The organism is Streptomyces sp. NPDC002730 (genome assembly GCF_042888805.1).
GTDB lineage: Bacteria > Actinomycetota > Actinomycetes > Streptomycetales > Streptomycetaceae > Streptomyces.
Genome location: NZ_JBIAQG010000002.1, coordinates 230687 through 342904, shown reverse-complemented (window position 1 = coordinate 342904; position 112218 = coordinate 230687). Strand labels below are relative to the sequence as shown.

At 69.8% G+C, this 112218-nt stretch carries 103 protein-coding genes and 1 tRNA gene (1 of these 104 running past the window's edge); 55 read left to right on the top strand and 49 right to left on the bottom strand.

Features of this window, described 5'->3' with window-relative positions:
* Window positions 1-406: 406 nt before the first annotated feature.
* On the bottom strand, window positions 407-2527 hold the full coding sequence (locus ACFYXH_RS06445) for a SpoIIE family protein phosphatase (protein ID WP_389561006.1): 2121 nt from the start codon (window positions 2525-2527) through the stop codon (window positions 407-409).
* Window positions 2528-3064: 537 nt separating this feature from the next.
* On the opposite strand from ACFYXH_RS06445, the gene ACFYXH_RS06440 reads away from it, so the two are divergent.
* The 3 genes from ACFYXH_RS06440 to ACFYXH_RS06430 all read left to right on the top strand — a co-directional run bounded on the left by ACFYXH_RS06440 (window position 3065) and on the right by ACFYXH_RS06430 (window position 6227).
* Window positions 3065-3826 carry a hypothetical protein gene (locus ACFYXH_RS06440; protein ID WP_389561005.1) on the top strand — a complete coding sequence of 254 codons (762 nt, stop codon included), beginning with the start codon at window positions 3065-3067 and terminating at the stop codon, window positions 3824-3826.
* A 50-nt stretch (window positions 3827-3876) separates the two neighbouring features.
* Window positions 3877-4167, top strand: a complete 291-nt coding sequence (locus tag ACFYXH_RS06435; protein ID WP_389561004.1) for a GMC oxidoreductase — start codon at window positions 3877-3879, stop codon at window positions 4165-4167.
* A 290-nt stretch (window positions 4168-4457) separates the two neighbouring features.
* Window positions 4458-6227 (top strand): cation:proton antiporter, encoded by a 1770-nt coding sequence (locus ACFYXH_RS06430; protein WP_389561003.1) that lies wholly within the window; start codon window positions 4458-4460, stop codon window positions 6225-6227.
* Between the two features lie 5 nt (window positions 6228-6232).
* Here ACFYXH_RS06430 and ACFYXH_RS06425 read toward each other — a convergent pair whose 3' ends face one another.
* Window positions 6233-8080 carry a glycoside hydrolase family 15 protein gene (locus ACFYXH_RS06425; protein ID WP_389561002.1) on the bottom strand — a complete coding sequence of 616 codons (1848 nt, stop codon included), beginning with the start codon at window positions 8078-8080 and terminating at the stop codon, window positions 6233-6235.
* Window positions 8081-8305: 225 nt separating this feature from the next.
* On the opposite strand from ACFYXH_RS06425, the gene ACFYXH_RS06420 reads away from it, so the two are divergent.
* Window positions 8306-9601 (top strand): DUF2254 domain-containing protein, encoded by a 1296-nt coding sequence (locus ACFYXH_RS06420; protein WP_389561001.1) that lies wholly within the window; start codon window positions 8306-8308, stop codon window positions 9599-9601.
* Window positions 9602-10019: 418 nt separating this feature from the next.
* Entirely contained in the window at window positions 10020-10853 is an 834-nt protein-coding gene (locus ACFYXH_RS06415) for a hypothetical protein (protein ID WP_389561000.1), read from the top strand.
* 427 nt (window positions 10854-11280) lie between these two features.
* On the opposite strand, the gene ACFYXH_RS06410 is transcribed toward ACFYXH_RS06415, so the two are convergent.
* Entirely contained in the window at window positions 11281-11961 is a 681-nt protein-coding gene (locus ACFYXH_RS06410; RefSeq protein ID WP_389560999.1) for a TetR/AcrR family transcriptional regulator, read from the bottom strand.
* Window positions 11962-12072: 111 nt separating this feature from the next.
* Here ACFYXH_RS06410 and ACFYXH_RS06405 point away from each other — a divergent pair, with 111 nt between their 5' ends.
* A complete protein-coding gene (locus tag ACFYXH_RS06405; protein WP_389560998.1) occupies window positions 12073-12561 on the top strand; it encodes an ATP-binding protein in 489 nt (162 codons plus the stop codon).
* Between the two features lie 405 nt (window positions 12562-12966).
* Here the strand turns inward: ACFYXH_RS06405 and ACFYXH_RS06400 are convergent, their stop codons facing one another.
* Window positions 12967-13407 carry a phage tail protein gene (locus tag ACFYXH_RS06400; protein ID WP_389560997.1) on the bottom strand — a complete coding sequence of 147 codons (441 nt, stop codon included), beginning with the start codon at window positions 13405-13407 and terminating at the stop codon, window positions 12967-12969.
* 329 nt (window positions 13408-13736) lie between these two features.
* Here ACFYXH_RS06400 and ACFYXH_RS06395 point away from each other — a divergent pair, with 329 nt between their 5' ends.
* Window positions 13737-14729, top strand: coding sequence for a WD40 repeat domain-containing protein (locus tag ACFYXH_RS06395; protein WP_389560996.1), 993 nt, complete (start codon window positions 13737-13739; stop codon window positions 14727-14729).
* A 131-nt stretch (window positions 14730-14860) separates the two neighbouring features.
* On the opposite strand, the gene ACFYXH_RS06390 is transcribed toward ACFYXH_RS06395, so the two are convergent.
* Entirely contained in the window at window positions 14861-15301 is a 441-nt protein-coding gene (locus ACFYXH_RS06390) for a hypothetical protein (RefSeq protein WP_389560995.1), read from the bottom strand.
* A 233-nt stretch (window positions 15302-15534) separates the two neighbouring features.
* Between ACFYXH_RS06390 and ACFYXH_RS06385 the strand changes: the two genes are divergently transcribed.
* The 7 genes from ACFYXH_RS06385 (at window position 15535) to ACFYXH_RS06355 (ending at window position 23823) form a co-directional block, all read left to right on the top strand.
* Entirely contained in the window at window positions 15535-16794 is a 1260-nt protein-coding gene (locus ACFYXH_RS06385) for a sensor histidine kinase (RefSeq protein ID WP_389560994.1), read from the top strand.
* Window positions 16779-17423, top strand: a complete 645-nt coding sequence (locus ACFYXH_RS06380) for a LuxR C-terminal-related transcriptional regulator (protein ID WP_389560993.1) — start codon at window positions 16779-16781, stop codon at window positions 17421-17423. Before ACFYXH_RS06385 ends, ACFYXH_RS06380 begins: the two co-directional genes overlap by 16 nt.
* Before the next feature lie 366 nt (window positions 17424-17789).
* Entirely contained in the window at window positions 17790-18596 is an 807-nt protein-coding gene (locus ACFYXH_RS06375) for an SDR family oxidoreductase (RefSeq protein WP_389561288.1), read from the top strand.
* A 6-nt stretch (window positions 18597-18602) separates the two neighbouring features.
* The gene (locus tag ACFYXH_RS06370; protein WP_389560992.1) at window positions 18603-19955 is read left to right on the top strand and encodes an NAD(P)/FAD-dependent oxidoreductase; all 1353 of its coding nucleotides are present in this window, start codon (window positions 18603-18605) and stop codon (window positions 19953-19955) included.
* Between the two features lie 95 nt (window positions 19956-20050).
* Complete coding sequence (locus ACFYXH_RS06365; protein ID WP_389560991.1) at window positions 20051-21535, top strand: cytochrome ubiquinol oxidase subunit I; 1485 nt, start codon at window positions 20051-20053, stop codon at window positions 21533-21535.
* Complete coding sequence (locus ACFYXH_RS06360) at window positions 21532-22575, top strand: cytochrome d ubiquinol oxidase subunit II (RefSeq protein WP_389560990.1); 1044 nt, start codon at window positions 21532-21534, stop codon at window positions 22573-22575. The genes ACFYXH_RS06365 and ACFYXH_RS06360 overlap by 4 nt, the downstream gene beginning before the upstream one ends.
* Before the next feature lie 285 nt (window positions 22576-22860).
* A complete protein-coding gene (locus ACFYXH_RS06355) occupies window positions 22861-23823 on the top strand; it encodes a 2-hydroxyacid dehydrogenase (protein ID WP_389560989.1) in 963 nt (320 codons plus the stop codon).
* 248 nt (window positions 23824-24071) lie between these two features.
* On the opposite strand, the gene ACFYXH_RS06350 is transcribed toward ACFYXH_RS06355, so the two are convergent.
* Window positions 24072-25892, bottom strand: coding sequence for a glycoside hydrolase family 15 protein (locus ACFYXH_RS06350; protein WP_389560988.1), 1821 nt, complete (start codon window positions 25890-25892; stop codon window positions 24072-24074).
* Window positions 25893-26248: 356 nt separating this feature from the next.
* On the opposite strand from ACFYXH_RS06350, the gene ACFYXH_RS06345 reads away from it, so the two are divergent.
* The gene (locus ACFYXH_RS06345) at window positions 26249-27202 is read left to right on the top strand and encodes a DUF389 domain-containing protein (protein WP_389560987.1); all 954 of its coding nucleotides are present in this window, start codon (window positions 26249-26251) and stop codon (window positions 27200-27202) included.
* 174 nt (window positions 27203-27376) lie between these two features.
* Complete coding sequence (locus ACFYXH_RS06340) at window positions 27377-29155, top strand: cation:proton antiporter (RefSeq protein WP_389560986.1); 1779 nt, start codon at window positions 27377-27379, stop codon at window positions 29153-29155.
* Here the strand turns inward: ACFYXH_RS06340 and ACFYXH_RS06335 are convergent.
* Window positions 29064-29483, bottom strand: coding sequence for a transposase (locus ACFYXH_RS06335; protein WP_389560985.1), 420 nt, complete (start codon window positions 29481-29483; stop codon window positions 29064-29066). The two genes, ACFYXH_RS06340 and ACFYXH_RS06335, sit on opposite strands and share 92 nt — an antisense overlap.
* A gap of 209 nt (window positions 29484-29692) precedes the next feature.
* Here ACFYXH_RS06335 and ACFYXH_RS06330 point away from each other — a divergent pair, with 209 nt between their 5' ends.
* Entirely contained in the window at window positions 29693-30802 is a 1110-nt protein-coding gene (locus ACFYXH_RS06330; protein ID WP_389560984.1) for a peptidoglycan-binding protein, read from the top strand.
* Window positions 30803-31066: 264 nt separating this feature from the next.
* Here ACFYXH_RS06330 and ACFYXH_RS06325 read toward each other — a convergent pair whose 3' ends face one another.
* A complete protein-coding gene (locus ACFYXH_RS06325) occupies window positions 31067-31696 on the bottom strand; it encodes a TetR/AcrR family transcriptional regulator (RefSeq protein WP_389560983.1) in 630 nt (209 codons plus the stop codon).
* A gap of 67 nt (window positions 31697-31763) precedes the next feature.
* Between ACFYXH_RS06325 and ACFYXH_RS06320 the strand changes: the two genes are divergently transcribed.
* Window positions 31764-32420 (top strand): O-methyltransferase, encoded by a 657-nt coding sequence (locus tag ACFYXH_RS06320; protein WP_389560982.1) that lies wholly within the window; start codon window positions 31764-31766, stop codon window positions 32418-32420.
* A gap of 1688 nt (window positions 32421-34108) precedes the next feature.
* On the opposite strand, the gene ACFYXH_RS06315 is transcribed toward ACFYXH_RS06320, so the two are convergent.
* Complete coding sequence (locus tag ACFYXH_RS06315; protein WP_389560981.1) at window positions 34109-34528, bottom strand: molybdopterin-binding protein; 420 nt, start codon at window positions 34526-34528, stop codon at window positions 34109-34111.
* A 135-nt stretch (window positions 34529-34663) separates the two neighbouring features.
* Between ACFYXH_RS06315 and ACFYXH_RS06310 the strand changes: the two genes are divergently transcribed.
* The 4 genes from ACFYXH_RS06310 to ACFYXH_RS06295 all read left to right on the top strand — a co-directional run bounded on the left by ACFYXH_RS06310 (window position 34664) and on the right by ACFYXH_RS06295 (window position 40580).
* On the top strand, window positions 34664-35059 hold the full coding sequence (locus ACFYXH_RS06310; RefSeq protein ID WP_326655177.1) for a helix-turn-helix transcriptional regulator: 396 nt from the start codon (window positions 34664-34666) through the stop codon (window positions 35057-35059).
* A gap of 84 nt (window positions 35060-35143) precedes the next feature.
* Entirely contained in the window at window positions 35144-35950 is an 807-nt protein-coding gene (gene modA / locus ACFYXH_RS06305; protein WP_389560980.1) for a molybdate ABC transporter substrate-binding protein, read from the top strand.
* A gap of 127 nt (window positions 35951-36077) precedes the next feature.
* Window positions 36078-38006: an ABC transporter permease gene (locus ACFYXH_RS06300; RefSeq protein ID WP_389560979.1), complete on the top strand. Its 1929-nt coding sequence runs from the start codon at window positions 36078-36080 to the stop codon at window positions 38004-38006.
* A gap of 564 nt (window positions 38007-38570) precedes the next feature.
* Window positions 38571-40580: an RICIN domain-containing protein gene (locus tag ACFYXH_RS06295; RefSeq protein ID WP_389560978.1), complete on the top strand. Its 2010-nt coding sequence runs from the start codon at window positions 38571-38573 to the stop codon at window positions 40578-40580.
* A gap of 38 nt (window positions 40581-40618) precedes the next feature.
* Here ACFYXH_RS06295 and ACFYXH_RS06290 read toward each other — a convergent pair whose 3' ends face one another.
* Window positions 40619-41407, bottom strand: a complete 789-nt coding sequence (locus tag ACFYXH_RS06290; protein ID WP_389560977.1) for a VOC family protein — start codon at window positions 41405-41407, stop codon at window positions 40619-40621.
* Between the two features lie 121 nt (window positions 41408-41528).
* The gene (locus ACFYXH_RS06285; RefSeq protein ID WP_389560976.1) at window positions 41529-41738 is read right to left on the bottom strand and encodes a hypothetical protein; all 210 of its coding nucleotides are present in this window, start codon (window positions 41736-41738) and stop codon (window positions 41529-41531) included.
* A 351-nt stretch (window positions 41739-42089) separates the two neighbouring features.
* Between ACFYXH_RS06285 and ACFYXH_RS06280 the strand changes: the two genes are divergently transcribed.
* Window positions 42090-43343 (top strand): MFS transporter, encoded by a 1254-nt coding sequence (locus ACFYXH_RS06280; protein WP_389560975.1) that lies wholly within the window; start codon window positions 42090-42092, stop codon window positions 43341-43343.
* Between the two features lie 7 nt (window positions 43344-43350).
* Here ACFYXH_RS06280 and ACFYXH_RS06275 read toward each other — a convergent pair whose 3' ends face one another.
* Window positions 43351-44106 carry an acetoacetate decarboxylase family protein gene (locus tag ACFYXH_RS06275; RefSeq protein ID WP_389560974.1) on the bottom strand — a complete coding sequence of 252 codons (756 nt, stop codon included), beginning with the start codon at window positions 44104-44106 and terminating at the stop codon, window positions 43351-43353.
* Between the two features lie 45 nt (window positions 44107-44151).
* The gene (locus ACFYXH_RS06270; RefSeq protein WP_389560973.1) at window positions 44152-45195 is read right to left on the bottom strand and encodes a zinc-binding dehydrogenase; all 1044 of its coding nucleotides are present in this window, start codon (window positions 45193-45195) and stop codon (window positions 44152-44154) included.
* 83 nt (window positions 45196-45278) lie between these two features.
* Between ACFYXH_RS06270 and ACFYXH_RS06265 the strand changes: the two genes are divergently transcribed.
* Complete coding sequence (locus ACFYXH_RS06265; RefSeq protein WP_389560972.1) at window positions 45279-45596, top strand: alpha/beta fold hydrolase; 318 nt, start codon at window positions 45279-45281, stop codon at window positions 45594-45596.
* Window positions 45597-45625: 29 nt separating this feature from the next.
* The gene (locus ACFYXH_RS06260) at window positions 45626-46234 is read left to right on the top strand and encodes a TetR/AcrR family transcriptional regulator (RefSeq protein ID WP_389560971.1); all 609 of its coding nucleotides are present in this window, start codon (window positions 45626-45628) and stop codon (window positions 46232-46234) included.
* On the opposite strand, the gene ACFYXH_RS06255 is transcribed toward ACFYXH_RS06260, so the two are convergent.
* The 3 genes from ACFYXH_RS06255 to ACFYXH_RS06245 form a co-directional block, all read right to left on the bottom strand.
* On the bottom strand, window positions 46185-47801 hold the full coding sequence (locus ACFYXH_RS06255) for a carboxyl transferase domain-containing protein (RefSeq protein WP_389560970.1): 1617 nt from the start codon (window positions 47799-47801) through the stop codon (window positions 46185-46187). The genes ACFYXH_RS06260 and ACFYXH_RS06255 overlap by 50 nt on opposite strands.
* Window positions 47794-49203: an acyl-CoA synthetase gene (locus ACFYXH_RS06250; RefSeq protein WP_389560969.1), complete on the bottom strand. Its 1410-nt coding sequence runs from the start codon at window positions 49201-49203 to the stop codon at window positions 47794-47796. The genes ACFYXH_RS06255 and ACFYXH_RS06250 overlap by 8 nt, the downstream gene beginning before the upstream one ends.
* Before the next feature lie 166 nt (window positions 49204-49369).
* On the bottom strand, window positions 49370-49993 hold the full coding sequence (locus ACFYXH_RS06245) for a LysE family transporter (protein WP_389560968.1): 624 nt from the start codon (window positions 49991-49993) through the stop codon (window positions 49370-49372).
* A gap of 70 nt (window positions 49994-50063) precedes the next feature.
* Here ACFYXH_RS06245 and ACFYXH_RS06240 point away from each other — a divergent pair, with 70 nt between their 5' ends.
* On the top strand, window positions 50064-50489 hold the full coding sequence (locus ACFYXH_RS06240) for an Lrp/AsnC family transcriptional regulator (RefSeq protein ID WP_389560967.1): 426 nt from the start codon (window positions 50064-50066) through the stop codon (window positions 50487-50489).
* 165 nt (window positions 50490-50654) lie between these two features.
* Here the strand turns inward: ACFYXH_RS06240 and ACFYXH_RS06235 are convergent, their stop codons facing one another.
* Together ACFYXH_RS06235 and ACFYXH_RS06230 are read right to left on the bottom strand one after the other, a co-directional pair.
* A complete protein-coding gene (locus ACFYXH_RS06235; RefSeq protein WP_362676219.1) occupies window positions 50655-51698 on the bottom strand; it encodes a rod shape-determining protein in 1044 nt (347 codons plus the stop codon).
* A 124-nt stretch (window positions 51699-51822) separates the two neighbouring features.
* On the bottom strand, window positions 51823-52395 hold the full coding sequence (locus ACFYXH_RS06230; protein ID WP_389560966.1) for a hypothetical protein: 573 nt from the start codon (window positions 52393-52395) through the stop codon (window positions 51823-51825).
* A 134-nt stretch (window positions 52396-52529) separates the two neighbouring features.
* Here ACFYXH_RS06230 and ACFYXH_RS06225 point away from each other — a divergent pair, with 134 nt between their 5' ends.
* Window positions 52530-53249 (top strand): hypothetical protein, encoded by a 720-nt coding sequence (locus ACFYXH_RS06225; protein ID WP_389560965.1) that lies wholly within the window; start codon window positions 52530-52532, stop codon window positions 53247-53249.
* Between the two features lie 27 nt (window positions 53250-53276).
* On the opposite strand, the gene ACFYXH_RS06220 is transcribed toward ACFYXH_RS06225, so the two are convergent.
* Window positions 53277-53702 (bottom strand): MarR family winged helix-turn-helix transcriptional regulator, encoded by a 426-nt coding sequence (locus ACFYXH_RS06220; protein ID WP_389560964.1) that lies wholly within the window; start codon window positions 53700-53702, stop codon window positions 53277-53279.
* A 91-nt stretch (window positions 53703-53793) separates the two neighbouring features.
* Here ACFYXH_RS06220 and ACFYXH_RS06215 point away from each other — a divergent pair, with 91 nt between their 5' ends.
* Window positions 53794-54813 carry an NADP-dependent oxidoreductase gene (locus ACFYXH_RS06215; protein ID WP_389560963.1) on the top strand — a complete coding sequence of 340 codons (1020 nt, stop codon included), beginning with the start codon at window positions 53794-53796 and terminating at the stop codon, window positions 54811-54813.
* A 67-nt stretch (window positions 54814-54880) separates the two neighbouring features.
* Complete coding sequence (locus tag ACFYXH_RS06210) at window positions 54881-55309, top strand: organic hydroperoxide resistance protein (protein ID WP_327323374.1); 429 nt, start codon at window positions 54881-54883, stop codon at window positions 55307-55309.
* A gap of 83 nt (window positions 55310-55392) precedes the next feature.
* On the opposite strand, the gene ACFYXH_RS06205 is transcribed toward ACFYXH_RS06210, so the two are convergent.
* The gene (locus ACFYXH_RS06205) at window positions 55393-57933 is read right to left on the bottom strand and encodes a M14 family zinc carboxypeptidase (RefSeq protein ID WP_389560962.1); all 2541 of its coding nucleotides are present in this window, start codon (window positions 57931-57933) and stop codon (window positions 55393-55395) included.
* A gap of 234 nt (window positions 57934-58167) precedes the next feature.
* On the opposite strand from ACFYXH_RS06205, the gene ACFYXH_RS06200 reads away from it, so the two are divergent.
* Window positions 58168-58986 (top strand): EI24 domain-containing protein, encoded by an 819-nt coding sequence (locus ACFYXH_RS06200; RefSeq protein WP_389560961.1) that lies wholly within the window; start codon window positions 58168-58170, stop codon window positions 58984-58986.
* Here ACFYXH_RS06200 and ACFYXH_RS06195 read toward each other — a convergent pair.
* On the bottom strand, window positions 58983-59729 hold the full coding sequence (locus ACFYXH_RS06195; RefSeq protein ID WP_389560960.1) for a carbon-nitrogen hydrolase family protein: 747 nt from the start codon (window positions 59727-59729) through the stop codon (window positions 58983-58985). The genes ACFYXH_RS06200 and ACFYXH_RS06195 overlap by 4 nt on opposite strands.
* A gap of 83 nt (window positions 59730-59812) precedes the next feature.
* On the opposite strand from ACFYXH_RS06195, the gene ACFYXH_RS06190 reads away from it, so the two are divergent.
* On the top strand, window positions 59813-60421 hold the full coding sequence (locus tag ACFYXH_RS06190; RefSeq protein ID WP_389560959.1) for a LysE family translocator: 609 nt from the start codon (window positions 59813-59815) through the stop codon (window positions 60419-60421).
* A 145-nt stretch (window positions 60422-60566) separates the two neighbouring features.
* Here ACFYXH_RS06190 and ACFYXH_RS06185 read toward each other — a convergent pair whose 3' ends face one another.
* Window positions 60567-62015 (bottom strand): hydrolase, encoded by a 1449-nt coding sequence (locus ACFYXH_RS06185; protein WP_389560958.1) that lies wholly within the window; start codon window positions 62013-62015, stop codon window positions 60567-60569.
* 787 nt (window positions 62016-62802) lie between these two features.
* Complete coding sequence (locus tag ACFYXH_RS06180) at window positions 62803-64083, bottom strand: pyroglutamyl peptidase (RefSeq protein WP_389560957.1); 1281 nt, start codon at window positions 64081-64083, stop codon at window positions 62803-62805.
* A 231-nt stretch (window positions 64084-64314) separates the two neighbouring features.
* Between ACFYXH_RS06180 and ACFYXH_RS06175 the strand changes: the two genes are divergently transcribed.
* Entirely contained in the window at window positions 64315-65328 is a 1014-nt protein-coding gene (locus tag ACFYXH_RS06175) for a hypothetical protein (protein ID WP_389560956.1), read from the top strand.
* A gap of 22 nt (window positions 65329-65350) precedes the next feature.
* Here ACFYXH_RS06175 and ACFYXH_RS06170 read toward each other — a convergent pair whose 3' ends face one another.
* A complete protein-coding gene (locus tag ACFYXH_RS06170; protein WP_389560955.1) occupies window positions 65351-66271 on the bottom strand; it encodes an SGNH/GDSL hydrolase family protein in 921 nt (306 codons plus the stop codon).
* Between the two features lie 261 nt (window positions 66272-66532).
* On the opposite strand from ACFYXH_RS06170, the gene ACFYXH_RS06165 reads away from it, so the two are divergent.
* Entirely contained in the window at window positions 66533-67027 is a 495-nt protein-coding gene (locus ACFYXH_RS06165) for a DUF3145 domain-containing protein (protein WP_327323367.1), read from the top strand.
* An 84-nt stretch (window positions 67028-67111) separates the two neighbouring features.
* On the opposite strand, the gene fabF is transcribed toward ACFYXH_RS06165, so the two are convergent.
* From fabF to ACFYXH_RS06140, 5 genes are all read right to left on the bottom strand, one after another.
* The gene (gene fabF / locus ACFYXH_RS06160) at window positions 67112-68374 is read right to left on the bottom strand and encodes a beta-ketoacyl-ACP synthase II (RefSeq protein ID WP_389560954.1); all 1263 of its coding nucleotides are present in this window, start codon (window positions 68372-68374) and stop codon (window positions 67112-67114) included.
* A 78-nt stretch (window positions 68375-68452) separates the two neighbouring features.
* A complete protein-coding gene (locus ACFYXH_RS06155; protein WP_078077492.1) occupies window positions 68453-68701 on the bottom strand; it encodes an acyl carrier protein in 249 nt (82 codons plus the stop codon).
* Between the two features lie 55 nt (window positions 68702-68756).
* Window positions 68757-69758 carry a ketoacyl-ACP synthase III gene (locus ACFYXH_RS06150; RefSeq protein WP_362676192.1) on the bottom strand — a complete coding sequence of 334 codons (1002 nt, stop codon included), beginning with the start codon at window positions 69756-69758 and terminating at the stop codon, window positions 68757-68759.
* A 16-nt stretch (window positions 69759-69774) separates the two neighbouring features.
* Window positions 69775-70686 (bottom strand): ACP S-malonyltransferase, encoded by a 912-nt coding sequence (locus tag ACFYXH_RS06145; protein WP_389560953.1) that lies wholly within the window; start codon window positions 70684-70686, stop codon window positions 69775-69777.
* 89 nt (window positions 70687-70775) lie between these two features.
* Window positions 70776-71960, bottom strand: coding sequence for a PucR family transcriptional regulator (locus tag ACFYXH_RS06140; protein WP_389560952.1), 1185 nt, complete (start codon window positions 71958-71960; stop codon window positions 70776-70778).
* A 93-nt stretch (window positions 71961-72053) separates the two neighbouring features.
* Here ACFYXH_RS06140 and ACFYXH_RS06135 point away from each other — a divergent pair, with 93 nt between their 5' ends.
* Window positions 72054-72734, top strand: coding sequence for a pirin family protein (locus tag ACFYXH_RS06135; protein WP_389560951.1), 681 nt, complete (start codon window positions 72054-72056; stop codon window positions 72732-72734).
* A 29-nt stretch (window positions 72735-72763) separates the two neighbouring features.
* On the opposite strand, the gene ACFYXH_RS06130 is transcribed toward ACFYXH_RS06135, so the two are convergent.
* Window positions 72764-73582, bottom strand: a complete 819-nt coding sequence (locus tag ACFYXH_RS06130; protein ID WP_389560950.1) for a serine hydrolase domain-containing protein — start codon at window positions 73580-73582, stop codon at window positions 72764-72766.
* A gap of 10 nt (window positions 73583-73592) precedes the next feature.
* The gene (locus ACFYXH_RS06125; protein ID WP_389560949.1) at window positions 73593-74054 is read right to left on the bottom strand and encodes a GNAT family N-acetyltransferase; all 462 of its coding nucleotides are present in this window, start codon (window positions 74052-74054) and stop codon (window positions 73593-73595) included.
* Window positions 74055-74140: 86 nt separating this feature from the next.
* Between ACFYXH_RS06125 and ACFYXH_RS06120 the strand changes: the two genes are divergently transcribed.
* Window positions 74141-74596 (top strand): MerR family transcriptional regulator, encoded by a 456-nt coding sequence (locus tag ACFYXH_RS06120; RefSeq protein ID WP_389560948.1) that lies wholly within the window; start codon window positions 74141-74143, stop codon window positions 74594-74596.
* A gap of 6 nt (window positions 74597-74602) precedes the next feature.
* Window positions 74603-75619, top strand: coding sequence for an aldo/keto reductase (locus ACFYXH_RS06115; RefSeq protein WP_389560947.1), 1017 nt, complete (start codon window positions 74603-74605; stop codon window positions 75617-75619).
* Between the two features lie 179 nt (window positions 75620-75798).
* Here ACFYXH_RS06115 and ACFYXH_RS06110 read toward each other — a convergent pair whose 3' ends face one another.
* The 3 genes from ACFYXH_RS06110 to ACFYXH_RS06100 form a co-directional block, all read right to left on the bottom strand.
* On the bottom strand, window positions 75799-76668 hold the full coding sequence (locus tag ACFYXH_RS06110; RefSeq protein WP_389560946.1) for a DUF4429 domain-containing protein: 870 nt from the start codon (window positions 76666-76668) through the stop codon (window positions 75799-75801).
* Window positions 76669-76743: 75 nt separating this feature from the next.
* Window positions 76744-77955 carry an alpha/beta hydrolase gene (locus ACFYXH_RS06105; protein WP_389560945.1) on the bottom strand — a complete coding sequence of 404 codons (1212 nt, stop codon included), beginning with the start codon at window positions 77953-77955 and terminating at the stop codon, window positions 76744-76746.
* A 155-nt stretch (window positions 77956-78110) separates the two neighbouring features.
* Window positions 78111-78746 carry a TetR/AcrR family transcriptional regulator gene (locus ACFYXH_RS06100; RefSeq protein ID WP_389560944.1) on the bottom strand — a complete coding sequence of 212 codons (636 nt, stop codon included), beginning with the start codon at window positions 78744-78746 and terminating at the stop codon, window positions 78111-78113.
* A gap of 115 nt (window positions 78747-78861) precedes the next feature.
* Here ACFYXH_RS06100 and ACFYXH_RS06095 point away from each other — a divergent pair, with 115 nt between their 5' ends.
* From ACFYXH_RS06095 to ACFYXH_RS06085, 3 genes are all read left to right on the top strand, one after another.
* Window positions 78862-80469, top strand: a complete 1608-nt coding sequence (locus tag ACFYXH_RS06095) for an MFS transporter (RefSeq protein WP_389560943.1) — start codon at window positions 78862-78864, stop codon at window positions 80467-80469.
* Between the two features lie 161 nt (window positions 80470-80630).
* Window positions 80631-81002, top strand: a complete 372-nt coding sequence (locus ACFYXH_RS06090) for a peptidase inhibitor family I36 protein (RefSeq protein WP_327328298.1) — start codon at window positions 80631-80633, stop codon at window positions 81000-81002.
* Window positions 81003-81050: 48 nt separating this feature from the next.
* Entirely contained in the window at window positions 81051-81359 is a 309-nt protein-coding gene (locus tag ACFYXH_RS06085) for a small hydrophobic protein (RefSeq protein WP_327323355.1), read from the top strand.
* An 86-nt stretch (window positions 81360-81445) separates the two neighbouring features.
* On the opposite strand, the gene ACFYXH_RS06080 is transcribed toward ACFYXH_RS06085, so the two are convergent.
* Complete coding sequence (locus ACFYXH_RS06080) at window positions 81446-82348, bottom strand: potassium channel family protein (protein ID WP_389560942.1); 903 nt, start codon at window positions 82346-82348, stop codon at window positions 81446-81448.
* A gap of 97 nt (window positions 82349-82445) precedes the next feature.
* The gene (gene aceE, locus ACFYXH_RS06075) at window positions 82446-85178 is read right to left on the bottom strand and encodes a pyruvate dehydrogenase (acetyl-transferring), homodimeric type (protein WP_389560941.1); all 2733 of its coding nucleotides are present in this window, start codon (window positions 85176-85178) and stop codon (window positions 82446-82448) included.
* A 457-nt stretch (window positions 85179-85635) separates the two neighbouring features.
* Between aceE and ACFYXH_RS06070 the strand changes: the two genes are divergently transcribed.
* From ACFYXH_RS06070 to ACFYXH_RS06045, 6 genes are all read left to right on the top strand, one after another.
* Window positions 85636-86064, top strand: coding sequence for a DUF3052 domain-containing protein (locus ACFYXH_RS06070; protein WP_326649708.1), 429 nt, complete (start codon window positions 85636-85638; stop codon window positions 86062-86064).
* Between the two features lie 112 nt (window positions 86065-86176).
* Window positions 86177-86635, top strand: a complete 459-nt coding sequence (locus ACFYXH_RS06065) for a peroxiredoxin (protein ID WP_389560940.1) — start codon at window positions 86177-86179, stop codon at window positions 86633-86635.
* Window positions 86636-86758: 123 nt separating this feature from the next.
* A complete protein-coding gene (locus tag ACFYXH_RS06060) occupies window positions 86759-87334 on the top strand; it encodes a TerD family protein (RefSeq protein WP_142216883.1) in 576 nt (191 codons plus the stop codon).
* 209 nt (window positions 87335-87543) lie between these two features.
* On the top strand, window positions 87544-88119 hold the full coding sequence (locus ACFYXH_RS06055) for a TerD family protein (protein WP_327323352.1): 576 nt from the start codon (window positions 87544-87546) through the stop codon (window positions 88117-88119).
* 69 nt (window positions 88120-88188) lie between these two features.
* Window positions 88189-89316, top strand: coding sequence for a DUF475 domain-containing protein (locus tag ACFYXH_RS06050; RefSeq protein WP_389560939.1), 1128 nt, complete (start codon window positions 88189-88191; stop codon window positions 89314-89316).
* 96 nt (window positions 89317-89412) lie between these two features.
* Window positions 89413-90150, top strand: a complete 738-nt coding sequence (locus ACFYXH_RS06045; RefSeq protein WP_389560938.1) for a Tellurium resistance — start codon at window positions 89413-89415, stop codon at window positions 90148-90150.
* A 16-nt stretch (window positions 90151-90166) separates the two neighbouring features.
* Here ACFYXH_RS06045 and ACFYXH_RS06040 read toward each other — a convergent pair whose 3' ends face one another.
* Window positions 90167-90967, bottom strand: a complete 801-nt coding sequence (locus tag ACFYXH_RS06040; RefSeq protein ID WP_389560937.1) for a TerD family protein — start codon at window positions 90965-90967, stop codon at window positions 90167-90169.
* A gap of 186 nt (window positions 90968-91153) precedes the next feature.
* Between ACFYXH_RS06040 and ACFYXH_RS06035 the strand changes: the two genes are divergently transcribed.
* Genes ACFYXH_RS06035 through ACFYXH_RS06025 form a run of 3 tightly spaced genes read left to right on the top strand, consistent with a single transcriptional unit; the run spans window position 91154 to window position 96124 of the window.
* Window positions 91154-92317: an HpcH/HpaI aldolase/citrate lyase family protein gene (locus ACFYXH_RS06035; protein WP_389560936.1), complete on the top strand. Its 1164-nt coding sequence runs from the start codon at window positions 91154-91156 to the stop codon at window positions 92315-92317.
* 1 nt (window position 92318) lies between these two features.
* On the top strand, window positions 92319-95300 hold the full coding sequence (locus ACFYXH_RS06030) for a phosphoribosyltransferase domain-containing protein (RefSeq protein WP_389560935.1): 2982 nt from the start codon (window positions 92319-92321) through the stop codon (window positions 95298-95300).
* On the top strand, window positions 95297-96124 hold the full coding sequence (locus ACFYXH_RS06025) for an HAD family hydrolase (RefSeq protein WP_389560934.1): 828 nt from the start codon (window positions 95297-95299) through the stop codon (window positions 96122-96124). Before ACFYXH_RS06030 ends, ACFYXH_RS06025 begins: the two co-directional genes overlap by 4 nt.
* A 144-nt stretch (window positions 96125-96268) precedes the next feature.
* Here ACFYXH_RS06025 and ACFYXH_RS06020 read toward each other — a convergent pair whose 3' ends face one another.
* The 5 genes from ACFYXH_RS06020 to ACFYXH_RS06000 all read right to left on the bottom strand — a co-directional run bounded on the left by ACFYXH_RS06020 (window position 96269) and on the right by ACFYXH_RS06000 (window position 100359).
* Window positions 96269-96490, bottom strand: coding sequence for a zinc ribbon domain-containing protein (locus ACFYXH_RS06020; RefSeq protein ID WP_362676154.1), 222 nt, complete (start codon window positions 96488-96490; stop codon window positions 96269-96271).
* Between the two features lie 47 nt (window positions 96491-96537).
* Window positions 96538-97236, bottom strand: coding sequence for a FadR/GntR family transcriptional regulator (locus ACFYXH_RS06015; RefSeq protein ID WP_389560933.1), 699 nt, complete (start codon window positions 97234-97236; stop codon window positions 96538-96540).
* Window positions 97233-97814 (bottom strand): DUF4383 domain-containing protein, encoded by a 582-nt coding sequence (locus ACFYXH_RS06010; protein ID WP_389560932.1) that lies wholly within the window; start codon window positions 97812-97814, stop codon window positions 97233-97235. Before ACFYXH_RS06010 ends, ACFYXH_RS06015 begins: the two co-directional genes overlap by 4 nt.
* Window positions 97815-98128: 314 nt before the next feature.
* The gene (locus tag ACFYXH_RS06005) at window positions 98129-99502 is read right to left on the bottom strand and encodes a hypothetical protein (RefSeq protein WP_389560931.1); all 1374 of its coding nucleotides are present in this window, start codon (window positions 99500-99502) and stop codon (window positions 98129-98131) included.
* Window positions 99503-99573: 71 nt separating this feature from the next.
* Window positions 99574-100359, bottom strand: a complete 786-nt coding sequence (locus tag ACFYXH_RS06000) for a DUF4097 family beta strand repeat-containing protein (RefSeq protein ID WP_389561287.1) — start codon at window positions 100357-100359, stop codon at window positions 99574-99576.
* Window positions 100360-100542: 183 nt separating this feature from the next.
* Between ACFYXH_RS06000 and ACFYXH_RS05995 the strand changes: the two genes are divergently transcribed.
* A tRNA-Val gene (locus ACFYXH_RS05995) sits at window positions 100543-100617 on the top strand.
* A gap of 1224 nt (window positions 100618-101841) precedes the next feature.
* Window positions 101842-102294, top strand: a complete 453-nt coding sequence (locus tag ACFYXH_RS05990; RefSeq protein WP_389560930.1) for a hypothetical protein — start codon at window positions 101842-101844, stop codon at window positions 102292-102294.
* A 326-nt stretch (window positions 102295-102620) separates the two neighbouring features.
* On the opposite strand, the gene ACFYXH_RS05985 is transcribed toward ACFYXH_RS05990, so the two are convergent.
* Both ACFYXH_RS05985 and ACFYXH_RS05980 read right to left on the bottom strand, forming a co-directional pair.
* Window positions 102621-102986 (bottom strand): tyrosine-type recombinase/integrase, encoded by a 366-nt coding sequence (locus tag ACFYXH_RS05985; RefSeq protein ID WP_389560929.1) that lies wholly within the window; start codon window positions 102984-102986, stop codon window positions 102621-102623.
* A gap of 402 nt (window positions 102987-103388) precedes the next feature.
* Window positions 103389-104231, bottom strand: coding sequence for an alpha/beta fold hydrolase (locus ACFYXH_RS05980; RefSeq protein ID WP_389560928.1), 843 nt, complete (start codon window positions 104229-104231; stop codon window positions 103389-103391).
* 166 nt (window positions 104232-104397) lie between these two features.
* Here ACFYXH_RS05980 and ACFYXH_RS05975 point away from each other — a divergent pair, with 166 nt between their 5' ends.
* Entirely contained in the window at window positions 104398-104853 is a 456-nt protein-coding gene (locus ACFYXH_RS05975) for a winged helix-turn-helix transcriptional regulator (RefSeq protein WP_389560927.1), read from the top strand.
* A gap of 50 nt (window positions 104854-104903) precedes the next feature.
* Here the strand turns inward: ACFYXH_RS05975 and ACFYXH_RS05970 are convergent, their stop codons facing one another.
* Complete coding sequence (locus ACFYXH_RS05970) at window positions 104904-105350, bottom strand: cupin domain-containing protein (RefSeq protein WP_389560926.1); 447 nt, start codon at window positions 105348-105350, stop codon at window positions 104904-104906.
* 30 nt (window positions 105351-105380) lie between these two features.
* On the bottom strand, window positions 105381-106112 hold the full coding sequence (locus tag ACFYXH_RS05965; protein WP_389560925.1) for an SDR family oxidoreductase: 732 nt from the start codon (window positions 106110-106112) through the stop codon (window positions 105381-105383).
* Window positions 106113-106649: 537 nt separating this feature from the next.
* On the opposite strand from ACFYXH_RS05965, the gene ACFYXH_RS05960 reads away from it, so the two are divergent.
* Window positions 106650-106889 carry a hypothetical protein gene (locus tag ACFYXH_RS05960; RefSeq protein ID WP_389560924.1) on the top strand — a complete coding sequence of 80 codons (240 nt, stop codon included), beginning with the start codon at window positions 106650-106652 and terminating at the stop codon, window positions 106887-106889.
* A gap of 65 nt (window positions 106890-106954) precedes the next feature.
* On the opposite strand, the gene ACFYXH_RS05955 is transcribed toward ACFYXH_RS05960, so the two are convergent.
* Window positions 106955-107380 (bottom strand): OsmC family peroxiredoxin, encoded by a 426-nt coding sequence (locus ACFYXH_RS05955; protein WP_389560923.1) that lies wholly within the window; start codon window positions 107378-107380, stop codon window positions 106955-106957.
* A 384-nt stretch (window positions 107381-107764) separates the two neighbouring features.
* On the opposite strand from ACFYXH_RS05955, the gene ACFYXH_RS05950 reads away from it, so the two are divergent.
* Both ACFYXH_RS05950 and ACFYXH_RS05945 read left to right on the top strand, forming a co-directional pair.
* A complete protein-coding gene (locus ACFYXH_RS05950; RefSeq protein ID WP_389560922.1) occupies window positions 107765-108259 on the top strand; it encodes an SseB family protein in 495 nt (164 codons plus the stop codon).
* Between the two features lie 81 nt (window positions 108260-108340).
* Window positions 108341-108730: a TraR/DksA family transcriptional regulator gene (locus ACFYXH_RS05945; RefSeq protein ID WP_389560921.1), complete on the top strand. Its 390-nt coding sequence runs from the start codon at window positions 108341-108343 to the stop codon at window positions 108728-108730.
* A 45-nt stretch (window positions 108731-108775) separates the two neighbouring features.
* On the opposite strand, the gene ACFYXH_RS05940 is transcribed toward ACFYXH_RS05945, so the two are convergent.
* Window positions 108776-109681, bottom strand: a complete 906-nt coding sequence (locus tag ACFYXH_RS05940) for a LysR family transcriptional regulator (RefSeq protein ID WP_389560920.1) — start codon at window positions 109679-109681, stop codon at window positions 108776-108778.
* A gap of 91 nt (window positions 109682-109772) precedes the next feature.
* Here ACFYXH_RS05940 and ACFYXH_RS05935 point away from each other — a divergent pair, with 91 nt between their 5' ends.
* Window positions 109773-111230 carry an MFS transporter gene (locus ACFYXH_RS05935; RefSeq protein WP_389560919.1) on the top strand — a complete coding sequence of 486 codons (1458 nt, stop codon included), beginning with the start codon at window positions 109773-109775 and terminating at the stop codon, window positions 111228-111230.
* A 64-nt stretch (window positions 111231-111294) separates the two neighbouring features.
* On the opposite strand, the gene ACFYXH_RS05930 is transcribed toward ACFYXH_RS05935, so the two are convergent.
* A protein-coding gene (locus ACFYXH_RS05930; protein WP_389560918.1) for an oxidoreductase crosses the window boundary here: on the bottom strand, window positions 111295-112218 show its 3' portion. The gene runs 660 nt beyond the window's last position; the window shows 924 of its 1584 coding nt (coding positions 661-1584); its start codon lies off the right edge, out of view; it ends in the stop codon at window positions 111295-111297.

Genomic DNA, 112218 nt, shown 5'->3' with positions numbered 1-112218 from the left:
CCTTGACCGGAGTGGATGATGGTGCCGCCCAGCTGCGGATGGCGGCTGCCTTTCGACTGAGCCCATTTCTGGGGCCAGGCGGCTCGGCACCGGGCTGTCGGACTGTCCCTCGCACCCGTGATCTCGATGCTGGTCGGGTATCAATGCGGTGCTTCGCTGCCGCTGAGGTGAGGGGGACGGCAGGGTGTCGTGCGTGGACGCGATGCTGGCAGACCGGGCAAGTCAGAAGCGGCCGGGGTCGCGCCTGGTGCACCGTCGCCCAGTCCCGCCCACACCCCAGATCCGTCAACGTCACGTCCAGCAGCCCGAGCTCGGGATCCACCGCAGTGAGCGCCATTCCTATCTCTCAACTCCCTTATGGTGCCGGGCGTAGGTCGGCCGCGCCCCGACTGCGCCCGAGGGCCGTTTACCCTCCCCACGTGGTCGCCGCACCGGCATTCCCGTGTTGCCCGGCGTCGGGGCTGCCGATGCGTGCGATGAGCAGGGCGATGTCGTCGTCGGCGGAGGCGGGGGCGAGGTGGCTGAGCAGGGTGTCGCACAAGTCGGCCAGCGGTGTGGTGCCGGTGAGCAGGTGGGTGAGTTCGGCAAGGCGTTCGTCGATGTCGCGGCCTCGGGCTTCAATGAGGCCGTCGGTGTACAGGACGAGAAGGCTGCCCGGAGCCAGGTCCACCTCGGTGGTGGTGAAGTCGATGCCGCCGACGCCCAGAGGTACTCCCGCAGGCAGTTGCAGCAGGTGCGCGGTGCCGTCGGGGGCGACGACGGCAGGCGGCGGGTGACCGGCCCGGGTGATCTGGCAGTGGCCGGTGCGCGGGTCGCAGACGGCGTAGAGGAAGGTGGCCAGCAGCGGGTCGGAGAGGTCGGCAAGTGCGGCCTCCAAGTGGTGCAGGAGCTCGACGGCGGGAAGGTCGAGACGGGCGAGCGCCCGCACGGAGCTGGACAACCGCCCCATGACAGCCGCAGCGGTGGTGCCGTGGCCCATCACGTCCCCGATCAGCAGCGCGGTCTTCCCGTCACGGAGCGCGATCACGTCGTACCAGTCCCCGCCGACCTCGTTGACGTCGCTGGCCGGCAGGTAACGGTGGGCGATCTCGATCCCCGGCGGCGGCGTCACATGCTGCGGCAGCATGCTGCGCTGAAGGATCACAGCGGTGTCATGCTCCCGGCTGTACATGCGCGCGTTGTCGACGCACACCGCCGCACGGGCGGCCAGGTCTCCGGCGAGTGTGACGTCGGTGGAATCGAAGGGTCTCGCTGTGCCGACCCGGCAGAAGGACGCCATGCCCAGCACCACGCCACGGGCGACCATGGGCGCCATCATGAACGAGTGCACGCCCATTTGCAGCAGCCGCTCGGGCTTGGCGGTGTGGCGAGCCGCACCCACTACCGCCCGAGTGTCCAAGTGGGCGATCAGGAAGGGCTGCCGCTGGACGAGGGCTTGGGTGTAGGGGGCGGCAGCCGGGAATGACAGAGTCTGGCCCAGCGGGGCCAGGACATCGGCGACCGGGGAGCCGCTGAGTGGTGCCTTGCCCACGCGGCGCAGCGTTGCGCCGCCGACCAGCCCGGGGCCAGGTGTGGCGCCGGCGGCGACTGTTTCCAGAACATCGACGATGACCACGTCGGCAAGGTGGGGCACCGCCACCTCGGCGAGCTCCTGCGCGGTCCGTTCCAGCTCCAGTGTTGTCCCGATCCGGACGCCGGCTTCGTTCAGCAGAGCGAGCCCGCGGCGGCTTGCTGCCGCCTCCGCCTGAGCCTGCTGCTGAGCGGTGATGTCGATGATCGATGCGGTGACCCCGATCGGCAGGCCGTGGGCATCCTCCAGTCGGACGAACGAGCACGACCACACCCGGTCGCGGTCGAGGTCGGCCGGGGTCCTTCCGATGCGGCGAAAGTCCAGCACCGGCTCACCGTCGGCCAGAACCCGGCGCATCACCTCCTCCATCTCCCCCGCATTCACTTCCGGCAGCACCTGCGCCAGGCGCCGCCCCACATGCGCAGCCTCCGGGAGGCCGTTCATCGCCTGCAAGGCAGGGTTGGCCTGCAAGAACCGCAGCTGCGTGTCGAACACCGCGATCCCGACCGGAGAGCGGGCGAACAGTCCGTCCCACACGGCCGAAGACCCCCGCACCCGGCGGGCGGCGGAGGCGTCGGCGGCAAAGACCAGCACCCCTGGGCGGCGATCACCGCCCGGGACCGGACATGCCCAGATCTCCAGCTCCAGCGGATGCCCGTCCCTGTGCCAGGCCGTGACCACGCCCATCACACCGTGGCCCGCGGCAGCCGCCTGCCACAGCGACCGGCCCAGGCTCCGGTCCGCGCCCGGATGCAGCAGCTCCGCCACATGCCGCCCCACAACCTCCGGCGCCCGGTAGCCCAGCAGCTCCTGCGCCACCGGATCCCACCGCACGATGCGGCCGTCGGCGCCGGTGGCCACCAGCGCCACCGGCAGCACACCCAGCCAGCCGCCGGCATCTGTGGCCGCACCAGCGTCGCCGGTCAACTCCTCGATCGGAGGAATGTCATCGCTCATCGTCGGGACCTCACGCCCGCAGGGGACCCTCCCAGTATCAAACGCCGCACCGGGCACGGCACAGCCGCAGCCGGACCGGGTCGCCAGCCCACTGCATCTCCCTCGTCGCCCGACAGGGAAACCACCCGCCGAACCTGGTCCATCGGATACGGAGACCCCGGCTTCACGTAGCACCGGTACGCGCCGCGTCGCGCGTTCGGAGCAGCCCCAGCCTCAGGTCGCCGCCGGGGGCCTCCCAAACCAGGGACGCACCGCTTACGCCGCCTGCATCGGTCGGATACGGACACGCGCATCCGGCAGGAGGTGTCCTCGCGTGGCTTCGAGGTACGTTCGGCGACAAAGCGGGCGGCGGCGCCGCCCGGCCCCCTGAGGAGACTGGGGTGATGGAATGCCGCCCGAGGCCTTGACCCGCTGGTTTGACGGCGCTATCAGGTGGGCGGTCGCGGCATTCGTCGATCCCGCCACGGGACCCGGCACGGGGCGTGTCGCCCCGGCGGACCGGCACGCCGCCTCCGTAGCGACGGCACTCTGTGGGTTGTGGCCGCAGCCGCAGGCAAGCACTCGCGCCTCGACCCCGCGCAGCAGCCGAACATGACCGGACAGCACCCCACCGATGCCGGCGGTCCGAGCAATCCGCACGAGCCGGAGCCGCAGCAGGCGGCGTTCGGTGAGGCCCGCTGGCCGATGGCCGGAGCCGTCATCGTCGGCATGGTGCTGCTCCTGCTGATGCCCGACGACCTGCGCCTGGGGCCCCGTTGGCTGTTCCCGTTTGTCGAAGGACTGCTTCTGGTGACGCTGATCGCGGGCGACCCAGGCCGGATCAGCCGCCGCTCGGCCGCCCTGCGCGCAGTATCCATCGCCCTGGTCGGCGTGCTGGCACTCAGCGCCATCTGGTCGACCGTCCGGCTGATCGACGACCTCATCCACGGCGGGACCGAGACGAATTCCGCCGCCGGCCTGCTGCAGGCCGGCGGCAGTGTCTGGGCCTCCACTGTCCTCGCCTTCTCCCTGCTGTACTTCGAACTCGACAGTGGCGGAGCGGCCGCCCGTGCCCACCACATGCCCACCACCCCCGAACTCGCCTTCCCGCAGCAGCTCACCCCTGAACTGAACGCCATGCATTGGCGCCCCCGCTACGTCGACTACCTCTACCTCGGACTCACCAATTCCACCGCCTTCAGCCCCACCGACGTCATGCCACTGGCCCCGTGGGCCAAGATCGCCATGGCCGTCCAGTCCCTCATCTCCCTGCTCATCCTGGGACTCGTGATCGCCCGAGCCGTCAACGTCCTCGCCTGAGAACCAGCCCCCGCAAACCACCGGGGCCCTCTCGTATCCGTGGGACCTGCATGATCGCGGTCCGGCGGAGATCGTGGGCCGAGGCACTGTCCCGTGACCGGCGTGACGCGCTCGCTCCGGCCGATCACGCCCATACCGTCTACCACCCTGTCGGAACGGCACGGATGGGCAGGGACGATGCCTCCGTCGTGGACCCACAACTCCGTGTACGAGGGGTGCAGGGTCTGCGTGTCGCCGACGCGTCCATCATGCCGACGATCATTCGCGGCCACAGGAACGCCCCCGCCGTCGTCATCGGAGAAATCGGAGAAAGGGGCGCGGATCTGCTCGGAACGAGCTAAAGCCCGCCGGACGGCTTCGGGTCGGGCGATCAGTGAACTCGGGCGGCCATGGAACGGCGGATGGCTTCACAGCCTGATCAGCGAGACGCACCAGTAGTCCCGCAGGGCGCTTCCCTGAGTTGGGCGCATTCGCGCGCCCCACGATCGGGCACGGACCGCGGCCGGGGCATCGGCGGAGCCGTGGGCCGACCGGGTGGCCGATCCCGGTGTCCTACGCAGGAAGCGCGCGGTGCTCCGGCAAAGCCGGTTGACTCCCACCTGGCGCCCGGCGATCGAGGAGGGAAGCGGTTGTGACGGACGACGAGATCCTCCTCGGCATCGCTTTGACGCTGGTGCTCGCCACCGGATCGCAGATCCTGGCCAACAAGCTGAGAGTCCCCGCCCTGATTCTCCTGCTGCCGGTCGGCTTCACCGCGGGCGCGCTGACCGACGTCATCCACCCAGCGAGGCTGGTGGGGCCGGACTTCTCCGCGCTGGTGTCGCTGTCCGTGGCGGTGATTCTGTACGACGCCGGTCTCGGACTCGACCTGCGCAACCTCACCGGCCGGACCCGTGCCATCGTGGGCAGGCTGCTGGTGTTCGGCGTGGTCCTGACCTTCCTGGTCGTCTCGACGGTCGGCCCGGCGCTGCTCAGCATGCCGCTCAGGGTGGCGTCGATGCTGGGCACGATCCTCGTGGTGTCCGGTCCGACCGTCGTGGGTCCGCTGCTGGACTATGTGCGGCCCACGGAAAGGGTGCGGCGCATCCTGATCTGGGAAGGGACACTGACCGACCCGATCGGTGGCATTCTCGGAGCACTCGTCTTCCACGCCATCGCCACGACGCACCGCATCGACATCGGCAGGGGATACCAACTCGGCCAGTTCCTCATCAGCATGAGCGTCGGTCTCGTGGGCGGGGCGGTGGGCACCGCATTGCTCTGGCTGACGCTGCGCACCCTCCGGCTCGGCGAAACGCTCGGCACACTGGCACAACTGACCACGGTGATCGCAGTGTCGGCCGGATGCGACATCGTCCGGGACGACACGGGGCTCATCGCCGCGATCGTCACCGGACTGGCCGTCACCAACATCCGCGGCTTCGACATGCCCGCCCGCCGCCCCTTCTTCGGAACGCTGGTCCAGCTCATCATCGGGCTGTTGTTCGTCTCCATCTCGTCCACCGTCACCCCGGCGTCGGTCGTGCCGGTGCTCGTGCCCGCGCTCGTCCTCATCGCGATCCTCGTCCTGGTGGTGAGGCCATTGGTGGCCTTCGCCGCCACCCGGAAGACGGGCCTGACCTTCGGGGAGCGAGCCTTCACCGGGTGGATGGCTCCCCGCGGCATCGTCGCCGCGTCGACTGCGTCGGCCTTCTCCGCTGCCCTTGTCGAGAAGGGAATTCCCGGCGCCACCAGGATCCTTCCGGTCACGTTCCTGGTGATCGTGGGAACGGTCCTGCTGTACGCGCTGACCGCCGCGCCGATGGCCCGACGCCTGGGAGTGGTCAAACCGTCGGGCACCCGGCCGCTGCTGGTGGGCGGTCATCCGTGGGTGATCGGCCTGGGAAGCGCGTTGCGGTCTGCCGGGCTCGACGTGCTCATGTGGGCCGGACTCGACGAGCAACGGGACCGGATCCGGGATGCCGGGATCGAACTGGCAACGGGCGACATGCTGGCCACGGCCACCAACCCCCGGGCACGGCTGGAGGGCGTCACGGCCGTGTTCCTGCTCACTGACGACGACGATTTCAACGCGCTCGCCTCGGTCGTGGCGCAGGACAATGTGGAGGGCCCGGTCTACCGGGTCGGCCCCCCGAGCGAAAGCCATGGCGTCGTCGCCCCCTACACGGGCGGCGAGATCCTCTTCGGCGCTTCACTGGTCCGGCACGTCCTGGCAGCGCGCTACGAGCGGGGGGCTCGCTACCTGGTGCAACCCGCATCCCAGCCGATCCCGCCGGACTACGAAACGCTGTTCGTCATCCGCGTTGACGGCCGGCTGGATCCGGTCACCGAGACACAGTCCCCCACCCTGCGGCCGGGCGACACCGTCGTACTTCTCGGCCCGGCGTCGTCCCCCGCCTGAACGGATTATGTGCCGCCCATCCTCGTGCGGTTCAGTGTGGCGTCCAGCGTGATCGCCGCATCGATGTGCGCCAAGTGGGTGAATGCCTGGGGGAAGTTGCCCAACTGGCGCCCTGTCAGATCGATCTCCTCCGAGTACAGGCCCAGATGGTTCGCGTACGTCAGCATCTTTTCCAGTACGAGCCTGGCCTGATCGGTCCGTCCCGCCCGGGCAAGGGCGTCGACGTACATGAACGTGCAGAGGGAGAAGGTCCCTTCGGAGCCGCGCAGACCGTCGGGCGAGGCTTCGGGGTTGTAGCGGTAGACCAGGCTGTCGGTGACCAGCTCCCGGTCCATCACGTCCAGAGTGGATGTCCACATCGGGTCGTCGGGGGTGATGAAGCCGACCGTCGGCATCCGCAGTAGCGAGGAGTCGAGCACATCGCTGCCGTAGTGCTGGACGAAGGCGTTGCGCTCCGGGTCCCATCCGCGCGTCAGGACCTGCTCGTAGATCTTGTCCCGCTCACTGCTCCAGCGGCCGTGGGCGGCGGGCCGGCCGTGTGCGGCCGCGAGCCGCAGCGCGCGGTCGAAGGCGACCCAGGACATCACCCGGCCGTAAGTGAAGTCCTTGCGGCCGCCCCGGGTCTCCCACAGACCTTCCCCGGGCTGGTCCCAGTGATCGACGAGCCAGTCGAGCAGTGTGTGCAGGGCGGTCCAGCCGTTGATGTCCAGCTGGATTCCGTGCTGGTGGGCGAAGTAGATGCTGTCCAGCGCCTCGCCGTAGATGTCCAGTTGCAATTGCGTCGCCGCGCCGTTGCCGATGCGCACGGGGGCGGAGCGCTGGTATCCCTCCCAGTGCTCCAGGGTCTCCTCGAAGAGGTCGGAGGAGCCGTCGACCCGGTACATGATGTTCAGCGGGCCCGTGTCACCGTCACTGCCCACCCGCTCCTTCACCCGGTCGCGCAGCCAGCCGATGAACGCGGTCGCCTCTTCCTTGAACCCCAGTCCCAGCAGGGCGTACACGGAGAACGAGGCGTCGCGGATCCAGGTGAACCGGTAGTCCCAGTTGCGCTCGCCGCCCAGTTGCTCGGGCAGCCCCGCCGTCGGGGCCGCGACCAGGGCGCCGCTGGGTGCGTACGTCATCAGCTTCAGCGTCACGGCGGAGCGCTCCACCGCCGCGCGCCACCGCCCCGAGTAGCGGGACTGGCCGAGCCATGACCGCCAGAACTGAACGGTGCTGTGGAAAAGGTCCTGGAAGTCGGAGAGCCGGATCTCACGTGGCGGGCCGTCGGCGGACGATTCCAGTACCAGGCCCCGCTGCTGACCGGCATGCAGGGTCAGCGAGCAGTGCAGGTCCCGGTCGCCCGTCAATGCGTTGAGGAGCCGCTCGTCCTCCGGTTCACGCACGGCGTGAACCGTCAGCTCGAGGTCTTCCGAGGCGAACACCGCGCCGTGCTCGGAGATGTGCAGCGTGTGCGGCTTGCGGCCGTAGTCGAACCGGGGAGCGATGTCGACCTCGAAGGACATACTGCCGCGCACGCACCGGAGCATACGGACCAGACGGTGCCGATCGGTGGCCGTGCTCCCGGTGACCGGCATGAAGTCGACGACCTCACCGGCACCCGCCTCGGTCATGAAGCGGGTCACCAGACACGCGGTGTCGGGGAAGTAGAGCTGCTTGGTCGCGTACGTCGTGTGCGCGGGTCGGACCGAGAAGTGTCCGCCCTTTTCCAGGTCCAGCAATGCGCCGAACACACTGGGTGAGTCGAAGCGCGGACAGCAGTACCAGTCGATGGTTCCCTCCGAGGTCACCAGCGCCGCTGTCTGCAGATCACCGATCAGGCCGTGGTTCTCGATCAGGGGGTATTCGTCCATGGTGCACCCCTTTCGATGCCACCCGATCAGCTTAGGCACGGAATCTCCGAAGGGCCTCCCGTGTGGACTCGCAGGCCCGTCGGCCTGCGATCCTGCTGAGCCGCCGGTCGGCGGGCTTACCGTGGGCCCGCGGGACCGATGAGACGAACGGCCGAAACCGGAGGTGCCTGTGGTGTCGAGCCGTGAGCCGATGCCCGCAGAGAGCTCGATCCTCGGGTGCGCACGATGATCTCGTGGGCCGCCGCCTTCCGGCTGCGGCAGTACGTCAAGGCGAGCCTATGGATCGTCCCGCTGTTCGGACTCCTACTCGGGGCGGTACTTGCCGAGTGTGCCGCTGCTCTGGACCGAGTGGACTGGCTGCCGTACCACTGGCAGTACTCCGCGACGACGGCCAGCACGGTGCTCAGCTCTGTCGTCGGCGCGATGATCGCGCTGCTGGGATTCGTCGTGACCATCGGTGTCCTCGTCGTCCAGCAGGCCACGGGCACGCTGTCCCCGCGCTACATGCGCCTGTGGTACCGCGACCGCCTGCAGAAAGCCGTGCTCGCCACCTTCACCGGAACCTTCGCGTTCGCCTACACCCTGCTGCGGAGCATCGAGTCGGACTCCGTACCCCACCTGGGGGTGACCCTGGCCGGCGTGGCCGTCGCCGTCAGCCTGCTGCTCCTGCTGATCTACCTCAACCGTTTCACCCACAACCTCCGGCCAGTGGCCATCGCAGACCTGGTGGGAGGCATGGGCGCGAAGGTCCTGGTCCACGGAGCCGCGAAGGTCCAGGGCTCCGCTGTACGCGGCGGGGAATCCTTGCTGCCGGCCGGCCCGGTGGCGCACATGCGATCCGAGCGTGGCGGAGTGCTCCAGGCAATCGACGCGGCGGGGCTGATGGACGCCGCCACCCGCCACGACTGCGTCTTCGTGATGGTCCACCCGGTCGGCGACTTCGTGGCGCCCGGCGCGACCCTCGTCGAGGTCCATGGCGGCACGTCCGCGCTCGATCCGCACCGGGTCACCGGACACTTCGCCCTGGGTGCGGAGCGGACCATCGAACAGGACCCTGCCTTCGCCCTGCGCATCCTCGTCGACATCGCCATCCGTGCGCTCTCGCCCGCAGTGAACGACCCCACGACTGCCGTGCAGGTGCTCAACCACATCGAGTCCTTCCTGTACACGGTCGGTGATATCGGACTCCGCAGTCGCTACGTGCTCGCCGACGACCACGGCCGGCCACGCCTCGTGGTGCCGGGTCGCACGTGGGAGGAGTACCTCCAGGTCGGTGTCACCGAGATCCGTGAGTACGGGGCGACGTCCCTCCAGATCTGCAGACGGCTGCGCGCGCTGCTGGACGGCCTGCTCGAGACCCTGTCGGCCCAGCATCTGCCGGCGGTCCGCATGGAGCTTGAGTTCCTCGACGAGGCTGTGGAACGCGAGTTCACCGACCCCCGCCGCCACGCCATGGCACGCACGGCCGACCCGCAGGGCATCGGCGGCTGGCGACACCCGGAAGCCACACCTCCGGGATGAACGTGCGCGGCGGCGGGCCGACAGTTGCACACGCGCTGTTGTTGCCTTCCGTTCAGCCTTGGTCACCGAGCGTTCGCGCGCGTGATCCGCGCCGGGGCTGCTGGCTTCGGATCCACAGGAAGAGGGAGCAGGCCGCGGTGCCCGGGTCCGCCGAGGCAGCCTGAAGGCCCGCTTCCACCGGACAACGACGGATCGCGCCCACATGCACGCCACGTTCTCTCGGCATGCCGGCTCGCCGGGTGGCGCAGCAGGATGATCACGGAGTCGTAGGGACCCCACCCCGCCACCCCCGGCCGCTCCGTCGGGAGCTCCGGTCTGAAGGTTCGCCTATGTGGATGCCTGCTCGACTACGCCCCTGCCGACTTGCGAGGGGTAACCGCAAAAGGGATTTTCCGCACCAGAGGGCTAAGGTCGGCAGGTGAGCCAAACTGAACGCGCGGAGGGCGCGGGGCCGTTCACAACTCGGCTGACCTGGCGCCTCATGGATGGGGGCACTGCGGTCTGGGAGTCGCGCCTGGCACGCAAACGTGGCCTGCTCACCGTGCAGGCCGCGGGCGAGCTGGAGCCCCGTTCCCGAAGAGCGGACAGCGTGTCGGTTGGCCGTCTGCGTAGGCTGAATGCCATTGCCGCGGGTGCGTTCACAGTCGGTGGTGCCGTTTTTGCTCTCGGGGCAGGGGTCGCTCAGTTCGGCTCGGGCGACGGGACGGGCGCCTGGATCTACTTTGCCGGCGGCCTGTTCTTCAACACCGGCGGCTACGCCTCACTGCTCCAGGCGATCAACGCTCCTCGCCGGGACAGCGGGGCTGGTGCGCTGACCGCACGGAGCTGGAGATGGTGGAGTTACGAGCCCGATCGGATCGACTGGCTCAGTACCTTCCTGCTGTTCGTGGGAACGCTCGTGTTCGGTATCAACCTGCTGAATTCTTTGCTGCAGGGGCTCTCGGTCCAGCAGGTGAACAGGCTGATCTGGGCCCCCGACATGGTCGGGTGCATCCTGTTCCTGGTCTCGGGGCACCTCGCACTGGTCGAGGTCTGCCATGGCCGGCCAGACGTCCGGCTCCGAGACCTGGGCTGGTGGATCGTCGCGATCAATCAGCTCGGATCCGTTCTCTTCCTGGGTTCGGCACTGGCTGCCTTCACGCGTCCCGCGACCGGAAGCGTTGTGAACGTCGACATCGCCAACTGGGGAACGCTCACGGGAGCACTGTGCTTCTCCGTCGGAGGCGTGTTCCAGTTCTTCGAGCGCCCCTGACCCGTCAAAGTAAATGCACAACTGGTCTTCTCCTTGCGGCAGTGAACGTCCTCGCCTGAGAACCAGCCCCCGCAAACCACCCGGGGCCCTCTCGTATCCAGGAAACCTGTATGTTCACCGAACGCGAGCTTTCACGGCGCCAGGCACCGGTTGGCTGTGCTGCGCCACGTGGACAAGGTGAGCGGCCGCGGGCCGAGAACACACCGAGTCGGTGCGGTCCCAAATCACTGAGATATCAGCGTCGTTGCCGACGGCTCCGTACTCAACGTCTCGGTCATCGTCTGGAGTCGGCTCAACCTCGCCACGGCTGGGTGGCGGGCGCGGACCTGAGCTGACCGGCACCGGGCCGTACATTCCAACTGGTTTGGTCGACGCAACGACACGGCGTGGCGGCGCCGCCCCGGGCCGTCTCCCCGACGCGCTTTGCTCAGTCGCGTGCGTCGAGCGCGTCGGCGAGGTGGGGGTCGATGTGTCTGAGCGCCGCCACGGCGAACTGGGTCGTGAACTCGGCGGCCGATGCCGGATCCAGCGAGTCGGCGACCAGCGTGTACCGCGCGCCCTCGACGACCGTGCCGACGACGAAGGAGGCACAGAGCTCCGCACTCGTCCCCCAGGTGCCACGGCCGTGGCGCTTGGTGAAGTACCGGATCCGGCGCGTGATCTCCTGGGTGGCGGCCGACATCAGCCGTTGTCTGGCCTCGACCGCCGACCCCGTCGCGTGCGCGCCGAAGAGCAGCCGGAATCTCGCCGGATGGACGTCCGCGTAATCGAAGAACGAGGCCACGCCCGCTCGAACCTGTTGTTCGAGCGGGAGATCGGCCGCTGCTGCGTAGGCCTCGAAGAGCGCGCTTGCCAAGGTGTCGGCTGCGAGGTCGGCGCATTTGCCGAACAGATCCTCCTTGCTGCCGAAGTGTGCGTACAGCGTGGGTTTGGTGGATCGCGCACGCGCGGCGACGACGTCCATTGTCGCCGCATGGAATCCGGCCTCGCTGAAGACCGCGGAGGCCGCGTCCAACATGTCGTCGTCGGTCGGGCGTGCCGCAGGGAGGCGGCGACGGCTCGCTGGACGCTGTGGCGCGGCGCCGGCCTTGGGCGGGTGATCAGCCATGTCCACCACTTTACTTCCGGGTAAACCCGGATTACGGTTTTACTCCAGAGTAAATGCGGTTGTGATCGACTCCCTGACTGGAGAACCGGCCAGGGTCTTGTGGAGGCTTTCATGCACCACACTCACCTCGTACGGCCCGCCGCGACCGCCGCAACGCGCCCCGTCCCTGCCCCGTCCCTGGGCTTCGCCCCCGACCGGGAGCTGACCGTCGCCGGCCCCTGGCGGCTTCCGCGGGCTCCGGACGCCTGTGGTCAGGCCCGCGGAGCGGTGTGCAGCACCCTGGCCGACTGGGGCCTGGATCATCTTGTGGACACGGCCGAACTCCTGGTCAGCGAACTGGTCGGCAATGCGCTGCTGCACGCGTACGGTCCCGTCCGCCTCACCGTGGTACGCCGCGAGGTCATCTGTTGCCAGGTCCGCGACGGCAGCCGGGAACTGCCGCAGCTCCGTTCGGCGCAGACGACCGACGAATTCGGCCGCGGCCTGCATTTGGTTGACCTGATGGCGAGCAAATGGGGCGCCGACCCCACACCCTGGGGCAAGGAAGTCTGGTTCGAACTTCCGGAAGCGCCGGATTCCCTCGGTGGAAGGTGGCACTGAGTGAGGCGCCCTCGCGCGTATCGAGCCGCTTCGTCACGCCACCGATTTCCCGCAGGGGAACGTCACCGCTCGATTCCGCCAGTGCCGGAGGAGGTCCTCAAGAGCACCACCGTCCTCTCGGTCACCTCGGCGAGTACCGCGATAAGCAAGGCCGTTGCTCGTGCCGTGCTGCCGCGCCGTTCCTGACCCGCAAACCGTCCAGGCGCCGCCGCACGACCGTCACCCAGCTGTCGGCCGTCAAAGGCGGGCGTCCGCCCGTATGTCCCGCTCATCCTGGCTGAGAAGGCTTTTCGCAGACCTTCGGGCCCCGGGGCGGCACCGCACGCCTGAAGCGCCCGCGCCGCGTCGCCTGCAGCTTCTTCGCTGGTCGGACGGATCTTGCTGGTGATCGTGACGGCCTAATGGTTACTCGACGGAGATGTCCTCGTACGTGATCGTCACCGTCTCCGTGGCGGTCCCGGAGTCGGCGGCGCCGAGCTGCGGCCCCTCCCAGCGGGACGCCCAGGCGTTGGTGAGATGAATGCGCCGGACGGTCTCCTTCTGCGCGTTCTTCAAGGAGATGGTGATGTTCTGGCGGGCACTGTCGAGGTCGGCGTTGACCAGGGTGGCCTTGATCCAGTCGGTGAATGCGGTGCTCTTGTCCATGCCGCGGGTGATGGTGATCTCGCCGGTGCGGCGGGAACCGGGCTGTTTGCGCACGATCAGCTCGCCGGTCGAGGAGACCTGCCGGACCTCGACGACGTCCTGTTCGAGGGTCAGCCCCGATACGTCCTGGACGGTCTCGACCTGGAATTTTCCGAGTTCGATGGCGAAGGTACTGCTGCTGAACGAGTCACCGGTCAACATGATGGATACCTCCTGCTGCTCGCGACTGGACGGCCAGCGATGGATTCCCTCCGGCCCACCACTTGTGCCTGTTGAGCCTGCCTCGGTGCGATGGCACCCGCAACCGGGACTCCTGGCCAGAGCATTCAGAGATCGATATCAACGCCGGGACGATCCGGAAGGGGTGGTGATTGCCCGCACCGGTCTCTCTTCTCCCCGTGCGGACGGCCGAGGACACCGTCCCCGAGCTGAAGTGGCCCGGGACATCCTCCGATGGACGGCCCAGTACTTCCCACCAGCACAACGGGCAACCCGGCGAACATTCCCGGTCACAGCACTAGTATCTTGGCATGTCCACATCCTTACTCCTGCTGGTCAGCAGGATCCCCTCCGGTTCGCCGATCCTGGATTTCGACATTGTCGTCGCCCGCGGACGCCCGCTCCTTGTCTGCACCGACTTCGGCGGTGACGTCTTCAGTTGGGATCCGCTGCGGGACGAGTGGGCCGGGCATCGGTTGGACATGCCGTGGCGGCCGGAGGACGAGTACGAGTTCAGCGACATCCTCACGATCGGTGCCGCGGTCGTCGACGGGCGGGTCGTGGTGGGCGGGGGCGGGGAGCACCAGCCCTTCGCGCAGTGGGATCTGGAGAGCGGTGCGATACGGACGTACGCCCGCTACGAGCACGGCGGGGTGGCCTCGACGGCCACGATGGAGCTTGACGGCCGGACGCTGTTCGTCAGCGGCTGCACTGGCCCGGCCGTACATCTGTGGGACGCCTCGAAGCGCGATCCCGACCCTGCTGCCGACGAGGTGGAGCTGGCCGGGCACGGTGACGGCGTTGGCGGTGTCACCGCGGGCAGGCTGTGGGACCGGCCGGTTGTGGTGTCCGGCGCCTATGACGGCAGCGTTCTTGTGTGGGACATCAGCGCTGAAGAGCCACTTACTCAATTCGACGATCTCGACTTCGTGGTTCGCGGGGTCGGTCTTGTGACTGTGGACGGGCACGCGCGCGTGGTCGCCGCCGGGGGCCGGGCGCTTGTCATGGGCGATCCCGACACCGGTGCATGGGAAGCGCCGCTTGCCGTGCCGGGGGACGACATCGAGTGCATGGACGTCGGTGTCGTCGATGGGCTGCCGGTGGCGGTGACCGGCGGTGAGGACGGCACGGTGTGCGCGTGGGATCTGGTGGGCCGGAGGCTGCTCGGGGTGCCGCTCACCGAGCATGAGAAGGAGGTCTTCGCCGTCCGTGTCACCGACTTCGACGGCCGTCCCGTTGCCGTCACCGCGGGCCGGGACCGCCGTATGCGGCTGTGGGACCTCGGGGCGTTGCTCGGTCGGTGAGCCGGCGGGGCGTGATGAAGCAGGCCGGGGCGTGGCAACCAGGTACGACAAGCTCGCCTGCCGCTATGAGGCGACGATCCAGCTCACCTTGATTCGGCAGTCGCTGTGCCCTGATTGAACAGATTCACGCCCTAGGAATTCTTGGGGAAAGCGGCGCGCAGTCTGGATCCGTTGATGATGAAAGCGGTCGCGCCGATGGTGAGGGCGCATATGGCCTGCGTTACGACGAACCACGGCGGGAGGGCACCGGGAATCATGTCGATGGCGATGATCGCGATCGGCATGGTGATCGAGATGATGCGCACGCGTAGATGGGCCCATCGTGCTCCCCGTGAGGCGAGGACGGTCAGCCAGTAGGTCAGCGCGGCGCTCGCGAGTACTCCGGCTGATCGGCCCCACATGAACGAGGTCACCGTTTGTTCGGTGATCGCGAGGATGGCGACCGTGATGAGGACGGCGGCGCTCAGCGCGCCGTAGGCCGCGACGAGTATCTTCACCTGGCCGAAGGCCCGTTGGGTGTGCGGATGGTTGAGGTCGGCGGCCTCGGCCGTGGTGTGGCTGGCGGTTTTCATGTCTCTTTCTTCCCTCGTGTTGTCTGCGTGGTGTCGACGCTAGGGAGCGCATGGGCGGTGCGGTATGGGCCTGGACGTAGAGGTGGGTGGGTCTGGACCCACTTCAGAGCCGATCCGAGGGGTATCGGGCTCCGTGCGGTGCACCGTGGAAACACCAAGCCGTACCGGCCGGACCGGCGTATTGCGGGATCCGCGGGTGCCACGGTCGGGGTTATGAAGGAGAAGGAGGGGTCATGCGACAGGTGGTGTCGTGGGTGGCCAGTGCCTGCGTGGGGTTCGTGCGAGCGTGCGTGGTGGTGGCGGTCAGCATGCTGGTCCCGGCCGTGTGGGCCGCTGCCGTGGCGCTGGCGATCTGGTGGGGGGCGGGGAACCCGTGGTCGTGGGTGCCGGCGTTCGTCCTTGCGTGTGTGGGCACGCTCGGCCTGTCCCGCCCGGTCTGTCGGATGTTCCGCTTCCTCGTCGCGACGTGGACAGCCACCGTCATTCCCGCCGGATATCGGCAGGCTGGTCCGGTGGTGCGCATGTCCACCGGGTATTGGTGGAACGGCTTCTCCTATGAGCGCAGCAGTCGGGACGCCCGCCTGGATCAGCGGTGGCGGATCCGGTGGAGCGACCCCGCCACATGGCGTGATCTGCGATTCACGGCGATCGCGCCGATCACCGCGGGCTTGGTCGCGGCCATCCCGCCGGTCGGAGTCGCGGGAGCGGTCCTCGGGCTTTCCCAATCAGTGCTCACCGCACGCACGTTCGGGGTGCTCGGCTTGGTCGTGGCAATCGCCGGCGCCCCGTATGCCTGGCGGTCCGTCGAGCCGGTAGCCGCCCGCTTCCTGCGCGCGTCGTCTGCGATGGTGCTGGCGGACCGGGTGGATGAGCTGACGGCCCAGCGCGCGGATACGACGGTCGCGCAGGCCGCCGAGATCCGCCGGATCGAACGGGACCTGCACGACGGAGCGCAGGCCCGCCTGGTCGCGCTCGGGCTCTCTTTGGCGACTGCGGAGAAGCTGATGGAAACCGACCCCGACCAGGCCAAGGCGCTGATGCGGGAAGCGCGAGCCGGCGCCGCCACGTCACTGACCGAGCTCCGCGAACTGGTCAAGGGAATCAACCCGCCGGTGCTGAACGACCGAGGGCTCATTGATGCCGTTCGGGCTCTTGCCTTGGACAGCCCCCTCGAAGTGGCTGTCAGCGCCGACGTTCAGCTACGCCTGGACCCGCCGGTCGAATCCGCCGTGTACTTCGGAACCGCCGAACTGGTGACCAACGCGGTCAAGCACGCCCATGCGGCCCGGGCGCGGATCTCCATCGCCCGGGACGACACCGGCATCGTCGTTGATGTCGAAGACAACGGCCGAGGCGGAGCCGGCGTGCGAGCCGGCGGTGGACTTGAGGGGCTTCGCCGCCGCCTCGCGGTCTTCGACGGCACCCTGGAGATCACCAGCCCGGCAGGCGGTCCGACCCGCGTGAGAATGACGGTGCCATGCGAATCGTTGTAGCCGAAGACCTCTACCTCCTGCGCGACGGGATGGTCCGCCTCATCGAGGCGTGCGGGCACCAGGTGGTGGCGACGGCAACCACCGGGCCCGAGACGCTCGACGCGCTGCTGACGTGGCGGCCGGATGTTGCCATCGTCGACGTCCGCATGCCGCCGACCCAGTCGGATGAGGGCCTGCGGGCGGCTCTCGCGGCCCGCCGCGAACTACCCGGACTGCCGGTCCTGATCCTTTCTCAGTATGTCGAACAGCTGTATGCCCGCGAGCTCTTGGCCGACGGCGCCGGTGGTATCGGCTATTTCCTCAAAGAGAGCGTGTTCGACGCCGATCAGTTCATCGATGCCCTGGAACGCGTCGCCGCCGGCGGAACCGCCATGGACCCGGCCGTCATCGCGAAACTGCTGTCCAGCGGGTCCTCGAACCGACGACTTGAACGGCTCACCGAACGCGAACACTCCGTGCTCGGCCTCATGGCCGAAGGATTGTCCAATCAGGCCATCGGCCGGCGGCTCTTCCTCAGTGACAGCGCCATCAGCAAGTACACCACCTCCATGTTCGGCAAACTCGGCATCACCGATGACGACAACAACAACCGTCGCGTCCTCGCCGTCCTCACCTACCTGAACCACTGACGGCATCGGGACTCCCCAGCCGCCCTTCCCCATGACGGCGGTCACCCTCCCGTCACGTCGCCGTCCGCGAGCGGGTAGTCAGCGTCCTGCCGGGGCAGGGTTCGGGGGCAGCTCGCAGCACGCTTGTAGCCCGACTGTGTGACATGCCCGGCCCAATACGTCTACGTGGCGCGCCGGTCTGTCCCACCTGCGGCGCAGGGTGCTTTGGTCGGGGCGCCGGGCATACGACGGCTCCTGTGTCTGTCCTGGTGGCCGGCCGGCTCCCGGCCCTCCTCATGCGCGTCGCCCTTTCTCGGCGTGCGTGCTGTCCAGAACGCCGAAGGAGAGATCGTGGTGGCGGGAAGCGCCGACGAGAACCGCGGGACGATCACCGCGCAGCTCCTCAGGGGCCAGAAGGCTCTGGTCACCGGTGCCAACTCGGGTATCGGCATGGCGACCGCCATTGCCTTGGGCCGGGCCGGCGCGGACGTCGTGGTGAACTACGTCGTCGGTGGGGACGAGGCCGAGAAGGTCGTGGGGCAGATCAAGGACTTCGGGGTCCGCGCCTACGCCCACGAGGCCGACGTGTCCGACGAGGGCCAGGTCGTCGCCATGGTGGCGCGGATGGTCGAGGAGTTCGGCACCATCGACATCATGGTGGCCAACGCGGGCCTTCAGCGGGACGCGGCCGTGCTGGACATGACGCTCGCCCAGTGGCAGAAGGTCATCGACGTCAACCTGACCGGCCAGTTCCTCTGCGCGCGCGAGGCCGCCAAGGAGTTCGTGCGGCGCGGTGTGGTGGCGGAGGTGTCCCGGTCGGCGGGGAAGATCATCTGCATGAGCTCGGTCCACCAGATCATCCCGTGGTCGGGGCACGTGAACTACGCCTCCTCCAAGGGCGGTGTGGGCATGCTGATGCAGACCCTCGCCCAGGAGTTGGCCCCCCAGCGGATCAGGGTCAACGCGATCGCACCCGGCGCCATCCGCACACCGATCAACCGCGACGCCTGGTCCACCCCCGAGGCCGAGGCCGACCTGCTGCGTCTCATCCCGTACCGCCGCGTGGGCGACCCGGACGACATCGCCAACGCCGTCGTGGCCATGGCGTCCGACCTGCTCGATTACGTCGTCGGCAGCACGCTCTACGTCGACGGTGGAATGACGCTCTTTCCCGGCTTCGCCACCGGAGGCTGATCTCCGATGCAGGATTACGTCACGCCCCGCCGGGTGGTGATCCTCGGCGGGGGGTTCGCCGGGCTGTTCGCCGCCCGCGCCCTGCGTCGGTCACCGGTCGCCGTGACCGTGGTCGACCGCCGTGCCCACCACCTCTTCCAACCACTGCTCTACCAGTGCGCCTCCGGAATCCTGTCCGAGGGCCAGATCGCGCAACCGCTCCGCGCAGTCCTGCGACGACACCACAACGTGAGCTGCCTGCTCGCTGAAGCCATCGACGTGGATGTCGAAGCCCGGCTGGTCCACGCCCGGCGACCGGGCGGCGGAGCTGTCGAGCTGCCCTACGACGATCTGATCGTCGGAGTCGGCATGCGCCAGTCCTACTTCGGGCACGACGAGTTCGCCGCTCACGCCCCCGGCATGAAGACCCTGAGCGACGCGCTGGACATCCGCCGACGGATCTACCAGGCGTTCGAGATGGCCGAAACGGCCGCAGACGCCCGGGAACGGCAGCAGTGGCTCACCTTCGCGCTCGTCGGCGGCGGGCCGACCGGCGTCGAACTCGCCGGACAGATCCGGGAGATCGCCGGCCACACGCTCGACCGGGAGTTCCAGACGATCGACTCCGCCCAGGCCCGGGTGCTGCTTTTCGAGGGGTCCGACGAGGTGCTGGGAGCGTTCGGCCGCCCACTGGCCGATCGCGCGGCCCGAACCCTGCAGAGCCTCGGTGTGGAGCTCCACCTGAGCACGAAGGTCACCGACGTCGACGCGCGCGGCCTGACGGTACAAACCCAGGACGGTGCGACCACCCGGTTCGAGGCACGCACCGTGCTGTGGACGGCCGGGGTCGAGGCGCCGCCCTTCGCCCGCGCGCTGGCCCGGGCAACCGGTGCCACCCAGGACCGGGCCGGACGCATCGTCGTCGAACCCGACCTCACCGTCCCCGGCCATCCGGAGATCCGCGTCACGGGCGACGTGATGAGCCTGAACAAGCTGCCGGGCCTGGCCGAGGTCGCCATGCAGTCGGGCGCATACGCCGGCCGGGTCGTGCGCCACTCGGTGGAGGGCAGGACGAAGGAGCAGAAGCCCTTCAAGTACCTGGACCTCGGCAGCGCCGCCTACATCTCCCGCGGCCGGGCCGTCGTCAAGGCCGGCCCGCTGCACCTGTCGGGCGCGATCGGCTGGCTCGCCTGGCTCTTCATCCACCTGGCCTTCCTCACCGGATTCCGCAGCAGGCTGGGAGCGGTGCTCAGCTGGTCCGTCGCCTTCGCCACCAGCTCGCGGCGCGAGCGTGCCTTCACCTCGTCCGACGCCGACGCCGACGCCGATGCGCCGGCCGGCCGGGCGCCCGGGCAGAAGGCGCCCCCGCCGCCTCCCTGACCACGGCGCCCGGCCGACACGTCCCGGCCGCCACCCCTTCGCACCCTGTCGTTCCTCACCCCCCGCGCCCCGCGGGGCAGACCATCGAGGCGCACATGTTCAGCACAGCGTCCCTTCTGGCGGACACCCCGCCCCAACTCCTGCCGGCTCGGGAGCTGATGGCCTTCACCCTGGCCTCGCACATCCTGCTGGTCCCGTTCGGCGTGGCGCTGCCGTTCATCACGGTGCTGATGCACCACCGGGCGCTGCGCCGCAACGACGCCGTCGCCCTTCAGCTCGCGCGGCGCTGGTCGGCGGTGATGGCTGTCCAGTTCGCCATCGGCGTCGTCACCGGCACTGTGCTGTCCTTCGAGCTCGGACTGCTGTGGCCCGGCATGATGGGCCGCTGGGGCGACGTCTTCGGCCTCGGGTTCGGCGTTGAGGCATGGGCGTTCTTCCTGGAGGCCGTCCTGATCGCGATCTACCTCTACGGCTGGCGTCGGCTCAAGCCCTGGACGCACTTCTGGCTGGCCGTACCGCTGCCGCTGGCCGCCCTGATGGGGGCGTTCGGCATCATCGCGGCCAACTCCTGGATGAACACCCCGCAGGGGTTCCGCCTCGACGCCCAGGGCAATCCCGTCGACGTCAACGTGCGGCAGGCGGTCTTCACGCCGATGTTCGGCCCGGAGTACTGGCACTTCGTGGTCGCGATGTTCCTGACCGCCGGCTATGTGGTCGCCGGCGTGTACGCGGTCGGCTGGCTGCGCGGGCGCCGCGACCGATACCACCGGCTCGGCTTCACGCTGCCGTTCACCGTTGCCGCAATCCTCACACCGGTCCAGTTCATGCTCGGCGACTCCGCTGCCCGGGCCGTCTTCCACAAGCAGCCGATCAAGTTCGCCGCCACGGAGATCGTCTGGAAGACAGACACCCACGTGCCCGAGTACATGTTCGGACGGCTGAACAGCGATGGGACGATCTCCGGCGGACTGAAGATCCCCCAGCTGGACTCCATCCTCGCCGGATTCAAGCCCAGCACCCAGGTGACCGGGCTGACGTCGGTGCCGGCCGCCGACCGCCCCACCGTCGTCCAGGCCACCCTCGCCCACTGGGCCTTCGACATCATGGTCACCATCGGCAGCCTGCTGATCCTGCTCGCGCTCTGGTACGCGTGGTCCTGGCTGCGACACCGGGACCTCCCTCGCAGCCGCTGGTTCTTCCGCTGCGCCGCAATCGCAGGAGTCGCCTGCCTGGTCACCGTGGAGTGCGGCTGGATCACCACCGAGGTCGGCCGCCAGCCCTGGATCGTCTACAACCACATGAGGGTCTCGGAGGCAGTGACCGCCACCCGCGCCGGATCGCTGTGGGCGATGCTCGGCATCGTGATCGTTGTGTACGTGGCCGTTTTCGGCGCGTTCCTCGCGATCGTCCTGAAGATGCGAACTCGGTGGCGCATCGCCGACGAGGGCTCGGCCGCCGCGCGCGCCGCACTGCCCCCTGAGATCGACACCCCCTACGGGCCCAGAAGCGAACCCGAACCCACAGCCACCGGGGCCCCGCCTGGTGGCGGGTCCGGCCGCACTCCCGGCGGTGCGTCATGATGGCCGATCTCATCGCCTGGGTCATGGTGCTCGCGATCGCCGCCTACGCCTGCGCCGGGGGCACCGACTACGGCGCGGGCTTCTGGGACCTCCTGGCCGGAGGCGCGGATCGCGGCCGGCGGCCCCGCCGGCTCATCGACCACGCCATGGCACCGGTCTGGGAGGTCAACAACGTCTGGTTGATCTTCGTCTTCGTTGTCATGTGGACCGGCTTTCCGACGATGTACCAGGCCGTCTTCGAGGCAATGTGGCTGCCGCTCACCCTCGCGGCCGTCGGCCTGGTGCTCCGCGGCGCCGGATTCGCCCTGCGCAAGCCCTCCCGCCGACTGGCCCAACGACGGCTCTACGGCGCGGCGTTCGCCATCTCGTCGCTGCTCACGCCGTTCTTCCTCGGGGCGGTGCTCGGCGGCATTGCTGCCGGTCGGGTCGTGGTCGGGACCACTGCCTCCGCGGACGCCTGGGCCAACGCGACCTCAGTCCTCACGGGTCTGCTGGCCATTGCCGCCACCGCGTTTCTCGGGGCGGTGTTCCTCTGCTCCGACGCCCGACGGTTCGGCGCGGAAGACCTCGTCGACTACTTCCGTCTGCGGGCGCTGCTCGCATTCGCCGCAATCGTCATCCTCGCGCTCATCGCCCTGCCTGTCACCCACGACGATGCCCGGCACGTCTGGGAGGGCCTCACCGGAGGCCTGGGCCTGCTGCTGATCGTCCTGGCAGGAGTCTGCGGTCTGGCCACGGTGCTGCTTCTGGTACGTCGGTCCTATGGCTGGACCCGCTACACCTCGGTGGCGAGCGTCGCCCTGACCGTCGGCGCCTGGGGCTTCGCACAGCGGCCCTACGTGCTGCCCACCTCGCTGACGGTGGCCCAGGCGGCCGGCGCCGCTCACACCCTGCGCTGGCTGGTGATCGTCACGGTCATCGCGATCGTGCTGGTCGGCCCGGCGCTGGTGTTGCTCTACCGGCTCGACACAATGGGTGAGCTGGAGCCGCTCACCGACGCCGACACCGGGGCCGCCAGAACACCCGGGGACAACCTGTAGCGCCGCTCCGTCGGTTGGCGCAGCGGGCGTGCGACACCCCCGTCAGCGCAGCCGGGCAGCGATGTGGTCGCCACGACGACCGTGGGCACCCTGGGAGTTGTCCGCATGACGTTCCTCCGAGGTGGCGCCTGTACGACTCCAGCCGACAGCACGGGACCCGAACGAGCCCCGGCAGGCTCCGGACCCGTGTGTGACGACAGACCTGAACACCCTCTCGGCCGTACTTTAGGTGAAGTCCGACGACGAGATCGGGGGAACCTGCTGGTCAAACGCTAGATTCGGCCCATGAGCACCATGGAGCGTCCCGCCGATATGAGCGCCGCCCGGTTCCTGCTCCCGTACCCGGCTTCGCGGGTCGGCGGCCTGCCCGAGGGTCTGCCTGTCGCGGTGTGGGACGGTACCGGCGGTCCGCCCGGCGTCGAGAGCCTGGCGACGGTGGAGTTCTTCGTCATCCCCTACGCCTTTGCGGATGCTGCCGTAGCGGTGCTCCCGCGCCTGCCGCGGTTGCGAGTCGTCCAGTCCCTGTCCGCCGGCGTCGACGACCTCGTGAAGTACGTTCCCAGCGGTGCCGTGCTCTGCAACGCCAGGGGAGTTCACGACGCCAGCACCGCCGAGCTGGGCGTGTCACTCGCTCTCGCGTCGCTCCGCGGAATCCCCGACTTCGTGCGTGCCCAGGACGCCGAGGAGTGGCGGACCGGCTTCCGCCCGGCGCTGGCCGACCGCACCGTCCTGCTCGTGGGCTACGGCTCCATCGCCGCTGCCGTCGAGGACCGGCTCACCCCCTTCGAGTGCGAGGTCCTGCGAGTCGCCCGGACCGCCCGCACCACTGCGCGCGGGACCGTCCACGCCCTCGTCGATCTGCCCGAGCTTCTGCCCCGCGCCGACATCGTGATGCTCACCGTCCCGCTCACCCAGGACACCCGTGGCCTGGTCGACGCGCGCTTCCTCGCCCTGATGCAGGACGGTGCCCTGCTGGTGAACGTCTCCAGGGGCGCGGTGGTGGACACCGACGCGCTGCTCGCCGAGCTCAGGACGGGCCGGCTCAGCGCGGCCCTCGACGTCACCGACCCCGAGCCGCTCCCGGCCGGGCATCCGCTCTGGCACGCGCCCAACGCGCTGATCAGCCCTCATGTCGGAGGCAACAGCTCGGCTTTTGTGCCCCGGGCGCTGCGGCTGATCCGCACCCAGCTGCTGCGCTACCTGGCCGGGGAGCCGCTGGAGAACATCGTGCTGCCCCGCAAGCCCTGACCTGGATGCCTCGCGGGCTCCGGATTGTCCGGACCGGGCAACGTCTCCACCGGCGCGGCCGGCGTGACCGTCCGGCCGGTCCGCACCTCGCGGGTTGCGGCCGGCACCCGGGCAGGAGTGAGTGCGTCCGGAGCACCCCGGTCGCCCCTGGCTCAGGCGGCGCGCGAGACCAGGCGCCGGTACAGCACGGGGAACGCGGCCGCCGTCAGCCGTGGCGGTCCTGCCGGACGGGCATGCGTGACCATGCGTCAGCGCCCGTCCTCCGCGTCGAGCGCCTTGTCGAGGGTGGTGGCGGCCATGATCAGGGACAGATGGGTGAACGCCTGGGGGAAGTTGCCCAGTTGCTCCCCGCTCGGACCGATCTCCTCGGCGAAGAGCCCGACATGGTTGGCGTAGGTCTGCATCTTCTCGAAGGTGTAACGGGCCTGGGACAGCCGCCCCGCCCGGGCCAGCGCGTCGACGTAGAGGAAGGTGCACAGACTGAAGGTGCCCTCCGAGCCGCGCAGCCCGTCCGGCGATGCCGCTGGGTCGTAGCGGTAGACAAGGCTGTCGGAGACGAGCTTGCGGTCCATCGCGTCAAGCGTGGAGAGCCAGGCCGTAGCCCGGGGAGCGATGAACTCGACCCTGGGCATGAGCAGCAGCGAGGCGTCCAGGACGTCGCCGCCGTAGTGCTGGACGAAGGCACGCTCCTTCTCGCTCCAACCGCGTTCCATGACTTGATCGAATACGGCGTCCCTCGCATTGCGCCACCGCTCCACGTCGGCGGGCCTGCGGAAGTAATCGGCCAGGCGCAGCCCTTGGTCGAAGGCAACCCACGACATCACCCGGCTGTAGGTGAAGTCCTGGCGGCCGCCGCGGGTCTCCCAGATGCCTTCGTCCGGCCGGTCCCAGGCGTCGGCGAACCAGTCCAGCGTCCTGGTGAGTGTCTGCCATCCCTCGAAGCTGGCCTGCTGGGCGATCTCGCGCCCCTGGGACAGCGCGTAGAGGGCCTCGCCGTAGATGTCCAGCTGGAGCTGGTCGGCGGCGCCATTGCCGATGCGGACGGGGAAGGAGCCGCGGTAGCCCTCGAAGTGATCGAGTGTCTCCTCCGGCAGGTCGGGATTGCCGTCGATCCGGTACATCGTCTGGAGCGGCTCTTCCTCCTTGCCCTCGCGCTCTCGCAACCTGTCCACCAGCCAGTGGACGAAGGCGGTGGCCTCCTCGACGAAGCCGAGGTCCAGCATGGCCCGCACGGACAGCGAGCCGTCGCGTACCCAGGTGAACCGGTAGTCCCAGTTCCGCTCTCCGCCGACCTGCTCGGGCAGGCCCATGGTGGCCGCCGCGATCAGGGCGCCGGTGGGGGCGTAGGTGAGGAGCTTGAGGGTGATGGCCGAGCGGTGCACCAGCTCGGGCCACCGCCCCCGGTAGCGGGACTGGCGCAGCCACTGCTGCCAGAACTCGCCGACTTCCCCGATCTGTTCGGTGAGCCCGTCGACCGTGGGGGGTGCGGGCGCCTCGCCGCCGGACGCGCAGACGGTGAACACGGCGCCGCCGGACTCACCGGATTTCAGCGTCACCATTCCGCGCACATCCTGGCCGTCCCGCTCCAGCGGGAAGGTGGACTGCAGATGCCCGTCGATCCCGGGGGCCCGGAACAGAGCGCCGTTCTCGCCGAGCTGGAGCTCGTGCTCGGCCCGGCCGTAGTCGAAGCGCGGCCGGCACTCGAGTGTGAACTCGACTGTCCCCCGCACGGCACGAATCACGCGGATCAGGGTGTGCCGGTCGGTGGCGGTGCGGGTCCGGTCCGGGGGCATGAAGTCCATTACCTCGCCCACCCCGTCCGGTGACATGAACCGGGTTACCAGGATGGCGGTGTCAGGGTAGTAGAGCTGCTTGCAGGTCCCGTCGGAGTGCTCCGGGGCCAGCCGCATATAACCGCCGCCGTCGTGGTCGAGCAGGGCGGCGAAGATGCTGGGCGAATCGAACCTGGGAGCGGCGAACCAGTCGATGACGCCCTGCGACGAGACGAGCGCGGCGGTCTGCAGATCGCCCACCAGGCCGTGCTCGGCGATGGGAGGGTAGCGGTCCATTGCTGCTCCGAAGTCTCGGAATGTCCCCTGCGTCCACTATCCGGCACCCCTCTCGTACCTGCCATGTCGACGCAGTCGAGGACCGCCTGCCTGCCAAGGGCCACCACCGACGACGGCCCGCGGGCCGACACCCGTATGGTGCAACGGCGACCGGCCGCAGGCGTGCCCTGGCCGGCGCCGCGTCGGGGGACCGAAGCCACCTCGGCCGCCGGAGCTGAGCGCCGCCCTCGGCTTGCTGTCCACCTTCCCGGTGGGGGTTACTGACTGTGGTCGACGAACACAAGTAGGCCCCGACCCCGGCGTACGGGCACTGCGGCGCTCCCGTTCGGCCGTCAGCCGAGCGACGGAGGCTGTGGATGGAGATGATTCATGTCCGCCTGGTGAGCCCAGTTGATCTCACCCCTCGGGCGGTCGGGCTGCTCACCGGTGACCGCTATGTCTTCAACCTGGTCGTCCTTCCCGGACTGGCGCAGAACCCCGACGGCGACGCGGTCGAGTGCGACATCCTGGCGGGTGCGGCCAACGCCGTGCTGCGCGGTCTGCGCGAGCTGGAACTCGACCGCCGCGGATCCATCGTCATCGAGCCGGTGGAGATGGCCTTCTCCGGCACCGCGGCCGAGGCGGAGCAGCAGCAGCTCGGGGCGCTCGCGCACGCGCCCGTCTGGGAGGAGGTCGAAGCGCGCATTCGCGCCGAGGGCACCTATCTGCCGAGCTTCTACGTCTACCTGGTCATCGCGGGTGTCATCGGGGCGGTGGGAATCATCACCAACTCCCAGATCCTGATCGTCGCGGCGATGGTCGTCGGACCGGAGTACGGCGCCATCACCAGCGTCGCGCTGGGCATCGACCGTGGCAACCGCATCAGGATCCGGCAGGGCCTCTTCGCCCTGACCGCAGGATTCTCGCTTGCCGTCCTGCTGACGTTCCTGTTCTCGTGGGCGATCCGGGGCCTCGGCCTCCAGCCCAAGGCATTCGACCTGGGCATCAGGCCGGTCTCCACACTGATCGACGCTCCCAACTTCTTCTCGGTCGTGGTCGCGGTCCTGGCCGGCATCGTCGGGATCGTGTCGCTGACCCAGGCCCGGACGAGTGCGCTGCTCGGCGTCTTCATCTCGGTCACCACCATCCCCGCCGCCGCCGACATCGGCGTCTCCTGCGCGTTCTCCAGCTGGAGCGAGGCGCGCGGATCCCTGGTCCAACTCCTGCTCAACATCGTGCTGCTGATCGTGGTGGGCGTGCTGATGCTCAGATTCCAGCGGGCTGTCTGGCGGTACATCAGCCGGCGCAGCGGGCGCTCCGACGGCAGATGAAGCCGCCGTCCCGTCCGGGAGCGGGACATCACTCATGCGCCGACCGGCCGACCTCGCAGCCGGGCGGAGCGGCGGCTCCGCTGCCTGTGGGCCGCACTGTCCCTGCTGCTCCGCCTCCGGCCGGCCGGCGAAAGCACCAACCCGCCTCATCACCACACACCGAAAGGGCCACCCGTGACGACGAACCAGGTGCTCATCGGAGTGAGCCTGACCCTGGTCCTCGCCGTCGGATCGCAGATCCTGGCGAGCCGCCTGCGTATCCCCGCCCTCATCGTCCTGCTGCCGGTCGGCTTCGCCGCCGGCGCGCTGATCGACGACGTCAACCCCGAGCGGCTGCTGGGGGCTGCGTTCTCACCGCTGGTGTCGCTGGCCGTCGCCGTGATCCTCTACGACGCGGGCCTCGGGCTGGACCTGGCGAGGCTGAGAGGGCACACCCGTCGCGTCGTTGTCGGGCTGATCTGGATCGGGGTTCTGATCACCTGGCTGCTCGGCGCGCTCCTCGCCGTGCCGTTGCTGGGCATGTCCCAGCGGGCGGCGGTCATGATCGGCGCGATCCTCGTGGTCTCGGGGCCGACGGTCGTCGGACCGCTGCTCAGCTTCGTGCGACCCAAGGACCGGCTCCAGCACATCCTTGTCTGGGAAGGCTCCCTCATCGACCCGGTCGGAGGCATTCTGGGAGCACTGGTCTTCCATGCGGTCTCGGCGAGCACGAAGCACCACTTCGGCAGCGGGGCCGCGAGCTTTCTGGGCAGCGTGGGCATCGGAGCGGCCGGTGGAGTGGTGGGGGCGGCTCTGCTGTGGGGGCTGTTCCGGGTGCTGCGGCTCGGCGAGGTGCTCGGCACCACGGCGCAGCTCGCCGCGGTGATCGGTGTGGCGGCGCTCTGCGACGTCCTCCGCGAGGACACGGGGCTCATCGCCGCCGTGATGATGGGCCTGGCTATCGCCAACCTCCCCGGCATCGACGTCCCGGCGCGCCGGCCGTTCTTCGAGACCCTGGTCAGCCTGATCATCGGCCTGCTCTTCATCTCCATCTCGGCCACCGTCACTCCACAGTCGCTGCGCCATGTGGGCCTGCCCGCGCTCGGGTTCGCCGCCGTTCTGGTGGTGGCCGTCAGACCGCTGGTCGCGGCTGTGTCCACCCTCGGCACGGACCTGACACGCGGCGAGAGGGGCTTCATCGGCTGGATGGCGCCGCGCGGCATTGTCGCGGCCGCTACCGCGTCGACGTTCTCGGCCGGCCTCGTGGCCAAGGGGATCGGCGGTGCGTCGAAGATCCTTCCCGCCACGTTCGTGGTCATCGTCGCGACCGTGACGCTCTACGGTCTGACCGCCTCGCCCGTGGCCCGGCGCCTGGGCGTCGTGCGCCCGTCCCGCTCGCGTCCGCTGCTGGTCGGCGGTGACCCGTGGGTGGTCGACCTGGGTGTGGCTCTGAAGTCGGCGGGGCTGGAGGTCTTGATGTGGGCAGGGCAGGAGCAGCAGCGCGAACGCATCAGGCAGGCCGGGATCGAGCTTGCGCCCGGTGAACTACTGGCCGCCGTCACGGGCGAGGGCCCAGAGCTGGAGGGCATCACGGCGGTGTTCTTCCTCACCGCCGAGGACGACTTCAACGCACTGGCGGCAGCGATTCTGCGTGGCAGCGTGGAGGGGGTGGTCCACCACCTCGGTGCACCGCCCGAGAGCCGCGGCGTGGTGGCGCCGTTCATCGGTGGCGAGGCCCTGTTCGGCGCGGATCTGACCTGGCCGACCCTCTCCCGCAGATACGAGGACGGGGCGGCCGTCCTGACGCAGCCCGCCGGCGGTGCCCTGCCGCCCGGTTGCGACCTGCTGTTCCTGGTACGCCCGGACGGTCGCCTCGATCCGGTCACGGAAGCGCGCACACCGCTGGCTGGGCCGGGGGACACTGTCGTCCTGCTGGCCCCGGGCGGGCGGGGTGCCGCGCGTCCATCGGAGTAGGCCGGCCGCTGCTGACCGAATGCCGGATGAGCGCGTCGTGATTGGTCAGCCGGACGCGTCGCAGCGGGGACCGGATGACTTCGAGGGGGTTGAGGCCGGGCGCGTATGACGGCAGCTGGTAGACGGTCAGCCACTCGCGACCGGCGATGAACTCCCGTATGCCGGAGGCCTGGTGGGTGTTGAGGTTGTCCCGGACCAAAACGATCGGGTCCACGCGGACATCCCACGCTCCGGCGGACCCACGACCGCGTGTCCACGTCCGAGTCGGCGCTCGGCGGGCTGCTGCAGGCGTCAACTCCTCGAGGAATCGACGAGATGTGGACCACATCCCGGAAGGCAGGTTGAGACATGGCCGCACGGGCTGCGTATCGCCTCACAACGAAACAGCGAAGCCCGACCCGTGCCGCCCGGCTCTCCATCACAGACCCACCCCTACAACCACCATCCGACGTTTTGATGCGTATCCGCCCCATGAAAAACATCGTTGGCCTGTCCATGACGAGACATTCCACGGACGTTGGTTGAGGAGGACTGCCGGTGGGATTCGACGACACCGAACCTCAGCGAGCTCACAGTCCAGGTCCTGATCTCCCGCAAGAGATACGAGACTCCTTCCAGGCCGTGCTGGACGCCTTGGACGCCGCACGCGCCGACCTCTACGCGGTCGACGAGCAGCAGGGCTGGCCCGAGTCCCCGCCGCCGTCCTGGCCACAACCCAGCGAACCGACCGGGGACGCAGGCTTCACTCATCCGCCCCCGTCCTTGCACTCGGCTCCGCCCCCACCCCGACGGACACAGCCGGTGGGGCCTGGGCCCGAGTGCCTGGATCCGGATCCTCCGCACGCCGTCGAGCCGTATGTGGTGGAGCCGCCGCGGACCGATGGCGTACGGCAGGTCGACGCTCCGGAGGAAGTCGTGGTGGAGCCGCTGTGGTTGCGCGCGACGCATCTGGAGCCTGTTCCGCCCCCGTCATTAGGAACGCCACCGCCGGTGGGAAAGCCGCCGACGGCGAGTGGCGCAGGCTCGACGTACGCCGCACCGCCGCTGACCTTCCCTCCCCCGCAGGAGGACGCGCGCGGCCGGACCGGCCCGCGCTCGTACACCAACCGGTCGGCGACCCCCCGGCGCCCGGCGCCGCCCTCGGACCAACTCCTCGCCCCGTCCTCGGAGGTGCCACCGCCACCGCCACCCGTCCGCGCGCACGCGAGGAACAGAGGCCGAGGATGGCGGCGCTTCACCGACCGGCGGGACACTCGTGTCGCCGGAGTCTTCGGGCTGGGCGCCCTGAGCGGACTGATCCTCGCCTCTTCGCTGATGGTCCGCGACAACCCCGCACCGCCGGTCCCGTCCGCGCCCTCCGGGCAACTGGACCGGCCGCCGCTGCCCGACAACCCCGCTCCCACGCTCCCCGAGATCCCGGGCACGGGCGTGCTGCGCCAGGGCGCCAGCGGCCATGGGGTATACGAGCTGCAGGTCCGTCTGCTCCAGGTCCCGAACATGTACGACGGCGGCGCGATCGATGGTCGCTATGACAAGGAGGTCCGAGCGGCCGTGGCCAGATTCCAGCAGTGGTACGGCGTCCGCGGTGACGAGACGGGCGTCTACGGCGACAACACGCGCCTCGCCCTCATGTTGCGAACCAAGTAGTGAAGGACGTTGCTCAGGCTGCGGCGGTGGGGAGTTGGGTGCCGGTGCCGGTGACTTCGGCTGTGAAAGCCCACAGCGTGCGGGCGGTTCCGAACAGCCGGCTCGCGCCACGCGCGAGCGCACCGGGCTGCCGGGGGTCGCACCGCATGCCGCGGCCTTCGCCGGTGTTGAGACCAGCGGTCAGTGGGGTCCGACCCCACCGCTTCTGCCCGGGGTGCGCCGGCGTGTTCCGGTGTTCGTGAGTTCGGGCGGCGGTGAGTGTCGTCAGCGCATGCGGCGGAGGAAGGCATCGACAAGTCGGTCGGTGAAGTCCTGGCCGATCGGCTCGTTCGTTACCAGGACGCGGTAGTAGAGGGGTCCCACGAGCTGGTCGGTCTCGGCCGCCATGTCGAGGTCGGCGGGCAGCTGGCCCCGTTGTGCGGCGCGTTCCAGTGGCAGGCGGTCGCGGCGGCGCTGCTCGTCGAGGTACCTGGCCCGGAAGTCCTCGGCGAATACCGGATCGTGCTGTGTCTGTGCGATCAGGGCCTTGAAGACGGCTCCGGCATCGGACTGGCTGAGGAAATGGCCCAGTTGGCGCAGATAGGCGCGTAGATCGAGGGCGATGTCGCCGTGATCGGGCGGGGTCAGCTCCTCGGCCAGGTCCTGCAGGAAGGCGTCCACCAGGACGTCCGTCTTGGTGCGCCACCAGCGGTAGATGGTCTGTTTGGCGACACCGGCTCTCGCCGCGATGCCCTCCATCGTGACGCCCGCGAAGCCCTTCTCGGCGAGCAGGTCGTCGGCCGCTTCCAGGACCGCCTGCCGGGCCTTTTCGCTGCGCCCGTGCCGGTTGCCGTGGTGACGCCGGCCTGGTCGGCCCGTGGCGCTTTCCTCAGCGGCTCCTGTTGCAGGTCCCATGTCGCCTCCCTTGGCCTCAGGGTAGCCACTCTAGATACGACGCAACGTTGCGTCTACTCTAGCTCGTATGACAGTCACTCACACGCTGGCCGACCCCCGGGTCGAGGCCGCCCTCAGCCGGATGTTCGCGCATGCCGCGCATGACGAAGCCACCGCAGCCCGCGTCAGGGCGGAGCGGCCCGGCGACTTCGGAACACCGCAGGAACACGCCGACGCCGCGGCGGAGATCTACATGCCGATTTCCGCCGCGGGCGGGCCGTTGCTCTACAACCTCATACGGGCTGTTCGACCGGCCACCGTCATCGAGTTCGGCACATCCTTCGGGATCTCCACGCTGCACCTGGCCGCCGCCGTACGGGACAACGGCACCGGACGCGTCATCACCACGGAACTGAACAAGCACAAGATCGCTGCAGCCCGCCGCACCTTCAACGAGACCGGCCTGGACGACGTGATCACCGTGCTGGAGGGAGACGCCCGTGAGACCCTCAGCGGGATCGACGGCTCCGCGGACTTCGTCCTGCTCGACGGCTGGAAGGACCTGTGCCTACCCGTACTGCGCCTGCTCGAACCGCGCATGGAGCCCGGCACCCTCGTCGTGGCCGACGACGTCGACCTGAGCAGTCTGCAGCCCTATCTCGACTACGTACGCGCCCCCGCGAACGGCTATCAGAGTGTGACCTTCCCCGTCGAGGACGGCATGGAGATCAGCTGCCGACTCTGACGGCGAACGAGGGCGCTACGGGCCACAGGCAGGGGGATTGGCTCGGCCATCGCATCGGTCACCATCCGGTGATCGTGCCAACGACCGCCCCGCTTCGGAGTCGGCCGGGCAGCAACTGCTCCGTCCGTTCCCCATGTGCATCGGTCAATGGCACACCCGTGGTGCTCGGCGCGGGACTGCTCGTGGGCGAGGCGCTGGCACTGCCGGTAGGACTTGCGGAAGGGGGCGCCGTCGGCGAGGCCGAGTGGCTGGGGCGGCCACTGGAGGGGCGGGGCGTCGGCCTGGCTTTCACGGGTGGACTGGTGGGGGCTGCGGGAGTTTGGGAAGTCGGTGATTGAGTGGCCGTCGGGCGAGGGCGCCGAGGCGCACCACCGTTGCGGTCGCGGACGCTTCCTCTGGCCGGGTGCGTGGCCGGACGTTCCGGTGGACGTGAGGCCCTGGGTGATTCGGTGACGGGGACATGGGGCTCGTCGGGGGATGCCTGTTCCGGGCTCGGCGCTGCTTGTGGGGTGCCGGCGGACTGCTGGGGCAGCAGCGATGCAGCGGCCAGGCCGCCGAGCATGGCGAAGGTGGCCGCGGCAAGAGTCCGACCGCCGTACTTCTTCAGTCGCGGCGGACGGCGGCGCCGGGCTGCGGGCGCATCGGCCGAGGGAGTGGGGGACCAGGAAACGTCGGGGGACTCGAAGGTGTCCGGTCCCTCGATGTCGAGGGCATCCAGCACCGCCAGGTCGGCTGCCCGAGCACCGCCGCTCCGATCGCTCGGCGGTGCCATGTCGGAGTCGTATGCCCCGCACTCCGGGCACGTCACGGCGCCGTTGAGGTCGCGGCGGCAGGGGGAGCAATAGTCCATGGGTTCGACCGCTCAGTGCGTGAGTCGCTGGAAGGAACCGTGGTCGGCCGACCAGGCTGGGCGGCAGCCGACGGCTGGAAGGCGCCGCTCGGTGTCTTTCGGAAGGATCCTTGGCATGTGCGAACCTCACTTACTCGCCGGTCTGGGCGGGGCACCGGTTACCGAGGTCAACGGGCCCGAGCGAGGCAGTGTTCAATCAGCGGCTGAAACGTGGGCCACGCAACTCCCTTGGAGGTAGTGGCTGGTCACACCAGCGCCCCCGCTTCGGCGTCCGAGCCGACAGCCACGGCTCACCCCGGGTCAACGGCGTTCACCTCCTAGCGCTGAACGTCCTCTTCGGCGCGGTGATTCTCTTCGCCCCTGTGATGTACTCGGCCACCTGCTCGTCGGGTGTGGTGAGCCACCCGCCCCTGAGGGCACCTCGAACAGGGTGGCGCTCCGGCGATCCGGCGGGTCTCGAAGGAACGGCGTTTCAGCCGGCGGGGGCGAAGCGACGCCACGCGCCCCGGCGGAGGCCTGGACAGCCAACTCCCTGACCCGGGCAGTGGCTTGGGCGACGCTGTCCACCGTGATCGTCGCCTCGATCTGCCGAGGGCTTGCCGGCGGACGCCGACAGAGCGTCAGGCGCTGAGACCCGCAGGCCGACGAACGCCGCGCCGCGGCACATCGCTCGAGTCACCGCGATGGACGGCAGCGCCTCGACGAGGCGGCCGGCCTGCCGGTGGCGCCGTTCGACCGTGCCGTTCGGCCGGTGCGGGGCGCTCTGCATCAGCGCGATCACCAGCGTCCGGGTGGGAGCCTGCGCCGTCCCCGCGGAGCCGGCGGTGCAGAGCCGACCTCAGACGCTCGCGAGGGAGATCTCGGTCGACTTGATCAGGGCGATGACGGAGGACCCCGGGGCGAGACCCAGGTCGGTGACAGCGTCCTTGGTGATCGCGGCCGTCAGCTCGCCGCCGGCGACGATGACCTTGACGCCTGCCATGGCGCCGCCGGTGGTGACCTCGGTGATGGTGCCGGGGATCCGGTTGCGGATGCTCAGGCCCTCGATCGCACCGGTGGCCAGAGCGACCTCGGTGGACTTGATCAGGGTGCGTACGGAGGAGCCCGCGGCGAGGCCCAGCTCCTTGACGGCCTCCAGCGTGATCGCGGCCGTGATCTCCTGGCCGCCGTCGAGCCGGACCTTGACGGTCGCCATCACCTCGCCGGACGTGACGGAGACGACCGTGCCGGGGATCTGATTGCGGATGCTCAGGCTCATGAATCCACCGTAGCCACGGGACCGGGCAGCAGTCGGGCGCCGCGCTTGGGGTTTCCTCCAGCCGCTCTGGCATTTGCTACGGAGTGGAGCGCGATGGCTTGTGAATGCTGGCTGATGCTGCCTACCGTGTCGCATATGCAGTCCTACACAATCGGCCAGGCGGCGCGTCTGCTGGGCGTCAGCCCCGACACCGCGCGCCGCTGGGCCGATGCCGGCCGGGTCGCGACCCACCGCGACGAGAGCGGTCGCCGGCTCATCGACGGCCGCGACCTGGCCGCCTTCTCCATCGAGGTCGCCCAGAGCGGCACCGGTGAGGAGGACGCCTCGTACACCTCGGCCCGTAACGCATTCCCCGGCATCGTCACCGCGGTCAAGCTCGGCGATGTCGCCGCACAGGTCGAGATCCAGGCCGGCCCGCACCGACTGGTCTCCCTGCTGACCCGGGAAGCCGTCGAGGAGCTGGGGCTGGAAGTCGGCATGCAGGCCACCGCCCGCGTGAAGTCGACCAGCGTGCACATCGACCGCGCCTGAAGCACCCTCCGTATCCATCCCTTGCAGCGGCGTCGCCCGTCCCCGACGCGACCTGTTCCCACCGCTTCACCAAGGAGACCCGCCATGTCGTACGCCTTCAACGGGCGCCGTACCGCCGCCGCCGTACTCACCGCGGCCCTGCTCGTGCCGCTCGCCGCCTGCGGCAGCGACGACAGCAAGAAGGACAGCGCGGGCGGTTCGAAGAAGGGCGCGAGCTCCGCTCCCCAGGCCGACCTGACCGTGCTGGCCGCCTCTTCGCTGACCAACGTCTTCAAGACGGCCGGCGCCGCGTACGAGAAGTCGCACCCGGGCACCAAGGTGAAGTTCTCCTTCGCCGGATCCCAGGAACTGGCCGCACAGGTCAAGCAGGGCGCCCCCGCCGACGCGCTGGTCACCGCGGACACCAAGACCATGGACGGTCTGAAGTCCGACACGGGCACGCCGACGGTCATCGCCAGGAACCGTTTGGTCATCGCCACCGTCGAGGACAACCCGAAGAAGGTCGACGAGCTGAAGGACCTCGCCGACACCAAGCTGAAGGTCGTACTCGCCGCGCCCGAGGTCCCGGTCGGCCGCTACAGCAAGAAGATCCTGGACGCGCAGAAGATCGTCGTGAAGCCGGTCTCGCAGGAGCCCAACGTCCGCGCCGTGCTCGGCAAGGTCGAGCTCGGTGAGGCCGATGCCGGTCTCGTCTACAAGACGGACGCCGCCACGGCCACCGACAAGGTCGACGCCGTCGAGATCCCCGACGCGCAGAACGCCATCGCCCAGTACCCGGCCGCGACCCTGAAGACGTCCAAGAACAGTGAGGCCGCCGCCGCGTTCGTGGCGTGGCTTTCCACGCCGGAGGCGCAGAAGATCCTCCAGGACGCGGGATTCCAGCAGCCGTAACCGCCGTGCGTGGGCTGCCCGGTGCGGGGGACCGGGCAGCCCGCAACCGTCACTCGATCCCAGGAACACCGGATACTCCAGGAACGCCCCGGTACCCCGGGAACACCCGATACCCCAGGAACACCCGATGAGACGCCTCCGCACCCGCGGCAACCGCCCCCCTGTCGCGCTCGCCGTGCCCGCGCTCCTCGCGATCGCGTTCCTGTTGATGCCGCTGATCGGCATCCTCGCCCGTACGTCATGGGGCGACCTCGGCAGTCATCTGACCAGTCCCGGCGTCACGGAGGCCCTGCGGCTGTCGCTGCTCGTCTCCTTCTGGGCGCTCGGCTTTTCGCTGCTGCTCGGGGTGCCGCTGGCCTGGCTGCTGGCCCGCGTCGAATTCCCCGGCAAGGTGCTCGTACGCTCCCTCGTGCTTCTGCCCATGGTGCTGCCGCCCACCGTCGGAGGCGTCGCGCTCCTCCTCGGGTTCGGCCGCCGTGGACTGCTCGGCCCCTGGCTGGAAAACACTTTCGGCATCACCCTGCCCTTCCACACCTCGGGCGCCGTCGTCGCCGCGACGTTCGTGGCGATGCCGTTCCTCGTCATCAGCCTCGAAGGCGCACTGGCAGGGCTGCGGCCGCGCTACGAGGAGACCGCGGCCTCCCTCGGAGCCTCGCCGGTACGGGTGTTCTTCACCGTCACCCTGCCCATGGTGGCCCCCGGACTCATCGCCGGAGCCGCCCTCACCTGGGCGCGGGCGCTCGGCGAGTTCGGCGCGACCATCACCTTCGCCGGCAATCTGCCCGGTACGACGCAGACCCTGCCGCTCCAGGTGTACTTGCTCCTCCAGGACCAGCCGGAAGCGGCGACCTCCGTCTCCCTGCTACTGCTCGCCATCGCCATGATGGTGCTCATCGCCCTGCGCGGCCGCTGGACCGGAACGCCGAGCGACCGTTCACGCAAGCCCGCACCTCCGGCGGACGACGCAGAACCGCCACCGGCGGTGACCCCCGAAGACCTCAAGTCACGTGCCTCGCAGGAGCATTGGTCGCTGCACGCCGAGGTCACCGGCTTCAACCGGCTCACCCTGGACGCCGAACCGGGCACCACCATCGCCGTCGTCGGCCCCAACGGCGCGGGCAAGACCACTCTGCTGCGCGCGCTCCTCGGCCTCACGCCCCGCGCGCACGCAGCCCTTCGCCTCGGCGACACCGACGTCACCGAACTGCCCCCGCACCGCCGCGGGGTGGCCTGGGTCCCTCAGGACGGCGCGCTCTTCCCGCACCTCACAGCCCTCGCCAACACCGCGTACGGGCTGCGCGCCCATGGCGTCCCGCGAGGCGAGGCCCGCCGCGCCGCCCAGCAGTGGCTCGACCGGCTCGGCGTCGGACACCTCGCACACCGCAAACCGGCCCAGGTCTCCGGCGGCCAGGCCCAACGCGTAGCCCTGGCACGGGCCTTGGCCGCCAGGCCCCGCCTGCTGCTCCTGGACGAACCCCTCGCCGCACTCGATCAGACCACCCGCGCCCAGGTGCGCCACACCCTGCGCACCCACCTCGACGGCTTCGGCGGCGTCTGCCTGATCGTCACCCACGACCCCGTGGAAGCCGTGTCGCTGGCCGACCGGGTTCTTGTACTCGACGAGGGCCGCGCCCTGCAGGACGCACCGCCCACCGAGGTCACCCGGCATCCCCGCTCCCCGTGGGTCGCCCGGATGCTCGGCCGCAACGCCTGGCCCGGGATCGCGACGGCGGACGGTCTCGCGCTCTCCGGCGGCGGGCTGCTCATCGTCGCGGATCCGGTGCCCGCGGGCACCGAGGCCCTCGCGATCATCGCTCCTGAGGCGGTGTCCGTACACCGCGACAGGCCCGGCGGCAGCCCGCGTAACGTCTGGCCGGGCACCGTCAGGGAAATCACCGCCACCGGCAGCCGGCTGCGCATCCTGGTCACCTCGGATCGGGCGCCGGACCTCGTCGCCGAGATCACTCCGCAGGCCGCCGCCGAACTGGGCCTCGCCGACGGGACTTCCGTATGGACCAGCGTCAAGGCGACGGAGGTCGTCACCGTGACGCTGTGATTGTCGCAGTCGCAGTCGCAGTCGCAGCCGCAGCCCCGAGCCCGGCCGCAGTCGCAGCCCCGAGCCCGGCCGCGGCCGCAGCCCGAGCCCCGGCCGCAGCCCCAGTTGTGGCTGTTTCCGACGAGCTGGAACGAGCCGTGTTGCCGCGTCAGTGTGAGTACCTCGTCGCGGTCTGTACTCCACACTCGGCAGCCAAAAGCGCTCAATTCTGATCAAGGGCGGGCGTGGAAGCGGATGCACTTGCGCACCCCGGCCACGCGCTGTGCGCCGCCGTGAAGTGTGGTCCTTTCTTGTTCTGGTGCACCGGGAATGGATGCTGTCCGGAACTCTTGTTCCATGCAGGTGGGTTGTGTCAGGGTGTGCTTCCTCACGTCCTAACATGACGATTCTGCTCAACCGTTCTAATTACCCGGCGGTAAGTCACTGCGAAAACATCGGTGTGGCCCCTCCGGAAGGTATGTACCAATCAGTTGCGCCCTTTCAACTGCCTTGAAAGCACCGGCGGTTGACCGGGACTAAGAGGCCTGCAACCCCCCATGCAATGCCCTGGATGGAAAGACTTCTATGCAGAATCCCCGTACCCCGGGTCCCGTCCCTCCCTCCCATACCGGCCTCAGCTCCGGGGACTCCGACGAAGGGCTCGCGGCCGCGCTGCGGACCAGCGGCGGGAAGGACGAGGCGCGGCCCGTAGCAGTGCTGCTGGCGAGGCACTGGCAATCGGTGTTCGACTACGCCTCGATCTGCACCCCGTCGGCGAAAGCCGCCTCGATGCTGGCCACGGCGGCGTTCAGCAAGGTGCTGGAGAATCTCCGGAAGGCAAGGTCGACAGCGGCTCTTCGTCCGCTTCTATTGTTGACTGCGCGTCAAATAGCCAAGGGGTGGGCGAACGACCGGTACGTCCTCGCACTGCCCGAACTCCAGTATCCGGACGGCGGTCGCACCCTCAGAGTCGACATGTTCACTCTGCCGGAGAATCGGGAGTTGGTCTCCCGCGCATTCCACGCAATGCCGGGTCCCCTCCAATGCCTGCTCTGGCATGGGGAGGTCGAGGCAGAGGGCATATCCGTACCGGCAGGTTTGTTGGCTATTGACCCGCGCGGTGCGGCGGTCCAACTCGAACAGGCGCGTGAGCTCTTCCGCGCGGGCTGTCTGCGGGCTCATGTCGAACTCGCGCCGGACAAGGACTGCCGCCACTACAGCCGTCTCCTCGATGTGTCACTGCGCCGTGGCGGCACTCTGATCCCGGACATCCAGAAGCATCTGGCGGAGTGTCAGTACTGCCGTTACGCCGCCGAACAGCTCAACCACCTGGACGGCCGGCTGGCCGTGCTGCTGGCCGAGGGCCTGCTCGGTCAGGCTGCCCGCGGCTACCTGGAATCGCGACCGGCCCGCAACAGCGCCCGGGCGCAGAGCAGAGAAGGCACGGTCCGCAGTACGGGCCGGCACTCGAAGGCCGGGCGCCCGCGCGCACTGCCCCGTATGACCTTCCCCGGCCGGCACCTGCTGCTGGCCCGGCCGAAGGTCGTCCTCACCGGTCTCGGGCTGCTGGTGGCCGGCGCGCTCGTCGTGACCGCCGTCTCGGCGCTCTGGTCGAACGACAGCGACTACGCGGGACCGTCCGTCCCGAGCGGCTCGGTCACCACCGACACGCCTCCCGCAGCCGGATCCCAGGTGCCGTCCGGCCACTCACCGCAGCCGTCGACCACATCCGCCGGACTCCCGGCGGGCCCGCTGAACACCAGACTGCGCAATGCCGACGCCGGTCTCTGTCTTGACATCCGTGACCGCAGGGCTGCGCCGGGTGCCGAGGCGGTGATGGCGGTGTGCTCGACCACCGTGACGCAGACGTGGGTGTACGAGGACGACGGGCTGCTGCGCAGCTCCGCCGCCCCGGACCTGTGCCTGAACTCCCACGAGATGGATGGCGTGGCCGTGCTGAGCGTCTGCACGGCGGCGTCGGCGGCGAACGCCGCGGACGTACGCTACGACCTGACCATCCAGGGCAATGTGATCCCCCGGTGGAACGACGGACTGGCACTCGTCCCGATCTCGCCGGATCCGGCAACGACCGTGGTGGTCAAGGTCCGTGACGGATCAGCGGCACAGCGATGGGTAACTGACAACGTTGCCGCCGGCACCCCCAAGGTCCGGCCGAGTGCCGATGTGGGCTCACCGTTCACCAAGGACGTCAACACCTCGCCGCAGACCGGCGAGGACTGCGCCTCCCCGAGCTGCCCGCCGCCCCTGCCGCCCGAGGGTGGGACGGAGCCGGATTCGGTGCCGTCGGATCCGTACGCCGCGCAGCCCCAGTCCAGCCTCCGGCGTGTCAGCAACGGTTCGTCCGATGAGAAGCGGCACGACCGGCCCGTGCGAACGGCTCTTGGGCTGCGCCCCGCCAAGGTGCCGGAGCCGGCTTCGGCCGGCCTGCGCCTCCCGGACAGGGCCGACCCGGCGCGGCCGGGCCACATGCGGCCGCGCCACGGTCGGTCGGAGGCCGGTCGGGCGGAGGCCGGTCGGTCGGAGGCCGGTCGGGCAGTGGCCGGTCGGGCGGAGACCGGTTACGCCGCCGGATGACGACCGTTTGTCCGCGGGCTGCCCGTGCCTTCCCGCGGTCAAGTCATCTCAGGCATCTCGCCCTTCGTGGTCTGCAGGTCGATCACCGAGAAGACCGCGCCCTGCTGGTCCGCGACCGTCGCGAAGCGGCCGAAGGGGCTGTCCATCGGGCCGAAGTGCACCTGCCCGCCAAGCTTGTCGACCGTGGCGATCGCTGCGTCGCAGTCCGCCACGGCGAAGTACACATTGACGTGCGGCGGGACATCGGGCGGGAAGTCGTCGGTCATCTTCATCCGGCCCGCCACCGGTCGGCCGCCGATGTTCCAGAGGTGGAAGTCGACGCCCACCTGCTTCATCGTCTGCACCTCGAAGGGGAAGACCGCGGTGAAGAAGGCGTCCGCCTTGGCGGCGTCCCGTGTGGTGACCTCGGCCCACGCGAACGAGCCGGGTTCGCCCGTCTTCTCGAAGCCCTCGTGGGCGCCCGGCTGCCAGACGCTGAAGGACACGCCGCCGGGGTCCTGAGCGGTCACCATGGTGCCGAACTCGCCGACCTGCATGGGCTCCATCAGCAGCGTTCCGCCGTTCTCACGGATCTTCGCGGCCGCCGCGGTCGCGTCCGGAGAGGCGAAGTAGAGGTTCCAGGCCGCCGGGCTTTCCATGCCGGGCATCTGCGGTACGACGGCGGCCACCAGCTTGCCGTCCGAGCGCGCCTGCGTGTAGTTGCCGAACTCTTCCGAGCCCTCGTCGTAGGTCCAGCCCATCAGCTCGCTGTAGAAGCTCTTCGCGGCTTCCAGGTCGGGGAACATCGCGTCGGCCCAACAGGGCGTGCCTTCCGGTAGCGCGGCCATGGTCCAAGCCTCCAGCTCGAGGAAACTTCCCGTTCTTTCACGCTATTCGCCGAGGAGTGTCGGCGCGCGTCGAGCCGGCTGCCCGGCCAAGGGCGCACTTGCGGGGTATGGGCCGCGGCCGTCACTTCCCCGCGTGACGGTGAAGCCGGAGCCACTCGCGTGCGGTGTGCCGGCGCTCGTGGCGCGCATGGTGCCGGACGGCCGGCCTGTTACGGCCGCCGAAGGGGAATTCCGCGATGCGTTCGTCCTGATAGCCGTTGAGCAGATGGATCGCGAGCGCGGCCGCGATGATCATCGCGAGGATTGCCAGCACGGTGACGAGGTTGTCCATGGCCTCACTTCCCACCCTGCCCCGGACCGGCGCGAACCGGCCGGGCGTTGTTGAAGCGCCGATGTGGGTGAACCGCCGAAAACCGCGCCGGCACGACGGCCGGTGTGCGAAATGTCCTCGGTGTCCCCAGCGTACGCCCGGCCCTTCGCATCACCGCCGGTACAGCGGCGGCCGGCGCCGGGACCACCGTCCCCACCCGCACCGCTCCCCGGACGGACAACCGGACAGGTGAGGGGCCGACAGGTAAGGGGCCCGCTCCCGGGGCGTCCATATACTGCCCGTCATGCCGACGACCAGCCTCACCGGACGCACTGCCCTCCAAGCGCACCGGGCCCGCCACAGCCACGCCATATGACGGAGACCGCCCGACCTCCGCACCGTCGGATACTCGCCGACCTCACTCCCCTCCGCAGCTCCGTCCACTACCGGCGGCTCTGGTTCGGCAACACGATCTCCTGGGTCGGTCAGGGGATGACCGCGCTCGCGATATCCCTCCAGGTCTACGACATCACCCGCTCCACCTTCGCCGTCGGCCTCGTCGGGCTCTGCTCCCTCGTGCCGCTCTTGGCGTTCGGACTCTACGGCGGTGCGATCGCCGACACCGTGGACCGGCGCAAGCTCGGGCTCGTCTCCGCGAGCGGGTCCGCCGTGCTGTCGGCCGGGCTCGCCACCGCCGCCCTCGCAGAGTTCCACCGCGTCTGGTTCCTGTACGCCGTCGTCGCGCTCCAGGCCGTGTGCGCGGCCGTCAACTCCCCGGCCCGCAGCGCGATGATCCCCCGGCTGCTGCCGCCCGAGCAGCTGCCCGCCGCCAATGCGCTCTCCTCGATGACCATGACCTCCGGGACACTCCTCGGGCCGATGCTCGGCGGGCTCATCGTCGGATTCGCCGGCTATCAGACCGCGTATCTCATCGATGCCGTCGCCTTCTCCGCGTCCCTGTACGCGATGTGGCGACTGCCCTCGATGCGCCCGGACCGTCTCGCAGGCGCCAAGAAGGCGTCCGTCCTGGACGGGCTGCGTTTCCTCGCCACCCGGCCCAACCTCCGGATGACGTTCTTCTCGGACTTCTGCGCCATGATCCTGGCCCATCCTCGGGCGCTCTTCCCGGCCGTCGCCGTGGTCTGGTACGGCGGCGACGCACGCACCACCGGACTGCTGGCCGCCGCTCCCGCTCTCGGGGCGCTGCTCGGCGGGGTGTTCTCCGGATGGCAGGGGCGGATCCGGCGGCACGGGCTGGCGATTCTGCTCGCCGTCGGCTCCTGGGGTACGGCGATCGCCGTCTTCGGGCTCACCCGCAACCTCTGGCTCGGACTGTTCTTCCTCGCCCTCGCCGGGTTCGCGGACACCGTCTCGATGGTCTTCCGCAACACGATGATGCAGACGGCCGCCCCGGACGAGATGCGGGGCCGGCTGCAGGGTGTCTTCATCGTCGTCGTCGCGGGTGGCCCGCGGCTCGGCGACTTCCTGGCCGGCTGCGTCGCCGATCTGACCTCGCCGGCCGTGACCGTGACGGGCGGCGGGATCGCCTGTGTGCTGGCGATCTCCCTGCTCGCGCTGCGCTGGCGCGGCTTCGCCCGGTACGACGCCCGCGACCCGACGCCCTGACCTGCGGTCAGGCCTGCTTGACCGGGACCGTCTCCATGCCCGCCGGAGTGAGCGTCATATTGATGCCGAGTACGGACTCGACCGGCTCGACGACCGGGATCTCGTGCAGCGGGTCGACGGCGGAGTACCCGGTGAACGCCGGTGTGCCGGTGCCGCGCCACATCTCCTCGGCCTTCACCTCGACGTCGGTGAGGACGAACTCGTCCAGCGGCGTGGGCCCGGCCGTGAGCGTGGGCACGCGGCGCAGGCCCAGCCAGGTCTCCCGTACGCCTTCCGACGGGCCTTCGAAGATCTGCGGCTGGAAGACGCCGTAGGCCAGCGGGACACCGGCCGGACGCTCAAGACGGGCGTGGAACAGACCGCTGGAGCCCTCGCGGGACCGGTCGAAGTCGATCGTGGCGAGCAGCTTCGGATTGCCGATCAGCTCACGGCCGCCGACCAGGGCGTTGTCGTTGGTGACATAGATGTGCCGGATCCAGTTGGCCTTGCGGCCCTCCAGGGTGACCTCGATCTGCTGGATGGCCTCGCGGTACGGACCGACGCTGCTGACGCCGTAGTTGTAGAAGACGAGCGCGGCACGCGGATTGTCGTCGAGCTCGAGGTGCTCGGGGAGCACGGCGGCGGCCTTCTGCCCGTCGGTGACATACCGGAAGGCGAGCATGTCGGTCTGTGTCCAGGCGGGGCGGCCGTAGCCGTACGCCGGGCGGTTGAGGGGGAGGGCGGAGCCGAGTCCGTCGGTGGTGACCTTGCCTCGGACGGTCATGTCGATGTCCTTCTGTGATGCGGTGGTTGAGGGGTCTTCGAGGGATTACGGGCGGATGACGATGCGGATCGGGTTGTCCTCGTGCTGCTCCAGGCGGCGCACGCCCTCGGCGATGTCCTCGAGGGGCAGCTGCGCGCTGATCGAGCGGCTGATGTCCAGCCGGCCCGTGGAGACCAGGCCGACGAGCTGCTCGATGTGCTCCTTGCGGTAGCCGAGATGGCCGATGACCGTGTGCCGGCCGCGGGTGAAGGGCGTCTGCGGGCCCAGTGCGACCGGGTCCTGCGACATGCCGACCATCACCAGCCGGCCGCGGTGGCCGAGCGCGGCGTTGGCCTGGGCGATGGTGACGCCGCGGCCGACCGCGTCGATCGCGACATCGAGGCCGCGGCCGCCGGTGAGTTCCGCGATCTGCTGCAGCGCGTCGTCGGCGGTCGGATCGACGGCGTGGTCCGCGCCCAGTTCGAGGGCGCGCCGCCGGGCGGCGGGCAGCGGGTCCAGCGCGATGAGCGGCGCGGCTCCGGCGAGCCTGGCGGCCTGTACGGCGTGGGTGCCGATGCCGCCGAGGCCCCAGACGCCGACGGTCTCGGCGGGGCGGACGGCGGCAGTGGAGACGACGGCGGCGTACGGGGTGGAGACGGCGTCCGCGAGGACAGCGGCCTGCTCCAGCGGAATGCTCTCGGGGACCCGGACCATCGAGGCGACCGGCACCAGGACGTACTCGGCCCATGCGCCGTCGAAGTCGAAGGCCATGATCTGGAGGCGTTCGCAGTCGTCGGGCGCGACGCCGGAGACACAGGCGGGGCAGGCGCCGCAGGCGCGGCCCGCGTGCAGGACGACCCGGTCGCCCTGCTGCCAGCCGGGGGTGGGACCGCCGAGCTCGGCGATCACGCCGGCGGCCTCGTGACCGGGGGTGATGGCGGGCAGGGCGGTCCTGAAGACGCCGTTCAGCAGGCTCAGGTCGGAGTGGCAGATGCCGCAGGCGGCGACCTTCACCAGTGCCTGGCCGGGGGCGGGCCGGGGGACCGGTACGTCCTGGACGGTCAGTTCGCCGGTGGCGGGGTCGAAGCGTGCGGCGCGCATGGTGCTCATGGCGGTTCTCCTCGGTGCAAGCCTGTTAAGCAATGCTCAATAATGTTGTACGGTTGCTATTGAGCATTTGTCAACAAGAGGGGGTGGGGAGCCGGTGCTGCTGCTGCACGGCCGGCCCGGATTCGGCGGAGACCAGGCTGCTCGCCCAAGAGGCGCTACGGCTGCGCGCCGCGTACGACGGCCGGATCGGCCTGGAAATGGCGGAGGACAACGTCCGCAGGCGCCACCCCTGGGGCAGCGAGGGCGGCGCGCTGGGGCGCGGCGCTGCCGAGGCCACCAGTGACCGGGCCGACGGCTCGTACCGCTTCGGGATCCTTCAGGGTGCGGGCCACTGGCTGCCCGAGGAAGTGCCGGACGCCGTCGTCCCGGAGATCGTCGATCATCCCGCCCGGAACCGCTGACGACATGCCCGCGCTCGTACACTGCGGTCATGTCCGGTAAGCGCACCCGCCTCACGCCCGATCAGCGCAGGGCCCAGCTGGTCGACATCGGTCTTGAGATGCTCGCCGACCGTTCGCTCGACGAGCTCTCCACCGACGAGGTCGCCCGCCGGGCCGGGATCTCGCGCGGGCTGCTCTTCCACTACTTCGACTCCAAACGCGACTTCTACCGCGCCGTGGTGGAGGCGGAGTGCCGCCGCTTCGTCGCGGCGGCGGAACCCGACCCGTCGCTGCCACCCGTCGAGTGGCTGCGCTCCTTCATCGCGGGCTTCGTGACATACGTACTGGAGCACCGACAGGTCTATCTCGCGCTGGTCAGGGGCGCGGCGGGCAGTCACCCGGCGGTGGCCGACATCGTGGGGGAGACCCGCGAGCGAGTCGCCCAGCGGGTCGCCGACGGCCAGCGGCGCCTCGGCATGCCCGACTCGCCGCGCCTCGGGCTCGCGGCGCGGGCGTGGATGGCCTTCGTCGAGGAGGCGGTGACCGGGTGGCCGGTGGACGAGCCGGGTGCACGCGAGGAGCTGGCGGCGTTCCTGGAGTCGAGCTTTGTCAGCCTGCTGGGGATGCTGGACCGTCCGTCGGCGCTGCGTTCCGGTTGACGGGGGCCGGGGTGACGATCCCGCGTACGACGCCCAGCTCCACCAGGTCCTGGGGCCGCAGCCGCAACTGGTCCGCGGTCCGGGGCACTTGCTCGGACCCGCGCTTGAGGATCGCGGCGGCGAGCTCCGGGGCGATGACGGAGAAGTAACTGTCCGGTGTGGCCCAGGTGTTGCCGGGAGCGGCGAGCGCGAGCGCCCCGCCCGAGCCGCCCTCACCGATGAGAAGGCTGGTCAGCGGAGTACGGGCGGCGGCGATGGCCGAGAACAGCTCGGCAATCGCCGCGCCCGCACCGGCCCGCTCGGCCTCGGCGTCATTGGCCGCGCCCGGGGTGTCGATGAGCGTGAGCACGGGAATCCCTGCCCGGTCGGCGAGCCGTACGACACGGGCGGCGGTCCGGTACCCGGCGGGCCGGGTCGGGGTGCCGCACTGGGCGACGTACGCGATGGGCCGCCCGTCGCGCAGCCCTACACCGCAGAGCAGCCCGGGGTCGGTGCCGCCGCAGCGGTCGCCGTGGAGGGGGCGGCGGTGCGTGAAGTACTGATCGAGATACGCCTCGGCACGGGGCCGTCCGGGCGCGCGGGCCTGCTGGACGGCGTCCCATCCGGTGAGGGGGAGGGGAGCCCCGCCGAGGGCGTACGGAGGTGGAGCGGGCTCGACACGGGGCGGGTCGGCTACCGCCGGGGCGGCGGCCTGCGGCCCAGCGGCACCGGGCGTGCTGCCGGGCGTGCCGACGGGCCCGCTCATGGGGGCGCTCGCACCGTGGCCGCCGCGTTCGTCCTCGGCGGTGAGCCCCGCCCCGGCGCCGCTGCCCGTTCCCGGGGTACCCGCTGCCGGCGCAGCGCCCGGGACCACGTGCCCGCCCGCGGCGTGGCCCTCGGCCTCCGCTCCCGCGAGCCCCGCGCCCAGCGCTCCCGCCCAGTACGCAAGCACCTCCCGCAGATCCTCACCGCGCACGATCGCATCGATCTGACCCGAGGCCAGTTGGCCCTCCGCCGTGTACGCCGCCGGATCCGCCTCCGGCGGGCGTACGCGGGAGCCGGCGAAGCCCACCTGCGCGGTCGGCAGGGCCAGGATCACGTCCGCGCCCGCGCCCAGTGTGGCCCAGCCGCCGCCCGTCGTCGGGTCGCGGAGGACCGCGATGTGCGGGACACCCGCGTCGCGCAGCAGCACCGACGCATGGGCCACGCGCTGGAGTTGGGAGAGGGCGACCATGCCCTCCTGCATACGGCTGCCGCCGGTCGCGATCAGCGAGATCAGCGGTCGCCTCCGTTCACGCGCCGCGCCGTACGCGGCCTCCAAGCGGTCCCCGGCGCGAATGCTCAACGAGCCGCCCAGGAAGCCGAATTCGAAGGAGACCACCACACACCGACGGCCGCCGAGCGTGGCCTCGCCGTACACGACGGACTCCTTCGAGCCCGTACGCTCCGCGGCCCTCGCGCGGGCCGCGTCGTACCCCTCCCAGGCGATCGGGCCGTCCGGCACGCAAGGCCGGCCGACCGGCTCGGCCTCCACGAAGTCGTCGCAGACCAGCGCGATCGCCTCGCGGGCCGTCACCCGCTCACCCATGGAGCGCCCGCTTCATGATCTTGCCCATGTCGTTGCGGGGCAGCGCATCGAGGAAGCGGACCTCGCGCGGGCGCTTGTGCGGCGCGAGCTGCGCGGCCACATGTGCGGACAGCTCCTCCGGCGCGGGCGGCGCCAACGGGTCCGCCGGCACGATCCAGGCGACGATCCGCTCACCCAGGTCCGCGTCCGGCTCCCCGGTCACCGCCGCCTCGCGTACCCCCGGATGTTCAAGCAGCGCGTTCTCGATCTCGCCCGCGCCGATCTTGTAGCCGCCGCTCTTGATCAGGTCGGTGGCCTTGCGGCCGACGATCCGTACATAGCCGTCCGGGTCGCGGCTCGCCATGTCGCCGGTACGGAACCAGTCGCCGTCGAAGGCCGCCTCGGTCGCGTCGGGCCGGTTCAGATACTCCGTGAAGAGGTTCGGTCCGCGCACCTGGATCTCGCCGATGCCGTCGCTCTCGTCGACCAGCCGCAGCTCGACGCCGCGCAGCGGGACGCCGACCGTCCCCGGACGCGCTTCGCCGTCGGCGCGTACGGAGGTGTTCATCAGCGTCTCGGTCATCCCGTACCGCTCGATCACCCGCCGTCCCGTCGCCGCCGCGATCCGCTCGTGGTCGTGCAGAGGCAGCGCCGCGGAACCCGACACCAACAGCCGCGCACCCGCAAGCGCCTTCGCCAACTGGGGGTCCGTATCAAGCACTTCGGCCAGTCGGTGGTACATCGTCGGTACACCGAAGAGCATCGTCCCGCCGCTCGCGAGCTCGCGTGCCACGCCCTCCGCCGTGAACCTCCCCAGGTGCCGCACCTCCCCGCCGCGCCGCAGCGGGCCGAGGATGCCCAGGATCAGTCCGTGGACGTGAAAGAGCGGAAGGCCGTGCACGAGGACGTCGTCGGCGGTCCATTGCCAGGCATCCTCCAGCGCATCCAGAGTCGTGGCGATCGCGCGGCGCGGGAGTACGGCGCCCTTGGGCGGGCCCGTTGTCCCCGAGGTGTAGACGATCAGAGCGGGCGCCTCGGGGTCCGGCTCCGCGGGCAGCGGGCCGGCAGTACCCGCGACCGCGATGTCGATCCGCTCCAATGCGCCGAGCGCCGACGGCAGTTGGTCGTCCGGCCCGGCCAGCACCACCGACGGCGCACTGTCCGCGACGATATGCGCCAGCTCGCGCTCACCCGTTTTCGGGTTCAGCGGCACGGCAGGCACACCGGCCAGCAGCGCAGCCACCACACCCACCGCCGTCTCCAGCGTGGGCGTGGCCCAGACGGCGACCCGCCGCGCGGCGGAGATCCGGCCGGCCAGCGAACCCGCCGCACCGGCCAGCTCGCCGTACGTCAGCGCGCGTTCGCCGAAGCGGAGGGCGCGCCGGTCCGTACCGGCCCCCAGCGCCGGGAAGAGGTCACTCACTCGTCGTCCTCCATCTGTCGCCATCTGTCGCCATGGGTCGTTTCACGGGACTGGTCGTCCGCGCTCCCGGACCGCATCATTCTCCCCGCTACTCGAACGTAACAAGGGGAGGGGGTAGCGGTGTTGGCGCTGCGTACCGGGCTCGTCAGCCCGGGGGAACGACCGGTTACGGCAGGGGCAGCGCCACCTTGACCGCGTACACCGCGACGAGGCCGTATCCGATCCGGAAGGTCCAGGCGCGGGCCGTGTCCGAGATCCGCGCGCCCGCGAGGCCGCTCGCCGCCACCAGTAGCTGCTGCCACACCATCGAGGCGACGAACACCCCGCCCACGAAGACCAGCCCGGCCCCGCCGTCGCTGAGATCCGCGCCCTGAGCGGTGGTCAGGGCGGCGAAGTACAACGCGGTGGTGGGGTTGAGCAGAGTGAGCGCGGCGAACCGGGTGAACGTACGCACCGGCCCGGCGCCGCCCGTGCTCTCTCCCGGCGTGGCGGGCCCGGTGGCCCGTGAGGCGAGCAGCCCCCGCACCGCGATCACCGCCAGCACCGTGGCCGACACCAGCCTGACCCAGGCCTCCACGCCGGAGAGCGCAGAGGCGACCAGCGGGCCGAGCGCGGTCGCCACGGCTGCGTAGGTGAAGTCGACGACCGCCACCGCGGCGGCCGCGGCCACCGCACCCCGGCGGTCGCGCATGCCCTCCTGGATGAGCAGCACGCCCATCGCCCCCACGGGCATCGCCACCCCCAGACCGGCTGCCGCGCCCGCCATCGCCGTCGTCCACATCTCGCTCATGCCGCACACCCTCACGCCCTGCCTGTGGTCCGCGCGGCCGAATTCCGGTCCGTACTGCGACAATCGCGGTATGGACCGACTGGACAGCGAAATCCTCGGCATCCTGCAGGAGGATGCGCGGATCTCCTACCGTGATCTGGGGGTACGGGTCGGGCTGAGCGCCAACGCCGCCGCCGACCGGGTACGTCGCATGCGCCGCGAGGGCGTGATCCGGGGCTTCACGACGCTGGTCGACCCGGCCGCCGACACCCGCGCGGGCCTGATCGTCTTCATCGATGTCACGCTCCGCCTGGACACCACCAACGAGGACTTCGAGAAGGCCGTGCTCAAGCTTCCGGGCATCACCGAAGTCGTCCATGTGACGGGCGAGCACGACTATCTCCTGCGAGCCCGAGCCGCCGATCCGCCCGCCTTGGACGGCCTGCTGCGGCGGCTCAAGCGCGAGGCGGGCGTCGCCCAGTCCAGTACCCGGATCGCGCTGAGGTCCGCCCGCTAGCGCGGCAGCCCGCTGATCCGGCCGCGCTCGGGGTCGGTGACCCCGAGCACGCCGTACAGCCGGGCGCCGGTTCCGTACCGCTCGAGCCACGGCTCGAGCCACCGAGCACGCCGGCGCTCACGGCACCGCTCACACCACGGCTCAAGCCACCGCTCACGCCCGCCGTCAGCCGGCTTCGCCCAGCGGATCGAGAACTGTCGGCCGGATCTTGCCCTCCATCATCGCGCCGAGGCCGAGGACGGCGCAGATGTCGGGCCGTTCGGCGATGCCCACCGGCATCCCGGTCGCATCGCGCAGCATCTGGTCCAGGCCCGGCAGCAGCGCGCTGCCGCCGACCATCATGATTCCACGGTCGGCGAGATCGGCGACCAGGTCCGGCGGGCAGTCGCGCAGCACCTTGCCGATGCCGTCGAGCACAGAGGTGAGCGGAGTGTGGATGGCGTCCCGTACGGCGGCGGTGTCGACCTTCACCGAGCGGGCGAGGCCGGTGGCCACGTCCCGGCCGTGGATCTCCGTCGACGCGGGCCCATGGGTGTTCAGGCCGTTGCCGTGCAGGGCCAGTTGGAGAGGCCGGACCGACTGGCTGGGCAGCATCAGTTCGTGCTGGTGGCGCAGGTGCTGGATCACCGCGTGGTCGATGGCGTTACCGCCCACCGGGATCCGCTCGGCGGTCACGATCGCGCCCAGCGAGAGCACCGCGACCTGCGTGGTCGCCGCCCCGCACACCATGATCATGGTCGCGGTGGGCTCCTCCACGGGCAGCCCGCAGCCGACGGCCGCGGCGATCAGGGTGTCGACCAGCTCGACGTGGCGGGCGCCGAGGCCCACCAGGGTCTCGACGGCGGCGCGCTGCGCGAGCGGGTCACTGTCGTGCGGGGTGCAGGCGGCGGCGCGCAGCCGCGGCTTGCGGCGCAGCTGGCGGCTGAGCTTCTCCCCGAGGAGATGACGGAGCATCCGCTGGGCCATGTCGATGTCGACGACGGTGCCGCCGGAGACAGGGCGGGCGACGCGGATGTAGTCGGGCGTACGGCCCGTCATCTTTTCGGCGAGTGCGCCGACGGCGATCAGCGCTCCGGTGCGGGTGTTCACGGCGGCGACGCTCGGCTCGTCGACGACGAGCCCGGCCCCCTTCACGAACACCCGAGTCCTCGCTGCCCCCAGGTCGACGGCGACATGGCAACGGCGCAACTGTTCAAGGCTGACGGTCACAGCGGATCCTCCCGAGTGCGGTACTTGTTCGCATCGTGCGATCGCCGCGAGCGGTGCGCGCGCTGGGTGAGCCGGTCGGGGGTACGGAACTGACGCACCGCCAGATCCGTTCAGCCGATCGGCCTCAGCCCACCGTCAGCCGCTGCAACAAACCCCAGGTGAACTCCGCGACGCATGCCTCGCCGCCGGGCAGGGTGAACGCCAGCCGCGATCTGGTCGGTGCCGACCCCTCCATCGGCCTCGCCGGGGGGAAGGCTCTGGCCACCTCGTCCACCGTGCACGACCAGGGCCGCAGATCCTCCGCCGTACGCAGTTGGGGTGCCGCCGCCCCCGGCGCGCGTACCAGCCACTCGTTCCACACCGCTCCGTCGTCCGTGGCCAGCACCTCGAAGCGCAGATCGGGCCAGAGCGGTACGGGCCACAGCAGCGCGTCGCACTCCAGGTCGCCGATCCGCCGCCGTACGATCCGTTCCGGCGCACCGAGCACCGAGCGGTAGCGTGCGAGCGCGCCGCGCTTTCTCGGGGAGCGGACCATCGCCTGCCAGCGGCGGTTGGCCTCACGCATCTCGGCGAGCGAGGCGCCCAGTTCGCGGCGGGCGTCCTCGACGAGCCCCGGTTGGTGGTCGGCCATTCGGCGGAACAGTACGAGTTGGAAGTCGCGCGGCCCGAATGGTGCGGCAGTGGTCATGCCCGACATCCTGCCCCGTCGGCAACGGCGGGCCACAGTCGTCCCCGGCCGAGCTGCCGCGCCGCGGAAGTGGGGATTCCACACAGGATCCTCACATGGCCATCCACCTCTGGTGCCACCGCGCCGCATAATCTGCGGGCGCCATGGATTACTGCAACCAGTGTCGACGGCACCTCAACGGGGCCCTGGCCTGCGCCGGATGCGGTACGCCCGTCGAGGAGCTCAGGCGTCACCACCCCAGCGTGCCCGCGGCGGAGAACCACGTCTACGAACTGGACGAGGTGTCCGAGCCCGTGGGTCATCGGCGTGCGCGCCGGCAGGCTCCACCGCGCCGCAAAGCCGCAGGCGCACGCCGAGCGCGCAAGCGGCGTGGCCGCAAGGTGCTGCTCGGTACGGTCGGCCTGGTGCTGGCGGCAGGTGCGCTGAGTCTGGCGGAGCTGGCCATCGAGGACCCGGGCGACGACGGTGCCGCCACCGCCGTGAAGGAAGACACGAGCGCCGAGACGGAGCCCGCACCGGAGCCCACGGACGCCGATGTGACCCCCGAGGGTCCGGATCCGGTGACGGAACCGGCCGTGTCCACGTCCACTGCGGTACGTCCCACGGGAACAGGGTCCGGCACGGGTACCGGCAGCGGCGATGGCAGCGGCGGTGGCGGAAAGCCGGCCGCGAGCAGCCGGGCGGGCGGCCAGGCGTCGCCCTCGGCCTCCGCCGATCAGCCCTCCAGCAGTGCGCAGCCCTCGTCCTCCGGGCAGCCGAGCGCCTCGCCCTCGGCCGGCGAATCCACACAGCCTCCGGCCGACCCGCCGCCGGACCCGACCCCGACGCAGACCTGCGACCGCTTCCTCTGGTGGTGCCTGTAGGAGCCCTGCCCAGGGCGCGGCGAGGGTTTACTCGCCCAGCATCCGCTTGAGCAGGTCCCGCAGGACCGTCCGCTCCTCGTCGGAGAGCTTCGCCAGCGGCTCGCGGGAGAAGCTCAGCGATTCCCGCAGTCTGCGCGCGGTGTCCCTGCCGTCCTCGGTCGGGGCGGCGAGCTTGACCCTGCGGTCGTTCGGATCGGGGCGTCGCTCCACCAGTCCACGGGCCTCGAGCCGGTCGATGATGCCGGTGACGTTCGACGGCTCGCACTTCAGCTTCTGCGCGATATGGCGCATCGGCGTCGGCTCCACGGTCAGCAGTCCCAGCACCCGGGCCTGCGCCCCCGTGAGTGAGTGCGTGGCCGCGGCCTGCTCGTACTCCGTGTAGTAACGGGCCACGACGCTGCCGATGAGCTCGACGACCTCGACGGTCAGGGGATCAGTTCGTGGAGTGGCCATGGGCACCAGGATACCCAGTTACTTGACAACATGAAATATCCAGGAGCATGGTTCTTTCAGAAGGTGAAGCTTTTTCTAGGAGGAACGCAGCATGTCCGCACTTCCCGCATCCGGCCGTGAATGGCACCTTGTCGCCCGCCCGCACGGCTGGCCCAAGGCGGAGGACTTCGCTCTGCGTGAGACTCCGGTGACCGCGCCGGGCGAGGGGCAGATCCTCGTACGCAATCTGCACTTCTCGGTCGACCCGTACATGCGCGGCCGGATGAACGACGTGAAGTCCTACGTCCCGCCGTTCAAGCTCGACCACCCGATGGACGGCGGCGCCGTCGGCGAGGTCATCGCCTCGAAGGCCGAGGGCTTCGCGGTCGGCGACCATGTTCTGCACGGCCTCGGCTGGCGCGAGTACGCCACGGTGAACGCCAAGCACGCCACCAAGGTCGACGCCTCGCTCGCCCCGCTCTCCGCCTACCTCGGCGTCCTCGGTATGACGGGCCTCACCGCCTACGCCGGACTCTTCGAGGTCGCCTCCTTCAAGGAGGGCGACGCGGTCTTCGTCTCCGGCGCGGCCGGCGCCGTCGGCAGCCAGGTCGGCCAGATGGCCAAGCTCAAGGGCGCTTCCCGCGTCATCGGTTCGGCGGGCTCGGACGAGAAGGTCAAGCTCCTCGTCGAGGAGTACGGCTTCGACGCCGCCTTCAACTACAAGAACGGCCCCGTCGGCGAGCAGCTGAAGGAAGCCGCCCCCGACGGCATCGACGTCTACTTCGACAACGTCGGCGGCGACCACCTCGAGGCCGCGATCTCCTCGCTCAACGTGCACGGCCGGGCGACCATCTGCGGCATGATCGCGCAGTACAACAACACCGAGGCGACCCCCGGCCCGCGCAACATGCCGATGATCATCGGCAAGCGACTGCGCCTGCAGGGCGTCCTCGTGGGCGACCACGCCGCCCTCCAGCCGCAGTTCGTCCAGGAGGTCGCCGGCTGGATCGCCTCCGGTGAGCTCAAGTACAACGAGACGGCTGTCGAGGGCATCGAGAACGGCTTCGACGCCTTCCTCGGCCTCCTCCGTGGTGAGAACACCGGCAAGATGATCGTTTCGCTCACCCGTTAGGCTCATCGCCAGACCGCCGCGATCCGTGGGCGCGAGTCGCGGCGACACCTCAGGAGGAACCTTCCGCATGTCCATCCAGAACATAGACGTCCTCTACACCGCCGTTGCCACCGCGGAGAACGGCAGGGACGGCCGTGTCGCCTCCCACGACGGCAACCTCGACGTGGTCGTCAACCCGCCCAAGGAGCTGGGCGGCAGCGGCGCCGGCACCAACCCGGAGCAGCTGTTCGCGGCCGGCTACAGCGCCTGCTTCCAGGGCGCGCTCGGTGTCGTCGCCCGCCAGGAGAAGGCCGACATCTCGGGCTCCACCGTGACCGCTTCGGTCGGCATCGGCAAGAACGAGGCCGGCGGCTTCGGCCTGGAGGTCGCGATCACCGCCTCCATCCCGAACGTCGACGAGGCCACCGCCCGGGCGCTGGTGGAGAAGGCGCACCAGGTGTGCCCGTACTCCAACGCCACCCGCGGCAACATCAAGGTCGAGCTCGCCGTCGCCTGACAACGGCACAGCTGAAGACCGAGGGCCCCACTCCCGCGCGGGAGTGGGGCCCTCGGCCGTATCACCGGGTCACTTCGCCGCCGCTACAGCAGCAGCGCCCGGCCGATCTGCGCGAAGACACCCTTGGGATGGTCGCGGAACAGCGGCTCGGTGCCGAACAGCACGACCGGGGCGCCCGCCTTCGCCGTGCCGCTGACGATCGACGCCTTGCCAGCCGCGTCCTTCGGTCCGCCCGTACCGTCTTCCAACGACCGCCAGTGGCCCGCGACGAGCGGGTTCCCGGAGCCGTACGACTGCTCGACGCGTACACCCGGGCCGAGGTCGGTGAACCAGCGCGGGGAGTACACGAAGCTGTGCGCGGGCGCGCCGCCGGTGACCGGGCTGCCGGCCGCATTGGCCACCCGGACCACGCCGTTCGCGTCCCCGTTGCCCGCCACCGGCTTGGCTGCGAGCAGCCCCGCCTCGGTGTTGAAGGCCGCGCCGTCCGCACCGAGAGCGACCACGGCGCCGCCGCCCGCGAGGAAGGCGTTCAGCGCGCCGCGGGCGGCCGGGTTCAGCTTCCCGTACTCCAGACCGCTGGACACATACAGGACATCCGCCTTCGACCAGTCATAGCCCGCGTTCAGCACGGCCGTTGAGACCGGCTGGGTCTCGAAGCCCATCTCGCGCAGCGCGAACAGCTCACCGGGGGTCACGGCCGCGGCCACCCTGGTCCGGTGCAGCTGGGCTTTGCCCTTCTCCTTGGTGGCCGAGAAGGCGACCCCGTGACGGTCGGCGAGTACGGCCGCCGCACGACGGGCCGAGCCGGGCACGATCGCCGAACCGTCCGCCGCGCGCCGCACCGACACGCCCTGCGCGAGCAGCGAGTTGAGAGCGGCGAGCTCCTTCGGGTCGTCGAGCCGCAGCCGCAGATCCCCGAACGGAGCGACATATCCGGTCGGCGACGCGGCATGGACCGTACGCCCCACCACATGCAGCCCACCGGCGGCGACCTTGTCCACACTCGCGCCCCACAGCAGCCCCAGGCTCCAGCCCGAGATGTCGTACATCGTGGAGACGTCCGCGCTGATGTCCCGGCCCGCGGCCAGGATCACATTGGCGATGCCGCGCTTGGGCTGGCGCATGTCGACGACGTACGAACCTGCCGGATAACCGCGGCCCGCCAGCCGGAACGGCAGGATCGCCCGCTCCACCCGTACGTCATTGGCGACCAGATGGTCCACCAGCCGGGCCGCCGCGGTCGCCGACCTCTGCCCGCGTCCCGACGGAATCACATACGCCCGCGGGAAGGTCGTGGTGTACACGTCCTCGGGCCCGATGCCCGGCACCCCGGGCACGGTCTTCTCCGACACCGGCCGCTGCGCCTCGCCCGTCGCGCCGCGCCGGAACGTCTCGATCTGGTCGGCGATCACCGAAGCCCGGTGTGTACGTGTGTAGTCGAGGGTCGCGCGCATGGCCGCGCCCGCGATGTCCTTGTTGATCCCGGCCCGGCGGCGCAGCTCGGTGACCGGGAGGGTGTCGTACTCCTCGTTGTTGACCGCCATCGGGAACTCGATGGTGTGCGCGGCGATCGCGCCCTGGAAGGGCATGTACTGCGGGGTGAAGATCGGCGGCCAGTCGTCCCAGCCCTCCTTCTGGTCCCGGAAGGGGATGACGGCGGGCTCGACGCCGTCCTTCGCCGGGGTGTAGCCGAGCCCGTTGACGGCCTTCTCCATGCCCAGCGCGTTCGCATAGGCGTTCTTCAGGAAGAGGTCGTACTCGTAGTTCTCGCCGTGCGGCGGAGTCGTCGGCTCGATCAGCGTGCCGTTGACGTACCCGTGCAGATCGAGCATGACGGCCGGCTGCTTGTCGATGGCGATCTGCCGGATGGCGCGTGCCTCGGGCTGGGAGCCGGTGATGAAGTCCCGGTTGAGGTCGAAGCCGTTGGCGTTGACGCGGGTCCCGGCGATCCGGCCGTCCGGGTTGGCCGTCACATTGAGGTAGATCCGGTTCTTGGCGAGCAGCTCGGCGGTCGTGCCGTCCTTGGCTTTCGCCAGGTCCTCGATGAGCTTCAGGGCGGCGTCCGTGCCCTCCCACTCATTGCCGTGGATGTTGTTGTTGATGAAGACGGGTGTTTTGTACGAGGACTTGACCCGCTTGTCCTTGGCGGCGGCCGAGGGCGAGTTCTCGATCAGCTCCCGCATCCGCTCCTGCTCACGGGCCTGGTGGGAGTTCTCGGGCGCGGTGACGGTGACGAGATACAGCTGGTGCCCGCCGGCCGACCGCCCGGCGACCTCGACGCTCACCCGGTCGCCGAGCTTCTGCAGGGCGTTCAGCCGAGGGGCGAGCGAGTGGTACGGCGCGAGGCCCAGCTTGATCGACTTGTCGGCCGGGTTCGCGGGCGGTGTGTCCAGGACGGTTCTGCGGGGATATCCGCCGCTCTTCGCGAGCTCGGGGGCTGCGGTCCCCAGCGCCCTGGCGGCGGCCGAGAGCGGAGCCTTCGCGACTGCGGTGTCGCGCCCGCCCCCTTCGCGTACGGGATGCGGGCCGTCGCGACCGGGTGCGGCGGTCGCCGCGCCGGGCGCGAGAAGCACCGCCCCGGCGAGGACGGCGGTGGCGATCAGGACGGGACGTGACAGGCCCATGCGTACGTGCCTCCGGAGTGTGGGGATCGATCGGCACAACGATCAATACGCAGGGGTCTACCGGTTCAACTGCCGAACAACAAGGGGGGCTTGAATGTGACACCCGGTTCGGCGTCCGGCCCAACCCGTGGTTCGCAGGCGCGGAAAGGGACTCGTGGGAACTCGTGAGAACTCATAAGACCCCTCCGCCGTCCTCCCCGGAATGCCGATTCCGGCCCCCGATAAGGTGGGCGTATGCGTGATTTCGGGGTGGGCTTCGGCTACTTGATCAAAGGCCAACGCTGGGTCGGCGGGCACGGCCGGTGGTTCGGCTTCGGGCTGCTGCCCGGCCTGGTGACGCTGGTGCTGTACACGGCCGCGCTCGTCTCTCTCGCCTACGGCGCGGACGATCTGACCGCCTGGGCGACGCCGTTCGCCGACGACTGGACCTCGCCCTGGCAGGGCCTGTTCCGTGGCTTCTTCACCGCGCTGGTCTTCGTCTTCGGGCTGTTCCTCGCGGTGATCACCTTCACCGCGGTGGCGCTGCTGGTCGGCCAGCCCTTCTACGAGTCCCTGTCCGAGCAGGTCGACCGCAGCGAGGGCGGCGACGTCCCCGAGTCCGGGCTGCCGCTCTGGCGGGAGCTGTGGATCTCCGCGCGCGATTCGCTGCGGGTCGTGGCGCGGGTGGTGCTATACGGAGTGCTGCTCTTCGCACTCGGCTTCATCCCGGTCGTCGGCCAGACCGTGGTCCCGGCGATCGGCTTCTGCGTCTCGGGCTTCTTCCTCGCGGAGGAGCTCACGGCGGTGGCGCTCCAGCGGCGCGGCGTCGAGCTGAAGGAGCGCCTGGCGCTGCTGCGGGGCCGCCGGATGCTCACTCTCGGCTTCGGCGTGCCGCTGGCCCTGGCCTTCCTCGTGCCGTTCGTGGCGGTGTTCCTGATGCCGGGCGCGGTGGCGGGCGCGACGCTGATGGTGCGTGATCTGGAGGCGCCGTCGGAGCCGTCGGAGCCGTCGGACCCGCCGGTGACCGCGAACCCGGCCCCGGCCCCGGCGCCGTACAGCTTCAGCAAGGACTAGAAACGACCGGAAACGACCGGCAACGACTGGAGGGGAAGGTCCGCGACCGCGAGTTCGAGTGCCGTTGTGCCCGCCGTGGCGAGCACCGCACCGTCCGGGCCCCAGACGGTGCTGCGGCCGCAGCAGTCGCCGGCGTCGCTGGGCCCCACGGGGTTGGCGAGGACCACATACAGGCCGTTGTCCCTGGCACGGACCGGATAGACCGCCTCGAAGGAGTCGTTCTCCGCATCGAGCGCCGAACTTGCCACATACACCTGGCAATTGTCGGCACGTGCCCGCTCGGCGAGCTCCGGGAAGCGATTGTCGTAGCAGATCGCCAGCGCGAACCGGATGCCGTCGAGCGTGAATCGGCCGTCCGCCGTGCCTGCCGTGAAGACATCGAGCTCGACCCCGTGCAGATGCCGCTTGTCGTAGCGGGTGAGCAGCTCGCCGTCCGGGCCTATGACGACCGAGGCGATGGTGGGCCGCCCGCCGTCGGTGCGGGCCGCGCAGTTGACCACCGCGGCCGTGCGGGTCGTGCGGCAGGCGTCCCTGACGGGCTCGAGACGCGGGTCGTCCTCGGCCACCCACAGGTCCGGGTCCTTGGCGATCGGCTCCAGCTCGTACCCCGTCAGAGCCAGCTCGGGGAAGACGACGAGCCGGGCGCCCTGCGCGGACGCCGAGTGGACCAGGCCGTGCATCGACTGGACATTGGCATCGATATCGCCCGGTACGGGCGTGAATTGCGCTGCAGCGACGATCATGCGGTCCATCATCGCTGTCTCACCATCCGGGAGGAAAGCCGAATTCGATTGATCACGAGTACGGCGCTGGCGAGCATCGGCGCATGACCGAACTGATCGCCGTCGCCGTCATCACCGTCCTCGCCGTCATCAGCCCGGGCGCCGACTTCGCGATGGTCGTCCGCAACAGCTATCTCTACGGCCGTACGACAGGGCTGCTGGCAGCGGCCGGTGTCGCCGCGGGTGTCCTCGTCCATGTCACGTACACGATGCTCGGGGTCGGCCTGCTGATCGCCTCGTCGACCGCGCTGTTCACCGCGATCAAGCTGGTCGGCGCGGCGTACCTCGTCTATATCGGCGTCCGCACCTTCATCGCCCGCGCCGACCTCGCCGTCGATCTGGAGTCGAAGCCGGAACTGACCCGGCTGGGCGCGCTCCGCACCGGCTTCCTCACCAATGCGCTCAACCCGAAGACGACGCTCTTCGTGGTCTCCACGTTCACCCAGGTCGTGGGCCCGGGAACGGCGGTGTGGCAGCAGGCGGGCTACGGGCTGTTCATGTCCCTCGCCCATCTCGGGTGGTTCGGTCTTGTCGCGCTGTTCTTCTCCAACTCCCGTCTGCGCACCGGCATGCTCAGGTGGCAGAAGGTCCTCAACCGCTCGATCGGTTCGGTGCTGGTCGGCTTGGGCGTCACGCTCGGACTCGCCCGCTGACCGCCGCGGCGATGCCGACCGCCGCGGCGATGCCGACCGCCGCGGCGATGTCGACCGCGGCGGCCCTGTCGACCGCCGCGGCATGTCGACCGCGGCGGCCGTGCCGAACTCCCTCAGCGCCTTCGGGCGGAAGCGCTCGCGCAGGTCAGCTCACATTGAGCGCCGTGTCGTCGATGACGAACGACGTCTGCAGCTGTGAGCCTTCCGTGCCGGTGAACTTGAGGGTGACGGTCTGCCCGGCGTATGCGCCGAGGTTGAAACTGCGCTGGGCGTAGCCGCTCGCGGCATTGAGGTTGGAGTACGTCGCGAGAGTGGACAGCACCGTGCCGCTGCTGTTCAGGACCTGGACCTTGAGGGTGTCGTAGGCCGTGCTCGTGGTGGTCTCGGCCGTGTCGATGTGCAGATGGAAGCTGAACGTGGCGGACAGGCAGCCGGACGGGACGGTCACCGACTGGGAGAGGGTGTCGGTGTGGGCGGAGCCGTAGCCGCTCAGCCAGGCCTTGTACGAGCCGGTACGGGCGGCCTCACCGCTGTCGGTGGTGATGACACCGGCGCTGGCCGACCAGGACGTACTGCCGGACTCGAAGCCGGGGTTGGCGATCAGCTGGGCGGCGGTGCAGGTGCCGCCTCCGCCACCTCCGCCGGTGCCGCCGGAGAGCCACTCGGTGGCGTTGAGGGCGAGCGCGGCGTTGGTGCCCGCGGTGTCGTTCCAGCCGTCGTAGAGGGTGTTGCCGGACTGGCCGGTGCCGTCGTCGATGGGTGAGCTGTCGCCCCAGACCGCGACCCGGCCGCTGCCGAAGGTGCTGGTGGCGAAGAAGGCGCCGGTGTTGCCGGAGTAACCGGTCCGGTAGACCAGGCCTTTGACGGCGGGGTTGTCGGCCGGCTTGAGCGTGACGGTCGTACCGCTGCGGATGATGCTGCCGGTGACCTTGCCGAAGGAGCCGTTGAGCACGGGGTTGGTGGAGTCGGTGATGGCCCTCGGATTGTCGGTGGAGACCGACAGCGTGTCGACGGAGAAGCCGAAGGGGTCTGTGCTGTCGACGCTGTTGTTGCTCATCAGGTCGTTGATGACCTCGACCGCGTCGTAGCCGTCGTTGTTGCGGTCGGCGCCGGTGTGGTCGGAGACCAGGAAGAGCCCGCCGCCGTTCTGTACGAACTTCATAACCGCGGTCTTCTCGGCGGCGCTGAGCAGGACGTTCGGCTCGGGCAGCACGAAGGTGTCGAAGTTCTGCAGGTCCAGCGCGGCGCTGGTGCCGTAGGTGATGGTGTTGCCCGAAGGCAACGTCTTCAGGGAATAGTTGCCGGTCTTCTGCAGCGCGACACCCCAGGCGGAGAGGGCGCCGGTCCAGTCGGTCTCGGCTGAGGGGGTCGCATCCTGCGCCAGCGGGTCGGGCTGGCTGGTGCCGATGATCCAGTCGGCGTTGCCGGCGGTCTCGGCCTTGCTGTTGTCGAAGAGGATCCGGTGCGGGGTGGCGGCGGCCGCCGTGGGGGCGGTGGCTGCCTGGACCGCGGTTCCGGCGATCAGGGCGGCGATCAGGGCCAGGGCGCTGGTGAATCCGCGTCTGTATCTTCTGGGGCTTCTGGATCCGAGCATCCGGCATACCTCCATGAGGGGTGGGGGAGAGGCGGTGCGGGCGCCGATTCTGCGCGCGTAGAACAGCGACTGGCGGAAAACTGGGCAACGCGCGCTTGAACGGTACAAGGCAGGCTTGGGCCCGGCAACGGTCGTGCGGGACGGTGAGCCCGTCGGCGGCGGCCACCTCAACGGCGGGTGGGGAGACTGCCGTTGGCGCCCCGGCCGGTCAGCCTTACCTGCCGCGGCGCGGCTCGAGGCTGCCGCCCGCGGGGCGGCTTCCGCCGGGTGAGACGCAGCCGCGGGTGCCGCGGCGGACGCGCCGTCTTCGCGGGTGGACGCGCAACCTGTCGCCGTCGGGGTCCGGCCCCCGCCTCCGCCTGGGTGAGGCGTGCCGGGGGGCTGGGTTGCTGCTCGGCGGGCGCGGCGTCTTCGCGGGGCGGCGCGAGGCCGCCTGCGTCGGGTCTGGGGCCTGCTTCCGCCCGTGGGTTGAGCGCGCCGGGGGGCTGGGTTGCTGCTCGGCGGGTGCGGCGTCTTTCGCGGGGCGGCGCGAGGCCGCCTGCGTCGGGTCTGGGGCCTGCTTCCGTCCGTGCGTTGAGCGCGCCGGGGGCGGGTCGGCCGCCGCCCCGGCGGGGTGCGGCGCAGCCGTGGGTGCCGGGGTTGCCCCGGCGGGGGCGGCGTCTTCGGGGGGCGGCGTGCAGGCCCTCCGGGGCTGGGGCCCGCCCCCGCCTGTGGGTTGAGCGCGGCGCGAGGCCGCCGCCCTCGGCGCCTTGGGTGCGGCTCGCCGAAGGGAGGCGGCCCGGACCCGTCAGCCCGTCGTTTCCGCCGTCACGCGGATGATCGACCGGACCTGCTCAATGATGTCCAGCCTGTTCTGCACGAACTCAGGGTCCGTGATCTCCGTCGTGTTGCCCGACCCGAACTGCAGCACCGGCGTGTGCACATGGCCGCCCGGGATGGTGAGCCCCAGCCGGTCCCGCAGCAGCGTCGCGCGGTACGCGATCTCGTTCGAGAGGTAGTTGCCGCCACCGCCCGCGCGCGCCGTAGAGCCCGGCGTCGGGCCGTCGGGGCGTACCACCGGCGCTGTCTCGCCCGCCGGGATCTCCGTCACCGACGTATTGTCGAGCACCGGGAAGCGCCCGGTGTTCGCCGCCACGATCGCCGCGTACGGAAGCGTGGTCGTCGTCCATTGCGGCTGCGACGGCGGGTCGCCGACCGGCACCGTCTCCAGACGCGAGAGGTTCTCGTTGTCCGGGAACCCGCCCCGCCACGCGCCGTTGGTGCGTTCGATGTCGAAGCGGCCCACCCGGCCCTGGCTCACCGTGGTGAACAGATCCGCCATCGGGAGCTGCGGGCGCAGCGTCCGCTCGACCGTGCCGTCCGCGAAGTCCTGCCAGCGGACCGGGAAGACGGCCGTCTCGATCCGGGCGAACCCGTCGGCCGTACGGATCCACGTCCCGTCCAGCGCCAGCGCAGTCGCGCCGGACGGATTGCTGATGCGGATGTCGCGGTCCAGCGTGAACGGGTCGAAGCCCGTCATCACAATGCGCTTGAAGCCCTTGCCCGCCGGGAGGTTCATCGAGTCCTGGCCGCGCGAGGAGCGCTCCAGACGGTCCAGCAGCTTCGCCCGCTGCGCGTCCGAGAGCCCGAACTCCGGCTGCCACTGCCGCAGTTCACGCGTCATCCCGAGCCGCGCCCAGTACAGCGGCCGGTCGTCGTCGCGGCTCAGATCGCCGCGCGCGGGGCCGCGTCCCTGCGCCCGGTCCACGGCGCGGTCCCACAGCCGGGATCCCTGCCGTTCGACGGCCAGCTCGGCCTGCCGGTACGACCTCGCACCCGCCAGCGCACCTATGAACTCCGGTGCCACGGCAGCGAATCCGCTGCGCCGCAGAATCTCCTGGGGGACGGCCTGGTCGAGCCGGGCTTCCTCGACGGAGCCCGGCTGTGCGGGAGCAGGCTGTGCGGGACCTGGCTGTGCCGGAGTCTGCTGGGCGGGAGCCTGCTGGGCGGCGGCGAGCGGTGAGCCGGCGAGGGTGAGGGTGACGACGGCGACGCCAACTACGTGCAGGCGGACGCGTATTCGGGACACGAGAATCCTTCCGTCGGGTGGCGGAAGTATCGCTTCATGGTCGCGGCCGTGGCTAGCGCGTCACTCCGGCCACACAGGCCGCACCAGAACCGGCCGAGGCCGTCGAGACCGCCTGTGCCGCCGACACCGCCCACGATCTGGCCGGCCGCCTTCGCGCCACGCTGGACGCCCAGGCGTAGCAGGCCGTACGGCGCGGGTGGCGGGCCCCTTGACACCGCTCCCGTGGGCCGTATGGCAAACTCCCCGCCGAAGCAGTCGGGTTCGGGGGAGGCACCACAGATGTATCCAGGTCAGCAGGGCCAGCCAGGCCAGCAGGGGCCGTACCAAGGACAGCCGGGGCCGTACCAGAGCCAGCCGGGCCCGTACCAAGGACAGCCGTATCCGCCGCAGCAGGGCGGCTACCCCCAGCAGGGCGGCTATCCGCAACAGCCGCCCCAGCCCTATCCGCAGCAGCAGGGCTACCCCCATCAGCCGTACGCACCCCAACAGCCCTACCAGCCGCACCCGCAGCAGCCCCAACACCCCCAGCCGCCCCAGCAGCGGCTCGCCGATGCCCGTATGCGCATCGACCCGAACCTCAACCCGGACCAGCGCGACCTGGTCATCCGCATCCAGAACTCCACCAAGGTCTTCGCCTTCGCCCTCGTCCCCGGCATCCTGCTCACCTTCGGCGGAATCCACTACGGCATCTCCGAGGCCCCGCTCGGCTTCGCAGCCGCCCTGGCCGGACTCGCCGCGCTCGCCGGCGCGGTGTTCATGTACCTCAAGCTGATGGGCCTTCGGGGCGAACTGCGCCGGATCATGCCGGACGCCTGGCGTTCCCCGGTCGCCCACCTCGCGAGCGTCCGCAAGGCGGCGACCCTGGCCGCGTGGATCAACGGCCTGCTCGTACTGCTCTCCCTCGGCGGCGCCGGAACGCTGCTGGTCGCGGGCGCCGGCTGGGGCGCGTACGGCAACTCCTTCGGTTTCGCGGGCCTGATGCTCGCCACCGCACTGCCGCTCGGCCTCGGTCTCGCCACCGCGAGCACCATCCCACAGCTGCTGCGCTGCGTCCCCGCGGGCGCCAAGGTGGGCCGGTCGCTGTACTCGATCATCATGGTGCTCTGCGCGATCGGCGCGTTCCGCGCGGGCACGGGGGGTGCGTTCGTCCCGGCGGCCGTGGCCGGCGCGATCGCGCTGGTCAGCTTCGGAGCCGTGACCCTGCTGAGCCGCTGCGCCAAACGGATGGCAGGCGAGGCGCTCTAGGGTTGCGGCTCCGGACCCCGGTTCAGGCCCGCGGCGGCTGCGCGGCGGTCACATTGCGGTACGCGATCTCCGCGAGCCGCTCCTGTCCGTTCCTGCTGGGGTGGAACCAGTCCCAGCGGCTCAACTGCTCGCCGCTGAACCGGTACTCGAAGACCGCCCCGCCGTCGTAGCGGCAGCGCAGATCCTTCGCGCAGACGTCCCGCAGCACCTGGTTGTACGCCACGACCCGCTCATGCACCATCGTCCGCCGCTGCTGGGCCTTCGGGCTCACATCGTCCGAGTTGCCGAGCATCGAGGCGCAGATTCCCAGCTTCCAGATCTGCCGGCCCAGCGGATTGCCGCGGCCGGTCGACCACAGCCGCATCAGGTCCGGCACGCTCGACACGTACACCTGCGCCTTCGGCGCGGTACGCCGTAGCTGTCCCATCGACGCCTTGAACGACGCCCGGAACTCGTCCACCGACGTCATCTTCTCCGCCGAGTCCCGGCAGGCGTCATTTGCGCCGACCATCACCGTCACCAATTCGGGCTTCTTCGCCGCCGCCAGCGCCATCTGTTCGGGCAGGTCACCGACATCGGCCCCGGAGCGCGCGTAGTTCCAGCTGCGCTCCGCGACGGCTGTCGGCTCGCCGATCAGCCGAAGCGCCAGACTGCGCACCTTGGTGTCCGTGCCGGTCGCCCAGGACACCTCCGGGCAGTCCGAGAAGACCACACAGGCGTCGAAACCACGGGTGATGGAGTCACCGACGGCGGCGATCGAATCGGGGCTGCGGTCCCAGACCGGGGTGGGGCGTGGGGACGGCCGCCGTTTGGCGGGCGCGCCGTTTCCTCTGGCATCCGACGAGGAGTCACATCCGGCCAGCGCGCCGGTCGCAAGGAGTAAAGCTGCCGTCAGGACTGCCGCGGCGCCGCGCGAGCGGCGTGTCCGACTGGTCTCCCGCATCCCCGGTTTCCCTCCGTATCACCGGCCCATGGCGTCTTGTCGAGTGAAAGCTTGGTGCGTACGGGCCCCTGGACCGACACTACGTCACCCCTTGGCCGCCTACTCACGGTAGCTTTTCCCCCGTCGACCCAGAGGCATCGTGCCCGTCGGCTCCGGTAAATTACATCACGTCACATACTGTCCCTTTTGTGGAGTTTGAGTCTCGATGCTGTTTACTGAGGCCGCTGGGAAGGCGATCCTCGTCCCACACTGGAGGTCCCGGTGACGACACGCGGCGTTCTGTACGTTCATTCCGCACCGCGCGCGCTGTGCCCGCACGTCGAATGGGCGGTCGCGGGTGTTCTTGGCGTGCGGGTCCAGCTCGACTGGATCCGGCAGCCGGCGTCGCCCGGTACCTGGAGATCCGAGTTCTCCTGGCGTGCCGAGGTGGGCACGGCCTCCAAACTCGCCTCCGCGCTGCGCGGCTGGCATCTCGTGCGCTTCGAAGTGACCGCGGAGCCCTGCCCCACGGCGGAGGGTGAGCGCTACAGCGCCACGCCCGACCTCGGCATCTTTCACGCCGTCACCGGGATCCACGGTGACATCCTGATCCCCGAGGACCGGCTGCGCGCAGCGCTGGCCCGTTCGGCGCAGGGCGAGACGGATCTCGAGGCGGAGATCGCCAAGCTGCTCGGCAAGCCGTGGGACGACGAGCTGGAGCCGTTCCGGTACGCGGGCGAGGGCGCGCCGGTCCGCTGGCTGCACCAGGTCGTCTGACGGACGTACGGGAAAGGGCCCCCACCATGCGGTGGGGGCCCTTTCCCGTACGTACGAGAGGTTACGTACGAAAAGTACGGAGACTCAGACGGTCCGGAAGGCGAGGACCACGTTGTGGCCGCCGAAGCCGAACGAGTTGTTGATCGCGGCGATCGTGCCCTCGGGGAGCTTGCGGGGCTCGCCGCGCACGATGTCCGCGTCCACGGCCTCGTCGAGATCGTCGATGTTGATGGTCGGCGGAGCCGTGCGGTGGTACAGCGCGAGGACCGTCGCGACGGTCTCGATGCCGCCCGCGCCGCCCAGCAGATGGCCGGTCATCGACTTCGTGGCGGAGACCGCGACATGGTCGAGCTCGTCGCCCAGGACCTTGCGCAGGGCCTTGATCTCGGCGATGTCGCCCTGCGGCGTCGACGTGGCGTGCGCGTTGAGGTGCACGACCTCGGACGGCTTGAGGTCCGTCGCGTCCAGCAGGTTCTGCATCGCGGTGGCGATGCCGCGGCCGGTCGGCTCGGGCTGGGCGATGTGGTGGCTGTCCGCGGACAGGCCCTGGCCCAGCACCTCGCAGTAGACCTTCGCGCCACGCTTGGCGGCGTGCTCGGCCGACTCCAGGATGACGACACCCGCGCCCTCGCCGAGGACGAAGCCGTCACGGGCCTTGTCGTACGGGCGAGAGGCCTTCTCGGGCTCGTCGTTGTTCTTGGACATCGCCATCATGTTGGCGAACGCCGCGATGGGCAGCGGGTGGATCGCCGCCTCCGTGCCGCCGGCGACGACCACGTCGGCGCGGCCGGTACGGATCATCTCGACGGCGTAGCCGATCGCTTCGGCGCCCGACGCGCACGCGGAGACCGGGGTGTGCACGCCCGCCTGGGCGTTCACCTCCAGGCCGACGTTGGCGGAGGGGCCGTTCGGCATGAGCATGGGGACGGTGTGCGGGGAGACGCGGCGTACGCCCTTCTCCTTGAGCACGTCGTACTGGTCGAGCAGAGTCGTTACGCCTCCGATGCCGGAGGCGATGACCGTACCCAGCCGCTCGGGCTGGACCTTGTCGTCCTCACCGGCCGGAGCGGTGTAGCCGGCGTCGGCCCAGGCTTCGCGGGCCGCGATCAGCGCGAACTGCGCCGAGCGGTCCAGCTTGCGGGCCAGCGGGCGCGGCAGAACCTCGCCAGGGTCGACCGCGGCGAGCGCGGCGATACGGACCGGGAGGTCGGCGAAGCGTTCGCCCTCGAGGGCTTTGATGCCGGAACGCCCGGCAAGCAGACCTTCCCAGGTCGATGCGCTGTCGCCACCCAACGGTGTGGTTGCGCCGATACCGGTGACGACCACGGTGCGATTGGTCGAGCTCACAGGAATTCTTTCTCCACGTGTAGGGGGTGCTGAATTGTCACGGCGCCACCGCCGGGTGGCGACAAACGCGGTTCAGGCTCAGGCCTGGTGCTTGGCGATGTAGTCCGCGGCGTCGCCGACGGTCTTCAGGTTCTTGACGTCGTCGTCCGGGATCTTGACGTCGAAGCGCTCTTCGGCGGCGACGACGACCTCGACCATGGACAGCGAGTCGACGTCCAGGTCGTCGGTGAAGGACTTGTCCAGCTGGACGTCCTCGACCGGGATACCGGCGATCTCGTTCACGATCTCCGCGAGACCGGTGACGATCTCTTCCTGAGTGGCGGCCATGTGGCGCTCCTTCGGTTTGTTTCAGAGGGTGTGGCGTCCGGAAGATCCGGTGTGCCTAGGGGAGGGTAACGACCGTCGCGGCGTAGACGAGACCCGCCCCGAAGCCGATGACGAGCGCGGTGTCACCGCTCTTCGCCGCCCCGGTCGCCAGAAGCCGCTCCATGGCGAGCGGAATCGAGGCGGCCGAGGTGTTGCCGGTGGTCTCCACGTCACGGGCGACCGTGACGTGCTCCGGCAGCTTCAGAGTCTTCACCATCGAATCGATGATCCGCATATTGGCCTGGTGCGGAATGAAGACGTCCAGGTCGTCGGCGCTGATCCCGGCCGCGTCCAGGGCCTGTTGCGCGACCTTTGCCATCTCGAAGACGGCCCAGCGGAAGACCGCCTGGCCCTCCTGCGTGATGGCGGGGAACTTCTCGACGGTGCCGTTGCGGTAGTCGTCCCACGGCACGGTCTGCTTGATGGTCTCGGACTTGTCGCCCTCGGAGCCCCAGACGGTCGGGCCGATCTTCGGCTCCTTGGACGGGCCGACGACGACCGCGCCCGCACCGTCGCCGAACAGGAAGGCCGTCGCGCGGTCCTCCAGGTCGGTGAGGTCGCTGAGCCGCTCGACGCCGATGACAAGTACATACTCTGCCGAGCCCTCGACGACCATGCCCTTGGCGAGGGTCAGGCCGTAGCCGAAGCCCGCGCAGCCCGCGGAGATGTCGAACGCGGCCGGCTTGATCGCGCCGATCTTGTCCGCGATCTCGGTGGCGACGGCCGGGGTCTGCTTGAAGTGCGAGACGGTGGAGACGATCACGCCGCCGATCTGCTGCGGGGTGATTCCGGCGTCGGCGATCGCCTTGCCGGAGGCCTCGACGGACATCGCGGCCACGGTCTCCTCGGGGGAGGCCCAGTGGCGGGTGGCGATGCCCGAGCGCGAGCGGATCCACTCGTCGGAGGAGTCGATCGTCTCGAGGATCACCTCGTTGGGCACGACCCGGGTCGGACGGTAGCCGCCGACACCCATGATGCGTGCGTACGGGGCGCCCTTGCTGGGCTTGATCTTCGACATGCTCTACGGCTCCTTGTCAGGCAGAGTGCTCGGTGAGCAGCGTGCGGGCCGCGTCGAGGTCGTCGGGGGTTTTCAGCGCGAGTGTCTGCACACCCGGCAGCGCGCGCTTGGCGAGGCCCGTGAGCGTGCCGCCGGGGCAGACCTCGATCAGGGCCGTGACGCCCCGCTCCTTGAAGGTCTCCATGCACAGGTCCCAGCGGACCGGGTTGGCGACCTGGCCGACCAGCCGGGCGATGACGTCGTCGCCGCCGGCGACCGTCTGCCCGTCCTTGTTCGAGACGTACGGAACGGCAGGGTCGGCGACCGTCAGACCGGCCGCGGCCTCCTGGAGGGTCGCGACCGCGGGAGCCATGTGGTGCGTGTGGAACGCTCCGGCCACCTTCAGCGCGATGACGCGGGCCTTCTCCGGCTTGTCCTCGGCCAGCGCGGCGAGCTGCTCGGCGGTGCCGGCGGCGACGATCTGGCCGGCGCCGTTCACATTCGCCGGGGTCAGGCCGAGCTTCTCGAGGTGGGCGACGACCTGCTCGGGGTCGCCGCCGAGGACGGCCGACATGCCGGTCTCGGTGACCGCGGCGGCCTCGGCCATCGCCAGGCCTCGCGTGCGTACGAAACCGAGCGCGGCGGTGTCGTCGAGGACACCGGCGAACACGGCGGCGGTGATCTCACCGACGCTGTGACCCGCGACGGCACCGGGCGACATCTCGCCCAGCGCGGCGGCCGACAGCAGCCCGGCGGCGACGAGGAGCGGCTGTGCCACGGCAGTGTCGCGGATTTCGTCCGCGTCGGCCTTCGTGCCGTAGTGGGCAAGGTCGAGCCCGATGGCGTCGGACCAGGCCGCGATGCGGTCGGCAGCGCCGGGGAGGTCGAGCCAGGGAGTCAGGAAGCCGGGCGTCTGAGCGCCTTGGCCGGGAGCGACGAGTACGAGCACCCTCACACTCTCTCTTGCGGACGGCCCCAACCGCCCGTGGGGACAGGGACGAAGAACCGTCAGGGGAATTGTTGGTGTTCGACAAAAGTCTAGGACTGCGAATCTCCGTCGGCCAGACGCCCCAGGATCAGCGCGATCCGCAGAGTGAACGCGGAGCGTACATCGGAGGGTGACCATCCGGTGACGTCGGTCACACGTCGCAGCCGGTAGCGCACGGTGTTGGGGTGGACGAAGAGCATCCGTGCCGCGCCCTCGAGACTGCTCGCCTGTTCCAGATAGACGCTCAGAGTTTCCAGCAGCGCCGACCCCGCTTCTTCCAGCGGTCTGTAGATCTCCTCCACCAACTGCTCGCGCGCGGCAGGGTCTGAGGCGATCGCCCGCTCCGGCAGCAGATCGTCCGCGAGCACCGGTCGCGGCGCGTCCTGCCAGGCGGAGCAGGCCTTGAGCCCGGCGGCCGCGGCCTGCGCGGACCTGGTCGCGGCGAGCAGGTCGGGGACGACGGGCCCCGCGACCACGGGTCCGGCCGCATAGGGCCCGATCAGTGCCTTGGCGACCTGCAGCGGATTGTCGCTGCCGCCCGCGATGACGACGAGCCGGTCGCCGAGCACTCCGGTGAGCACCTGCAGCTTGGCGTGCCGGGCGGCGCGGCGGATCGCCTCGACGGTGAGCTCACTGTCCCCGTCGGGTGCGGTGCCGAGGATGACGCAGACATGTTCGGGTGAGTTCCAGCCGAGCGCGGCGGCGCGGGAGACCGCGCCCTCGTCGGCCTCGCCGGACAGTACGGCGTTCACCACGAGGGATTCGAGGCGGGCGTCCCAGGCACCGCGGGCCTCGGCGGCCTGCGCGTACACCTGGGCGGTCGCGAAGGCGATCTCGCGTGCGTAGACGAGCAGCGCCTCGCGCAGGACCGATTCGTCGCCGGGCGCGGCAACCTCCTCGATCGCCGCCTCCATGACCTCGATGGTGGTGCGCACCATCTCGACGGTCTGGCGCAGTGTGATGGCCCGGGTCAGCTCGCGCGGAGCCGTACCGAAGACATCCGTCGAGATCGCCTGCGGGGTCTCCGGATGCCGGAACCACTCGGTGAACGCGGCGATACCGGCCTGGGCGACCAGGCCGATCCAGGACCGGTTCTCCGGGGGCATCGCCCGGTACCAGGGCAGCGTCTCGTCCATACGTGCGATGGCGTTCGCGGCGAGCCGGCCGGAGGACTGCTCCAGTCGGCGAAGGGTCGCTGAATGCGGGTGGGCGGGGTTCGCTGCAGGTTCGGGCACGGGGACAAGAGTGCCTTATCGGGACGGGTGAGCGGAGGGGCGGGGGTTCCGGTCCGTCCCACCCGGGCCGCGCCGCAGGGCTACGGTGGACCCGTGATTGACGTACGGCGCTCCGCCGACCGCTTCCGCGGCGGCGATCCCGCCTCGGGCATCGAGTCCCTGCACGCCTTCTCCTTCGGGCGCTTCTACGACCCGGACAACCTGCGCTTCGGCGCGATACTCGCCTGCAACGAGGAGCGGCTCGAGCCCGGCGCGGGCTTCGACGAGCATCCGCACAGCCACACCGAGATCGTCACCTGGGTCGTCGAGGGCGAGCTCACACACCGCGACTCGGCGGGCCACGCGACGGTGGTGCGGCCCGGGGACGTCCAGCGGCTCAGCTCGGCGGGCGGGGTGCGGCATGTGGAGCGCAACGACGGGGACGCGCCGCTGGTCTTTGTGCAGATGTGGCTCGCGCCGCTGTCGCCGGGCGGCGACCCGTCGTACGAGACAGTGCACGGCATCGCGGACTCGACGCCGTACGCGCTCCCGCAGGCGGGCGCGATGCTGCACGTACGGCGCCTCACCGCGGGCGAGCGCACGGCGGTGCCGGACGCGGCCGCGGTGTACATCCATGTGGTGCGGGGCGAAGTCCGCCTGGGGGACGAGGAGTTGGGCCCGGGTGACGCGGCGCGCATCACGGGCGCGGACGGCTTGGTACTGGCTGCGGCGGGGACTACCGAGGTCCTGCTCTGGGAGCTGAACGAGGCGAATTCAAGCCCCGCCGGTATGTGAGGCAGGGGGGTCCGGGGCGGCGCCCCGGTTCACCCCCGGCGCAGTTCGGCCAGCACCGCGTCCGTGAACGGCGGCCACGCCTCGACCGCCCACGGTCCGAAGGCCCGGTCGGTGAGCGCCACGCACGCGGCGCGCGCGTCCGGGTCGATCCACAGGAACGTGCCGGACTGGCCGAAGTGGCCGAAGGTGCGCGGCGAGGACGAACTGCCCGTCCAGTGCGGGGACTTGGCGTCCCGGATCTCGAAGCCGAGACCCCAGTCGTTGTGCTTCTGGTGGCCGTAGCCGGGCAGGATGCCGGACAGACCGGGATGGACGACCGTCATCGCCTCCAGGACCGTGCGGGCGTCCAGCAGCCGCGGGGCCTGTACTTCCGCGGCGAACTTCACCAGATCGTCGACCGTCGAGACGCCGTCCCTGGCCGGAGAACCGTCCAGCGTGGTCGCCGCCATGCCCAGCGGCTCCAGCACCGCCTGGCTCAGATACTCCGCGAACGGGATCTCCGTCGCCTTGGCGATATGGTCGCCGAGCACCTCGAAGCCCGCGTTGGAGTACAGCCTGCGAGTGCCGGGCGGGGCCGTCACACGGTGCTCGTCGAAGGCGAGTCCCGAGGTGTGCGCGAGCAGATGACGCACCGTGGAGCCCTCGGGGCCGGCCGGCTCGTCGAGCTCGATCGCCCCCTCCTCGTACGCCACGAGCGCCGCGTACGCCGCGAGCGGCTTGGTGACGGAGGCCAGCGGGAAACGGTGCGAGGCCGGGCCGTACGAACCGGCGACGGTTCCGTCCGCTCGTACGACGGCGGCCGCCGCGGTCGGTACCGGCCAGTTCTCGATCATCGCCAGGCTGTGCATGCGTACGAGCCTAAAGGGTGAGGCGCATCGCGGGATCAGGGGTACGGACGAAGCCGAGCGAGGCGTACAGCGGCTCGCCGTCGGAGGAGGCGCGCAGGTCGATCCTGGACACGCCGCGCTCGCGGAACCAGCCGAGCAGCGCCTCCATGCAGGCGCGGGAGTAGCCGTGGCGCCGCAGATCCGGGTCGGTCGCGACACTGAAGACGTAGCCGGTCGTGCCGTGCGGATTGCCGGGTCCGCCGAGCCGGTACTCGATGGTGCCGACCGCGCAGGCCGCGAGGCCTCCGGGGCGCTCGACGACGAAGGCGGTCAGATCGGCGTCGGAGTCGGCGAGCTTCTTGCGGAGGGTTTCGACGGCGGCGGGCTGCCAGCTGACGTCGGAACTGGGACCCTGATGTGAGTCCTGCATGACCTTGCGGAGGCGGACCAGCTCTTCGGCGTCTGCGGGTGTGGCGCGGCGTGCGAGGCTCATGCGCAGGAGGCTAATCGGCACTGCGCGGAAACTGCCATCAGATTCTGCTTGCTTCGAGTGCACTCGAAGGTTCTAGCGTTGAGGGCATGACGGTGATCGAGAGCACGTCTGCAAGGACGGAAATCTGCATATCCGCTCCCCGTGCGCATCCCCGCCCCGACGGGGAGGACCGCTACACGATCAGCGAGGTCGTCGCCTTCACCGGGCTCACCGCACACACCCTGCGCTGGTACGAGCGGATCGGGCTGATGTCGAATGTCGACCGGTCGCACACCGGACAGCGGCGCTTCACCAACCGTGACCTGGACTGGCTCGCCTTCGTCGGCAAGCTGCGGCTGACCGGGATGCCGGTCGCGGACATGGTCCGCTACGCCGAGCTGGTGCGGGAGGGCGAGCACACCTTCGAGGCACGGCAGGAGCTGCTGGAGCGGACGCGGCGCGATGTGCGGTCGCGCATCGCGGAGCTCCAGGACACGCTCGCCGTGCTTGACCACAAGATCGAGTTTTACGCGGGCGCCCACCGGGCGTCGGAGAGGGTCTGAACCCTGATGAGCAACAGCAAGATCGCACAGGTGCGGCTCGGGACCGAGGGGCCACTGGTCGGTGTGCAGGGCCTCGGCTGCATGGGCATGAGCGAGTTCTACGGAGACACCGACGAGGCGGCGGCCAGGGACACCCTGGAGGCGGCGCTCGAGGCGGGCGTCACGCTCTTCGACACCGCGGACGTGTACGGGCGGGGCGCCAACGAGGAGTTCCTCGCACCGTTCTTCGGGGCGCACCGTGACGAGATAACCCTGGCCACCAAGTTCGCCATCGAGCGGACGGACGACCCGCACTACCGGGGCATCCGCAATGACCGGGCGTACATCCGGCAGGCCGTCGAGGCGAGTCTCACGCGGCTGAAGACCGATGTCATCGACCTGTACTACATGCACCGCCGCGACCCGGCCGTGCCGTTCGCCGAGTCCGTCGGCGCGATGGCCGAACTGGTCGAGGAGGGCAAGGTCAAGCACCTGGGGCTGAGCGAGGTCACGGGCGCTGAGCTGCGCGAGGCGCACGCCGTGCACCCGATCGCGGCCCTGCAGTCGGAGTGGTCCCTGTTCAGCCGGGACGTGGAACGAAGCGCGGTGGGCGCGGCGGCGGAGCTGGGTGTCGCCTTCGTGCCGTACTCGCCGCTCGGCCGCGGCTTTCTGACCGGGGCGTTCGAGGACGCCGGCAAGGACCTGTCGGAGGGCGACTTCCGTAAGTTCCAGCCGCGCTTCACCGGAGACAACGCCAAGACCAACGCGGCGCTCCTGGAGCCGGTCCACAAGATCGCGGCGGCGCACGGCGCGACGGCAGCGCAGGTCGCTCTCGCCTGGGTGCAGCAGCGGGCCGAGGTGCACTCGCTCGCCGTGGTCCCGATCCCGGGCACCCGCAAGAGCAGCCGGCTGCTGGAGAATGTCGGCGCGACCCGGCTGACGCTGGCCGCCGAGGAGCTGGCGTTGCTCGAGCCGATCGCCGGACTGGTGGCGGGGGACCGCTACCCGGACATGTCCTCGACGTCGGCGGCGCGCGAGGTCTGAACCGGCCGGAGCGTAAGGACCACGAAGCCCGCCGGGAGCAGTGCTGCCACTGCCCGGCGGGCGTTCGTTCCCTTCGCCCACGGAGATTCGAGGCGGTGCGCGTACTGCCCCACTGACGGTCTCCCGCACCACCGGCCCTGCCGCTGCGTGATCACCCGCTATATGCGACCCGGGCGCGCTCACAGCCGCGCGAGCAGCTCCGCCTTCTTCGTGCTGAACTCCTCGTCGGTCACCAGCCCCGCCTGGTGCAGCTCCCCGAGGTGCCGTATCCGCTCCGCGATGTCGGCCGGGTCACGCCGGCCCGCCTGCAGCGCCATCGCCGGCGCCGAGTCGCTGTTCTGTACGGATTCGAGCACCGCGGCCGCGAACGGCAGCGACTCGTGCACCGGCCCGTACCTGATCCCGAAGAGCACCGCGGCCGGGTCCCGGTCCGCCTGCGCGTGCCCGGCTCCGTCGTCGCCGGGCTCCTCACCGCGCCGCAGCAGCCGCAGATACCCGTCGAAGGCCTCCGGCGAGCGCCATTCGACCCCGCTCAGCTCCGCCACCGGGAAACTCTGGTCGCCGGCCCGCCACTTGGCGGACGACGCGCCCGTCCGCGACCAGCGGAAGGAGACCTGCGAGCCGTCGAAGGAGGCCTTTCCGTCGTACGCCTTGAAGTGCAGCGGGGCCTCTGGCGCGGCCACGGCGTACCGTTCGGCGGGCAGGCCCGCGTCGGCCGGCAGCAGCGCGCGCAGCTCGTCGGCGTAGTACTCGGCGAGCGTCTCGAGCTCCGCGGGCAGCACCAGGCGGTACGGGTCGCTGCCTTCCTTCAACTGCCCGGCCGCGGCCTCCATCAGCGGATCCGCGCCGGGTCTGGGCACGGCGTGCAGCACCACCGTGCCGCGCTTGCCCGGCGAGAGGGTCACCGACGTCAACGCCTCGTGGGGGATACGGCGTTCGCGAAGCGTCTGGAACAGCTTCGGCGTACGGCTCCCCCGTTCGAAGCGGATGAGCACGGAGTCGGTCTCGAACTCCCAAGTGGCTTGAATTCCGGCCAGAACGTCACCCATACGCCTCATCGTATGCGGCGTGCGCCCCCACGTCGCCCCTCGGCGCTCACCCCGGTCCACCGAGTTCTACGCGCGTCAGGCCGCTTCCTCGCCGTAAATACCGCTGCGGCAGGTGTCGTTGTTGCTCGCGCAGGTCACGCTGTGGAACGAACCAACGCCTATCTCGGCGAAGTTGCTGACGCTCTCGGTTCCCGGCTCGAAATAGCCGCCGTGTCCGATTGCGCCGGCCGCCGACAGCACCCGCGCCCCGAACGCCGGCGTCACCGGGTCCTCGCCGTGGCCAAGCCCGCCGACCTCCAGGTGCGGTACGCCCTGGATCCAGTCGTCGCTGTCCCGCATGGCCCATACCCGGGCCCGCGAGCGAAGATCGGCCACGTTCTCGGCCCGCATTCCGGGGCTGCCGGCCACCGCTATGTCGCCCACCCGCTCGGGCAGCCGGCGCGCGGCGACACCGCACACCACGGAGCCGTAGCTGTGGCAGAACAGCGCGACCTTGGCGTCGCCTGGCAGCGCGGAGGTGAGCGCGGTCAGCCGCAGGGCGCCGATCTGGGCGAGCCGGCCGATGGCCGAGTCCATGCCGACACCGACGGGCGCGGTGTAGTCGGCCCAGGCGATGACGGCGGTACGGGTACGGGGCGAGGCGGCCCGCTCGGCGGCGTACAGCGACTGCGCCATACCGACGGGCGCGGTGTACTTGCGGGTGGACCGCTGGAAGGTGAGCAGATTGGTGTCGACGCCGGGGACGATCACGGAGACACGCTGGGCGCGGTCGAGATCGCCGAGAACCTCGGCGACCTTGCCGGGGCCTGACGGATCGAAGGCGAGGATCTGCCGGTCGGCGCTCATGAGCGCCTCGAAGCGGTTCATACGGCGGACCGCGTCGTGGTGGCCGTCCGCGGTGAGGTTCGGGTCGTTCACCCGCTTGCGTTCCAACTTGAGCGAACGCGCGAGGGCCTTGCGGTTGGCGTGGTAGCGCAGGGTCACCGGGGCGCCGTTGAGATTGCCGACCACGAGCGGGTACTGGTCGGCGAGCCGGGTCCGCTGGAGCGGGCCGAGCGAGGCGAAGAAGGCGGCCAGCCGCTGCGGCGGCGCGTCGGTGCCGGGCAGCTCACGCGCACCGATCCGGGCCTTTCCCCAGCCGGCCAGCTCGGCCTCGAGGGCGTCACGGGGGCCGCTCTGATGTCGAACCGCGGTCCAGCCGCTGGTCGCCAGCATCACGAACACGACCGCGAGGGCAAGCAGAGCGCGCCATGCGGTCAAGGTGGGGGAGGAGTCGAAGGAAGTCACTGCGGGACACCCTAGGAGACGCGCGAGGGGCCTCGCGAAGACCGTGAGGGAGATCACGTGTTCCGCGCGGAAAGAGGGGAAGGCCGTCACATTCCGTGCGCCTGGGGCGTACGCTCCGGTGCGCTTTCGCGGTCCGCTTTTACGTGCTGCTTACGCTACTTACGCCAGTTCTCGGCGAGCGCGGGCCCGAGGTGGTCCAGATACGCCTCCGTGAGCCCCCGGATCGCCTCCGTGCTGGCGTCCTCGCCCTGACCCCAGAGCCGGCCGGTCACCCGCATCACCCCGCTGAACGCGGCGACCACGACCCGCGGCCTCGGGTCCGTGTCCACGTCGAGTCCCTCGCGCTCGGCGATCAGTTGGGCGATCTCCTCCTCCAGCTCGGTGGAACGGCGCAGATGGACGGCGAGCAGGGCGGGCGTCGACTCGATCATCTGGTAGCTGCGCATATGCAGATCGAGGGGGATGATCTCCTCGATCGCCTCGCCGATCGTGTCCCAGGCGCCCAGCACCGCATTGCGCAGCGCCTCGAACGGGCCCTCCTCCGCGGGCCGTTCACGCACCGCAGCGACGAAGTGGGACTCGACGAGCTTTTGAACGGCGAAGGCGGCCTCTTCCTTGTTGGCGAAGTAGCGGAAGAAGGTGCGCTGGGAGACCTCGACGGCGTCCGCGATCTCGTCGACGGTCGTCTGCTCGTATCCCTTGGTGGTGAAGAGCTCGAGGGCAGCGCGCAGCAGGGCGTCGCGGGTGAGCTGTTTCTTGCGCTCGCGCAGTCCGGTCGGCTCGGCCGTCACTTCATGGTCCTCTTTCCGGCATTAGACCTGCTCAGCCTACCTGTGAGCCAGGTGACAGCTACCGACTTGTGAATTGGTTTGTCAAGTGTCAGTGGCTGACACTAGCCTCCAACGCATGACTAGTCAGACCACCGTCGAAAAGGCGCCGAAGGATCCGCAGGACTCCCTCCCGGCGCCGGCCAAGGGCCTGCGCGGCCACCCCTGGCTGACGCTTCTCTCTGTGGCCATCGGCGTGATGATGGTCGCGCTGGACGGCACGATCGTCGCGATCGCCAACCCGGCGATCCAGAAGGACCTCGGCGCCACCTTTGCCGACGTCCAGTGGATAACCAACGGCTACTTCCTCGCCCTCGCCGTGACCCTGATCACCGCGGGCAAGCTCGGTGACCGCTTCGGCCACCGGCAGACCTTCCTCATCGGCGTCGTCGGATTCGCCGCGGCCTCGGGAGCCATCGGACTCTCCGACAGCATCGCCCTGGTGGTCACCTTCCGGGTGCTCCAGGGTCTGTTCGGAGCGCTGCTGATGCCCGCCGCGCTCGGCCTGCTGCGCGCCACCTTCCCCGCCGAGAAGCTGAACATGGCGATCGGCATCTGGGGCATGGTCATCGGCGCCTCCACCGCGGGCGGCCCGATCCTCGGCGGCCTGCTCGTCCAGCACGTCAGCTGGCAGTCGGTCTTCTTCATCAACGTCCCGGTCGGCGTCCTGGCGCTCGTACTCGGCGTGCTGATCCTCAAGGACCACCGTGCTGAGCGCGCGCCGAAGTCCTTCGACATCCTTGGCATCCTGCTGCTCTCCGCGGCGATGTTCTGCCTGGTCTGGGCGCTCATCAAGGCTCCGGCATGGGGCTGGGGCTCCGGGGAGACCTGGGGCTTCATCGGCGCCTCCGTCGTCGCGTTCGCGCTCTTCGCCTTCTGGGAGACGAAGGTCGGGGAGCCGCTCGTCCCGCTGAAGCTGTTCCGCTCCGTGCCGCTCGCCGCGGGCACGGTCCTGATGGTGCTGATGGCCATCGCCTTCATGGGCGGTCTGTTCTTCGTCACCTTCTATCTGCAGAACGTGCACGGCATGAGCCCGGTCGACAGCGGTCTGCACCTGCTGCCGCTCACCGGCATGATGATCGTCGGCTCGCCGCTGGCGGGCGCTCTGATCACCACGTCGGGCCCGCGTATCCCGCTGGCCGGCGGCATGGTGCTCACGGCGGTCGCCATGTTCGGTATGTCGACCCTGTCGACCGACACCGGCAGCCTTCCGATGTCGGTCTGGTTCGCCCTGCTCGGCCTCGGTCTCGCGCCGGTCATGGTCGGCGCGACCGAAGTCATCGTCGGCAACGCCCCGATGGAGCTCTCCGGTGTCGCGGGCGGTCTGCAGCAGGCCGCCATGCAGATCGGCGGCAGCCTCGGTACGGCCGTGCTCGGCGCGGTCATGGCCTCCAAGGTCGACAACGACCTGGCCGGCAACTGGGCCGACGCCAAGCTCCCACCGCTCACCCCGGCCCAGTTGGACCAGGCATCGGAAGCCGTTCAGGTGGGTGTGCCGCCGGTGGCGCCCGGGACCCCGCCCGCCATCGCCGAGAAGATCGTCGGCGTCGCGCACGACACCTTTATCTCCGGCATGGGCCTGGCCTGCCTGGTCGCCGCGGGTGTGGCGGTCGTCGCGGTCTTCGTCGCGCTGCTGACCAAGCGCGGCGCGAACGCCGAGGCGGGTGCGGGCGCGGCCCACATCTGACGGCGAGCGCGCGTCAACCGCGTGCGCACGACAGCCCCGCCGGGCCCGCCCGGCGGGGCTGTCGCCTATCCGGGTGATCTGCTCGGGCCCCTCTTCCCCCACGGGCCGAGCGCAGGTCAGGGTGCGGTCAAGTGATCCGTACGACACGGGGGTTGACCGAAATGCGCAAGATCGTCACGGCCGGATTCCTGGCCGCAGCAGTACTGGCGCCGCAGACGGCAGCGGCCACTGTCGCCGCCGCGCCGCCACGCCTCGGGGAGTGCGCGGCGGGCCAGCTCTGCCTCTGGGAGAAGGGGAACTTCAAGGGCGTACGCCAGGTGCATGAGCTCTCGGGCACCGATATCGAGAGCTGTGTCCCGCTGCCGCCCGGCACCACGGCAGAGGCGCTGGCCAACCGGACCGGGCGGCCCGTCACCACGTACCAGTCGGCCGAGTGCGAGGAGACGGGCGAGTTCGAGACCTACCCGGGCGGCGGCACCTGGTTGCCCCAATCCCCGTATCGGATCAGGGCCTTCAAGGTCTGGGAGCGCTGAACCGGGGTACCCGCAGTCCGGGCCCCGATTCGACAACCTCAGGGAGTGATGATGGCGGGCTTCGGACACACCACGCGCAAGCACCCTCGCTCACGCGGCCGGACGTGGTCGCGGAGCGGGCCGGACCGCGCGGTACTCGGAATCATCGGGCTGATCTGCGCGATCGCGGGATTCTTCGTGCTGGGGATCATCCTCGGGCCGATCGCGATCGTCTGCGGCTGGCTCGGCATGGGACGCCGCTGGAACGGCGCACAGCCGGTTCCGGCACTGGTCGGCGTCGTGCTCGGTGCCATTGACACCGTGCTGGCGATCGTCTGGCTGGCGGGAGCGTCAGCCATGGGCAACGGCATGTTCTGACGGCTGCCCCGGGCAGCCGGACGGCCCCGGCCTCGGGACGACCTGCACCCGGGCAGCCGGGGAGACCGGACCGCCGAAGTGACCGCTCAGATCGCCGACTTGTCGGGCGCGGCAGCAACGCCCTCCTGCACCGGCAGCACGCGGGGAACGGGCTCTGCCGCGCCCGGCAGCACGTCGGGACTGGGTTCCGCTGCGCCGGGCAGCGCGCCGGGAACGGGCTCTGCCGCGCCCGAGAACACGTCGGGAACGGGCTCCGCCGCGACCGACAGCCGCCCGATCTCCGCCCGCAGTTGCCTGACCTCCGCGGTCAGCGCTTCGAGCAGCGCCGTCTGCCGGCGCTCCTCCGCGTCGTCCCGCTCGAAGCGGGAGATGAACCACGCCGCGATATTGGCGGTGACGACACCGAGCAGGGCGATCCCCGCGAGCATCAGTCCGACCGCGAGCACCCGACCCAGACCCGTCGTCGGCGCGTGATCGCCGTACCCGACCGTCGTCATCGTCGTAAACGACCACCACACCGCGTCGCCCAGCGTCTTGATGTTCCCGTCCGGCGCGTCCCGCTCCACATGGAGCACGGCCAGCGAGCCGAACATCATCAGCCCCACCACCGCGCCACCGACATACGTCGTCAGCGTGACCTGCGGCGCCATCCTGGCCCGCCGGCCCACCAGCAGCAGCGTGGAGACGACCCGCAGCAGCCGCAGTGGCTGCACCAGCGGCAGCAGCACCGCGATCAGATCCAGCGGATGGCTGCGTACGAACAGCATCTTGCCGGGCGCCAGCGTCAGCCGTACGAGGTAGTCGGCGGCGAAGGAGCCCCACACCACCCACTCGGTGACCATGCAGACCGTGTGCACCCAGCTCTTCGCGTCGGGCGTCACGATCGGTATGGCATAGGCGACGGCGAACGCCAGGGCTAGCGCCAGCAAGGGGGTCTGCATGCGCTCTTCCCACCGGACCTGCGCTGTTCGCTGCTTCATGCCACGCATCGTAGGGCTGTGCTTTTCCGGGGGACGGCCCCCGGGCCCCCGATGCGAAGGGCGGCGGAGCCCCATGGGTTCCGCCGCCCTTCACCCAGCCATGTGCTTACGCGTCGCCGCCGGCCGCGCCCGGGTCCGCCGCCGCCACATCCAGCAGCTGGTATCGGTCCACGGCCTGCTTCAGCACCGAGCGGTCGACCTTGCCGTCCCGCGCGAGCTCGGTGAGCACCCCGAGCACGATCGACTGCGCGTCGATGTGGAAGAACCGACGGGCCGCACCACGCGTGTCCGCGAAGCCGAAGCCGTCCGCGCCCAGCGACTGGTACGTGCCGGGCACCCAGCGCGAGATCTGGTCAGGGACCGAGCGCATCCAGTCCGAGACCGCCACGAACGGGCCCTCGGAGCCCTGCAGCTTCTGCGTGACGTACGGGACGCGCTGCTCCTCCTCCGGGTGGAGCAGATTGTGCCGCTCCGCGTCGACGGCCTCACGGCGCAGCTCGTTCCAGGACGTCGCCGACCAGACGTCGGCCTTGACGTTCCACTCCTCGGCGAGGATCCGCTGAGCCTCGACCGCCCACGGCACGGCCACACCGGACGCCATGATCTGCGCGGGGATCGCACCGGCCTCGCCCGCCTTGAAGCGGTGGATGCCCTTGAGGATGCCCTCGACGTCGACATCGGCGGGCTCCGCCGGGTGCTGGATCGGCTCGTTGTAGACGGTGAGGTAGTAGAAGACGTCCTCGCTGTCCGGGCCGTACATCCGGCGCAGACCGTCCTTGACGATGTGCGCGATCTCGTAGCCGAAGGCCGGGTCGTACGCGACACAGCCCGGGTTGGTCGAAGCGAGCAGCTGGGAGTGGCCGTCCGCGTGCTGCAGACCCTCACCGGTCAGAGTCGTACGTCCCGCGGTCGCACCCAGCACAAAGCCGCGCGCGAGCTGGTCGGCCATCTGCCAGAACTGGTCGCCGGTCCGCTGGAAACCGAACATCGAGTAGAAGACATAGACCGGGATCAGCGGCTCGCCGTGCGTGGCGTACGCCGAACCGGCGGCGATCAGCGATGCCGTGCAGCCGGCCTCGGAGATGCCGTCGTGCAGCATCTGGCCGGTCGGTGACTCCTTGTAGGCGAGCAGCAGCTCGCGGTCCACCGCTTCGTACTGCTGGCCCAGCGGGTTGTAGATCTTGGCGCTCGGGAAGAACGCGTCCATGCCGAAGGTGCGGTACTCGTCGGGGGCGATCAGCACGAAACGCTTGCCGATCTCCTTGTCCCGCATCAGGTCCTTCAGGATGCGGACGAACGCCATGGTTGTGGCGATCGACTGCTGTCCCGAGCCCTTCTTGGCGGTGGCGTAGGTCTTGTCCTCCGGCAGGGCCAGCGGCTTGGCGCGCACCACACGGGTCGGCACATAGCCGCCGCACGCCTTGCGGTGGTCGTGCATGTACTGGATCTCTTCGGAGTTCCGGCCCGGGTGGTAGTACGGCGGCGCGCCGCTCTCCAGCTGCTTGTCCGTGATCGGGAGGTGCAGCCGGTCGCGGAAGCGCTTGAGGTCGTCGACCGTCAGCTTCTTCATCTGGTGGGTCGCGTTGCGGCCCTCGAAGTTCGGACCCAGCGTCCAGCCCTTGATCGTCTGCGCGAGAATCACCGTCGGCTGGCCCTTGTGCTCCTTGGCCGCCGTGTATGCCGCGTAGACCTTCTTGTGGTCGTGACCGCCGCGTCCCAGGTGCAGGATCTGCTCGTCGGTCATGCCCTCGACCATGTTGCGCAGCCGCTGGTCGCTGCCGAAGAAGTGCTCACGGATGTACGCGCCGGTCTCGGTGGCGTACGTCTGGAACTGGCCGTCCGGCGTGGTGTTCAGCTTGTTCACCAGGATGCCGTCGCGGTCCTGCGCGAGCAGCGGGTCCCAGGAGCGGTCCCAGACCAGCTTGATGACGTTCCAGCCGGCGCCGCGGAACTGGGACTCCAGCTCCTGGATGATCTTGCCGTTGCCGCGTACCGGGCCGTCGAGGCGCTGCAGGTTGCAGTTGACGACAAAGGTCAGGTTGTCCAGGCCCTCACGGGCGGCGATGGAGAGCTGGCCGAGCGACTCGGGCTCGTCCATCTCGCCGTCGCCGAGGAACGCCCACACGTGTGACTTGGAGGTGTCCGCGATGCCGCGCGCCTCCATGTAGCGGTTCATCCGCGCCTGGTAGATCGCGCCGAGCGGGCCGAGGCCCATCGAGACGGTCGGGAACTCCCAGAAGCCCGGCATCAGCCGCGGGTGCGGGTAGCTGGACAGGCCGTTCGGGAACTTGGACTTCTCCTGGCGGAAGGCGTCGAGCTGGGTCTCGTTGAGCCGGTCCAGCAGGAACGCGCGAGCGTAGATGCCGGGCGACGCGTGGCCCTGGAAGAAGATCTGGTCGCCGCCGTCGCCCTCGTCCTTGCCGCGGAAGAAGTGGTTGAAGCCGACGTCGTAGAGGGACGCGGAGGAGGCGAAGGTGGCGATGTGCCCGCCGACGCCGATGCCCGGGCGCTGCGCGCGGGAGACCATCACCGCAGCGTTCCAGCGGGTCGCGTTGAGGATCTTGCGCTCGATCTCCTCGTTGCCGGGGAAGAACGGCTCGTCCTTGGTGGCGATGGTGTTGACGTAGTCCGTGCTGCGCATCTCGGGCACGGCCACGCGCCTCTCGCGGGCACGCTCGATCAGGCGGAGCATCAGGTAGCGGGCGCGCTCCCGGCCCCGCTCGTCGACGGCGGCGTCGAGGGAGTCCAGCCACTCCTGGGTCTCTTCAGGATCGAAGTCCGGGACCTGACTGGGAAGGCCGCCAATGATGATCGGATTGCGATCGGATCCGGAAGCCACGCTATTCCTTCGCTGTTCGGGGGGCACTGCCTCTACGGGACGTACGCGATGTCTGCGCGTTGTCGCACCGCTCCATCGTGTACCGCGGCGAGGCAAACGTCATCTCTACCGAGGGGTAACCCGTGTTCTCGGAGACATCCGGCCCGAACCGCGGTTCCGGGTTCGGGCAAATCGCAACCTTACGCCCAAGCCGTCAATGCGTTTGGTTCGGCTGTTCGGCCCCGATGGGCGCACCGAAGCGAGGAAAAGCCGTAAAGATGGTCGAATGGTGTGGCAAGCACAATGAGAGGGGCCCGAGCGTGCCTGGAGTTGCGTCGAGACGGCCCCAAACGTCACCGTTTCGGCGGTCTGGACGGCCGGGTACTTGCGCGATCGGTCCCGCCCGTGTGGACTACGGCCAACGCCACGCGCACGCGCGGGGCTGCAGCATTTTCCAAACATGATCAGGAGGCAAGCCGTGAGCGCGACCGCGGACCACGCGGAGGAGCGGACCAACCCGGCCGTCAGGCTGGGGTTCGAGCCCGGACAGGTGGTCCAGGAGATCGGCTACGACGATGACGTCGAGCAGGAACTCCGTGAGGGCATCGAGGCTGTAATCGGCCAGGAACTCGTCGATGAGGACTACGAGGACGTCGCAGACGTCGTCGTGCTCTGGTTCCGTGACGACGACGGCGACCTTACGGACGCGCTGGTGGACGCCATCGGCCTGCTCGACGAGGGCGGCGACATCTGGTTGCTTACGCCGAAGACCGGCAGGGACGGTTACATCGAGCCGAGCGACATCAACGAAGCCGCGCAGACCTCCGGTCTCTCCCAGACCAAGAGCATCAACGCGGGCAAGGACTGGTCGGGCACCCGGCTGAGCGCACCCAAGTCCAAGCGCTGAGCGCCCAACGCCCGAAGGCCCCCGTCGACACATGTCGGCGGGGGCCTCTGCGTAGGGTGGACACCACCCGAACGGACCACCCCAACTCGGCCCAGCGAAGGGAAGCACTGTCATGGCGATCGAGGTCGGCACCAAAGCCCCGGATTTCGAGCTGAAGGACAACCACGGCCGGACCGTGCGGCTCACCGACTTCCGCGGCGAGAAGAACGTGGTGCTCCTCTTCTATCCCTTCGCCTTCACCGGTGTGTGCACGGGCGAGCTCTGCGCGCTCCGTGACGAACTGCCCTCGTTCGTCAACGACGACACCCAGCTGCTCGCGGTCTCCAACGACTCGATCCACACGCTGCGCGTCTTCGCCGAGCAGGAGGGCCTGGAGTACCCGCTGCTCTCGGACTTCTGGCCGCACGGTGAGACCTCGCGTGCGTACGGCGTCTTCGACGAGGAGAAGGGATGCGCCGTGCGCGGAACCTTCATCGTCGACAAGGAGGGCGTGGTCCGCTGGACCGTCGTGAACGGCCTGCCGGACGCCCGCGACCTGAACGAGTACATCAAGGCGCTGGACACCCTCTGATTCATCGGGCGACCTCCCGCGCCAAAGGGTGTTTTGCGCGGGAACCGGTCACTAGGATCCATTCGTTGATCCGATACCAACGCACTACGGGGGCGCTGCCCCTGAAAACCAATGGAGGGACTCGTGGGAGTCAGCCTCAGCAAGGGCGGCAACGTCTCGCTGACCAAGGCCGCGCCCAACCTGACCGCGGTCACCGTGGGCCTGGGCTGGGACGCACGCAGCACCACCGGCACCGACTTCGACCTCGACGCCAGCGCCCTGCTGACCAACGCCGAGGGCAAGGTCGCCAACGACGGCAACTTCGTCTTCTTCAACAACCTCAAGAGCCCCGACGGCTCTGTCGAGCACACCGGCGACAACCTCACGGGTGAGGGCGAAGGCGACGACGAGCAGATCAAGGTCAACCTCGCCTCGGTGCCCGCCGACGTCGACAAGATCGTGTTCCCGGTCTCGATCTACGAGGCCGAGAGCCGCCAGCAGTCCTTCGGCCAGGTGCGCAACGCGTTCATCCGCGTCGTCAACCAGGCCGACAACAACGAACTGGCCCGCTACGACCTGAGCGAGGACGCCTCGACCGAGACCGCGATGGTCTTCGGCGAGCTCTACCGCAACGGCGCGGAGTGGAAGTTCCGTGCCATCGGCCAGGGGTACGCCTCCGGCCTGCGCGGTATCGCGCAGGACTTCGGTGTGAACGTCTGAGCCAGCAGCATCTCCGCTTCCGGCGCCGCACATCTCCGTGCGGCGCCGGACGTGCCTGAACACCTGCCGAACCGCTAAACCCGCAGAACCTCGATACCCGCAGAACCTCGATACCCGCAGAACCTCGATACCCGCAGAACCTCGATACCCGCAGAACCTCGATACCCGCAGAACCTCGCAACACGTCATCCAGGGGAGGACCCACGATCATGGGCGTCACGCTCGCCAAGGGAGGCAATGTCTCCCTCTCCAAGGCCGCACCGAACCTCACGCAGGTACTGGTAGGGCTCGGCTGGGACGCGCGCTCCACCACCGGAGCGCCCTTCGACCTCGATGCCAGCGCACTGCTCTGCCAGTCCGGCCGAGTACTCGGCGACGAGTGGTTTGTCTTCTACAACAACCTCAAGAGCCCCGACGGCTCCGTCGAGCACACCGGCGACAACCTCACGGGCGAGGGCGAAGGCGACGACGAGTCGCTGCTGGTGGACCTCTCCAAGGTGCCGGACCATGTCGACAAGATCGTCTTCCCGGTCTCCATCCATGAGGCCGACAACCGCGGCCAGACGTTCGGGCAGGTCAGCAACGCCTTCATCCGGGTGGCCAATCAGGCGGACGGCCAGGAGCTCGCCCGCTACGACCTGAGCGAGGACGCCTCGACCGAGACCGCGATGATCTTCGGCGAGCTCTACCGCTACGGGGGCGAGTGGAAGTTCCGTGCAGTGGGGCAGGGGTACGCGTCGGGGCTCCGAGGCATCGCTCTAGACTTCGGGGTCAACGTTTCGTAAAGCCGCGCACTGGAATGGGGAAACCCGGACTTGGTGCGGGGGCGACCCGTACTACACGATTGGGTACCAGTGGTTCTGAAAACCTTCGGCTGGTCGTTCGCGGTCACCGCGCTCGGCCTGGTCGCAGCGGTGCTCTACGGCGGGTGGACCGCGTTCGGGGTCGTCCTGATCCTGTCCATCCTCGAGATCTCGCTGTCCTTCGACAATGCGGTGGTCAACGCCGGAATCCTGAAGAAGATGAGTGCCTTCTGGCAGAAGATCTTCCTCACGGTCGGCGTGCTCATCGCCGTGTTCGGTATGCGACTGGTCTTCCCTGTTGTCATCGTCGCCATCAGCGCCAACCTGGGCCCGGTAGAGGCCGTGGACCTGGCGTTCAACCAGCCTGAACGCTATGAGCAGTTGGTCACCGACGCGCACCCGTCGATCGCGGCCTTCGGCGGTATGTTCCTGCTGATGATCTTCCTCGACTTCATCTTCGAGGACCGTGACATCAAGTGGCTGGCCTGGCTGGAGCGGCCGCTGGCCAAGCTCGGCAAGGTCGACATGCTGTCGGTCTGCATCGCCCTGATCGTGCTGATGGTCAGCTCGATGACCTTCGCCGTCAACGCCCACCAGCACGCCGGGCACGCGGACAAGGCCCAGACGGTGCTGATCTCCGGTATCGCCGGTCTGGTCACGTATCTGGTCGTCGGCGGGCTCTCCGGCTTCTTCGAGAACAGGCTCGAGGAGGAAGAGGAGCGCGAGCACGAGGCCGAGGAAGAGGCCAAGAAGGCCGGCAAGCCGGTCTCGGCCGTTGTGATGGCGGGCAAGGCCGCGTTCTTCATGTTCCTCTACCTCGAGGTCCTGGACGCGTCCTTCTCGTTCGACGGTGTCATCGGCGCCTTCGCCATCACCAACGACATCGTGCTGATGGCGCTCGGCCTCGGTATCGGCGCCATGTACGTCCGTTCGCTCACGGTCTACCTGGTCCGCCAGGGAACCCTCGACGACTACGTCTACCTGGAGCACGGCGCGCACTACGCGATCGGCGCGCTCGCCGTGATTCTGCTCGTCACCATCCAGTACCAGATCAACGAGATCATCACCGGTCTGGTCGGCGTCGTACTGATCGCCTGGTCGTTCTGGTCCTCGGTGCGCCGCAACAGGGCGCTCGCCGCCCAGGGAATCGACCCACAGGACGCTCCTGCCGGGGTGTGACCCGGCAAGGATTGAGGAACGCTCTGAGCGGGGCGGCTCCGAGGCACCGGCCTCGGCGCCGCCCCGCGGGGTTCATCGATGTGTGTGGGGGTGGGTATGGCCTTCTGGGACAGCCTGTGGCGGGGGCGGTCACCGCAGTTCGACTCGGGCAGTGCCGCGACGAATTCCATCGAGCTGACCAAACGGCACCCGACGGTCTCGCTCACCAAGCAGGGCGCGGCCACCGGCAATCTGCGCGTCAATCTCTCCTGGCGGATGCGCACTTCCGATATCGAGGGCAGGTCCAAGCAGAGCGGCAGACTGCTGCGCCACCCTTTCAAGCTCTTCCAGCCCGATGTGGTCCAGGCGCACACCCAGGGCGTGGTCAACGTGGACCTCGACCTCGGCTGTCTGTACGAACTGACGGACGGCAGCAAGGGCGTGGTGCAGCCGCTGGGCAGCTTCTTCGGCAGCATCAACGAGCCGCCCTATGTGAAGCTCAGCGGCGACGACCGGTTCGGCTCTCCCTCGGGTGAGACGCTCTACGTCAATCTCGACCACCGCGAGTCGATCAAGCGGCTGCTGTTCTTCGCCTACATCTACGACCAGACGCCGGCCTTCGACCGTACCCACGCGCATGTGACGCTCTACCCGAGCAACGGCCCGCGGGTCGAGATAGAACTCGACGAGCGCGCGCCACAGGCCCGTTCCTGTGCGGTGTTCTCCATGGAGAACGTCAAGGGCGAGCTGATCGTGCGCCGTGAGGTGAAGTTCGTGTACGGATTCCAGGCGGAGCTCGACCGGCTGTACGGGTGGGGCCTGCAGTGGGGCCGCGGCTACAAGAACCGGGTCTGAGGCGGCTGCCCGCGGCTCAGGAACGGATGAACTGCGGGCCCATCGGCGGCAGCCGGAAGTTCGGGTCAGGAGCGTGCGCGGCTGCGGCGGCGGGCTGTGGGTAGCCGTAGGCGGGCTGGGTCGTGGCGGGCTGCGGGTAGCCGTAAGCGGGCTGCGCCGCGGCCGGCTGCGGGTAGCCGTAAGTGGGCTCGGCCGGGGGCGCGGACGCCGGCTGTACGGATGGCTGGGCCGGCGGCTGCGGCTCGGGCTGCGCGGACGGCTCGGCCGCCGCCTCCGCCTCGTCCACCGAGATACCGAACGCCGTGGCCAGGCCGACCAGCCCGGTCGGATAGCCCTGCGCGACCGCGCGGAACTTCCAGCCGTCCCCGCGCCGGTAGAGCTCGCCGCAGATGATCGCGGTCTCCTCGCCGGTCTCCGGCTTCACATCGAAGACGGCCAGCGGGTCGCTGTCGGCCAGGGCAGCGTCGTAGAGCAGTATTCGCAGATCCCGTACATGCTGGAAGGTGTCGCCGTCCGAGGAGGCGGCGAGCACCACCTGGTCGACCGACGGGTCGAGGGCCGCGAGATCCGCCTCGACGGTGTCGGTCAGCCACTCGGCGATGCGCTTCTTGGGCAGGCGCCGCACCAGGCCCGAAGGATGGCGCGGCTGGTTGTAGAAGACGAAGTCCTCGTCGGAGCGCACACGGCCGTCCTGGCCGAGCAACAGGGCCGAGGCGTCCACATCGGGGACCCCGGCGCCCGGGGTCCAGCGCAGCACGGCCCGTACGGCCATGGCATCGAGAGGGACGTTCGAACCCTTCAGCATCGCGTGCGTCATATCCGTCATCCTGCCTTCCCGGTGGCCGTGCGGACAACGCGGGGCCCCTTGTTCTCCAGCCAGGACATGGGCATGGTGCAAGCGGGTTACCTGGAATTCATGGACTTGGGGAACTCTTGACACACAGTCGTACGTACTATTACCGGCCACGTCAGTCGGGCCGCCAAGGCAGTACGGGGGAAACAAATGCGTCACTTCGGGCATCTTTCGCCTGCTGTCAGGGACAGTCTCTTCCACCGGGAGCCGTGTGAATTCACGGCAGCCTCACCCGCCCGCTTGCTCGCCACCGCGCTCGGCGCCACGCTCTACAGCCCCGCCACCCGTCCGAAGCTCGCCGACGACGTGCTCAAGCAGATCGGCCGCGGAGTCGTCTCCATGGTCCTCTGCCTGGAGGATTCCATCGACGACGCGGAAGTCGCGGAGGCCGAGGAGAACCTGGTCCGGCAGTTCGCCGACCTCGACGCGCGTGACGCGGAGCTGCCGCTGCTCTTCATTCGGGTCCGCGAACCCGGGCAGATTCCGGATCTGGTGCACCGGCTCGGCCCCTCGGTCCGGAGACTGACCGGATTTGTACTACCGAAGTTCACGGAAGAGCGGGGTGTCCCGTTCCTGGAGGCACTCGCCTCCGCGGAATCAGCGAGCGGACAGCGGCTCTTTGCCATGCCCGTACTGGAATCTCCCAGCCTGCTCCACCTCGAAACCCGCACCGAGACGCTCGTCGGGATCGCCCGCACCGTGGACAAGTACCGCGAGCGGGTCCTGGCGCTGCGACTCGGCGTCACGGACTTCTGCTCGGCCTACGGGCTGCGCCGGTCGCCCGATATGACCGCGTACGACGTCCAGATCGTCGCCGCGGTCATCGCCGACGTGGTGAACGTCCTGGGACGGGCGGACGGCACCGGCTTCACGGTGACCGGGCCGGTGTGGGAGTACTTCCGGCTCCAGGAGCGCATGTTCAAGCCTCAGCTGCGCCGAAGCCCCTTCATGGAGGGACGGGCGGAGGAACTGCGCGCCACGCTCATCGAGCACGACCTGGACGGCCTGCTCCGTGAGATCGACCTGGACCGGGCCAACGGCCTGCAGGGCAAGACCTGCATCCACCCCTCGCATGTGCTGCCCGTGCACGCACTGTCCGTGGTCAGTCACGAAGAGTTCAGCGACGCGCAGGACATCCTGCAGCCGGAGCGGGGTGGCGGCGGAGTGATGCGTTCCGCGTACACGAACAAGATGAACGAAGTGAAGCCCCACCGGGCCTGGGCCGAGCGCACGCTGCTGCGTGCCGAGGTCTTCGGCGTGGCCAAGGAAGAGGTCGGCTTCGTGGAGCTGCTCACGGCCGGGCTCTCCGGCTGACATGACGAGGGAAGAGACTGTAAGCGTGGTGTGGTCGGGAACGTGGGTCGCTGAGCGGCTGGGCGTCGGTCTCGTGGGAGACGAGACGCTGAGCGGCCTGTTGGGACTGGCCCTGCGCCGCAATCCCAAGCGGGCGCATCTGCTGGTGTCGAACGTGCTGGGCAAGCATGTGCCGCAGTCGCCGGCGGTGGTGTACGGCGCGGGACGCGGACTCGGACGTCGGGTGCGCGATCTGCTCGGCGACACCGAGGCGGCCCGCGCGGTGGTCCTGGGTTACGCGGAGACGGCGACGGGCCTGGGCCACTCGGTGGCGGACGGCCTGGGCCTGGCGCCGTATCTGCACTCCACGCGCCGCCCGGTCGAGGGCGTGCCACGGGCGGGCGGCTTCGAGGAGTCCCACTCCCACGCGACCTCCCACCTCCTGCTGCCGGAGAACCCACGGCTGCTGGCGGGTGAGGGCCCGCTGGTCCTGGTGGACGACGAGTTCTCGACGGGTAACACCGTGCTGAACACGGTCCGCGACCTGCACGAGCGGTATCCGCGGGACCGGTATGTGATCGTGGCGCTGGTCGACATGCGCTCGGAGCGGGACCGGAGCCGTCTGACTCATTTCGCGGAGGAGATCGGCGCGCGGGTCGATCTGGTGGCACTGGCTTCGGGGACGGTGAAGCTGCCTGAGGGCGTCCTGGAGAAGGGACGGGCGCTGGTGGCGGAGTACGAGGCGGGTAGCGACTCCGTGGCGGGCCGCGTGGTCCCGGGCGTCTCGGAGGTGGCTGGGACGAGCGTCCTCGAGGTGCGCGACGACGTGTCGCCGCACGGCGCGGAGGCGGGTGCCGGTTCGCGCCCCGACGCGGAGGTGTCCTGCGCGGAGAGTGGTCGGCGCATGCCTGACAGTGACGGTCTCGGCGCGGGCGCGCCGGAGGCGGCCGGGCAGCCGTCCGCGCACGCCGTCGTGCGCGTGGAGCTGGACTGGCCGGCGGGCGTGCCCGACGGTGGGCGGCACGGCTTCACGCCGGAGCACCGAGAGCAGTTGGAGGCCGCCCTGCCGGGCATGGCCGCGCGCCTGGCCGAGGCGCTCGGTGTCCGGGCCGCCCGACAGGGCGCGGCTCCGAGCCGCCCCGCCGACGGCGCGACAGCGGACGCGGCGGACACGACCGGCGGTCACGCCGTGGCCACGGCGGACGCGGCCGGAGCGGCAAACGGCGCGCGCCTTGCCGCGGACGCGGTACGCGCGGCCGATCAGGCTCGCCCCGCGGGCGGCGCGAGCCACTCGGGCGACGCGGCTCGCGCGGACGGCCGCCCGGCCGCCTCCGGCGCGCCCGCAAACGGCGCGCGCCTGGCCGCGGATGCGTCCCACCCTGCAAACGGCGCGCGCCTGGCCGCAGAGTCGGACGACGTCGCTGACGGGAAGGCCCGGCCACGCGTACTCGTCCTCGGGTTCGAGGAGTTGATGTACGCGCCCCTCCGGCTCGGCACCGCCCTTGAGCAGGTGCTCGACGCCGACGTCCGGTACTCCACCACCACCCGCTCGCCCGTCCTCGCCGTCGACGATCCCGGCTATGCCATACGCAGCCGCCTCGTCTTTCCCGCCCACGACGACCCCGCCGACGGCCCCGGCGAGCGGTACGCCTACAACGTCGCAGGCGCCGGCTTCGACGCTGTTGTCGCGGTCGTCGACTCGGCCGCCGACACACCCCAACTGCACGCCCCCGACGGCCTGTTGGCCCGGCTCGCCGAGCACGTTCCGCACGTCGTGCTGGCCGTCGTCCCCTCGTACGTCCCCTATGTACCCGACGTACCCGACGTATCCGAAAGGGCCTTCATGCTGCCCGAGCCCCTCCGCGGCCCCGCCTTCTCCTCGTACGCCCCCGAAGACGTCGGCTGGCTGCTCCAGGACCTCTCGGACGCCGAGCTGGAGGCCCCGACGGAGGAGCGCGAGGAGGCGATACAGAGCGGCGGCGCGCACTACGCCGAGTCGCTGCCCGTCGAGTACCAGCCCAGCGCCCAGTACCAGGAGCTCTTCAAGGCCGCGCTGGAGACCTCCGCGGCCCGTATCGCCCGCGCCGTCGGCACTGTCACCGAGACCGTCCTCGCCGAGCGCTCACCGCGCCCCGTGCTCGTCTCGCTGGCCCGTGCCGGCACCCCCGTAGGCGTACTGATGCGCCGCTGGGCCCAGCACCGGCACGGCCTGGACCTCCCGCACTACGCCGTCTCCATCGTGCGCGGCCGCGGTATCGACACCAACGCCCTGCGCTGGCTCAAGGAGCACCACGACCCGGCCGACGTCGTCTTCGTCGACGGCTGGACCGGCAAGGGTGCGATCACCCGCGAACTGGCCGATGCCCTCAAGGCCGATAAGGAAATTCAGGGGGGCGAGGGCTTCAATCCGGAGATCGCGGTCCTCGCCGACCCCGGCGGCTGCGTCCGCACCTACGGCACCCGCGAGGACTTCCTCATTCCCTCCGCCTGCCTCAACTCCACCGTCTCCGGCCTGATATCGCGCACGGTCCTGCGCGCCGACCTCGTCGGCCCGCACGACTTCCACGGCGCGAAGTTCTACCGCGAGCTCGCCGACGGCGATGTCTCGGAACACTTCCTGGACACCGTCGCCGCCCGCTTCGACGAGGTCGTGGACGCCGTCGACGCCGAGGTCAAGGAGCTGCTGTCGGCCGACCGCGCGCCCACCTGGGAGGGCTGGGCCGCCGTCGAACGGATCAGTGAGGAGTACGGCATCCACGATGTGAACCTGGTCAAGCCGGGTGTCGGCGAGACGACCCGCGTCCTGCTGCGCCGCGTCCCCTGGAAGATCCTCGCCAAGCGCGGCGCGGGCGCCGACCTCCTCCATGTGCGGCTGCTCGCCGAGCAGCGCGGCGTACCGGTCGAGGAGGTGGACGAACTCCCGTACACATGTGTGGGGTTGATCCACCCGCAGTACACCCGCGGAGCGACCGGCGCGGACGGCAAGGCGGTGTCGGCCCTGTGAGCACCCCGGAGACCACCGCAGCGAGCACCCTCGTCGCGAGCGATCTCGACCGCACCCTGATCTACTCCGCCGCCGCCCTCCAGCTCCCCATGCCCGACGCGGACGCACCCCGACTCCTCTGCGTCGAGGTGTACGAGAGCAAGCCGCTGTCGTATCTCACCGAGACCGCCGCCGGTCTGTTGACGCAGCTCGCCGCCGACAGCGTCTTCGTACCGACCACCACCCGCACCCGCGAGCAGTACCACCGCATCCATCTCCCCGGCCCCGCACCGGAGTTCGCGATCTGCGCCAACGGCGGGCACCTCCTCGTCGACGGCGTCTCCGACCGGGACTGGCAGCGGCAGGTGGCGGCCACGCTCGCCGACGAGTGCGCCTCGCTCACCGAGGTCCGCGCCCATCTCATCGCCGCCGCCGACCCTGCCTGGCTGCTCAAGGAGCGGATCGCCGAAGACCTCTTCGCCTATCTCGTCGTCGAGCGCACGCTGCTGCCCGAGGGCTGGGTGAAGGAGCTTGCCGAGTGGGCCGAGGGCCGCGGCTGGACCGTCTCGCTCCAGGGCCGCAAGATCTACGCCGTGCCGCAGCCGCTCACCAAGAGCGCGGCGGTGCGCGAAGTGGCGCGCCGCACCGGGTCGGAGCGGATCCTCGCGGCCGGCGACTCCCTCCTCGACGCCGATCTGCTCCTCGCCGCGGACCACGCCTGGCGGCCCGGCCACGGCGAGCTGGCCGACAGCGGCTGGACCGCCCCGAACACCGACGTACTCGCGGAGAAGGGCGTGGCGGCGGGTGAGGAGATCCTGCGGCGCTTCCTGCGGAGGCTCGGCTAGCGGGCGATGCGGCGGTCCGAGCCGGGCGGTCCGAGCTCGGTGGGCCGTGTCAGGCGGTCCGAGCCGGGCGGTCCGAGCTCGGTGGGCCGTGTCAGGCGCTCCGTGTCGGGCGCTCCGAGCTCGGTGTGCCGAGCCCGGTGAGGGTCAGCCGCAGCAGCCGCCTCCGCAGCAACCCCCGCCGCCACCCCCGCCGTTGGACGCGGCCGCCGGCGCGGACTTCGTACCGCCCACGGCGACCGCCGAGAGCAGCTTGACCGTGTCCTCATGACCGTCCGGGCAGCTCGCCGGATCGGAGGACTGGGCCATCGGCCGGTTCACTTCAAAGGTGTCGCCGCAGGTCCGGCAGCGGTATTCGTAACGAGGCATTGCCCCAGGCTAGCGGCAGCCGGGCGGGTTCCTCCTTGCCGGGACGGCTACGGATGGTGGCGCATGGCCATGTCGAGCAGCTCCAGCGTGGCCATGTATGCGCCGTCGACGTCCCCGTCCCGTATGTGATCGACGACCGCGGCGTGCACGGCGACCGGATCCTCGGCCGTCCCGGCCAGCTGGACCCGCCGGTCGCGCTCGATCAGCACCGGGATGATCACCCGGCGCAGCTGCGCGAAAAACCGATTGTGCGAGGCGGCCAGCAGGGCCGTGTGGAAGGAGGCGTCGGCCCGTACAGCGAGGACGGCATCCTGCCAGCCCGCTTTCATCGCGGCCAGCGCGGCGTCGAGCGCTGCGAGGTCCTCGTCCGTCCGGTGCACGGCGGCGAGCGAGGCCGCCGCCGGTTCGATGGAGCGGCGCAGCTCCAGCAGGTCGGCGAAGAAGTCGCTGGGCACGCCGGCGGCGAGTTTCCAGCGCAGTACGTCTGTGTCGAGGAGGTTCCAGTCGTCCCGGGGGCGTACGTGCGTGCCGCGCTTCTGCCGGATGTCGAGCAGCCCCTTGCCGGTCAGCACCTCGATCGCCTCACGGAGCACGGTCTGGCTGACGTGCAGCTCGGCCATCAGCGCGGACTGATCGAGGGTGTCGCCCTCGGCGTAGGCCCCGCCGACGATCCGGCGGGCGAGCCCCTCCACCGCGGCCTTCTGCACCCCACGCCCTGCGTGGACAACGTTGACTTTGCGGCTCATCCGCTTTCGTGCTGCTTGGCCTGGTCAAGTGCCGGATCCCGGGTGGCGGCCCGCTGGAGGCTGCGCTGTTCCTGCGCGGCCTGCTCGGGATGGCGGGTCCTCCAGTACGGGTTGTCGTGCGGAAGGGTCGCGCTGACCCGCCCGTACATCCCGAAGAACATCAGCATCACGCCCACCACAAAGCTGAACAGCACGTTCTGGATCTGGAAATTGAGGGGGTTGAAGCTCGAGTCGAGCAGGGCGAGGTTCGCGAAGCCGCTGAGGATGAAGGCGATACCGAGGACCATGTTCACGGTCGAGGCGAAGTTGCCGCCGATGATCATCCCGACGAAGAGCAGCAGTCCGACACAGACGGACAGCACGCTCAGCGCTCCGTTGGTGTTCAGGCCCGCGACCGTGTCCCCACCGGTGTCGAAGAAGCCGATCTTGTCGATCAGCCCGAGGATCCCGAAGGCGAGCAGAAACAGGCCCATCAGACCGGCGCCTACGCGGTAGAACTGGCTGAGCCGGTGGTCGACGGGCAGATGCTCGTCCAGCCTGGTGCGGCCGGTTTTGTGATGCAGTACGTGTGTGGCCATGTCCGGCCTCCTTTGGAGGTACGCGTACACACCCCAGGATCCGCCCGCGCACGGACCCGTACAAGCCAGGCGCAAGGGGATCCGGCTGTGGTAGGCCTGAGGTGGGCGTGACCAGGGCCTCAGACTTTCGGGGCCCACGGGGCCCACGGGGGCCTCGGGCCACGCGCCTCTGGACCTCGGGCCACGCCTCGATCCTCGGGCCACGCGCCTCTGGACCACGGGCCACGCCTCGATCCTTGGGCCACGCGCCTCTGGACCACGGGCCACGCCTCGATCCTTGGGCCACGCGCCTTCAGACCGCGGCCCCCGGGCCCTCAGGTCCCGCCCGCGCCCCGGTCCTCGCGGATCTGCTCGACCACGCGGGCGACCGTGCGCCGTACCGCCTCGGTCTCCGTCAGAAAGTGCCAGTAGTCGGGGTGGCGTCCCTCGAGCCCGGTGACGGCCCGCTCCAGCCGCCCCACCGAGTCGTCCAGCGGCCGTGCGTGACGAGGGTCCGGGGTGTTGCGCCCGGCCATGGCGAGGCGCTGCGCGTCCCGGATCGCGAACCGCGTGCGCTCGATCTCCTGCTGCGGGTCCTTCGCCACGGCGTTGAGCCGCTGCAGCCGGTCGCCGGCCGCCGACACGGCCTCATCGGTGGCGTTCAGCAGCGCACGCACCGTGCTGAGCAGGGCCGTCGCATCAGCCCAGCGCTGCTCGTCGCGTGCCTTGCCCGCTTCCTTGAGCTTCTCCTCGGCCTGGCGGACGCTGATCGCCGCCTGCTCGGGGACAGGCTGCAGATCCTGCCAGCAGGCGGCGGAGAAGCGGCGCCGCAGCTCGCTCAGGACCGGCTCGACAGATCCGGCGCGGTTGCTGAGAGCCTGCGCGCGGGTACGGAGCGACACCAGGCGCTTGTCGGTCTCGGCGGCACGCTCGGGCAGCCGGTCCGCCTCGGCCCGTACGGCTTCGGCGTCACGCAGCACCCGGTCGGCGCGCTGCAGGGTCTCGGCCACGCCGTGCCGGCCCGCGCCCTGGTTGAGCATGGTGAGCTCGGGGCCGAGTGCGGCGAGCCGGGCGGCGAGATCATCCGCTCGCAGACCGGAGCTCCGCGCCGAATCGAGAGCATTGCTCGCGGAAAGGAGCGCCTGTCGCGCCCGCTCCACGGCGGGCGCCAGCCGGGCGAGCTGCGTCTCGGCCTTGTCGAGCAGCGGCCCGAGCCCCTGCGTGAACCGGTCGAGCTCGCCCTTGACCCGTACGAGATCGTCCTTGGCCCGGTTCAGCTCACCGCGCGCCTGTGAAGCCACCGAGGCTTCCAGATCGTCACGGTCGAGATCATGCGCGTCGACGGCGGTGATGTACGCAAGGCTCACTTCGTCGATCCGCCGCCCGAGCGCGGCGAAGTCGTCCACGGCCCGGCGGGCACCCGGCGAACTGTCCACCGCCGTGATCGTCTCTATCGAGATACGGAGATCGCGCTGAGCGGTGTCCAGTTCGACGAAGGCAGCGGCGGCGGCGTCCTTCGCGGCCTGTGCGTCGGCCCGCTGGCTCTCACCGCGCCCGCCGAACCAGCGCCGCGTACCCCCGCCGGCGAACGCACCCGGCAGCGCCGCGACGACCAACGGCAACGGCAGCAGCATCAGCGCAAGGACGTCGCGGACGGCTCTCGCACTCGCTTTCGCTCTTGCGTGCGGCTGTGCGTGTGTCGCCGTCACATCCCTCTCCCGTGCCGAATCGCCCTGCCCGGTTCATTCTCCCACCAGGTAAGGACGAACACACGGGTTGGTTAGTTCGCGCTTCGCACAGTGACTTCACCGTTGTCGCTGCGCGCCTCGACCACATGCGCGCTGCCGCTGGCGGTCGGCACGTCGACGTTCACATCGCCGTTGCTGCTCGTGGCGGTGACGGCGTACGGGGCTCCGGCGCGCGGCAGCTCGATGACGACCTCGCCGTTGTCGCTGACGCTCTCGATCCGGTCCGGCACGGCGGTGAGCCCGAGCTGAATGGAACCGTTGTCCGACCGGGCGGTCACGGTCTTGGCGGTGACGGTTTCGGTGACGATCTCGCCGTTGTTGCTGTTCAGCTCGAGGGGCCCGCTGGAGTCCCGTACCGTCACCTTGCCATTGTCGGAGCGGAGCTTCAGCGCGGTGTGGAATCCGTCGGCGGTCACGCTGCCGTTGTCGTCCTCGACGGTGACGGCGACGCTGCGCGGGACCTTCACGGTGTGCCGCGACTCGCAGTTGCTGGAGACCGCATCGCACTTGACGCGGAGGGTCAGCGTCCCGTCCTTCATCTCCCAGGAGGGCTCGGGCCCGTCCCCCAGGAACACCCACCCGTCGACCTGCCGGGTCACCTGCACATCCTTCACATCGGCCGGCACCAGCTTGATCTCGGAGTTGTCGGCGTCGATGGTCAGCGTCTTCCCGGTGAGGGGGAAGGAACGGCTCTCGACGGGCGCTGCTCCGGCATCGACGCTCCCGCACCCGCTGAGAGCGACCGCGGCGACGACGGCGCCGGAGGCGGCGAGGAGTGTGCGGGCGTGGGTGTGGGTGCGGAGTGCGGCCACGGTGATCGTTCCCCCAGGTAGTTCTGCCGATGAGCTTCCCAAACTATGACCCCGCAGGCGGCGGAACGATCCGGGCGACCACCGTTTCGGGGTGGGGGTAGCCCCCGTACTCGGCGGCGGTCGGGCGCCGTGGCGGGAACGGGTTTGCAGGGCGCCCCCGTCTGCCATGTACGCTGTTCCTTCATCCACGGGTGCGTAGCTCAGGGGTAGAGCGCTGCTCTTACAAAGCAGATGTCGGCGGTTCGAAACCGTCCGCGCCCACCAGCCAGAGCGCCCCCGCAGCGAGTCGCTGCGGGGGCGTTGACGGTAGGTCTTGACGGCAGTCCCTCAGGCTCATTGTGAGCAGCGGGCTGAGTGAACGATCTCTACGGGGCAAGGGCGCGCGGCGTGAGCAGACGCAGAGAAATTGGCCGGCACGGAGCTGTCGGTCAGGCGTCGGTCCAATCGTCGTAGCTTTCGAGGGCGGCGCCCGCAGATCGCAACTCTTCACGGCAGTGGTGGGGATGCACGCGCGGGGCGTCCCGGAACGGTGCCCGATTGTTCGCCCCCCGGGTACATGTCAGCGGAGGGAAGGCACCCTTCTAGGTATGTCGACTACTCCTATTTACTGAAAATCGCCGCGTGTCGACCAGGCAGGACAATTGATCGGCTCCCCACAGGCCAGGCTCGCCCTTGGGTTCGGACAAGGAGTCCCCAACCGATCGAACGAGGAGCGCGTACATGAGTCCTGACAACAGGACAGGATCCCGACTGGGACCTCTGCCCCGTCGAGCCAAGTGGAGGGCCAGCGGCACGATCGCCTCACTGGCGATGGTCCTGGCGGCCGGGGTAGTCAGTCCGGTCGCGGCCGCGGCTCCCAGCATGAACGAACGCGTGAGCGCGACGAGCGGCCCGGGCGACAAGTGCAAGGACGGGCCGGGCCGCGGCGACAAGGACAACTGCAAGAAAGGCCCGAAGGGCACAACCGGAGCAACGGGGCCCACGGGACCGACGGGGCCCACGGGACCGACGGGGCCCACGGGGCCGACGGGTTCGTCGGGCGCGCAGGGTGACCCGGGTCCGACGGGTCCGACGGGCACGCAGGGTGACCCGGGTCCGACTGGTCCGACCGGCGCGCAGGGTGACCCGGGTACGCCGGGCGGTCCGACAGGCCCCACCGGCGCGGATGGTCCGACCGGTCCGACTGGTCCGACGGGCGCGCAGAGTGACCCGGGTCCGACGGGTCCGACGGGTCCGACGGGCGCGCAGGGTGACCTGGGTCCGACGGGTCCGACGGGTCCGACGGGCGCGCAGGGTGACCTGGGTCCGACGGGTCCGACGGGCGCGCAGGGTGACCCGGGTCCGACTGGTCCGACAGGCCCCACCGGCGCGGATGGTCCGACAGGCCCCACCGGCGCGGATGGTCCGACCGGTCCGACGGGTGCGACGGGTGCGACCGGTCCGACCGGTCCGACCGGTGCGACGGGTGCGACGGGAGCTGACGCACCCGTGGTCGATGTCGGCGCCAGTGTCTTCGCCTCAAGTAACCAGGACATCCCGACCAACACCATTACTAAGATCAACTTCGATGGCGCTGCCTACGACACGGACGCGATGTTTGATGACGCGTCCGACAGCCTGGTGGTCAACACTCCCGGGCGCTACCTCCTCAAGGCAAGGCTGGCCTGGATCTACACCGCGACTCCGGGCGGGACTCGGAACCTACGCATCCGGGTCAACGGGGTCCTCGTCGCCTTCGACGGTCAGGACACCACGGTTAACAGCGGGGCCGATGCAGTGTCGCAGGAGGTGTCCACGATTGTTGAACTGAACACCAATGACGTGATCGACCTCGCCGCCGCCCAGAACACCGGAAGCAACGCTGTCTCGGTGCCCCAGTCTCAGGGTGGCGATTCCCCCATCGTAGCCCCGCAGCTCCAGGCGGAGTTGGAGGAGCCGTAGACCGCTCCCTCCGGGAGCCGAGCGCGGGTGAGCATGGCCGCGAGGCCCTGGGCGTAAGCGACGCCCAGGCCCTCAAATTGACATCTACAGCTGACATCAACGGCGGTGGACCACAGCGGTCATGCGCGGCTCCTCGCAGCACGGGCGGCCATGGGAGTGCCAGCAATACTGGACATCCGATCGAACTTACAAAGCAGATGTCGGCGGTTCGAAACCGCCCGCGCCCACCAGTAGGACACACGGACAGGCCCAGGTCACCGGCAGTAAGCCGAGAGCCTGGGCCTTGTTCTTCCTCCGCGATGCGCGCGGGAGAGGCGTCGTGCCACTTACGTGCCAGATACCTCCTCGGGACCTTCGGCAGCAGAATCTGCCGGCCGGACCTTCTTGATCTGCTCATCGACGTGAGCGGCGATTGCATGATCCCGTCCGTTGACCAAGTGCTGATAGATCAGCGCCGCCCGAACCGACGAGTGCCCCATGCGCTGCATCAGCTCACGCGTCGTCGCACCACCGGTCGCCGCCAGGGTGTTGCCCGTATGCCGGAGGTCGTGAAAGTGCACGTCCCCGAGTCCGGCCTTCTCGACAGCCCGCAGCCAGATGCGGCGGTAGTTGTTCCGGCGAAGCTGGCCACCTCGTGCTCCGGTGAAGAGCAGACCCGTACGACTCGATTCAGCATGCAGGTCGAGATGCACGGCCAGCTCGGCAGTCAGCGCACCCGGCAGCCCGACGCAGTCGGGTCGATCATCAGGGGATCGATGGCCGCGCACAGCGCGGCCAGAACACTGCACAGGCCCAGGGGACACAGAGCAGTCCCTACAGTGCAGGTCAAAGACGCTTTGTGTTACCGAACGAGGCCGGATCGTGGCGGTGGTGCTGTGCGGACCGACGCGGCCTGACGCGCGCGGGCGTACGTACGCCCGCGGCCAAAGAGCATGCCTCCGGCGGGGGCGCTCAGGCTCCGAGATGGAGGGGGCCCCGTTCGCGAGTGCCGGCCGGTGAGTGGCGTGCGCGGGGAGAGTGGTGGGCTAGCGAGCGCTCTGAACCGCACCCGGCAAGGAGGGCCGCCTGCTACGCCGACTAGCCGTCCAGGCGGATCAGCGCAGGAAGGCAAGGACCTCGTTGCCGAAGTCCTCGATGTGCTGGAAGAGGAAGCCGTGACCGGCGTCGCTGTACAGCACCACCTTGGCGTTCGGCATCCGCTGGGACATTGCGTAGCTCTGGTACGCGTGGATCATCACATCGTGGGCGCCGTTGGCGACGAGGACCGGAAGGGTGAGCTCCTCCAGGCCGGCCCAGGCCGAGTCCTCGCCGCCGCCCCAGGCAGCGTTGGCGGCGGCCTGTGCCGCGACGCTCTCTCCCCGCACCGCAGCCTGGGAGGAGGCCAGCCGGTAGTCAAGGCGCCGCAGCGAGGCGAGGCCCGCCTCGCGGGCGGCGGGCGTGTCGGGGAAGAACAGGAAGAGGAAGTCCTCGTCGTCGTTGACCGGCTTGCTGGCCACCACGCGGGCCTCGGGAGTCATGAGCGGCGAGTCGGGCACCGCGCCCGGGCCGCTGCCGGCCACGATGAGACGGCGCACCAGATCAGGGCGCTTGAGCGTGACCGCCTGGGCGACGAAGCCGCCCATCGACCAGCCGAGCAGGTCGATCTGCGCCAGTCCCAGGGCCTCGATGAACTCGATGGCGCCCTCGGCCGCCCCGCCGATGCGGTCGGTAGTGCGGCCGGAGGAGAGATTGACGCCCGCGTTGTCGAAGACGATCACCTCGTGCTCCCGGGCCAGCACATCCAGGAACGCTGGGTCCCAGTGGTCCATGGTCCCGCGGAACCGGCTGGCGAGAACCAGAGGCACACCCCCAGAGGCGCCGAACCGGCGATACGCGAACCGCGTCGACGGCCCGTCCACGTACTGATCGGTCGCTGTATCGGAAATGTAGGTCGACAAGGTGTCTCCTTGCTTGATCGGTGTCTGGCGCGCGCTGATGCTGGCCGCGCTCGGGGATGACAGCCGGGGCTATCAACCCCAGAAAGTCTCTTGAAGAGACTTACAAGTTCTTTCACGAGACTAACACGTGGGTACCTTCATAAGACTCACCCGGTAGCCTGGGGGCATGCTGGTTCGGGACTATGACTCGCAGGTCTGCTCGATCGCCCGCTCGCTGGAAGTCGTGGGCGAGCGCTGGTCGCTGCTGATCCTGCGCAGCGTGATGGCGGGGCGGCGCCGGTTCGACGAACTCCGGGACGAGCTCGACATCGCCCGCGGCGTACTGACCGCCCGCCTGCGCCGACTCGAGGAACACGGCGTCCTGGAACGCCGCCTCTACCAGGAGCGGCCGGACCGCTACGAATACGTCCCGACCGACAAGGGCCTCGATCTGTGGCCCGTGCTGAACCACCTGCTGCAGTGGGGGGACCGGTACTACCCCGACCAGGGCGGGCCGCCCGTGACGGTCACGCACGATGGCTGTGGCGGCCAACCTGACCGGCACCAGATGTGTGATCGCTGCGGCGCCGCCCTCGGCCCGCAGAACACGACCGGGTTTAGCCGGCTGCGCGCGGACAGTTGATGCCCGGTGCCGTGCCTGTCCGACGCGTGGCAGTTTGCGGCAGCGGCGGGTTAGGTGCCCGGACGGGGAGCTCGCAGGTGTTGACGCTGTGCCAGCTCTTCGTCGTCGACCAGGGTGAGCATGGGCTGACCCGGCGCACACATCATGGTGACGAGGAAGCGGCTCCAGGAGTCCGTCCGGTTGTTCCCGTCCTGGTAGTGGATGACATCGCCGCCCGGCTCCCAGAACGTCTCCCCGGCCTTGATCACACGCTCGGGCTCGCCTTCCAGCTCGAAGAGCATCTCTCCCTCCAGCATGTAGCCGAAGGCGGGTCCCGAGTGCCGGTGCGGAGGGGTACCGGGGTCGCCGGGAGGGAACTCGATGAGGACCGTCATCGCCTCTGCCCCATCCGGAATGGACGGCGGTTTCACCGACTGCAGCACAGTTAGCGCCGTCTTCCATGCTTCTGAGCGCGGTTGGCTCTCAGCGCTGCCTGCTGCCGGCTCATTGTTCGACATTGTGAGGCCTCCGGTGTTGGGCTGGGTGGTTCAGGAGAGCCAGTCGCTGTAGTGGGTGGGGGCGATGCGGGCGTCGCCCTTGGCGGTGAGGGCATCGCCGTGGACGGCGGCGAACATGCCGGCGGTGTCGTCGGTGACGACCGTGCGGCCGTCGGGGTGGGCGTTCAGGGTGATCCGGCCGAGTTCGTCGAGGGGGAAGACGTCGGGCCCAGCGATGTTGAGGGTGCCGTTCAAGGGGGGACCGGCGGCGACTTCGGCGACGGTGTCGGAGATGTCCTGGGCGGCGATCGGCTGGAGCGGGGTGGTGGGCAGGCGGACGGTGTCGCCCTCGGTGGTCCAGGACATGACGGCGTCGATGAACTCCATGAACTGGGTGGCGAGGACGATCGAGTAGGGGACCGGCCCGGCCTTGAGGATGTCTTCCTGCAGGACCTTGGCCCGGTAGTAGACGAGATCGGGCACCTGGTCCGCGCCGACGATCGAGAGAATGACGACGTGCCCCACCCCGCCTTTGTGGCTGGCGACCAGGAGGTTGTCCATCGAGGTCTGGAAGAACGCAGGGGACGCGTCGTCGAAGGTCGGGGAATTCGTCAGGTTGACGACCACGTCGGCGCCGGCCAACGCCTCCGCCAGGCCCTGGCCCGTGATCACGTCGACACCTGTGGACAGCGAGTGCGGCACGGCCTCGTGCCCGGCCGCGTTCAGCTTCTTCACGACCTGCGACCCGATCAGGCCGGTACCGCCGATGACTGCGATATTCATGGGGCACCTTTCGTCGCGCACCGATAGGTCGTACGTCCAGATTGCGACTGTGCAGTGCGCGGCGCACGCGGACCGTGCCCTGGGCATCCTGGAGGCGCTGCGTGCTGACGGCAACGCTGACAATGGGTGCATACAGTCGACTGCGAAGTAGGTAAATCGAGCGGCCTATGCGGGGGCTCCAGAGGTACAGCAACGAAGTACAGCAACCCCGCCGACCGCAGACATCCTGTACCGGCTCCAGAGCCATGTGCCAAGGCCTGTACGGCCCCCGATGACTGATCCGCACAGAGCTACGGATCAGATGCTCGTCGTGCCACAGCCGTGCCAGATCGCCCGGTCAACCGCGGTCAGCAGGGGATCGCGCAGTGCAAGCGTCGGCAGGGCGGCAGCCATGGGCGGGATGAGCAGGGCGAACGCCTCAGAGATCAGTGCCAGGCTTACAAAGCAGATGTCGGCGGTTCGAAACCGTCCGCGCCCACCAGTGCAGAGGCCCCGACCGATCATGGTCGGGGCTCTGAGGTGTCGTGTTGATGCCACATGACATCCAGGGCTGACATCAGCGGGGCGGCCACCCGGGCACTGGGCACTGGCCCCGGGCAGGGCTCGCAGCGGCGGGTGCTGACCGGCCCCGGCCCGGTGCTGCACCGCGCGGACGTCGTGGCGATGCTCCAGCAGGCGGCGCCCCGCGCCGGGGAACTCGACTCCGAGGTCCGCGACATGGGCGAGCCGATGGAGCGGATTCGGCAGGACATCCTCGCAGCGGCCGCCGACGCCTGAGCTGGGCATAACGAATGCCCCCTCATGCCGAAGCGGAGAGGGGGCGTGGTGTCGCGTTCGCGGCGTCAGGACAGGGCGGAGGTGAGCGTGATCGTCGTGCCCGTGAGGGCCTGGCTCACCGGGCAGTTGACCTTCGCGTCCTCGGCCGCCGCCTTGAAGGCGGCCTCGTCGATACCCGGCACCTGGCCCTGCGCAGTGAGGTGGATTCCGGTGATGCCGGTGCCCGGCTCGAAGGTGACCGCGGCCTTCGTCGTGAGCAGCGTCGGTGGAGTTCCGGCCTTGGTGAGAGTGTTCGACAGAGCCATCGAGAAACAGCTGGAGTGGGCTGCGGCGATCAGCTCCTCGGGGCTGGTCTTCCCTTCAGGCTCCTCCGCGCGGGAGGCCCAGGTCACGGGGAAGTGGCCGACTCCCGAGGAGTCGAGCGTAACTTCCCCGAAGCCCTTGATCAGTTCGCCTTCCCACTCGGTGTGAGCGTTGCGCGTGGTGGCCACGATGAATCCCTCCTGTGTACGGATGACGTCTCCCAGATCGTCCGCCCTGCGACGGCCGCCCGGGCTTCCGACGCGCCGTACCGCCGACTCGCCGGTCCGTCTGTCCGCCTCCGTCTGTCCGCGGTCCTTCCGTACGCGAGAGGCGTCGCCGGACCGGGGCGATCCATTCGCGATCGTGGTCCCGGGACGGAGCATCAGCCGCGGTCACCACTGATTCCCTGATCGAGAACGTGGCACAGAACGTCGGGCGGCATAGCCTTGGTGGTATTGCCACGCTTGCCCCGGCCCCGTGCCGCTGGGCGGCATCCGGCGGCGACTGCGGCAACCCGTGCCCACCCGTGTCGAGCGGGTGGCCGGTGAGCGACGCCGACGAGAGGACAAGACATGAGCGCCTCGACACCCGACGAACACGGGCCCCCGACCGATGGGCCTTCCCCCGAGGGAACCCAGTCCGCAGCGGAGGCGGCGGACACCCAGGCCACCCTGATCGGTCTTGCGAACAGCGTGGCCCTGCTGCCGCAGGCGCCGCCGGTGGAGGGCGAGGAGGAGCGTCCCGAGGGCGCTATCGCCCTGCCGGTGATCGAACAGGACGGCACTCGATACATCCCCGTCTTCACGACCGAGGACGCGCTGGTGGCGGCCGGAGGAGACCCCGGCACCGCGCTCCGCATCCCCCTCGTCGAGCTGGCCGCGAATTGGCCGGCGGACGACCTGTGGCTGGCGGTCAACCCGTCCACTGACCAGGGCCTCGCCCTTCCCCCCGACCTGGTGCGGGCGCTGCCCGGCGTCAGCCGGCGCAACGGTCAGGTCGGCCGGCCGGACCGGACCGGTGCGGAGGGAGATGGCGCCGGAGAGCCCGGCCGGACCCCGCCCGTATGACAGGGTTTTCGGCCCCCGTCCGGCGTGCACGCGGCGCGGGGTGCGCGGAATGCGAACCCGAGTGCTGATGTTGTCGCGTTGGTGAGCGATTCGTCCCCTGACGCCGTTTTCCCCCCGACCGAGCGTGAGCCCGTCCGCGAGCGGTTGGCGGCCGAACGTGCCGGCACGAGCGCCCAGATCGCGGCGTTGAGCCGTGACTTCGACGGGATCGTCGAGGCGAATGCCCTGGTGGCGATCGACGACGAGCACGACCCGGAGGGATCGAGCACCGCCTTCGAGCGGGCCCATATCGCTGCGCTGCTGGCACAGGCGCGCGACCACCTGGCCGATCTGGATCGGGCGCTGGAACGGCTGGAGCAAGGCGACTACGGGCGGTGCGAGGGGTGCGGCGAGCCGATCCCGGTGGAACGTCTGGAGGTGCGCCCCGCGGCGAGCACCTGCGTGCGCTGTGCCGCGGCCCGCCCCCGCTGACCGGGGCGGGCTCAGCACGCACCCCCATGCGGAGGGATCCCCGCGTCACCCCTCCGTGATCAGCTCCCGCGCACACTCCCGTAGCCACGCGTGCGCCAGGTCCGCGTCGTGCCGGGGATGCCACGCCAGCCCGAAAGGGAGCGGCGGCAGGGGGAGCGGGATCTCGAAGGTCTTCAGGCCCAGGGTGTCCGTCAGGGGGCGGGCCCGGGTGGCGACCAGGCCCACCAGGTCGCTCGTCAGCAGGATGAACAGCGACGAAGGATAGGTACCGACGCTGCCCACCACCCGGCGCGTCAGGCCGAGTTCGGCGAGGGCCGTGTCGATCGGGCCCTGCAGGCGGCCGCGGCGGGACACGATCAGGTGGTCCGCCGACGCGAAACGCTCCGGCGTGAGTCTGCCGCGCAGCAGCGGGTGACCGGGGCGTACGACGCCCAGCATCCGGTCGTCGAAGAGGTGCTCCGTATGGACCTCCGGGGAGCGGGTGTCGATCACGCCCACTTCCAGGTCGGCGACGCCCTCGCGCAGAGCCGGTGCATCCACATGGCTTTCCATCAGGAAACGGAGCCGTACACCCGGTGCCTCTTCGCCGATCCTGGCGAACAGCGCGGAGCCGAATGCCGCCGCGAGCGTGTCGTGCGCGAGCACGGTGAACGTACGGGACAGGGTGCGCAGGTCCACCTGGCCACCGGCGGTGAAGATGCCGCGTGCCTGCTCGACGACCGCCCGGACCTCGCCGCGGATGGCGAGGGCGTGCGGCGTCGGCACCATGTTCCGGCCCGCGCGCACCAGTACCGGATCGCCGAGCGCCTTGCGGATCCGGCCCAGGGTGCGGCTCATCGCGGGCTCCGACAGATGCAGGCGGGCCGCGGCGCCGGAGACGCTGGATTCCTCCAGGAGGACGTCCAGGGCGACCAGAAGATTGAGGTCCAGGCTGGATTGCGTCACGCGCATTTATTCCTTGCGTTAGTTGCACTGGAAAGCAAGTGAACCCAACCCTACGGTGGACAGCAGACCCCAACCCGACCAGCTCCGAGGAGGAGCCTTGTCCAGCCCTGCCCAGAAGCCGCCAGGTCTGACCCGGTCCGCGCTGCTCGCGCTCTGCGGCTGTGTGCTCGTCGCACAGAGCATGGTCGCCGCGATCAATCTGCTGATTCCACAGCTCGCCTCTTCGGCACTTGACTTGACGGACACTCAGATACTTTGGGCCGTCGACGCGTACGTCATCGTCTTCGCCGCGCTCCTCATCCCCGCGGGAGCCCTCGGTGACCGCCTCGGCCGCAAAGGCGCCCTCCTCTGCGGCCTCGGCCTCTTCGCCGCCGGCGCCGCCACCAGCGCGCTCGCCACCGCGCCCGCCGTCCTCATCGCCGGGCGCGGGCTGTGCGGCGCGGGGGCATCGCTGATCATGCCCGCCACCATGTCGATCCTCGTGCGCCTCGCCGGACCGCAGCGCACCGCCCAGGCCCTCGCCACCTGGACGCTCGCCGTCGGACTCGGCGGCCTCGCCGGGAACCTCGGCGGCGGGCTCGTCGGCCAGTACCTGTCCTGGCGCGCCCTGTTCTGGGTGATGGTGCCGCTCGCCGCGCTGCTCGCCCTCGCCGTCGCCCGCACCACGCCCCGTACACCCACGCACTCCGCCGCCGCGCTCGACCCGCTCGGCTCATTGCTGCTGACCGTCGCGCTGGTCGCGATGGTCTACGGAATCATCGAGGGCCCTTCGTACGGCTGGAGTTCGGCGCACGTCCTGACCGCCTTCGCGGCCGGCGCGGTGCTGCTCGCGCTCTTCACCGTGCATGCCCTGCGCGCCGAGCGGCCGCTGTTCGACCCCAGGGTCTTCGCCTCGCGGCGGCTGCGGGCCGGGGCGTTGGGCACGGCCGCCAGTTTCTTCGGGCTCTTCTCGCTCTTCTACGTCAACGCGCAGTATCTGCAGTACGCCAAGGGCTTCTCGGTCGCGCTCACCGGCGTGGCGATCGTGCCGCTGACCGTCGGTATGGCGCTCGTACCGAAGCTCGGCGCGCGCTGGCAGACCCGGTTCGGGCCGCGGCCGCTGGTCGGCGGCGGTCTCGGGCTGATCGGGGCCGGTCTGTTGCTCGTCTCCACGGCGGACACGGGTACTCCATATCCGCTGTACGCGCTCTACCTGCTGGTCCTCTCCGCCGGAATGGGCCTGTGCGCACCCGCGCTGACGGTCACCGTCGTCGCGGAGCTGCCCGCGCACCAGGCCGGACTCGGATCCGGCCTCAATACGGCGGCACGTGAGATCGGGGCCGCGCTGGGTGTTGCGGTGGTCGGCACCGTACTTGCCGCGCGGTTCAGTGGAGTGCCCCAAAACCCGTCCCAGACAGCGGAGTTCATCGCCGCCATGGGCACCGGCCTTCGCATCGTCGCCGTCTTGCTCCTCGCCGCGACCGTCGCCGTCGTGATCGGCTACCGCGGCTCCGGCCGCGCCCGTACGGTGGCCGCCGCCGGCGGCTCGCGCGAGCCCGCGAAGGAGACGGCATGAGCGGCATCAAGCCCCGGGGCGAGGTGCGCGAGCGCAACCTCGGTGTGTTCCGACAGCTGAACGGCTATTGGCGGCTGATCGCCCGCGAGATACCGGCAGTCACCGCCGTGGCCAGGATCCATCCGGCAGCGATCAGGCCGTAGGCGAGCCACTGCTCGGTTCCCTCTGGCGCGAATGCGCCCTCCTGTCCGAAGGTGATGACCGGCAACAGCAGATCCAGCGTGTAGAAGACCGCGTTGAACGCGGGTGCCTTTCCGGCCTCGAGTGGTCCTGGCGGATGCAGGCCGAAGACGACCGCGCCGATCGAGAGCAGCGCCACGAGCCAGAGGCCTGCACGCAGCGGGCGGTAGCCGTAGCCGACGGCGGCGTCCTGGATGTAGCCCCAGAGACGGGTGTGCCGGGGGAGTGTGGTGCGGCGGTGGCGCTGTTTGGCGAGCAGGACCGTACGCGCCTCGTCCTCGTGTCCCAGCCGGCGGTACGTCGCGGCGAGCTGCTCATACGGCTGCGGGAGGTAGTCGTCCGTGTCGCGTCGGAGCCAGTCGAGCCGTTCGGCCGCTGCCAGGGGCGAGGTGAGGACGTCGTACGTCGCCTCGGTCAATCGCAGGCCGGCGGGCCAGCTTTCGGGCGCGTCGTGCAGGTGCCCGATGCGGGCACCGCGCAGGTCGACCAGGCCCTCGGGCGGGGCTGCCGTGCGCATGTCGGCCTCCTGGGCCTGGACCCGGCTGAGGGAGAGGACGGTGCCGCCGGGGTTGGCGAGCCGGGCGTGGCGAAAGCTGAGAACCGTACCGGTCCGGCTGCCGTCGAGCCGTATGCCTCCGTCGACTGTGAGGCCCTCGCCGAGATCGAAGTTGCGGTTGACGTTGACGTCGACCGCTTCCAGGGCCACGTCGCCCGGGTTGCTCAGCCGGGCGCCGCAGAAGCCGATCGCTGCCGCGACTGTGGCGCCCGACAGGATGATCCGGCCCTCGGCACGGAAACCGGGATGGAG

What these genes read in the sequence shown, in the direction of transcription:
- ACFYXH_RS06445 (WP_389561006.1), bottom strand. Translation starts at nt 2,527, where the DNA reads ATGAGCGATGACATTCCTCCGATCGAGGAGTTGACCGGCGACGCTGGT.
- ACFYXH_RS06435 (WP_389561004.1), top strand. Translation starts at nt 3,877, where the DNA reads ATGATCGCGGTCCGGCGGAGATCGTGGGCCGAGGCACTGTCCCGTGAC.
- ACFYXH_RS06425 (WP_389561002.1), bottom strand. Translation starts at nt 8,080, where the DNA reads ATGGACGAATACCCCCTGATCGAGAACCACGGCCTGATCGGTGATCTG.
- ACFYXH_RS06420 (WP_389561001.1), top strand. Translation starts at nt 8,306, where the DNA reads ATGATCTCGTGGGCCGCCGCCTTCCGGCTGCGGCAGTACGTCAAGGCG.
- ACFYXH_RS06410 (WP_389560999.1), bottom strand. Translation starts at nt 11,961, where the DNA reads ATGGCTGATCACCCGCCCAAGGCCGGCGCCGCGCCACAGCGTCCAGCG.
- ACFYXH_RS06405 (WP_389560998.1), top strand. Translation starts at nt 12,073, where the DNA reads ATGCACCACACTCACCTCGTACGGCCCGCCGCGACCGCCGCAACGCGC.
- ACFYXH_RS06400 (WP_389560997.1), bottom strand. Translation starts at nt 13,407, where the DNA reads ATGTTGACCGGTGACTCGTTCAGCAGCAGTACCTTCGCCATCGAACTC.
- ACFYXH_RS06395 (WP_389560996.1), top strand. Translation starts at nt 13,737, where the DNA reads ATGTCCACATCCTTACTCCTGCTGGTCAGCAGGATCCCCTCCGGTTCG.
- ACFYXH_RS06390 (WP_389560995.1), bottom strand. Translation starts at nt 15,301, where the DNA reads ATGAAAACCGCCAGCCACACCACGGCCGAGGCCGCCGACCTCAACCAT.
- ACFYXH_RS06385 (WP_389560994.1), top strand. Translation starts at nt 15,535, where the DNA reads ATGCGACAGGTGGTGTCGTGGGTGGCCAGTGCCTGCGTGGGGTTCGTG.
- ACFYXH_RS06380 (WP_389560993.1), top strand. Translation starts at nt 16,779, where the DNA reads ATGCGAATCGTTGTAGCCGAAGACCTCTACCTCCTGCGCGACGGGATG.
- ACFYXH_RS06370 (WP_389560992.1), top strand. Translation starts at nt 18,603, where the DNA reads ATGCAGGATTACGTCACGCCCCGCCGGGTGGTGATCCTCGGCGGGGGG.
- ACFYXH_RS06365 (WP_389560991.1), top strand. Translation starts at nt 20,051, where the DNA reads ATGTTCAGCACAGCGTCCCTTCTGGCGGACACCCCGCCCCAACTCCTG.
- ACFYXH_RS06360 (WP_389560990.1), top strand. Translation starts at nt 21,532, where the DNA reads ATGATGGCCGATCTCATCGCCTGGGTCATGGTGCTCGCGATCGCCGCC.
- ACFYXH_RS06355 (WP_389560989.1), top strand. Translation starts at nt 22,861, where the DNA reads ATGAGCACCATGGAGCGTCCCGCCGATATGAGCGCCGCCCGGTTCCTG.
- ACFYXH_RS06350 (WP_389560988.1), bottom strand. Translation starts at nt 25,892, where the DNA reads ATGGACCGCTACCCTCCCATCGCCGAGCACGGCCTGGTGGGCGATCTG.
- ACFYXH_RS06345 (WP_389560987.1), top strand. Translation starts at nt 26,249, where the DNA reads ATGGAGATGATTCATGTCCGCCTGGTGAGCCCAGTTGATCTCACCCCT.
- ACFYXH_RS06335 (WP_389560985.1), bottom strand. Translation starts at nt 29,483, where the DNA reads ATGTGGTCCACATCTCGTCGATTCCTCGAGGAGTTGACGCCTGCAGCA.
- ACFYXH_RS06325 (WP_389560983.1), bottom strand. Translation starts at nt 31,696, where the DNA reads ATGGGACCTGCAACAGGAGCCGCTGAGGAAAGCGCCACGGGCCGACCA.
- ACFYXH_RS06320 (WP_389560982.1), top strand. Translation starts at nt 31,764, where the DNA reads ATGACAGTCACTCACACGCTGGCCGACCCCCGGGTCGAGGCCGCCCTC.
- ACFYXH_RS06315 (WP_389560981.1), bottom strand. Translation starts at nt 34,528, where the DNA reads ATGAGCCTGAGCATCCGCAATCAGATCCCCGGCACGGTCGTCTCCGTC.
- ACFYXH_RS06310 (WP_326655177.1), top strand. Translation starts at nt 34,664, where the DNA reads ATGCAGTCCTACACAATCGGCCAGGCGGCGCGTCTGCTGGGCGTCAGC.
- modA (WP_389560980.1), top strand. Translation starts at nt 35,144, where the DNA reads ATGTCGTACGCCTTCAACGGGCGCCGTACCGCCGCCGCCGTACTCACC.
- ACFYXH_RS06300 (WP_389560979.1), top strand. Translation starts at nt 36,078, where the DNA reads ATGAGACGCCTCCGCACCCGCGGCAACCGCCCCCCTGTCGCGCTCGCC.
- ACFYXH_RS06295 (WP_389560978.1), top strand. Translation starts at nt 38,571, where the DNA reads ATGCAGAATCCCCGTACCCCGGGTCCCGTCCCTCCCTCCCATACCGGC.
- ACFYXH_RS06290 (WP_389560977.1), bottom strand. Translation starts at nt 41,407, where the DNA reads ATGGCCGCGCTACCGGAAGGCACGCCCTGTTGGGCCGACGCGATGTTC.
- ACFYXH_RS06285 (WP_389560976.1), bottom strand. Translation starts at nt 41,738, where the DNA reads ATGGACAACCTCGTCACCGTGCTGGCAATCCTCGCGATGATCATCGCG.
- ACFYXH_RS06280 (WP_389560975.1), top strand. Translation starts at nt 42,090, where the DNA reads ATGACGGAGACCGCCCGACCTCCGCACCGTCGGATACTCGCCGACCTC.
- ACFYXH_RS06275 (WP_389560974.1), bottom strand. Translation starts at nt 44,106, where the DNA reads ATGACCGTCCGAGGCAAGGTCACCACCGACGGACTCGGCTCCGCCCTC.
- ACFYXH_RS06270 (WP_389560973.1), bottom strand. Translation starts at nt 45,195, where the DNA reads ATGAGCACCATGCGCGCCGCACGCTTCGACCCCGCCACCGGCGAACTG.
- ACFYXH_RS06260 (WP_389560971.1), top strand. Translation starts at nt 45,626, where the DNA reads ATGTCCGGTAAGCGCACCCGCCTCACGCCCGATCAGCGCAGGGCCCAG.
- ACFYXH_RS06255 (WP_389560970.1), bottom strand. Translation starts at nt 47,801, where the DNA reads ATGGGTGAGCGGGTGACGGCCCGCGAGGCGATCGCGCTGGTCTGCGAC.
- ACFYXH_RS06245 (WP_389560968.1), bottom strand. Translation starts at nt 49,993, where the DNA reads ATGAGCGAGATGTGGACGACGGCGATGGCGGGCGCGGCAGCCGGTCTG.
- ACFYXH_RS06240 (WP_389560967.1), top strand. Translation starts at nt 50,064, where the DNA reads ATGGACCGACTGGACAGCGAAATCCTCGGCATCCTGCAGGAGGATGCG.
- ACFYXH_RS06230 (WP_389560966.1), bottom strand. Translation starts at nt 52,395, where the DNA reads ATGTCGGGCATGACCACTGCCGCACCATTCGGGCCGCGCGACTTCCAA.
- ACFYXH_RS06225 (WP_389560965.1), top strand. Translation starts at nt 52,530, where the DNA reads ATGGATTACTGCAACCAGTGTCGACGGCACCTCAACGGGGCCCTGGCC.
- ACFYXH_RS06220 (WP_389560964.1), bottom strand. Translation starts at nt 53,702, where the DNA reads ATGGCCACTCCACGAACTGATCCCCTGACCGTCGAGGTCGTCGAGCTC.
- ACFYXH_RS06215 (WP_389560963.1), top strand. Translation starts at nt 53,794, where the DNA reads ATGTCCGCACTTCCCGCATCCGGCCGTGAATGGCACCTTGTCGCCCGC.
- ACFYXH_RS06210 (WP_327323374.1), top strand. Translation starts at nt 54,881, where the DNA reads ATGTCCATCCAGAACATAGACGTCCTCTACACCGCCGTTGCCACCGCG.
- ACFYXH_RS06205 (WP_389560962.1), bottom strand. Translation starts at nt 57,933, where the DNA reads ATGGGCCTGTCACGTCCCGTCCTGATCGCCACCGCCGTCCTCGCCGGG.
- ACFYXH_RS06200 (WP_389560961.1), top strand. Translation starts at nt 58,168, where the DNA reads ATGCGTGATTTCGGGGTGGGCTTCGGCTACTTGATCAAAGGCCAACGC.
- ACFYXH_RS06195 (WP_389560960.1), bottom strand. Translation starts at nt 59,729, where the DNA reads ATGATCGTCGCTGCAGCGCAATTCACGCCCGTACCGGGCGATATCGAT.
- ACFYXH_RS06190 (WP_389560959.1), top strand. Translation starts at nt 59,813, where the DNA reads ATGACCGAACTGATCGCCGTCGCCGTCATCACCGTCCTCGCCGTCATC.
- ACFYXH_RS06185 (WP_389560958.1), bottom strand. Translation starts at nt 62,015, where the DNA reads ATGCTCGGATCCAGAAGCCCCAGAAGATACAGACGCGGATTCACCAGC.
- ACFYXH_RS06175 (WP_389560956.1), top strand. Translation starts at nt 64,315, where the DNA reads ATGGCAAACTCCCCGCCGAAGCAGTCGGGTTCGGGGGAGGCACCACAG.
- ACFYXH_RS06170 (WP_389560955.1), bottom strand. Translation starts at nt 66,271, where the DNA reads ATGCGGGAGACCAGTCGGACACGCCGCTCGCGCGGCGCCGCGGCAGTC.
- ACFYXH_RS06155 (WP_078077492.1), bottom strand. Translation starts at nt 68,701, where the DNA reads ATGGCCGCCACTCAGGAAGAGATCGTCACCGGTCTCGCGGAGATCGTG.
- ACFYXH_RS06150 (WP_362676192.1), bottom strand. Translation starts at nt 69,758, where the DNA reads ATGTCGAAGATCAAGCCCAGCAAGGGCGCCCCGTACGCACGCATCATG.
- ACFYXH_RS06130 (WP_389560950.1), bottom strand. Translation starts at nt 73,582, where the DNA reads ATGCACAGCCTGGCGATGATCGAGAACTGGCCGGTACCGACCGCGGCG.
- ACFYXH_RS06125 (WP_389560949.1), bottom strand. Translation starts at nt 74,054, where the DNA reads ATGAGCCTCGCACGCCGCGCCACACCCGCAGACGCCGAAGAGCTGGTC.
- ACFYXH_RS06120 (WP_389560948.1), top strand. Translation starts at nt 74,141, where the DNA reads ATGACGGTGATCGAGAGCACGTCTGCAAGGACGGAAATCTGCATATCC.
- ACFYXH_RS06115 (WP_389560947.1), top strand. Translation starts at nt 74,603, where the DNA reads ATGAGCAACAGCAAGATCGCACAGGTGCGGCTCGGGACCGAGGGGCCA.
- ACFYXH_RS06110 (WP_389560946.1), bottom strand. Translation starts at nt 76,668, where the DNA reads ATGGGTGACGTTCTGGCCGGAATTCAAGCCACTTGGGAGTTCGAGACC.
- ACFYXH_RS06095 (WP_389560943.1), top strand. Translation starts at nt 78,862, where the DNA reads ATGACTAGTCAGACCACCGTCGAAAAGGCGCCGAAGGATCCGCAGGAC.
- ACFYXH_RS06090 (WP_327328298.1), top strand. Translation starts at nt 80,631, where the DNA reads ATGCGCAAGATCGTCACGGCCGGATTCCTGGCCGCAGCAGTACTGGCG.
- ACFYXH_RS06085 (WP_327323355.1), top strand. Translation starts at nt 81,051, where the DNA reads ATGATGGCGGGCTTCGGACACACCACGCGCAAGCACCCTCGCTCACGC.
- ACFYXH_RS06080 (WP_389560942.1), bottom strand. Translation starts at nt 82,348, where the DNA reads ATGCGTGGCATGAAGCAGCGAACAGCGCAGGTCCGGTGGGAAGAGCGC.
- ACFYXH_RS06065 (WP_389560940.1), top strand. Translation starts at nt 86,177, where the DNA reads ATGGCGATCGAGGTCGGCACCAAAGCCCCGGATTTCGAGCTGAAGGAC.
- ACFYXH_RS06055 (WP_327323352.1), top strand. Translation starts at nt 87,544, where the DNA reads ATGGGCGTCACGCTCGCCAAGGGAGGCAATGTCTCCCTCTCCAAGGCC.
- ACFYXH_RS06045 (WP_389560938.1), top strand. Translation starts at nt 89,413, where the DNA reads ATGGCCTTCTGGGACAGCCTGTGGCGGGGGCGGTCACCGCAGTTCGAC.
- ACFYXH_RS06040 (WP_389560937.1), bottom strand. Translation starts at nt 90,967, where the DNA reads ATGACGCACGCGATGCTGAAGGGTTCGAACGTCCCTCTCGATGCCATG.
- ACFYXH_RS06035 (WP_389560936.1), top strand. Translation starts at nt 91,154, where the DNA reads ATGCGTCACTTCGGGCATCTTTCGCCTGCTGTCAGGGACAGTCTCTTC.
- ACFYXH_RS06030 (WP_389560935.1), top strand. Translation starts at nt 92,319, where the DNA reads ATGACGAGGGAAGAGACTGTAAGCGTGGTGTGGTCGGGAACGTGGGTC.
- ACFYXH_RS06020 (WP_362676154.1), bottom strand. Translation starts at nt 96,490, where the DNA reads ATGCCTCGTTACGAATACCGCTGCCGGACCTGCGGCGACACCTTTGAA.
- ACFYXH_RS06015 (WP_389560933.1), bottom strand. Translation starts at nt 97,236, where the DNA reads ATGAGCCGCAAAGTCAACGTTGTCCACGCAGGGCGTGGGGTGCAGAAG.
- ACFYXH_RS06010 (WP_389560932.1), bottom strand. Translation starts at nt 97,814, where the DNA reads ATGGCCACACACGTACTGCATCACAAAACCGGCCGCACCAGGCTGGAC.
- ACFYXH_RS05975 (WP_389560927.1), top strand. Translation starts at nt 104,398, where the DNA reads ATGCTGGTTCGGGACTATGACTCGCAGGTCTGCTCGATCGCCCGCTCG.
- ACFYXH_RS05970 (WP_389560926.1), bottom strand. Translation starts at nt 105,350, where the DNA reads ATGTCGAACAATGAGCCGGCAGCAGGCAGCGCTGAGAGCCAACCGCGC.
- ACFYXH_RS05965 (WP_389560925.1), bottom strand. Translation starts at nt 106,112, where the DNA reads ATGAATATCGCAGTCATCGGCGGTACCGGCCTGATCGGGTCGCAGGTC.
- ACFYXH_RS05960 (WP_389560924.1), top strand. Translation starts at nt 106,650, where the DNA reads ATGACATCCAGGGCTGACATCAGCGGGGCGGCCACCCGGGCACTGGGC.
- ACFYXH_RS05950 (WP_389560922.1), top strand. Translation starts at nt 107,765, where the DNA reads ATGAGCGCCTCGACACCCGACGAACACGGGCCCCCGACCGATGGGCCT.
- ACFYXH_RS05940 (WP_389560920.1), bottom strand. Translation starts at nt 109,681, where the DNA reads ATGCGCGTGACGCAATCCAGCCTGGACCTCAATCTTCTGGTCGCCCTG.